The organism is Desulfobacter sp., assembly GCA_028768525.1.
In the GTDB taxonomy this organism is placed as follows: Bacteria; Desulfobacterota; Desulfobacteria; order Desulfobacterales; family Desulfobacteraceae; genus Desulfobacter.
Genome location: CP054837.1, coordinates 3623700 through 3739042, shown reverse-complemented (window position 1 = coordinate 3739042; position 115343 = coordinate 3623700). Strand labels below are relative to the sequence as shown.

Sequence of the window (115343 nt, the reverse complement as noted above, 5' to 3'; positions counted from 1 at the left end):
TTATCCAGGCTCTGAAGGATGCCGGATTTGATTCTGGAAAAAAGACCTTCTTCTCCTGGGAGGGGGTAACCTTTTACATCTTCCCGGATGCTGTTGACGCGACGTTAGACTGCATAAAAACCCATGCTCCCCGGGGGTCGACCGTTGCCTTTGACTACATTGAATTGTGGCCGGGCATATTCGATGCTTTTGGGGTAAAGGAGCTGATTGCCTTCAACCGGAAACACCAGTCCGGGGAGTCCGGAAACCGGTTTGCCCTTGAACAGGGTCAAATCAGTGCTTTCCTGGGGGACCGGGGATTTGAAATCTCTGACTTTCTGGATACAAAAGATATCGAAGACCGCTTAAAACAACAGGATAAAGGGTTTTCCGGCAATGTAACCGCAAGTTTCAGGATCGTCCGGGCCAGGACCAGTCCTGGAGAATAAGCAAAAACTGCGGCATATCCATTTTCCCTTTCCCCCAGATTTTCGAAATGAGTTGCCCCGTAAACTCTTCATCCCAGCCGCCATGCAACAGCTCTCCGGGCGATTTAGCTTTTGACTTGCCCCCCGCCAAAGGGTAAACTGTCACCATGCCGATAAAATCCTTTGTCATTCGTATCGTCCTGGCGATCCTGACCCTGGGTCTGTCCCTGCCGGTCACGGGCGTGGCCGGCAGGGAAATGGTGTTCAAAACCCTTGCGGACATTGAATCCCAGGCCATGGTCTTCCACAGGGACCGGGACGGATTTATCTGGATCGGAACCTATGTAGACGGCCTCTACCGGTTTGACGGGAAACGCCTCAAACACTATGTCAGCGCCTCGGAATTTATCCGGTCCAACAATATCCCGGCCATTCTGGAGGACCGGGAGGGGAGGCTCTGGTTTGCCTCGGCCGGCGGTGGGCTCACCCGGTTTGACAAGGATACCGATACGGTCACCCATTTTACCCACGACCCTGAAAACCCCAGCTCCATCAGTTCCGACAGTTTTTTCTGGAACGGAAAAAACTGCCTGGACCAGGACCGGGCGGGATTTTTATGGGTCGGCACCATCGGCGGGGGGCTGAACCGGTTTGACGACAAAACGGACACATTCAAAAGCTTCCGCCATGACCCTGGAAACAGGCTGAGCATCGCCTCGGACAATGTCCGGGCGGTGCTGGCGGACAGCCGGGGCGCCGTCTGGGCCGGGACGGAAAAGGGGCTGAGCCGGATGGATAAAAATCAATCCGGATTCAGGGCCATGCCCCTGGTCCCCGGGGAAACCGCACCGAAACTGGTCATGGCCGTATTTGAAGACAGCCGGGGGCAGATATGGGCGGGTACGGAGAACAACGGACTCTACCGGTACGACGGGACAAGATTCACGGCCTTCAGGAGCGATCCCGACGACGAAAACAGCATCGGCGCCGACCGGATCGTCCACATCACGGAATTAGGGGACGGCCGCCTTCTCATTTCCCACGAAGACCGATCCTCCCTCTACCTGCCCGGCGAAAACCGGTTTATCCGGCTGGCGGGGCCGGACACGGACCTGACCATGGCCTTTTCCGATCCCGCCACCGGCCGGGTCTGGGGGCTCACCGATCGGGGCAAACTCATGGTCTACAACCCCCATGCCATGCTGTTCAGGCAGTACGATGCCCGTCCCGGCACCCGGGAGGGCCTCAGCTCGGAGGTGGTGGTTTCCATCTTCGAGGGCAGCAGGGGCGCTCTATGGATTTCCACCCTCAAGGGGTTCAATAAATATGATCCTGCCACCGGCCGGTTCACCCATTTTTTCCATGATCCAGGGGACCCGGGATCCATCCCCTCCACAGCCGATTATTCCCCGGGAATCTTTGAAGACAGCTTCGGCACCCTGTGGATCGGCAGCTCGGTTCCCTCTGCCCTGTCTGTGTTTGACAGGGATAAAGAAAAAATAGTCAAAACCTATTACCCGGACCCGGGGGACCCGGACAGCCTGCCTGACGGCCAGCAGATCAACCGGATGATCCAGGACCGGGACGATCCCCGGATTATGTGGATTTCAACGGCCAAGGGCCTGGTCCGCTTCGACACCCGGACCGAAAAATTTACCACCTTCGGCCATGACAACTCCTGGTCCCTGATGGACGACGGCCAGGGCATCATCTGGCTCTCCACCTGGGGCAGGGGCCTGGGGCGGTTTGACAAAAACTCCGCCGCTTTTACCTATCTGCGACATGATCCCAACGATGCAAAGAGTATCAGCGACAACCTTCTGGTTCCCATCTTCACGGCCTCGGACGGACGGATCTGGGTCGGCACGGAAAACGGGCTGAACCGCTTTGACCGGGAAACAAAGAGGTTCCAGCGGTTCAGGCGGAAAGACGGCTATCCCTTTGATGCGGTCCACTCCATCGGCGAGGCGCCCGGGGGCGCGCTGTGGCTGGGAACCAACCAGGGGCTGGTCCGGTTTGAGCCGTCCACGGGCAAGGCCCGGGCCTTTACCCGGGAGGACGGGGTGCAAAGCGTGATGTTCTACGCCAACAACGGCATCACCTCCAAAAGCGGGGAGATGTGGTTCGGGGGCACCCGGGGCATGACCTCATTTTTCCCCGGAGACCTGAAGACCAACACCCATATCCCGGCGGTAAAATTATGCGAACTCCGACAGGGCGGCGCCCCTATGCCGGCCGGCAGGGCTCCGGAACGGCTTGAATCCATTACCCTGGACTGGCGGCAGAATTTCTTTGAGTTTGAATTCGCCGCCTTTGACTATGCCAACCCAAAGAAAAACCAGTACGCCTTCATGCTGGAGGGGTTTGACAAGGACTGGTTCTATTCCGGCCACAATAATTTCGGCCGGTATTCAGGCCTTCCCCCGGGCCGGTACCGCTTGAAGCTGAAAGGTTCCAACAACGACGGTATCTGGAACGAGGAGGGAACCGGGATCATTGTACATGTGCGCCCCCCCTTCTGGCAGACCGGCTGGTTCTACACCCTGCTGGGGTCCGGGGCCCTGTTCATCCTGGGCATTATCATATTCTACCTGGTCCGGCTCAACCGGGAAGTCCGGGAAAGAAAAACCGCCCAGGCGGACCTGCGGCAGTCCAACCGGCGGCTGCGGCAGCTGGACCGGCTCAAGGATGAATTCCTGGCCAATACCTCCCATGAACTGCGGACCCCGCTGACCGGCATCATCGGGCTTTCCGAATCCCTTTTGGACGGCTCGGCCGGCCCGGTTCCCCCGGGCGCCCAAAAGGACCTGGCCATGATCATCGCATCGGGGAGGCGGCTGGCCAGCCTGGTCAACGATATCCTGGACTTTTCAAAGCTGCGCCACAAGGACCTGAAACTGAAGATCAGACCCGTGGATTTAAAGAGCCTCACCGATGTGGTCCTGGCCATCTCCGCCCCCCTGACCGCAGGAAAGCCCCTGGCCCTTGAAAACCGGATCCCCGGCGGCCTGCCCCTGGCCCTGGGGGATGAGGACCGCATCCAGCAAATTCTCTTCAACCTGGTGGGAAATGCCGTAAAATTCACCCCGGAAGGCCATGTGGCCGTCACCGCATCCGTAAAAGACGGCCTGCTTGAAACCCGGGTGATGGATACGGGCATCGGCATCCCCCGGGAAAAGCACGGGACAATTTTCGAATCCTTTGAACAGGTGGACGGCTCCTCAGAAAGGGAGTTCTCGGGCACCGGCCTGGGCCTGGCCGTGAGCAAACAACTGGTGGAACTGCACGGGGGCACCATCGGCCTTGCCTCCCGCCCCAATGCGGGGTCTGAATTTTTCTTCACCCTGCCCACCGCCCCGGAAGAGAGCCGGCGCCCCCCCGCCGCCCCCGCCCTGTTTAAACTCATGGACCTGGAAAAGGATGAGATCCAATACACGGGCCCGGACCAGAAAATCGACCTGCCCGGTACCGCCGCAGACCTCCCCCACATCCTTGTGGTGGATGATGAAGCCGTCAACCTGAGGGTACTTTCCAACCAGCTCTCCACGGCAAACTACCGGGTCACCCAGGTATCCAGCGGCCCCGACGCCCTGAAGGCCCTGGACAAGACAGCCGGACAGGGAGACGCCTTTGACCTCATCCTCCTGGATGTGATGATGCCCAGGATGTCCGGCTACGAAGTCTGCAGGAAACTGAGGGAAAAATACCCCAGGGACCGGCTGCCCGTGGTCATGCTCACGGCCAAAAACCGGGCCGAAGACCTGGCCGCCGGCCTGGCCGCAGGGGCCAACGACTACCTGACCAAACCCTTTAACAAAACCGAACTCCTGGCCCGGATCAAAAGCCATCGGGAACTAAAGACCCTGATCCAGAAACGGGAGGAAAGCCAGGCGGCCCTGGCGGTCAGTGAAGAAAAATTCCGCAGCCTTTTCAACAACCTGGTTGACGCCTTTTTCAGGACCGATGCCCAGGGCCGGATCAGCCTGGTATCCCCTTCCTTTGAAAAGGTCACAGGCGTTCCACCGGATCAGGCCGTCGGGATGCACCTGAGCCAGATCCTGGACATCCGGCCTGAGGACAGGAAACGATTCATCGGCCAGCTTGAAAAAAACGGAGAACTGGAAGGCTTCGAACTGAGCCTCAAGCACCAAAAGGGCCACCGGGTGACGGTGGTCACATCGGCCCGGTATTACCGGGAAGATGAAGAGGCCCCGCCGGCCGGGGTGGAGGGGATATTCAGGGATATCACCCAGCAAAAAGAGCTGGAAAAACAGCTGATCCAGTCCCAGAAAATGGAGGCCATCGGCACCCTGGCCGGGGGAATCGCCCACGATTTCAACAATATCCTGGCCGCCATCCTGGGCAACGCCGAACTGGGAGTGATGAAAAACCCCCAGGGTCCTAACCGGGAGCGGTTTGACAAGGTGATCAAGGCCAGCATACGTGCCCGGGACCTGGTCAGCCAGATTCTGGATTTCTCAAGGCAGACCAAGGTCAACCCGACACCGGTGAAGCTCAGCCGAATCGCCAAAGAAGTCACCAAGCTGCTGCGGGCCAGTCTGCCGTCAACCATTGAAATCCGCACCCGGATAGACTCCGAGGCCTCGGTCATGGCGGACCCCACCCAGATTCACCAGGTGCTGATGAACCTGGGCACCAATGCCGCCTATGCCATGAAAGAAAACGGCGGCACCCTGACCATTTCCCTGGGGGAGACCTCCCATGCGCCGTCCATGGTACCCCCATCCGGGAAACCGGGCCGGTTCATCCGCCTTTCGGTGAAGGATACGGGGACCGGTATGCCCCCGGAGGTGATGGGCTGGATATTTGATCCCTTTTTCACCACCAAGCCCAAGGGCCAGGGAACGGGGATGGGCCTTGCCGTGGCCCACGGCATCATTACACGGTACAAAGGCGGTATCACCGTGGACAGCACACCGGGCAAAGGGACCCGGTTTGATATATTTCTGCCCGTACTAGAAGGGACCGTCCAGGATGAAAGTGACGCCAGGAGCCCGCTGCTGCCCGGGGGAAAAGAGCGGATTCTCTTTGTGGATGACGAGCCTTTTCAAACGGAATTGTTCACAGAGATGCTCGGCAACCTGGGGTATCGGGTCACCGCTGAAACAGACAGCCGCAAGGCCCTGGAGATATTCCGCCGGTCACCGGACCGCTTCGACGCCGTTGTCACGGACATGACCATGCCCGGACTGCCCGGGGACCGTCTCAGCCGGGAAATGCTGACCCTGAGACCGGATATCCCCATCCTGCTCTGTACCGGTTACAGTGACCGGATCTCCCGGGAAACAGCCCTTAAGATGGGCATCCGGGCATATGCCAGAAAACCGCTGGGCATGGCGGAAATGGCCCGCCACCTCAGGGAGATACTGGATTAAGGCAAATAGACGGTCCGGGTATATTCTGGCCGGATTCGGCGGCCCCCCTTGTCCCGGACGGATTTACCCCGGCAACGGGAGGCTGTCTTCATCGGACGGGGTCTCTGATTCGGGATAAACCATTTTCCCGGTCATGGACAGGTCGTATCCTCCGTACTCGTCGGCGGTGCGCTGGATCACCTTGCCCTTGAGCAGGGAGAGAAAGAGCTGGATGCCCTGGTCGAAGAACCGGTCCTTGTTGACCAGCAGATCGAAACGCTCCCAGCAGAGGGGAATGAAATCAAGGCCCAGTGAATTGGCCGCCGCCCGGATGCCCGGGCCGGCATGGGCCTTGCCCGTGAGGACGGAAAGCCCCACATCAATATGCCGGGAGACGCAAGATTCATAGCCCCGGATGGTATCCCCGGGAATCCCCTGCTTTTTAAGCTCCCGGTCAAAGAGCTGGCGGGTGCCCGTTCCCAGGCGGCGGTTCACCATGGTCAGCCCTTTTTCCGCCAGGTCAGCCACGGAATTGATCTTCTCGGGGTTGCCCTTGGCCACCATGATGCCCTGCTCCCGCATACAGAGATTGACCACGGCCGGGGCCTGGATCATTTCATCTTTTATAAAGGGGAAATTATATTCCTTATTGTCGGCCACCAGATGGGAGGCGGCAATGTGGCAGAGGTTCATGCGAAGGGCCTGGAGCCCGCCCATGCTGCCGATCATCCCGAACATGGCCATGTGTTCCTGGTGCTTGAGGTTGAAAGTGGAGATCAGCCGCTCCAAAAGCAGGTCATTGGACCCGGCAATGAGAACCAGGCCGTGGTAGGGGGGGAGCTGGGCCACTTCGGGGTAGTTTTCCGTGCCCGTTTCCACCCACTGGCGGACCAGGTTGATGGGAAACAGCCACTTGCCCGTGACCTTGGATGCCGGCAGTCCTTTTTCCGCAATCAGGGAATAGACCATCTTTTCGTTGACGTTCAGAAATTTTGCCACCTCTTTGGTTGTCAGCATCTCGTCCATAACCCGGTCCTTTTCTTTTGGTTCATGCCCCCTTGCCTGAAGCGGCCGCCACAATCGCCGTCACCACCTCGGGCGGGGTCATCTGCCCGCATTCAATTTTAATATCGCAGAATTTATCATACAGGGGCGTCCGTTCTTTGTAAAGATCGTCAACCCCCCGGCCCGGATCAATGGCCACCCCCCTTGCCACCAGGTCAGAAAGCCGTGTCATGAGCACGGGCAGATCCACGGCCAGGTAAACAATGGTGGCGATTTTTGACAGGTGGGCCATGGCCGCCTCCCTGTAAATCACGGACCCGCCCGTGGCAATGACCCGCCCCGTGCACGCCAGGCTTTTGAGATGTTCGCCCTCAATATCCAAAAAGGCCTGCTGCCCCTTTGTTTCAATGATCTGGGCCAGGGTCATCTTTTCTCTGGTCTGGATCAGGATATCCGTATCCTGGAAATCAAATCCCATTTTTTTGGCCAAGAGCACCCCCACGGTGCTTTTGCCCACGGCCGGCATGCCGATCAATGCCAGATTTTCTTTCATATTCTTCAATTTATTCCGTATTTTTTAGTGCAATTCATTATTTATTCAATATTTTCAACGGGAAAATTAAAATACATTTAATGCCCATGCTTTGCAACATTAATTCTGGGCGCCTTTGTTTTCGGTTGACAACGCCGGTGTCCCTGTCCTATAAAATTTTTCATATTGTAATCAATTCAAGTTCCCGACTGGCACAATCTCTTTCTCTCAAATCTTACTGACATTCTTACGTCATTTTTTTTCTTTTAAGGAGGTAACATGCCTAGTTACTTGCATCCAGGTGTTTATGTCGAAGAAATTCCCAGCGGCTCCAAACCCATTGAAGGGGTGTCAACATCTGTCTGCGCATTCATCGGGGCAGCCGTAAAGGGACCTGTGGGAGAGGCTGTCCTCATCCACAGCTGGGAAGATTACGTCAAGACCTACGGAGAAATCGCCTCGGAATCTGACCATATGGGCCTGGCCGCCCGCTCCTTTTACCAGAATGGCGGCAAAACAGCCTATATCTGCCGCATCGCCGACACGGCATCGCCGACGGCCCGGGCCTCGGATTCGGTTCCCACGGTGGGCTCCGGCGGCGCCAATGTGTTCACGATTTCGGCCAAAAGCGTGGGGGAATGGGCAAATGGCATCCGTTACCGCATTATAAAGCCAGATCCCACGGCCCAGACCTTTGCGCTGGAAATCGGCTGCCTGGAAAACGATAAATTTAAAATCAATGAACAATTCAAGGGGCTGGGCCTCAATCCGGACAGCCCGGACTACGCCCTGGAAACGGTGAACAGCCAGTCGGCCCTGGTGGATCTTTCCCTGGAGGATGCGGCGGCAGGGCTCCTGCGCAACGGCAGTTTGCGGGGGGACGAGATGGCTTCGGCAGCCACGGCCTTTTCAGGGACCCTTGCCGGCACTCTGTCCCTGGTGATCAATATCAACGGCAATGGCGCCAAACGGATCTCCCTGGACACCGGGCCCCTGTCCCTGGCCGGGGACAACCAGGCCGACGGCGACGCCGTGGCCGCCGCCCTCCAGGCGGCAGTCCGGGACCTGGGTCCGGCCGGCGCCTACCAGAATTTCACCTGTATCTATGACGACACCGCCGGCAGCGAACGGACCTTTCTACTCACCTCGGGGACCGCTGCGGCCGATTCCTCGGTGGTGGTCTACGACGGGGAGAGCCCGGCAACGGACCTTGCCGCGGCCCTGCAGCTCAATTCCGGTGCAGACACCGTCAGTGTCCCGGGGGCCGCCCCCATCATCCCCCTTGAAACCCTGGGCAACCTGGGCCTGGGCACCCCCCTGGAAGGAGGCAATGCCGTCGCCCCCAAGCCCAGGGACTATAAGAACTTCCTGGCCACCACCCTGAAAAAAATCTTGGATGTCAGTATCATGGTGCTTCCCGGAACGGCCTGGGACGCCTCTGGCAGCGCTGTTGCAAGCGAGGCGGTCTCCCACTGCGAAGCCATGAAAAACCGGATGGTCATCCTGGATCCCCCGGACACCCCCCTTGAGCAGGCCGGACAGGTGGATGTCCTGGCCCTGCCCACCTCTACCTACACGGCCCTGTATTATCCCTGGGTGGATGTCCCCAATCCATTCTACGACCCGGAGCAAAATCCCAGCGGAAAGAAGACCCTCAGCCTTGCCCCCTCGGCCCTGGCCGCCGGCATCTGGTGCAAAACAGACAACAACCGGGGAGTCTGGAAGGCACCCGCAGGGGTGGAAGCCAGTCTCATCGGCGCCTCCGGACTCCGGGCCATGGTGGATGACGGCGACCAGGACCAGCTCAATCCCCTGGGGATCAACTGCCTGAGAAAAATACCCGGTTTCGGCCATGTGGTATGGGGCAGCCGCACCCTGGCCACCAAAGCCGACCCGGAATGGCGGTATGTGCCGGTGCGGCGGACGGCCATTTTCATTGAACGAAGCATCTACGAAGGCATCCAATGGGCCGTGTTCGAACCCAACAACCACCCCCTCTGGTCATCCCTTCGGGCCAGCATCGATTCTTTCATGAACGGGCTTTTCCGGTCCGGCGCGTTCCAGGGAGCAAAGGCAAGCGAGGCCTATTTTGTCCGCTGCGGCCTGGGAGACACCATGACCCAGGGGGACATCGACAGGGGCCAGGTCATCGTCGTGGTCGGTTTCGCCCCCCTGAAGCCTGCGGAATTCGTCATTGTCCGGATCCAGCAGAAGGTGGGGCAATAACCCCCGGGGAAATTAATTTTATATATACAGGAGAGAAGCTATGGCTGCCATGTTCAACGTAAATGCCCACCGCCATGATCCCTACCGGACCTTTAAATTCCAGGTCATCATCGACGGGAAAGTGGTCGCGGGAATGCGAAAAATGAGCGTGCTCAAAAAAACAACAGAAGCGGTCAAATGGCGTGCCGGAGGCGACCCCTCCCATGAACGGATCATGCCCGGGGGCACCACCTACGAGCCCATTACCCTAGAACAGGGCCTGACCCACGACCCTGTCTTTGAAAACTGGGCCGCCCAGGTCAACAATTTTGAAGGGGATGCGGCCATCTCCCTTAAAAACTTTAGAAAGGATATCGTGGTCAATGTCCTGAACCTCCAGGGGGCTGTGGCCATTTCCTATAAAATTTACCGGGCCTGGGTATCGGAATTCCAGGCCCTGCCGGAACTGGACGCCGGCACCATGAATGCCGTGGGCATCCAGACCATCATCCTCCAGCACGAGGGATGGCAGCGGGATACCGCCGTCACGGAACCTGCGGAATCATGATCCTGCCCGGCGGCACCTGGGATAATGCCTTTAAGGTGAGCAGGGAGTTTGAATTCGCCCCCCTCACCGGCCGGACCGAGCTGGCCCTGGCCGAGACCCTGCCCCGGATGAAGACGGCGGCCGGCCAGGTGACAGCGGTTCTCTCTGCGGTATTGTCCACCCTGGGGGGAAAGCCTGCCGACCGGAGAAGGGTCCACCAACGGCTGTCCATCGGGGACCGGGAGTTCCTCATGCGCCTGGCGGCCCGGAACCTGGGCAAATTCACCCTCTGGCATGCGGCCCGGTGCCGGCGCTGCAAGGCCCTGTTTGACCTGGAAGTGGACGAAATACGTCTCCCGGTCCGCCAGGCGGCAGCGGGCTATCCCCTGGCAAAGGCAGCCACCTCCCAGGGGGAGATCCTGGTCAAGGTGCCCACAGGCGAGGACCTGGACAGGGCCGGGACGGACCGCACCGCCCTGGGCAGGCAGCTGGTGGTAACCGAAGACCCGTCCATTAAAGAAAAATTGACCCCAAGGGATATCACCGCCATTGAAACAGCAGTCCAGGCCCTCAGCCCGGAAATCACCCGGCAGATCCAGACCCGCTGCCCCGAGTGCAGCCAGGAGAACATCGTGGATATGGACCCCTACGGGGCTATCCCCCACCTGGCCCGTACCCCCATACTCACCGAGGTGGACCGTATGGCCCGGGCCTACCACTGGAACGAAACCGAGATTCTGAACCTGCCCCAAAAACGGCGGCAGGCCTATCTGGACCTTATTGATAAACACCAAATTGATAACCACCAAGGGATGGCCAGCCATCCCCGGCCATAACCTGAATTTCAAGGAATGATGATTTGCCCTTTTTCGATGACCTCATATCCGACAACAAACGCCGGCTGACAGACGCCCCCATTCCCGGGGAAAGGGCATTCTTACCCTTGATCTCCCCTGACCGGCCCGGGGAATCGGCAGAAACGGCACCTGCGGCGGCCCCCTTCCCGCCGTCCATAGCGCACGCAGGGACTGGAACACCCAAAAGTCCTTCACTCCCCCGGCCCTTCCGGACCCAAACTGGGACCTTCCCACACGCTACATCCGTCACCCCCGATACTGTCAATGCCCAGGCGCCCCCTGCACCCGCCCAGGAAAAGCCCCGGCCGCCCCGCCGGCAGCAGGCAACACCAGAATCCTCCCCCAGGCCCATGCCAGACACCCCGGTGCAGATGATGCCCCCCGGCCATCATATCCAGGCTGAACCGGCTGATCCCGGGACACCCCGGACAAGGGCAGGCCAACCGCCGGAAGCGACAGTTCCCCCGCCGGCCGATGCCCCCGGCATTATCATCCATGCATTTGGAAATGAACACGGGCCCACGGCCCCCTCTTCCCCTCCGGCTCCCCAAGAAAGGGTCAGGTCCCATGGTGAAGCGCCGTCATCACCCGATTCTTCCCGGCGCTCACCCGGAAAACAAAGCCCCGGTGACCAAACGCCGCCACCGGTACCCGGCGAACAGGCATTTTCAGGGCCTGCCCCGGCAGCGCCCGCAAAGATGGCGGCTCCCCCAAAGGGAATCCCCGGCCCCCAGCCGGACAGCCCCATCATCCGGGACAGCCGGCCCGTCCCCATGCCGCAGCCCCGGGTCACCATCAACCATGTCAATATCATCCTCACCACTGAGGCGCCTGCCCCTGCCCGCCCCCCGGTGCAGACCCGCCATAATCCGCGGCTCTCAAGGTCCGTCTACAAAGGAGGGTTATAGCCATGGCCATCGGCCCCTCTTCCCTGTCCATTCTCTGCCAGTCGGTGGAAACCTTTGTCCGACAGGGCATCCGGGCTGCCGTCAACGACATTGATGTCACCGTGGGGGCACCGGCCGCCGCAGCCGGCGCCCCGCCCAAGATGAACCGGATCAACCTCTTTTTCAACCGGTTTGAACCGGCGGGATTCGGCAGCGACGCCCATCCCGGAGAGCCCTGGTTCATGCGGCTGCACTGCCTGGTCACGGCCTTCGGCCAGGACGACAATGCCCAGAAGGTCACGGCCGGGGAATTTGAGCTGCGAATGATCGGGGAGGTGATCCGGCTATTCCACGAGACCCCGGTGATGGCGGCCGTGGACGTCAACGGAGAGGCCACACGGCTCCAGGCCCTTTTCCAGCCCTTGACAATGGAGGCCCTGAACCAGATCTGGTCCACCCAGAGCGACACCAGCCTCCGCCCTTCGGTGGCCTATGAATTCTCCCTGGGCCCCATTGTTCCCAGCGTCCGGCGGCCTGTGCCCAAAAAGGTCTCCCGGCTGGGCCTCCATGTCCGGCCCTCGGCATCGGGGGAATGGGAAAAAGAGGAAATTACCGTCAGAACCCTCCCCCCCCGGCCCGCCTCCGTTGATACCACCCGGCCCGGCTGGGCGCCGCGGATCTGCTTTGTGGCATCGGGACAGGCCGCAGAAGTGCTTCACCTGGAACTGGACCGGAGCGACCTCGATACGCACCGGGTAACGGTCTGGGCCGCCGGCGCACCGGGCGAAGCCCTGGCCTTCCAATGGCGCCTCTGGGATGAGGAACACGGCTGGCAGCCCGCCGGCTCCCCGGCCACCGGCACGCCCCAGACCACAACCATTGACCCTGAAGGACCGGTACCGGAGCCTCTCACCCCCCTGGCACTGCCCATTAATGCCGCGTTTGAGGGGACAAGCACCCAGGCCATGCTCTTTGCCCAGCGAATCCATATGGACCCGGCAACAGGGACGGAAAAAACCATTAAAAGCAATCCCCTGCTCATCACCTTTTACAGGAGCGATCTGCCATGAAACCGGCGGGCAACATATACCCCATGGGGGAACGGACCTGTCCGGCCGCAGAAACCATTGCCGCAGAAACCATTGCCGCAGAAAGCCTGGCCGCAGAAAGCCTGGCCGCAGAATGGGAGCGGGTGGAATACCTTGCATTGGTGGCCGCAGCCCAGCGCAGGGGCACCCCTTTGGCAGGGGAGGCCCGGAAGGAACTCTCAACCCTTCAGTCCCGGGTCGACCGGCTGCGCAGCGACTGGGCAAAGACGGCCTGGGCCAATCTCCCCCTGGCCGGCATCCCTTCCCTGGCCTGGGAGGTTCTGGCCTGTGTACTGGCCCCCGAGTGCATGCCCAAAATAGCCCTCCTCTTTTGCCGGCTCCAGGGCGGGGACCGGGCCCATCCCTCTGCCGCCCTGATCCAGGAGCTGTTGGGGCTGGATGCCAATGACGCCCGGGACCTTATGGCGCAGATCAATATCACCGGTTTTTTGAGGGACCGGGGGCTGCTGGCAAATTCCCCCCAGGGCCCCCTGGACCCCATCCGCCCGGCCGCCGGCCTGGCCGCCGCCCTCATGGGACGGCCCCAAGCCCTTGCCGTACCCGGCGCCGCCCTGTTGAAGCAGCAGGGGGACTGGGAAGACCTGGTGCTGTCGGCGGACCGGAAGGCCATGCTCAGGGAATTCATCTTCTGGGTACGGCACCGGGGCCAGGTGGTGGAACAATGGGGGGGACGCGACACCGGCGGCCCCCTGGCCCTGTTCAGCGGCCCCTCGGGCACGGGCAAAACCTTTGCCGCAGGCGTGGTGGCCGGGGAACTGGGCTGGCCCCTCTACCGGGTGAACCTGGGGCGGCTGGTTTCAAAATACATCGGGGAAACGGAAAAAAACCTCAACGCCCTCTTTGATGCGGCCCACGGCAAAAAAGCAGTGCTCCAGTTCGACGAGGCAGACAGCCTGTTCGGCAAACGCGGAGAGGTCAGGGATGCCCGGGACCGGTACGCCAACATGGAGGTGAGCCACCTGCTGGCCAGGATCGAAACCCACCGGGGGCCCTGCATCCTCACCACCAACCTGAGGGGACACCTGGACCCGGCATTTACCCGGCGCTTCCAGATGATCATTCCCTTTTGCACCCCCGATGAAAACCAGCGCACGCTGCTCTGGGAAAAACACCTGCCCCCCGGCGCACCGCTGGCCCATGACCTGGACATCCGGGAACTGGCCCGGTCCGCGGCCGTCAACGGAGGCAGCATACGCAACGCCGCCCTGCATGCCGCCTTTCTGGCAGCGGCCAAATCCGGGCCCATCGGGCCGGCAGAAGCGGCCCTGGCCCTGTGGCGGGAAATCGGCAAGGACGGCAGGAAACACACCCCGGCGGACCTGGGCCCCCTGGCGCACCACCTGGATGAAATGGACATTCAAAATGGAGAATCACCTCATGGCAGCCGTCCACATTGATATCGGCCGGATGGACATCCATCTGCCGGCCCGGCTCAAATCCCGGGCCCCCAATATTTCCCGGGAACTGGACCGGGCCCTGAAACAGGTCATTAGGGACCTGCCCCATCAATTGGGGCAGATGCCCCCCGGCAACACCCTGGTTATTCCCGGCCTCACCCTCCCGGGATTTACCGTCCGGGCCGGGGACAGCGACAAAAAAATTGCCAAGGGCATTGCAATGGCCCTGGGCCGTGCCGTTCATCATCAGATAACCCGGCCAGGGGGAAATGCCACGGAGGAAAACAGATGATACGGGTGGTTAAGGGACAACTGGTGGAATACACGGCCAACACCCCGAGGCTGGCCCTGGGCTTTGAATTCAATCCCCAGACCATTTCCAGAAGCCGTGAAATCAGCTTCCCCGAAAACGAGACACCGGGCAATCCCGGGGGCTACGATTTTCAAAATGCCTCGGAAACCCCCAGGATTTCCCAGGGGGTGACGGTGAACGCCGAAACCTTTTCCGTGGACATCCTCCTGGACGCCACGGACCGGATGAATGCCGGAGACCCCACAGCCGCACAATTCGGCATCGCCCCGGAACTGGACACCCTGCGGTCCATGGTGGAACCCAAGGTCCAGGGCCCCGGCGGCCAGCAGACCCTGGCCAGCCTGGGCCAGGGGGAGGACAGCGGATTTTCCAGGGACACCTTTGCCTCGGTCTTTCTCTTTATCTGGGGGGGGCAGGCCCTGCCCGTCTTCCTCACCAGTGTCCGCATCGAAGAGGCGGCCCATCTGCCCACCCTCATTCCCTACCGGGCCACGGTTTCCCTGGGGATGAAGGTCATCGAGAGCCGCAACCCCTTTTTCACCGCCGAAAAATCCAGGCAGCAGGGCAGCGCCCGGCGCTACATTCCCGGTAATATACCGCCCACAGGAGGGATGATCTGATGTTTTTAAACCATTCAAGGTACGGCAATGCCCAGGGCTTCTCCCCGGGCAATACCCAGTCTTTTTTCCCGGGTGTCCGCCCCAGGCCGGTGTCCACCCCGCCGGGCATTATCGAGCACATTGTCCGGCAGGGAGACCGGCTGGACCTTCTGGCTGCCTATTATTACAACGACGCCAGGCTGTGGTGGCGGATCGCCGATGCCAACCCGGAATTCATTTTCGCCGGTCTCATGGTGGCCCCGGAAATGGCCGGGGGCAGCCTGGCAATTCCCAAGGCAAAGGACTAAGCCATGCCCCCCCTCCCCATAAGAGATCCGGCAGCGGTAAAGATCTACCTGGGAGATGACCGGGCCGAAACCACCGGCCTTTACCCGGCCCTCACCGAGGTGGTGGTGGAGACCGGCAGGCTGACCCCTTCGGTGGCCACCCTCACCCTGGCCTCGTCCAGGGATGAGCAGGGAAGCTGGCCGGTCCAGGACCAGGGACTTCTGGCTCCCTGGCAGCCCATCCTCATCCGGGCCCGGTTCGGCAGTTACGAAGAAGAGGTCATGCGCGGCCTCATCCGCAGCATCTCTGCAGACTATCCGGAAAACGCCGGGGAAAGCCGGGTGACGGTTCAATGCATTGACGAATCCCTGAAAATGGACAGGGAGCAGGTGAGACGGGAATGGGGGGCGGACAGTCCCACGGGGGATATGGCCATCCTCAATGACATCGCCTCACGTCACGACCTTTCGGTTTCCCCGGAGAGCAGCCCGGGCCAGACCGGCCTCACCCTGCTCCAGAACACCACGGACAACCGGTTTTTACGGGAACGGGCCGCGGCCAACGGATTTGAATTCTTCATCACCCAGGGGGAAATCTACTTCGGCCCCATGCGGCTGGACGGGGAGCCCCAGGCCACCATTTTCGTCTATGCCGGCCCGGACACCTGCTGCCGGCGGATGATGCTGTCGGACAACGGCCACCTCCCCGACGGGGTGGGCCTTGAATTCCCCGACCCCGACCGGGCCGCTGTTGTGAGTGAAACCGTCATGCCGGACCTGCCCCTGCTGGGAGACACCCCGGCCCAAAGCACCAATGCCGGCCTTGCCCCCTTTATATGGAAAATGGACAGGGAGGCCGGCACCTCTTTGGAGGAACTGCGGGCCCGGGCCCGGGGAAAAGCCAATGAAAACGCCATGAAGATAGAGGGACAGGGGGAGCTGGACGGATCCCGGTACGGCCATGTGCTTGTCCCGGGCCGGACGGTGCAGGTGGACGGTTTAGGGGAACGCTACGGCGGGGCCTATTATGTGGACCGGGTCACCCACCATTTCAGCCCCGGGGGATATTCCCAGGAATTTGTCCTGCTGAAAAATGCATACGGTTCCACCCTGGTCCACACCCAAAGCCCCCTTGGGGCATTGATATAATCTGATATAAGGAGATTAACCCCATATGCCCACAGAACCCCAGGAATTGACCCAAAGGGCCGGCACCGCCCGATCCCGGTATTACGGAAAATACAGGGGGGTGGTCACGGACAATAATGATCCGGAGAATCTAGGACGGCTGCGGGTGCGCGTCCCCGCACTTCTGGGGGAGACGGAAACGGGCTGGGCCCTGCCCTGCCTGCCCTTCGGCGGCCTTGCAGACCAGGGCAGCTTCAGCCTCCCTGAATTGGATGCCCGGGTCTGGGTGGAGTTTGAGGCCGGCGACCTCCATCATCCCATCTGGACCGGCACCTTCTGGCAGGGGGCGGATCCGCCTGAAGAAGCGGCACAGGCCCCACCCACCACCAGGGTATTTAAAACCCCGGCCGGCCACCGCCTCCAGTTCGACGATGCCGACGGCGCGGAAAAAATCATTATTCACCACCGTGCCGATGCAACAATCGAAATTGATGAAAACGGGTCCATATCCCTGGCCGACGCCGGCGGCAACACCATCACCCTGGATGCCCGGGGAGGTCAATTTAAAATAGAGGACGGCAACGGCAACAAAATGGAAACCTCGGCTGCCGGCATCACCATTGAGGGGACAACCATTGAACTGAAAGCCACCCAGGTCATGCTGGGGGACGGGGCCGGCGAGCCGGTGATCAAGGGGAATACCTTTCTGCCCCTGTATATGGCCCACACCCACACCAGCACCCTGCCCGGCTCCCCCACCACCCCGCCGGTCCCGGCAGGGGAAACGGCGGCCATGTCCATGGGGGTGACATCCATATGAAACGGCTGGACAGCGTTGAATACATGTCCTTCCCCTTTTGCATCACGGATACGGGGGCGGCCCGCAGCAAACGAAGCGGCCATATCAGGGAGCAGATCGAGCAGGTGCTCTTTACCAGCCCAAGGGAACGGCTCTTCCGCCCGGAATTCGGGGCCGGCATCAACCGGCTTCTGTTCGAGCCCAACAGCACGGGGATATGGGAACTCACCCAAAAAAGGCTTTACGCCTCCCTGGCCGAGGCATTGAAGGGAGAAGTGGACCCCAAAACCCTGGACGTAAGGGTGGAGGGAAAGGAAGCGGAGATTTTAATCATTGTGGAATATACCCTGGCGGCCCTGAACCATCCCCAGCGGCAGGAGCTGCGGGTACCCCATCCCTGACAGAGGTATTATGGCAGACACACCGCAAATTCACCTGGATTTTGAAGAAAACTGCCCGGACTGCGGCAGGCGCAGGGCCGGACTGCCCGCCCCCCTGCCGGAAATCGGGGACGATTTCGACTGGCTGCTCCGGGACTACGACGGGTTCAGGCTTTTCATGATGGAAGAGCTTATGGCCCGGTTTCCCCAGCGGGCCCGGTGGACCCCGGCGGACATGGAGGTGGTGCTGGTGGAAGTCCTGTCCTCGGCCCTGGACCAGCTATCGGACATGATGGACCGGGTGGCAGGGGAGGCGTTTCTGGAAACGGCCCGGCAGCCGGCATCGGTCCGCCGGCTGCTGGCCATGATGGGGTACGACGCCGTCACCCGGGGCGGATACCAGGATGACCCGCCCCACCTGCCCCATGGGAAAACCGCCGCGGAGAAACTGGACATTGACTGGCAGGCCCACCCCCACCTCATGGACCAGGCCCGCCAGTCAGGCCCGGCAGCCCTGAACCGCCAGAAACGGATGGTCACCGAAAAAGATTATGCCCTGGGACTGGAAGCCCACCCCCTGGTCCTCTATGCCTCGGCCCGGAGCGTGTGGAACGGTTCCTGGCAAACGGTCCGGGCGGCTGTGATCTGCCGCCACCACCTGCTGCTGGACCAGACCCTCGGGGATATCCCTTTTGACGGGCTGGACAATGACGGGGCAGACCGGCTCAGGGAACACATCCAGCAGATCAGAACCGATGTTGAGGAGTTTAACCTCACCCGGGGTCTTGGCCCCTGGGACCTGGACCTGGAGCAGCCCACCATCAGAGCCCTGCTCCAGGCCTATGTGAACCGGTACCGCATGGCCGGACAGGAGACGGTGCTGGAGGATGCCCTGCCCGTGGGCATTGCCATGGCCGTCTCCCTGGGCATCGGCCCGGCCTATTTTCAGTCCGAAATCCGCCATGCCGCCTCCCGGATTCTGGGCAGTGAGGCGGGCGGCTTTTTCGCCCCGGGCAGACGGGGATTCGGAGAGGACCTCCATGCCGGTGATATCTTCCAGGCCCTGTTGGCCATTGAGGGGGTTGAAACCGTCTGCCTCAACCGGTTCAAGCGGGTGGGCAAGGGCTGGCCGGATTGCGCAGGCTCCGGCACCATCGTCCTCAGCGACCTGGAGACCGCTGTCTGCGACAATGCCCCGGGCCGGCCGCAACAAGGATATTATACCCTGACCATCAACGGAGGGAAAAAAGGATGAGCCGACCCAAGGATTTCACCCGGTGGAACAGGGCCGGCCTTTCCCGGTTCGACTATGTGGACGACAATGCCGCCACCCTTCTGGAAGCCCTCCGCCTGGCCATGGCGGAAGAATTTTCAAAGGAAGGCGCCCCCCCGGGCTGGCTGGCCGCCGATATACCGGCAGATGAAACCCTGAAGGAGAAAAACCTGCGGCTGCTGGCCCAGTACCGGGACGCCCCCAGGGATTATGCATGGGAAATCATGCGGACCTTTTCCAGGAGCCTCCATGTCACCCTGGCCCACCTCAATGCCTATGCCAATGAAGGCTTTATCCGCACGGCCACCCAATGGGAAAACCTAGGGCGGCTGGCGGCCATGGCCGGCACCATGCCGGCGCCTCCGGCCTCGGCATCCACCCCCCTGGCCCTCATGGCAAAGCCGGAAAAATCAGGCATTGTACCGGCGGGATGGCAGGTAAAAACCGCCCCCGTGGACGGCAGCCCCCCGGTTATTTTCGAAACCCTTGATCCCGTTGAAATCCACTGGGAACTGAACCGGCTCTATCCCAAAGGCCGCAGGGAAAACAGCACCCCCCTTAGCGGCGCGACATTCCCCCTCCCGGACAAGGCCACGGCACCGGCGGCCGGCACCCGGGGCATTCTTCTCAGGGGAAATCCCGGAGACCCGGATTTCGCCGCCATAGCCGTCGAGATTGCAGGGGCCGCCGGCAACACCCTAATGCTGGAGGGGGTGAATGCTCCTAAAAGCGGGCCCATGGACCGGATGGCGCTGCTGGCAGCCCCCAGGCAAATTATCGCCCTCAAGACCTCAGGCCCCGGCACCCTCACCATTGACCGGCCGGCCGGCCTGGCAACGGGCACGGTCCTGGCCTGGCAGGCCGGCAACACCTGGCAGGCCGGAGAAGTTGAGACCGCAGACGGAGACAGGATTACATTTAAAGGCGGTTTGCGGCCCCCGGCCAAAGCGGTCCTCCACATCACGGCGGCGGCGGAAAGGCAGGCCGCAGAGTTCAAAGGCGCTGTGTCCGAGGCGATTATCGTTCCTCCGGCATCACAGCGGCTGGCCCGGACGGTGTGGGATGAAAATCTCACCCCGGCGGCCACGGCCAAAGAAACACGCGGCGGAAGGGTCATCCGTGAAAAGGTGAGCACCGGTACCGCCCGGGCCTATTACCTGCCGGACAGGGCCCCTGTCCTGGCCAGGGTAAAGGCCTCTGCCCCCGGGGACGGCACCCTTGAATTCACGGGGCAGGTCAAAGGGCTGGCCCGATACCAGTGGCTGCTCTGCCGGGGGGAAACCCAATGGCATCCCGTCCGCATTGACCGGATCGACCAGGGGGCGAAAACCACGCGGATTACCCTTGACAGCAGCCCTGATGAAAAAGTCCTGGAGGTGCACGTGCAGTTCGCATCCGACCTGAGGCCCCGGAACCATAATATCAATCCGGATGCCCTGAAAAGCGGGGATGATATCGCCCTGTCTTCCCTGCCGGACCGACTCGGGCCGGGGATGAGGATCGCGGCGGTATGCGGGGCAGCCCACCACCTGGCAACGGTGACAAAAATAAACAGGAACAAAAACACCATCACCCTGGATCCCCCCCTGCCCCCTGCGGACGATTCGGGGGGCACCCCCTTCATCATCGGCCGGACGGTGATTTACGCCAATCTTGTCACCGCCGGCCACGGGGAGACCCGGCCGGAAAAAATCCTGGGCAGCGGCAACGCGGCCCTGTCCGGCCAGCAGTTCCCCCTCAAGGCAAAGGAGATTTCCTTTGTACCGGACCCGTCCATGCCCCCCGGGGTACGGGCGGACATAGAGATAAAGGTGAACGGAAGGATCTGGCAGCAGCGGCCGGACCTCAACGCATCCTCCCCCGAAGACCACCACTTCAGGGTGGTGACCGGTGAGCAGGGCGAGGCCCGGATACTCTTTGGGGATGGAAAAAACGGGCGGCGCCTGCCCACGGGCACCAATAATGTCCGGGCCACCGTCCGCACCGGCAACGGCCCTGGCGGCAACCTGCCCCCGGGGGCCCTTGCCAGGGCAGTCACCCCCCATCCCCTGGTGGAAGGCTTTACCCAGCCGGCCCCGGCATCCGGAGGGAACCGCCCGCCGGATGCCATTTCCCTCAAAGCGGCCACCGGCCGGTGGCTGGTTTCCATGGGCCGGGCGGTCTCCCTCAACGACTTTTCCCGGCTGGCCGCGGAACATGCCAGTGTATGGCAGGCCCGGGCATTCAGGAAAGCCCCGGGGTACGGCCGCAAGGAACGGATCGCCGTCACCCTGGTCCCGGCCCGGGGTGCGCCCCTCACCGCCGGCCTCAAAGAGCAGCTCACCGCCCGCCTCTCCCGGGCGGCCCTTCCCGGCGTCTCCATTGAAATCCTTGGGTTCAGGTCCCTGAACCCGAAAATCAGTATTTCAATCCAGGTCAGGGAAACCGCCTTTGAGCCGGAAAGGGTCAAATCCCAGGTGGCCGCAGCAGTGGCAGAGGCCTTCTGCCTGAAAAACAGAGCCCTGGGGACCCCGTTTCACCGCAGCGATCTTTTTAAAATTGTGGAAGCCGTCACCGGGGTTGAAAATTCCCTGTGCACCATGGGGGAGGTCAGGGACGAAACCGGCAGCTCTGCATCAATTTCAGGAATGGCGAATTACGGGAGAAACGGAGACGGGATAAAAAGCCTCCACCCCATGGCAGACCAGGTGGTCTATATTAAAGGCACCCCGGATATCAGCGTGATGGCAACCGCCTATACAGGATGACACCATGACAGAAAAGAAAACCATATCCATGGCAGAACAGCTCTACCTGAGCCTGCCCCAGGTCTACCGGGACCGGGACAATGGCGACCTGAAAAAATACCTCAACGGATTCGGATACCTTCTGGACCGTTTATACGCCACCCTGGAACAGCGGCTGGCCGATTCATTTCCGGACAATGCCACGGACTGCGGCCCGCCCTGCCAGGACTGGCTTCTCCCCTATTTTGCCGATCTCATGGATGTCCGGCCGGTCTCCCCCCACCCGGCAGGGCAGCGGGAGGAAATCAGCAATGCGGTGCGCTGGCGGCAGTCCAAGGGCACCCTTGCCTGCATTGAGTCCATTGCCGAATCCGTGGGGCAGATGGAGGCGGAGATCCAGGAAGGCTGGCAGCGGGTGGCCACAACCCCCCGCATGGGCCAGCAACTGGTGCCGGCCCGGGCCTTTGGATACGATAATGAACCGGCCATGGCCATTCCCCCCATGGCGGCCCGCCACCCGGCCCTGCCCTCAGCCACCGTGGATATGAGATCCTGCTCCGGCGCGGTGCCGGCGGACAGGAAAACACCCGGCTCGAAATCCACCCGGTTTGACGGAAAGGAGACCACCTGGCGCCAGGCCTCCCCCCAGGGCCGTCCCATCCACCCGGGGGGGTTTGACGACACAAGCCGCCGCACCCCGGACCTAAGGCCCCCCGGGCCGGGCCAGGGACATTGTCACCCCAGGCGGCTGCTGCTACACCTGCCCCCCCCGGACGGTTTTTTCAGCCCGGATGCCGTGCGGGTACAATGGCAGCGGCGTCATGGGGCAGACAGCAGATTCCACCGGTACATAGAAGAAATCCCACCCAAGGTTGAGGCACCCGAACCGGTCCGGATCTTCAGGAACAAAAGCCTGGACAGCCCCGTCTTCCAACCGGTGCGGATATGGGGACGGGTGGAAACAGAGGAGACCTGCACCTGGCGGTTCGAGGGAATTGAATTTGAAAACAGTCTCATTGCCCACCACGCCAAGCTGACCCTGTTTTCCTGCGCCCTGTTCAGGGCCGAATCCCACCTCAGCGGCAAAAACACTCCCGTGATTCTGGCTGAAGACTGTCTCATCCGGAGCCTTGGGGCAGCCAGGGGCAGGGTGGATATGATTTACTGCACCCTGCTTGAGCCGGGCATTGCCCAAATCCTGAACATCAGCGACACCATCCTTCTGGCCCCTGTTGAAAAGGATGATACCCCGGCTGCCGGGGGGCCTGCTGCCGGCTGCTTCCGGTACAGCCGCTACCACCCGGACCAGAAAACCCAGGGACTTGGGCTGTTCAAATGCACCACCGCCCATGTGGAAATGTTCAGCCGGGATTTCGGGGTTGAAAAAGGCCGGCACTGCGGAGTGCTCCATCCGGCCTGCGCCGAAGCCGTCTTATCCGGGGCCGAGGACGGGGGAGAGATGGGGGCCTTCCACCGCAGGGGGCTTGCCCGGCAGTTCAGGGCCGTTGAGGAAAAACTAAACCGCTTTATCCCGGTGGGCATGTCACCCGTTGTCATACCCGATGCCCACCTTCTGGACCAACCATAAGGATAAGATCCATGAAAACACAAATCTCCCGCGACAATTTTAATCCGGAAAAGCGATTTTCAGGTGTCTACCAGCAGCAGGGCCGCATGCTCACCGATGCGGACTGGAATGAGGCCGCAGATATTGAAAAGCAGCGCCTGGTTTCCGTACTCAGGTCTCTGGCCGGTTCCGGCGCCAACGGTTCCCGGGGATTTATCCGCCCCGCAGGGACCTATGAGGCCCCCGACGGAATTCTCCAATGGGGCGCCTTCATGGTGGACGGCATCCCGGCCCTTGTGGCCCCGGCAGACAATGACATTACCGCCCCCTTTGATTACAGGGCCCAGGCCGACTATCCCCTTGCCCCCCTTCCCCCCGGCACCACCGGGATATACGGTCTGCCCTCAACAGGGGACTATTATGTATACCTGGATGTATGGGAACGGCCCCTGACCTGGATTGAAGACGCCAGCCTCATGGATCCGGCCCTCCACGGCGCAGACACCTGCACACGGACCCGGACCATGGCCCAGGTCAAGCTCTGTCCGGCAGCCGTAGATCCTGAAAATCCGGAACTCAATCCGTCCAGGGGCAATGCCGCCCTTACCCTGCACATCAGGAAAGGGGAGACCGAGCCCGATCCCTGTGATCCCTGCGCCCGGGAAACCCGGCTCAACGAAGCGGTTTCCGATTACCTCTTCCGGGCGGAAATCCACAGTGTCACCCGCGACAATGCGGGCAGGATCGACACCCTTGAACTCAAATGGTCCAGTGAAAACGGTGCGGAGCAGTATGCCATGGACAATGTCCCCCCCGGATTCAGGAGCAGCAGCCACTGCTATGAAGTATTCAGCGGCAGGGCCGACCGATTTGCCTCGGAATGCCATTCCGGCAGGCATTTCATCCCCTCCGGGGACTGCCCCAGGCAATACGGCACAGGGCTGCACACCACCTACCCGGCACCGGACCCGGACCTGCTCATCCGCCGCTGGGACGGATTCTGCATCATCCGCCGGACCGCCGGAGGCAGCTGGGAATTCGTCACCGGCCGGGACCGGAGTGCCGGGCTGGGACCGGCACCGGAAAAATCCTGGCACGAGCACGGGTTTGTCCACCTCGGCCCGGGCTTCCCCGACGCCTATGAAGAGGCATACACCGACGGGACAGAAGCGGGCACCACCCCCCGGCTGATCATCACCCTCAACACCATGGTCCTGCGCCTGGAGCTGGAACAGGCCCCGGGCAGTGCCGCCCATTTTTTAAAGGGGGATTATTGGAGTAAACCCGTACGCTCGGCCCTGGCCGGAGAACCGCTCCCCCTCCTGTCCATGGCCCTGCCCTCGGGCATTGACCACCATTATTGCCGCATTGCCAGGCTGACCGGCGGAAACCTGGCCTGGGACACCGCCCTGTGGGAGGAATCCCCCGGTGCAGACGCCACCCGGACCCGGCGGCCCGCCCTGCCCCGGCTGGACCGTCTCAATGCCGAAGATATAGGCTATGCCCCGCCCCCGGTCCAAGCCGGGGCCGACACCCGGACCATCCACAGCCTGCTGGAAGCGGCCGGCCGCCACCTTACCATGGACAACCGGGAAGCCAGTGTCCGGCGCATGCTGGACATGATCCTCTCCCGGCTCAGCGCCGCCCACCTCCCCCTGGACCGGGACGATCCCGCCCACTGTATCATCCGCAATGAAAATCAGCCCCTTTTTTCCGTCCAGGACGGGCTCAATGACCTGTGTACCAAAATCGAAAACATGCGGGCCTGCGTCTCCTATACCGTGGCCCCGGAACCGGGGTGGGAAACGGTCTTCGACCGCATCGCCCCCGATGAAAACGCCCACGTCTGCTTCAGGGCCGGCGTCTATGAACTGAGCCAGACCCTGCAGATTCAAAACAAGGGGCACCTGAAAATCACCGGTGCCGGCCGGGCCACCCATATCCGGATTATAGGCCGGGAGTGCGCCCTGCTCATCGATGCCTGCGCCGGGGTGGACATCAGCGGTCTCTCCATGGACAGCACCGCCGTGGCTCCCTTTAACCAGAAATCCCTGCGGGGGGTGCTCACCATCCAGAACACCCCCGAGGTCAGGGCATCGGCCCTGCGGCTCAAATGCGCCGCCGGCACCCGGCTCACCGCCACCTGCATGACCGTGGCATCGGATACGGCCGTGGATTCCGTTAGGATCTCGGGCTGCGACTTTATCACCGGCCACTACCAGGGGGGCCTGCTGGTGATCAACGGCAGCCGGGTGATGATCCGGGACAACACCGTAAACACCGCCCCCCGGCCCAAGGTCCTCACCTTTGAAACCATTGTGGCCGACAAGGTCCGGCAGGGGGAACTGGGCCGCCAATTGGCCGACCGGATCAGGGCCGACTACCACCGCAGCGTCAGGGCATCGGATGCCGCCGCCGGCAATATTGCCGTGCGGGTGGGGGATTTTACGGTCCGTTTCCATTCCTCAGTGGGCGACACGGCCTGGAAGGCGGTATTCAGGGACGCCCCGCCGGAAGCTGCCGATCTTGAAAGCGGGAATGCCGCAGCCGCCTATGTCAACCGGGTCATCTCCGACCTTGCGGCCAGGGAAGCCAAACCCGAGGCCTTTGCCTCACGGCTGGCCAATTTCAGAACCGTGGTGGGCGAGGACCGGTTTGCCGCCCTCACCGCAGACCCGGCAGTGAAACTGGAGGTGGTCCGCAACCTCTTTGCCGCAGGCCAGGCCGTGCCCGAGGCCGATGCCGGCCTGGGCCGGGAAGTGGGGTTCAGGCTCGGCGATTTCCGCATCGGCTTTGATTCCGTTGCCGGCCAGGGCACCTGGCAGAGCATCATGGCGGCGGATCTCCCAAAGGCCGCCGACCGGAAAAGCACCGGAGCCGCAAAAAAATACCTGAAACGCCTGGCAAACCGGCTGCTGACGGATAAAACCTTTAGGGACCGGTTCACCGAAGTGGCCGCCTGGTACGATTATATGAAGCAGCACAATCCGGCGGCAGGCGCCCAGGGCATTGTCTGCGCCGGGAAAAAGGCCGGGGAAATCCAGATACTGAACAATTCTATCTCCGGAACAGCCGAAGGGATTCGGGTGGCCCTGAGCGACGGCGGCTACCATAAAAAGACCGGCTCGGGCATCCAGGCCGATTCCCTGATCATCGCCGGCAACCGACTCTCCCTGGCAAAACCGGCCACCCAGCCCCGGGCGGCCAGGGCCGTGATGGTGGGCAACTGCAAGCATTTAATCGTGGAAAACAACCGGATGACAGCGGCCGGAAAGCCGGCCACGGAACAACTCTTTTACGAGGGGCTGAGGATTTACGGGTCCATGGGCCGAACCGTCCTGGCCCGTCAGAATTCCTTTGCCAACTGCCTCACCGGCATCCGGTTCGTCCCCCTGGGGGTGAGTGCCGCCGACTGGGACGGCAACCTCTGGATCATTTCCGATAATATCGCCCCCGGAGCCGAAACTGCGGTGGTGCCGGTGAGGATCCGGGGCTACACCTCCAACCTGACCTGATTCCGGGAGATGCCCCATGCAGACCCATGCCCGAGCCAAAGAGACAGCCAAAAAGAAAAAAAGCCGGCCCATGCCCATATCTGGAAGGGTCTCTCCGGCCAGCCAAAGAGCAGCTCTGGCAGCGGTTCTGCGAAAAAAAGCCGGGCCACCGGCCCGGGAGGAACCGGACCGCCACGAACGGGAAGCGGAAAGGATCAGTGCGGCGGTTCACCACCCGCCCCGGGGACCTGCCGCGGCCTTCCCCGACATAAGCCGGCTTCCCCATCCCCCCGGTCCGGTCCCCATTCCATACCCGGCCATCTCCCTTTCCGGGGGCAGGCCCCTGAGCCGCCGGACCCGGCTGGTGATTTCCAGGCGCCTGCCCTTCGATTTTTCAGGGGTCACCGTCCATGACAGTCCCCGGGACAGACAGGCTGCAGCAGGAATCAAGGCCCGGGCATTTACCCTGGGCAGGCACATCTGGCTGGGACCGGGGGAATCCGAATCCGACATCCGCCTCATGGCCCACGAGCTGGCCCATGTGGCCCAGCAGGGAGCCGCCCCGGCCCTGGACCGCCCCGCCGGGCAGCCCCCCGCCCGGGCAGCCGGGGCACCCATCACCCCCGCCCCGGTTCACATCCAGAGGTCCCCCGGGGAAGGCGGGGGAGAATCAGGCCCGGGCCTTCTGGACCGGGCCAGGGCGTTTGTGGACGATGCAGCCCAATGGGGGGCGGACCGGATTCGGGCCTTTGTGGCATCCGTGGCCCCTCCCGCCCTGGTCTCATTCCTAAGGGAAATTTCCGGCCGGGGCATTGTGCCCTACCTCAGGGAGCGACTTACCCGGGCCGCCGCAGGGATATTCAACCGGATCACAGATTCAAGCCCGGTGCTGGAAAGCCTTTTCTCCCTTTTTACCCGGCTTGGGGCAGAGGCCGCGGAAATCATCCCCGCCCTGGCCGGGGGAAACTGCCGCCCCCTTTTCAACGCATTGACCCGGCTTCGGGGCACCCTCTCCCGCATGGCCGGCGGGGCATGGTCCGTCCTCCGGGACTTTTTCCGGCCCATTGGAAATCTTATCGCCGGCATCAGGTCGGCCCTGGCCACCCCGGTCATGGCCTGGCTCAGGGCGGCGGCCGGTGATGTATGGGAATTCATCTCCGGACTGGGGTCCCGGATCTGGGCCTGGACCGCCCCGGTCAGGCAGGGGCCGGCGGCGGTCTGGAACTGGGTAAGAGACCGGCTGGGCATCACCGGGGGCGGCGGCCAAGGCGGCATCACGGCATGGGTCACCCAAAAAACCCGGGAGGCATGGGAAGGGATCCGGGAAGGACTGGGCACAATGGCGGCACCGGTACAGCAGATGGCGGACCGGATCGGTGCCATCCTCCCCCTGGACGGCCTTCTCAGCATGAGGGAAAGGGTAAATGCCTGGCGCCAAAGCGCGGACAGGGCCGCCGCAGCCATGGACGAGCAGCAGGGGGGCAGCATCATCCGGCACCGGGAACGCCTCAGGGAACGCCTTTTGCCTGCAATTACCGGGGAGACCCAGTCCCTGAGGGCGGGGATTGCCGCTGCAGGAGACTGGGTGGCGGGCAGAATCAGCGGACTGGCCCATGCCGCATCAGCATTTCTCCAGCGCCTTGCCGCCGCCCCGGTGATCGGCCTTGCCGCCGGGCCCCTCCAATGGCTGCAGCGGAGCGCCACCCGCCTTTCCGGCTGGGCCCAAAATGCCGCCACCACGGTATTTGGCACCGTAAACCGGGGCCTCAGCCTTCTCCTCAGGTTTATCCGGCCGGTGTCCCGGCTCCTGAACCGGGTGGCAGAAACCCTGGGAGACCTTCTGGGCAGACTGCAGGAACTGGTGATGGATCCTCTGTGGGCGGACCTTCCCCGGTGCATCATCAATCCGGTAAAAGATTTTCTCATCCGGCGGATCCTGAGCCGCATCCCCCTGTTCAATCAACTCACCGGAGAAATGGGACTTTGGGACAGGGCCAGGGAGGCGGCCATGGAAATCCTCAACCAGATCTTCGTGGACGGAAATGTCATGGGTGGCCTGAGACGCTTTTGGGAAAGACTGCTCTCCCTGGCCGGCATCCCCGCCCGCCTGGCCGCCATGATTTTTGCCCGTTCCACAGAAGCATTCAGCCACATCCTCATGGACCCGGGCGGCTTTCTTTCCAACCTGCTCCGGGCCCTGCGGCTGGGATTTTCAAGATTCTTCGGCAATATCATCCCCCTTCTCACCGCCGCCATGGCCAGGCTGGAGCAAAACCTGCTGGCCCCCCTGACGGAGTGGATCAACCGGGTAATCATCGCCAGGGCATCCCCATTGCTGCTCAGCCTCCTGGATGTCACCGGCATCACACCGGTCATCAATGCCCTCACTGCCCTCTACCGTGCCATTGAATCCCTCTCCGCCCATTTAGGCCGGATACTGGACATCCTGGGAACCATTCTGGAAAACACGGTGGAAATCGCCAGGGGCGGCATCGCCCGGGCCGGAACCGCCCTGGTAAACGCCCTGTCAGGCGCCATCCCAATTATCATCCAATTTCTGGCCTCCCTGCTGGGGCTGGGCGACATCGGCCGCAGGCTCATGGCAATCATCCGCAGGGCCGCCAATCTGGTACACCGCCCCCTGGACCGATTGATTGTCCGGGCCATCAGAATAGCGGGTTCTTTTCGCAATCAAAATCAACAGAAACAATAGCTTATTCTCATAATCGACTCAGCCAAGAGTCATCCTCATACCCAGAACTCAATTGATGGATTCCATTTTAAAGCCGCTTTCCTATTGCAATTATCAAACGGGAATGATTATCTCCAATTATTTTAATTTTTATGAGATAGGGTATAAATTTTTTCAATGCATCTTCTTAATTCAAAGAAAGGTTTATTTAATCGAAACCTTTTTCTAAGCATCGTTCTTGTGCTGTTGATCTTCACACAGACGGAATCTGTTGCGGCCCAGGATATTCAGAAAATCATTCTTCATACCAGTGTCCGAAATCAAAGCATGGATGAAATTACCAGTGAGATATTTAATCGCATCGGCATTGATTATGTTATAAAAGAATACCCTTGGAAACGGTTACTTTCCAATATGAAAAACGGTATAGGCGACGGTGTGCCATTCATATATTTCAAGAAAGAACGAACTGAATTTTTAGATTATACTGATCCCGTCATCACCACAGGGTTAGTCGTTTACTTTTCAACTAAAAAACAACCACCAGCCTTTTTGTCTGCCTTTTCAGACCTTAAACCCTATAAAATCGGCCTGGTTAGTGGTTATCGCCATTGTGAGGACTTTGAAAATGCAATTGCCGCTCATGGGTTTGAAATAAGTTACGCTAGAAATATCGAACTCAACTTTAGAAAATTAGCTGCAGGGCGTATTGATTGCTTTATCGAGTCTGAAATATTAATCGCTCCGCTCCTTATTTCAAAAACTGTCGATAAAACAAAATTCAAAACAGTTCCCAACAAATTTTGCAAAGATAAATTTCATTTTGCTTTTTCAAAACGATCACCCACAAAAGCGATCATTCCAAAAATAAACAAAGTAATCAAAGAAATGCAGAGAGATGGATCAATAGCCCGGATTATGGGACGTGAATAATCTTTATTCCTATAATACTTGCCACGCCTACCAATTTAGCAGGGCATAATCTTGATTTTAGCCCCCCGGCTCAAAATATGCTTGCATACCAGATGTTGCGGTCGGGGATCAGAACCAAAAGCGACAGTTTATACCATAAGTGCTCGTCGCGAGATTACTTCTCCTCAAGGATTGAATGCGTTTCAGAGATCCAATGGGCTTTTGATTTCTTTCAATGTTGTTGATTTTACTGTGTGTGTATAAATCATGGTCGTTCTAACGTCACTATGCCCTAAAAGTTCTTGAATCGTTCTGATATCGTAATTTGCCTGGAGCAGATGACTTGCAAAACTATGCCGGAAGGTATGGGCTGTCGCCCGCTTAATGATTTTTGATTTCCTGACTGCTCTTTTTATAGCCTTTTGAACATGAGTTTCATGAAGATGATACCTGCGGTATTCGTTGGAATCCGCCACAAAAGTCAGCTCCTTTGCAGGAAAAAACCATTGCCAGGTTAATTCTCTGGGCGCATTTTTATATTTCACCTCAAGGCGATTGGGCATAAAAACACCGGAGAAACCCTCTTTAAGATCATCTTCATGAACATCAACGACATAACTTGTCTGCCGTTCAAGTTCCCTGCGGACCGTCTCCGGTATTGGAACGGTCCGGTCCTTTTTCCCTTTCCCATCGTGGATGGTGATTAGGGGCTGTTTCCAAAAAAGTTTAAAATAATCTAGACATTTGAAATGGGGGATGATTTCGTCCTGTTTATGAACAGACACTCTATTTCAGATGAAAAATGGAAGCAAATAGAACCAATACTTGCACCACCCAAAAAAGAAACACGAGGGCGGAAGCCCAAAGATAACCGATTAATGTTTAACGGGATTTTGTGGATTTTAAAAACAGGGGCTCCTTGGCGTGATCTTCCTGAAAGATTCGGGCCTTGGCAAACGGTGTATAAAAGATTTGCAAAATGGACCTCTTTGGAAGCATGGGATGATCTTCTCAATAATGTCGCAAAGAACCAGGATAAAGAATCCGGTATGATAGACGGATCCTACGTAAAACTTCACCAACACGGTTGCGGGGCACGAGGTGGACAATACTCTCAGGCCATTGGGCGAAGTCGAGGTGGTTTAACAACAAAAATCCATGCTGTGGTTGATGGCCTTGGTAATCCAGTACGAATAAAACTGACCGGGGGTAATGTTCATGATATGGTACCTTCTTATGAGTTAATGGCAGACATAGAAGCAGATCAATTCCTTGCTGATAGAGCATATGATACTGACAAACTTATTGAAATTGTTGAATCTAAAGGTTCTAAGGTCATTATCCCATCAAGAAGAAACAGAACGGTTCAGAGAAAAATTGATAAACACCTTTATAAGGAACGACATTTGGTGGAATGCTTTTTCGCAAAAATAAAATCCTGTCGGCGAGTTTCGACTCGATATGAGAAACTCGCCAGCAGTTACCATGCAATGGTGCTTATTGCTTCTTGCTTGGTTTGGTTAGCATGATTTATTTAGAAACAGCCCCTAGGTTATGATCAAAATTAAAATCCTTTATTCTCAACTTCAGGCATTCCGCCAAACGCAGACCGCATCCGTACAAAAGCTTCACTACCAGATCATATGGGTATTCCAGACAGTTAATAACCCGATCAACCTCTTCCCTGGACAGCACCACAGGCACATACGGTTTCCTTTTGGCTCTGACTACCCCGTCCACCTTACCGAATTCTTTTTTCAACACATGCCTGAAATAAAACAACAAGGCATTAAACGCCTGGTTTTGGGAAGAAGCTGAAACCTTTTTCTTTACAGCAAGGAATGTTAGAAAACCTTTCACATCTTCAACGTTCAGAGTTTCAGGATTTTTCCCTTTGACAAAATAACGTAGTTTTTCAGCCCACAATGAATAAGATTTCAGGGTCTTATTTGAATAATGACGGACCTGTATTTCATTTTTTAATGATTGCATGGACTGATTCCAGAGATCGTTTTCATTGCCTGCGCTGAAAGGGCTTACTCCCTCTTGAATCAAGGGCGCAGTCTTGAGATTATTATGCTCAGATATTTGTGCTTGTGTTTGTTGTTCGAGTCCTGCATAGTAAAGCCTTACAGCCTTTTGGGCTTGATCTTGCTGAAATAAATTCTGCTTCTTTGATTTCAGTTTATCAACAAAAATCAATAAGCTTTCGGAGTCTGCATACCCATGATCATATTTTTTGCAGAAATCAAGATAGTACCTGAGCCATTTCCGATAAGCAGGATATTCTTTTGGCTGTGCTTCGCTGTTAACCAGCAGCCGGTCATATTTTTTGATTAGGGCTGGCGGGACTTTTAGCATGATATCAAACTTTGATAACGTTAAAATTTCGGTGTTATCCAGTTAGGGAAATGATACTTGACTTTGTCTATCCAGTCAAATTATAAAATAATTTGAAGGATATACAGAACCACACATTATATTGTTAAAACTATGAAACAATTTTCTATCATAATAATTCTACTATTCCTGGTCGGTTGTTCATCCAGTACGCCAGACCCAATGCTGATTGAATCAAAATACTCAGATATTGTTATTTCTGATGGGGTTAGTGAAGAAGAAATGATAATTATCGCACAAAACTATATGCTTAACCATCCAGATTCATTGTGTGAAGAAGACGCCTTAAAAGTAAACTTGGCCAATCCTTCCATAAAATGCGGTTGGGTGGATAAGGGCGACAACGGCTGTTATGTTGGTTTTAGAAGTAATGAGGCATTTTCGTTCAGAACCTTGTTCATAAAAGTTAGCAGCGAGTCTGGAAAGGCGTGGTGTGGTGGCTATTTAATCTTAAAATAATAGCTTGAGTATAACCAATCACCGAACCAGACCGGGGCAACCTGCCGGGTTTTCCAAGAAGGCTGTGCAAGGTTCCAGCAGTTTGGGCCGGCTGGTTGGCTCAAACGTTCTGTGTAAAGAAATAAAATGAATAATACGTCAAGAATAATGTGGATTGAAAATAAATCGGGTGAGAGTGGACTATCTGGCCCGGCTCGAATTGGAAGAGTCTCATTCTCAAAAAGTGGCAAAACACTCAAGTACAAAGGGAAAAGTTTTCAGTCACTGAAAGGCGATGGGTTCAAAGCAAATTATTACGAACTGGAAAGCGGCGATGAATATTGGATCACTGGTTGTCGAAAAGATGGTAAAAATGCTTTGTACAATACAGATGTTGAAATAGATGATAATGTTTTAGAAGAATATTGGGTTGAAATCAGGAAACAACCCGAAAACAAAAACATCAAAAAATTCAGAACTCAAGGTAAATACTAAGGCTGCACAGAACCATGCCATGCATTTGACCGCCAGGGCCTGACGAATTTGGAAAGTCAGTTCCAAATTGGTCATCATCAAATACTTGGCCGTTCAGTGGAAGCCCTGGCGGCAACTGATGGCCACGTTAGCCGTATAGGAGATATATGCAAGGCCCAATCGCACAAATAATTGCTCTTACAATTTATGGCAACTCTTTTATTCAAGGGTTTACTTCAGATATAGGGCCCTTTTTCCCAGAAAACTCAACATTCACATTCTGTGAGTATGTAAAATTTGTTGATATAGATAATAAAGAAGAAAAACTCTATGCAAAATCTCCAGTAGATTGGTTTGAAAAACTAAAAAAGGAAGGTGTTTTTGCTTTTAGACTTGTCTATGGCCCATCAGGCGACAAGGATATCTCAGATAGAATGTCAGTTGGTTTTGTTGGAGGCGGTGGACGATGGTTAATTGAAACTATTAGTCCAAATGGTAGTGACTATTGGGAGGCTAGATGGGAAGTAGGAAATCAAAACCACCCTAAAAAATTGATATGGCAAGTTACGTACGGCCGTATAGCATCTGGTGAGAAAACTTTAATTTATGAAAACTTAGATGGCTCAAAAATAAAAGCAGAGCTATCCAGTAATTTGGTGGAAATATCTAAGTTTGCTCGTAGCCATGACCTAGAAGGTTTCGCTAATGCTTTCGATAAAGGACTTTCCGCATTAAATTCAGATAAACCCTATAGTGACGTGTACCATAAGGATATATCACCTGATAATTTCTTAGATCTCGAAGCAACTCAACTTATAGCAGCGTCACAGGCTGCATGGGTATTTGGCGGCATGGGTTCTTGGAATGATTTAGGTTTTGATGGCAAAGAACAGGATGTATATGAAAAATTATCAGATGATTTGTATCGGTTGCTAAATGATAGCTACCTTATGGCAGCGAATAGCAATCTCAATATTGATCAAGAATTAATTAAAATAACTGGCGCAAAATGGTGGGAATTTTGGAAGTAACGGCTAACAAAAGCGTTCAACTCGGACATTCCACCGCGGCGCTTCTTTTGTGCTTGAATAGCACAAAAGAAGCGCCACTACGTCTTGCCGGTTAACGCTGACGTTCATGGCGCCTGCGGTGCCATTGACTTGCCCCCTTCTTTAGTACAACCCGCAATGTTAGGAAGGCTCCGAATTTTCAAAATATTGTTGTTGTGTACCACTTCCTTTGCTACTTTTCAAATACCTGCCCAGGGGATAGGGCAACGCTGGGGAGCGACCCGAGCACTGCGGCAGGTGCCAATACGGATGGGCCATGTTCATAGCGTGGCCTTTTCCTTTGGCCCATCCGGATGGCCCGTAGGCGTTAAACCCCGGGGGCTTGGGGGCAGAGCCCCCATATAAGATTGTTCCCATTCCTTTCTAATGTTTTCCGGTGTCTGATATCCCAGGCTGCTATGCAATCTTTTCGTGTTGTAGTACTGGCGCCACGTCTCTATGATTGCCCTGGCATCCGGGACGGAATAGAAGACCTCCTGATTCAGACATTCGTCTCTGAACCGGCTGTTAAAGCTTTCTCCAAAAGGATTCTGCCATGGTTTGCCTGGCTCAATGTACTTGGTTTTCACCCCTTGCTCTTTGAGCCAGTCCTGGATTTTATATGCAATAAACTCAGGCCCATTATCGCTCCTGATGTATGTTGGAACCCCACGGGTTGCAAATAGAATCTGCAAAACGATTTTCACCTGTGAAGATGGTATTGAGGTATCAATGTGGATTGCCAGGCTTTCTCGTGTATATTCGTCAACCACCGTTAAAAATCTCAGCCGCTGCCCTTCAAGGCAGGAATCTTCCATGAAATCATAGGTCCATTGATCAGCGTCATTTATAATTCCCGCCAAACGACAATTAAAATTCCCGAAATTTAAGAATCAAAAAAAATGGTAGAAACATCCAAATTGAACAGAAGGAGAGATTTGGATGGTAACGGACCAGCAAGTGAGGAGGTTGTTCAAGTTGATTCAGTCAGAGAAGAGTTTCGGGATAGCAGCAATGAAAGCTGGAATGGATGAAAAAACAGCTCGAAAGTACCGTGAACACGGGAAGTTGCCGAGTGAACTCAAAACGGATCATACATGGCGCACACGCAAAGATCCGTTTGAGGAGACCTGGGATGGTATCAAAGGCATGTTGACCATAAATCCAGGTCTGGAGGCCAAGACACTGTTTGAGGATTTGCAACGCAGACACCCCGGCCGGTTCGCCGATGGACAATTACGGACCCTGCAACGGAGAATAAAGCAATGGCGTGCTACAGAGGGGCCGCCCAAAGAAATCTTTTTTGCTCAAATTCATAAGCCTGGCGAATTATGCCAGTCAGACTTCACCCACATGGATAAACTGGGCGTCACTATAGGCGGCGTCCCTTTTGACCACCTGATCTACCATTTTGTTTTGACCTATTCCAATTGGGAGACAGGTACAGTCTGTTTTTCAGAGAGTTTCGAAAGCCTGAGCCAGGGCCTGCAAAATGCCCTATGGGAACTTGGTGGTGTGCCGCAGCAACATCGCACCGATTGTCTGACATCCGCTGTTAACAAGGTAAGTCACCCTGAGGAGTTCACCAGCAGGTATCAGGATCTTGTTGACCATTACGGTATCATTCCTTGCAAAACTAACCCTGCCAGCCCCAATGAAAATGGAGACGTGGAGCAGCGCAATTATCGGTTCAAAAAAGCCGTTGACCAGGCCCTGATGCTGAGAGGACACCGGGATTTTAAAGACCGGGAAGAATATGACTTGTTCCTGGCCAAACTGTTCGCACAGCTAAATGCCGGTCGTAGGAAACGGTTTACACAAGAACTGGATCTCCTACACCGGTTGCCCAAACGCCGGCTTGATGCATGTAAAAAGATGGATTTAAAGGTTGGTCCCAGCAGTACCATTCGGGTCAATCACAACGTTTACTCTGTAGACAGCAGGCTCATAGGAGAAAATATCCAGGTCCGCCTCTACATGGAATGCCTGGAGGTCTGGTACGGCCAGAGAAAGGTCGATACTTTGCCAAGGTTGCGGGGTGAGGGCAAATATAAAATCAATTACCGGCATATCATTGACAGCCTGGTCAAAAAACCGGGGGCATTTGAAAATTATCGTTATCGTAATGCCATGTTCCCCACCAGCCGGTTCCGGATTGCCTACGATCATTTAAGAAAGCGTTATACCGTTAAAAGCTCAGCAGCAAGGTATCTGAAAATATTATACCTGGCAGCAAAGACAAGCGAGGTGGCAGTAGACAGCGCCCTGATGGTTCTAATAAACGAGGATCAGGAAATCAGCAAAGAGGCTGTTAAACGCCTTATTGAGTCCAACGCCTCTGTCAGCAGGCCGGATGATGTTCATATCCAGGCAGTTGATTTGACTCGTTATGACCAATTGCTCAAGGGGGTGGCGGCATGATCAATGATCGGGATCAGATAGACACCAATCTTAAAAGCCTCCATATGCCGACCATGCGCCGCAGTTATGAAGAAATGGCGGATCAGGCCAGGGCGGAGGCATGGGGATATGAAAAGTACCTCTTACAATTGTTGAGTCTCGAATGCGAAGTCCGCTGGCAGAACCGGATATCACGTAACCTGAGGGCATCCAAGTTGCCATCTTCCAAGACATTTGAGAATTTTGATAAAAAGCGCCTCCCCTTAAAGGTTGCCAATCATTTAAGTGTCCTGGTCAACGGCGCTTTTTTAGAGCGCTGTGAAAACATCCTGGCCTTTGGTAATCCGGGTAGCGGGAAAACCCATCTGCTCTGTGCCATTGGCCATGAATTAATTGCAAAGGGTAAGCAGGTTCTTTTTATCTCATGCAGTCAGCTCGTCCAGGATCTGCTGATTGCCAAAAGGGATCTTGAGCTAACCAAAAAACTCAAATCCCTCTCCAGGTTTGATGCTGTGATTATAGATGACATTGGGTATGTCCAACAAAGCCGGGGAGAAATGGAAGTGCTGTTTACCTTTTTGGCGGAACGGTATGAACAGGGCAGCCTGATGATCACGAGCAATCTTCCGTTCTCTAAGTGGGAACAGATTTTTAAGGACCCTATGACAACGGCAGCAGCCATCGACAGACTCGTTCATCACAGTATCATCCTTGAATTGAATGTGGAAAGCTATCGCATGGAACAGGCTAAAATGGAGGCCGAATAATGATCGAGACCAGATATACCAGGCAGGAGATTGTTGAGATTATTAAAATGATCCGACTGGATTTATACAATCGAGGCCTGAACTGCGGTGCCGGTGCTATCAGCAAGGAGATGGAAGCGGAAAATATTGAACCAATGCCGTCAGCAAGCACTATCGGACGGATACTATCGATAGAGGGCTTAACCCATGGAAGAACCGGGTTTTGTGATGGTAATTAAAAGGACTTTTTACCGGATTATAATGGGGGCCAGCCCCCAAACCCCCGGAGTTTAGCGCATTATAGACCAAAGTATGAGAGCAAAAAGCGAAAGGCCGTACGTGGAAAATACGGCCCCTCATACTTCAGTCACCTTCTCGGCGCTCAGGTTGCTCTCCAGCATAGCCTTATCCTCCGGAAGGATGGTCTTAAAAAACATAATCAGAATTGTTTTGCAAGTATTTTTTAATGAAATTAAATGGTTACGCAGGTTGGGGAACGGGAGTTTTAATTGTCGTTGAAGGAAAAAAATATTTGTCGTTGATCAGTCCATACATGATTGGGATACTTCGCTGATATTGGCAGCGTTGTCCCCTTGCCACGCCGCCTCTTGCGCCTGACCCTCGGCACGCACAGCCCTTGTTCCTGCCAGAGCCGCTCGACTTTCTTATGATTGATGATCATCCCGGATCTGACCAACTGCATATGGGCCTGGCGGTACCCATGCCTCGGATACTTACCAGAGAATGTTCTTAGCCAGATAACCAAAACAGTGTCATCCCTTGGGTTTGCTTGGTATCTGTAGCTTGACCGACTTATCTTCAAAAACAGACATGCTTTGTATTCTGAAAGGCCCCGTTCCGTCATAGTATGTACGGCTTTCCTGCGATCCGGGACCTTTACCACTTTTTTGAGACCACCGCCTTTAGAGCATCAACTTCGAGGTCCCGTTCAGCCAGGAGCCTTTTTAATCGTACGTTCTCCTTCTCCAACTCTCGCAGCCGCTTTACATCCGGAACGGACATGCCACCGTATTTCTTTTTCCAGCGGTAATAGCTTTGCTCGGAGAATCCTCCCAGCTTGCAGAATTCAGCGATAGGTCTTTCCTGTTTCTCGGCTTCAAGCAGAATTTTGACGATCTGTTCTTCAGAATAGCGTTTCTTTTTCATCTTGATCTCCTTTTTAGCTCGGAGATCCTAACATATCACATTGTACTGTTTTTGGGGGGCATGCCCCCATGAACGCGATGCTATTACACATCATTTAATATAAAATTGAAATATGTTGATTATGAAAAAAATAATGCTAAAGTAGAATTGAAAAAATAATATATCAGTCAAAATTATGGAGATGAATTCTAAAAGTAAACATTCAATTGGATCAACAAAAAGCATTTCATTTTTAATGGTAGAGATTAAATGTCTGAAGAAAAAACTGTAATTAAAGACAAGCAAGATACAGCCTTTCTGCTGGAGTTATGGTATATGCTGCGGCCGTATACTCTATGTTTATTGAAAGATTTTTTTATATCAACAGGGCTTTGGACTCTTCTTTGGCTTTTTAAAAAATATACAAATACTGCAACAATTGAAGGTTGGCCAGGCGAATTTATAACTAATCTGCATGCAGCAGGAACCGTAATTGCTTACGGCTTATTCATTGGCCTACTTTGTTGGGACATTATAGCGATACATAGAGAAAAACATGACTAAAAACCATCAGTATAGTTCATATCCCAGTAAGAATGATTTAAAGAACAGTATACGTATTGGATCAATAATTTATATATTATTGACAATAATAACCGGAACATTAATGACCTGTGGATATTCGGTAAAGATAGTTCTAACACTTTCATTGATCATGTCTCTTTGCCTTCCAACAATTACCTTCTTACTTACCAGACCAAAATTAAAGTCTAAAAAACACAAAGGTATTGATGAAACAACCATAAAACAACTAAATGATTCTGTTACTTTAGAAATCTCTCCGAATTTTTATAATATACAGGGATTAATTAAACGCATCTTTGATTTTAGTATAGCGTTATTATTTTTAATCATATTGTTACCTCTCTTTCTAATAGTCCCTATATTGATAAAGCTTGACTCTATAGGGCCCGTTTTCTTTTCTCAGGATCGACTTGGCCGCGATCGAAAAGAATATCGCATTTTTAAATTTCGTAGCATGGCATTGGATGACGAAAACTTTACAGGCCCTGTTTGGGCTACGGAGAACGATAATCGCATCACCAGAGTTGGCAAATTTATAAGAAGATACAACTTAGATGATTTGCCAATTCTTATAAATATACTTAAAGGAGATATGTCAATTATTGGCCCATTACCAAAACGAGAATTCCATTGGCAACATTTTGAAATAACAAATAATATTCAAAATGTAATATTATCTATAAAACCTGGGCTCTTTTCATCCGGCAGTGTGATTTCAAGAATTCGAGGAAAAAACATCTCTCAAACCCATGAATATTTATTAGACGTATTCTATATTAATAATTGGTCATTAGTTATGGATATTAAAATTATTTGGAGTATCCTAAAATCATTTTTTTCTAACAACTGTGAACCTCCTAATTTAGATAAATTGAGCAAACGAAAAACCAAAACAAAGTTAACTACGCAATCTACACCTATATGATCTCTTATTTGTCGAAAAAGGGGGTTGGACTGCGGCGGACCCGAATGTTTGGACAGTGAACCAAGCCAACAGACTGAATATATAGAACAAATCTCGATAAAACACCCCATAAATAGCATTTTAAGAGTTGATATGGGTTTCCAACAATGCTCTTGCTACGGGTCGCAAAAAGCCGCGACCGCAGAAGAGCAACGTTCTCCTGCGCTAAATAAAATGTTTTTGTTGAGATTTAATTTCAAAATGCACTGATTAGGAGCAAATCATGGAACATTTAATTGATGAAGAATTATTAAAAGGAGAAAAAATTTTATGGAAGGGAAGACCAAACCCTGATGTATTTTTTACATCATCAGATTTATTTCTTGTTCCATTTAGTTTGCTATGGGGTGGCTTTGCCATCTTCTGGGAAGCTAGTGTTATAGGGATTGGGGTATTATCAGGAAAAGCTGCTCCATCCGCCGCCATTATCCCTTTTGCGTTATTTGGTGTTCCATTTGTTATAGTAGGTCTCTATTTTATTTTCGGAAGATTTATATATAAAAAGAAAAAAAAGCTAAAAACAATCTATGCCGTTACTAATAAAAGAATTTTGACCATAACAAACATGTTCAGAAAAAACATTCAAGCTGAATATATAGATCGAATACCAACTATAAATATTTCTGAAAGAAGCGATGGAAATGGAACAATAAAATTTGGCAATTCTAATTTTATGACTGGAATGTACGATAATACAGGCATGGATTTTTTTTCAGGATTTTATGGGAAAAATACACTAACATTTTATGATATTGATAACGCAAAAGAGATTTATAAAAAGGTGAATGGTTTAAGAAATGAATTGAGTGATAAGGCATAGACAATGTCAATAAGGAGTGCTTTTGACAAATTCTCACCCCATCGCTGGACGGGACCGCGAGTAGCTCAGCCTTTTTCAAGTGCAGTAGCGCGGCCCGTAAGTCCAATCGTTAAAAATCAATTTAATACCGGAATATCTGAATTTTTTAGATTAAAAATTTTCGACTTATTTGTAACTAAGGGGCTCTATGCGTTTATGGTATAATAAAAAGCGATCAAAAAGTTTTTACTTTTTATCAATGCTTGCGATTATTCTCTCGGTGCTAACAGCGTACCCATTTCTTCCTCAACAGATCGTATCGAATTCTTTCAATTTAATGGGAAGCGGTGCCAATTCAACGAAACTGACATTTTTAATCGTTCAATTGGCCTTTTTATCTGCTTATACATTAATTGGTTATGGGTTCACTGACGTTTTTATCAGGGCTGTACCAGACGCCATTAATATCCCCAATAAGGAATACTGGCTCCACCCTTCAAGGATGAACGCCACGATTAATAAAACTTCGGCAATGGGCTACTGGATATTATTTTGTACAAATATATTGATCTGGATAATTTTATGCAGAATATACATCGAACTGATCGCCGGAGTTAAAATTTCAGCAACATTTTTTCCGATTCTAATCATCCTTTACCTCTTCGTAATAGCAGTATTTCTTATAAAGACCCATAAGGATTTTAAGCGGCAAGTCGAACATTAAAGAGCACATTACGACATGGGTATCCTGCTTTGTCAGGGAAATTCCAAAGCACCTGATACCGCTCTCCGGGGTATTCGTTCCTCTGTGCCGAATCAGGGCATGCTTTATACATGGCCTTTTGGGTTAAGGCACAATTATCAAGACTGCCGCTGAGGCCCGGATGGGGTGGCCGTGCCATCAGATTGCAATTTTATAGCGGCTCTTAATGCAGCGGAGTTAAAAAATCACTTTTGTCTGAGGACGAAGGACGAGTTTAAGGGATTTTTACGGAGCAAGTTTAGAGCCGCTTAAAATTGATCAATCAGGCCGGGCACCCCATTCGGGCCGGTGGTCATTCTGCCTCTCAGAAAAACCATTGACACCGGTTCCCCATTGGGATAATCTTGAAATTCAAGCACGTTAGGTTGACGGTATCCGGGTCCGCGACTTTGCTGAGCCGGAGGGTTCGAGTCCCTGTGCGGCGTTCGAAACAGTGAAACACCTTCGGGTGGAAATTGATCTTTTTGATCGCAAATTATATGCAAGGCAGTCAATGGCTTGCTTTTTTACAGAAAACGGGCAATTCAAGCCCGTTTTCTGTTTTCAGCCCCGGTTGGATCAAGTGCTCACCGGCTTGACTTTAAGGAAGAGCAATCCTATCTTTAACTACTTTATTAACCATAAACGATAAAACAAATGACCCCTCAGATAGTATTAATCGTCGGCAAATCCAACTCAGGCAAGACCACCCTGGTTGAAAAACTGATCCGGGAACTCACCGCCCGGGGCCTCTCCATTGGATCGGTGAAACACGCCCATGACAATTTTGATTTTGATAAGGAGGGCAAGGACTCCTGGCGGCATAAAAAAGCCGGCGCAGACGCCACCCTCGTGGTCACGGACACCCGGGTGGCCCTGGTCAAAAACGATGAACGCTCCCATATCCAGAAAATCCGCGCCTATTTAAAGGATGCAGATCTCATCATCGGCGAAGGTTTTAAAACCCTGGCCCTGCCCAAAATAGAAATCTTCCGTACCGCCGGTCCCCACAAGGCCCCCCTCTGCCTGGAAGACCCCGACCTCATTGCCTTTGTGACGGATTCCGATGTCCGGCCCGATGTACCGGTGTTCGGTCCGGAGGATATAAGGGCCCTGGCGGATTTCATCGAATCCTCCCCCCTTCTTTCCGGGGAGGTAAACTAAAATGAGGGTAAGGCCCCTGATCCGGCTGGTCTTTATTATTCTGGTCTGTGGATTCTCCCTGGCCGCCGGGACAGCACCGGCAGGCGCCGCCGGTTCCCATTGCATCAGGGAATTTGACACCGGAGCCGTCAACTGGAGTACGGGAAAGGTTCTGGTCACGGGAAAGGCTGCCCCCGAGGCCGGGCCAGATGGGGAGCCCGTGGCCATGCCCGGCTCGGCCAGGGCACATGCCATCCGGAACATCATCGCCATCCTCAAGCAGATCCCCATCACCCCGGATTTGAGTGTGGGGGAATACGCCTCCTCCCACGACGTAATCCTGGCGGGCATTGAAAAGACCGCCCAGGACGCCGCCATTACCCGCCAGATTTATACCTCAGCCATGGATGTGGAAGTCCGAATGGAGGCACCTGTCTTCGGCGGTTTCCTCCAGCTGGTATTGCCGGACCACATCCGGCAGATTCCGAAAATCAGCGAGCAGAAGCCCAAACCCGGAAAACCACTGCCGGATGCCACGCCCCCGTCCAACCGGATTCTTTATTCCGGCCTCATTGTGGATGCCAGGGGCCTGGGCTTTGAGCCCATTCTCTACCCCACAATTGTTGGAGAGCAGGGAAGGGAAGTCTATTCCTCCCTGTTTGTGAGCAGGGAATTCGCCGTCCAGTATGGAGTGGTCACCTATTCATGCGAGATGTCCACGGCGCTCTCCTTCCGCAGGATCGGGTCCAACCCCCTGGTGTTCAAGGCATTGCGCCGGGGCGGAGACAAAACAGGGGCGCTTGTGGTGAGCCTGGCCGATGCCAAAGCCCTGGAAAAAGCCACGGAACGGCATCGGTTCTTAAAAGAATGCCGTGTGGTGATAGTACTGGATTAATCCGGCGGGTCAATCAGGGCATTGTCCAGCAGCCGGGATTTTCCCACCTGGACGGCCATGGCCAGCACCGTCTGCCGGTCGATGGATGCCATGGGTTCAAGGGTGACGGGATCGCAGAATTCAATGTAGTCCACCCGGGTATGGTCAAAGCCGTGGATATAGTCAGCCATTTCACCGGCAACCTCAGCGGCAGAACGGGCCCCACCTGCAATTTTTTCCTTGGCCAGGGCCACGGCCTTTGAAAGACAGAGGGCTGTCTTCCGCTGTTCCGGTGTCAAATAGGCGTTTCTGGAACTCATGGCCAGGCCGTCGTCCTCTCTGACGATCTCCCCGCCGATGATCTCAATATCGAAATCCAGATCCTGAACCAATTGCTTGATGATCTGCAGCTGCTGGTAATCTTTTTTGCCGAATACAGCCACATCGGGCATGACAATGTTGAACAATTTGGTAACCACTGTGGCCACCCCGCTGAAATGGACGGGCCGGGATTTGCCGCAAAGGTAATTGGGCAGGTGGTCCAGGGCCACCCGGGTCTGGTAATTTTCCCCGTACATCTCATCTGTTTTAGGCAGGAAGACTGCGGTGGTGCCTGCGGCCTCTGCCAATTTCAAATCATTTTCAATATTACTGGGATAGGCGTCCAGGTCTTCATTGGGGCCGAACTGGGTGGGATTGACAAAAATGCTTAAGACCAGCTCATCACACAGGGGTTTTCCCTTTTCCAGCAGGGAGATGTGGCCCCGGTGGAGATACCCCATGGTGGGGACAAAACTGATGGTCCTGCCCCGGCGTTTCATTTCCTTTGACCATGCCTGCATCTCCGCTTTTGTTTTTAAAATTTCCATCGGCTTAACCCTGTCCCTTCCTTTCCAGTTCTTCTTTAACGGCAATGCCCATGTCTAATATGGTATAGGGCTTTTTGACAAAGCTTCCCGCCCCCATTGCCTGGGCCTTTAATACATCTTCTGACATGGAATGTCCACTGGCAAGAATGGCCCTCTGGTCCGGATAGATTTCCCTGATCCGCTTAAAGGTTTCAAGGCCGGAAATGTCCGGTGACATGATCATGTCCAGCACCAGCAGGTCCACTGAATTGGTTTTAACAAATTCCACCGCAGCTTCCCCGTCCGCCACGGTGAAAACCTGGTAGCCCAGTTTCTTGAGAATGGATGCAGCGATTTTCCGCTGGCTGGCCAGGTCATCCACCACCAGCAGGGTTTCCCCCCTGCCCCGGATCTCATCCAGGGAGGCCCCATTATCCTTTTTGGGCAGCTCCGCCCGGATGGCTGGAAAATACAGCTCAAACCGGGTGCCGTCATGGTCCGAATCCACCCGGATGGCCCCGTTGTGGTCCTGCACCGCATTCTGCACCACGGTGAGGCCCAGGCCGGTGCCGCTCTTCCCCATTTCCTTCTGGGTGTAGAAGGGGTCAAAAATCTTATCCAGGCAGTCTTCGGGGATGCCGGATCCGTTGTCAAAGACGCGCAGCACCACCGATTCGCCCCTTGGCAGATCGGCAAAAAGATTTGGGTCCTCCCCTTCATCCACATAAAAATTAGCCGTGGACAGGGAGACCTTTCCGCCCTCCCGGGCCGCCGTTTCCTCCACGGCATTGAGCATGAGATTCATTACCGCCTTTTCAATATGGATATAGGACCCGCTGATATTGAGAAGCTCCGGCTCTGTTTCCACCTCGATCTCCACCCCGGGATAGGTCTTGGTGATCTTATGGAATTCCGCCGCCCTCATATATCGTTCAATCACGGTATTGATGTTGAGAATCTGCTTGTCCGCCCGGCTTCCCCTGGATATGGTCAGCAGGTCGCTGACAACGGAAGAGGCCTTCCGGCCCGAATCCTTTATCATCTGAATCCCCTGGCGGACACCGGGATCCAGGTTGGCATCCATGAGCAGGACTTCGGGGTAGGTGGCGATACCCGACAGAATATTGTTCAGATCATGGGCCACGCTTCCGGCGAGCAGGCCCAGGTTTTTCAATTTCTCGGAGCCGGCAAGTTTGTCTTTTAATTCCTTTTGGGCAGCCTTTTCCCTTTCCAGTGCCAGGGCCATCTCGCCGCGCTCCCGTTCCAGCCGCCCCCTTGCCCCCCTCTCTTCATTTCCCTCTTCATTTACCTCTTTAGCCAGCCGGGCCAGCCGGAAGAGAAAAAAACCGTTCAGCGCCAGGAAGGGATAAAGGACAATCAGAAAGGTTGACTGGGGGATAAAGGGGCATGCCATCCCGAAAGCCATCACTGCGCCTGCCCATATTTTAGCCAATGCCCCCAACTTTGCCGCCGCTGTGTTTGTCTCCGTCTTTCCAGTCCCGTTCAATTCGCGCCCCATTGACTTTAAGGTGGTTAAAGGTTATTTGATTGTACGCTAAACCCTGTAAATTGCAATACTATGGGAGTATATGAGATGAGTGCCTACACACCGACCCGGGAAGACGCCTTTGAACTGCTTAAAAAATACAACTCAAAACAGGGACTGATCCGACACGCCCTGACCGTGGAATCGGTGATGGGCCATTTTGCCCGGCTATCCGGGGAAGAGGCAGAGGCGGACAAGTGGGAAATCATCGGTCTGGTGCACGACCTGGACTATGAGATGTATCCGGACCAGCACTGCGTCAAATGCGTGGAGCTTTTCCGGGAACATAACTGGCCCGAGGAGTATATCCGGGCCGTTGTCAGCCACGGCTGGGGCATCTGCTCTGATGTCAAGCCTGAGACCCGCCTGGAAAAAACGCTCTATGCCATTGACGAACTCACCGGCCTTGTGGCCAGTGCCGCCCTGGTCAGGCCCTCCAAAAGCATCCTGGATATCAAGGCCAAATCCGTAAAAAAGAAATTCAAGGACAAACGCTTTGCCGCGGCCGTGGACAGGAGCGTCATCCTAAAAGGGGCAGAATTCCTGGACATGGAGCTCACCGAACTGATCACTGAAACCATCATGGGCATGAGGCCTGCGGCCGAGGCCATCGGACTGAAGGGAACCCTCTGACCCCCGTCCGCCACACCTGTCAAAACCCTGACATCCCCCCGTGGGAAAGGACTGCAGTTTTTTCCCCTTTCCCCGGGCCGCCCATCGGCACCCAATGCCACAACCGCCTGTATTCTATAGACATATAGACATAACACACCCATTGGCACACCCTTTGCTTCATTTCCTTTTCGGAAGTTAACAGCGTTTTGAGAAGGAAAGCCAATGAAAAAGACCATAAACAAATTCAGCCGGAACCTGTCAGGCGTTCTCAGCCTTGTGTTTACCTCTTCAATCCGCCGGGCGGATGCCTACAACAAGCTGAGCCGGCACATTGTTGCCCTGAACCGGAAATCCAGCGCCCAGGGGATCATCAATGAGGTGGCCGACTGCCTCAAGGAGATCCTGGACTACCGGCTGTTTGCCTTTGTGGTCAAAAAAGAGGCCGGCCTGGATGTATGGCTGGATCCCAGGATGTATAAATCATCCATCGAAGAAATCCTGATCAGGGATTTTAACATGGGCAATGCCGATGATATCCGCTACCTGAACCATGAATTTGAAAAGGGAGAACTCCAGGAAAAATTCAGCCTGGACACCCTGGTTCACTATGACCTGAAAGAGGAAAATTGTTCCGCCCGCCTCTATATGATGCCCCAAAAAGGGCTCACCCCCTTCCACGACGAAGTGGTCCGCCTCATCCTCCAGGGATGCGCCGCCGCCCTGTCCAAACAGATCGAGATCGAGGCCCTCAACGATGCAGCCGCCATAGACCCCTTAACCGGCTGCTACAACCGCCGTGCCTTTGAAAGACAACTGCTGAGCCAGTCCGCCGGGGCCCTGCGCCATAAACGGCCCCTTTCCGTGTTCATGTTCGACCTGGACCACTTTAAACGGGTTAACGACACCTACGGCCACCTGGGTGGGGACGAAGTATTGAAAAAGGTCTCCCGCATGGTAAGGGAAAATATCAGAAAAGAAGACCTCCTGGCCAAGTACGGGGGAGAGGAATTTATTGCGATCCTGCCTGAAACCGATAAAAACAGGGCCATGGAACTGGCGGACCGCATCAGAGCCAAAATTGCGGCCATGTCCATCCCGTTTAACGGCTCAGACATCCATGTGACGGCCAGTTTCGGGGTGGCGGAGCTATCCCCCAACACCGACATCACCCGGATCATTGAAGATGCAGACGCCATGCTCTACAAGGCAAAACTCAACGGCAGGAACACGGTGATGCCCGGACTGATCAAGGTCTGCGAACCGGAAGCCCCCCTTTCCGGCCTGATGGACTGTGTGTTAACCTAGGTCTTTGAACGCCCCCCGGAATGCATCAGGGCAACTCCTTGTCCGTATTCCGGGGGCCATTGTCCATCCCAACCGGCAGCTCATAATCCGCCGTATACCGGTACGGCGCCCTTTCGTTTAACCAACCATCCGCATCAGCCTGCCTCCCAGAACAAATTTTTACCGTAACCCTCTTGACTGACAAGAAAAATAGTTATATAGACTATCTATTATAGACCCTCTATTCAAAAACCATCAGGGAATTCTATGCCGAAAAAGACCCATTTAACACGCAATGACTTTCTTGAAGCCGCGCTTGATATGGTAAAAGAAAATGGTTGGAAAAAGCTGTCCATAACAGCCTTGGCCAAACATATGGGGTGCTCCACCATGCCTGTGTATTCCAATTTTGAAAACCTGGAGACACTTAAAGACGCGGTGATCCAAAAAGCATGGGAACGGGTCAACACCTATGAGTCAAAGCAATATACCGGTGACGCCTGGATTGACCAGGCCATCGGATATGTCTGCTTTGCAAGGGACAACAGCCGGCTTTTCGCGTGTATGCTGGACGGACGAAACCCCGCGTTGGAGCGCAGGATGATGCAGGAACACTGGGACTTTCTCACCACCCGTCTCAGCGGATACCAGGGCTTTATAGGGCTCAGCCCGGGACAGCGCAGGCTGATCCGTTACTCAAGGGCGATTTTCGTCCAGGGCGTGGCCACAACGGTAAGCAAGGGCGTCGGAAAATTGTTAACGGATAATGAATCCATTGAAACATACCTGACGGTCAGCAGCCGGGCCATATTGAAAGGGTATCAAAACGCCTATGACAACCGTGACGACGATATTTCGTTCCTGGATGAACATTTTCAACCCTTAGGAAAACTATAGTTCAGGCAATTTTATAACCATTGTTGGCGCGCCTGCTTTTAACATCAAAGGGAAGAGGTCATTACAGGCTTCCGGGGCCCTAGTGCACCCATGATTCCCCATAGGAGAGGTTCGCATGGATAATTACAAGACCAAAGCTGCCAGGGTAGGACGTGTAAAATTTTATTGCATCCTTTTCGGCCTGTTGTTTTGGGCCTGCATTCAGGCCGGGTTACAGCCCCAGCCGGCAAAGGCGGCCGGGGCCAGTCACGGCGGTACATTGACCTTCGGGTCGGAAAACGATTTCCGCGGGTTTGATCCGCTGAAGATCAATGCCTTGAGCATCTGCGGCGCCATTGCCAACAGCACCATACATGAACGGCTGTTTGACACGGACCCAGAGGGGAATCTGGTCCCTGTGCTCGCCCTTTCCGCCACCGCGTCAAAAGACGGAAAGACATGGACCATTGCCCTGCGGCAGGGGGTATCGTTCCATGACGGGACGCCCTTTAACGCGGATGCGGTGGTATACAACTGGTCCCGGCTCCTGAATCCGGAAAACAAATTCAGGGGCCGCGCCTCAATCGCCCCGGTCCTCTCGGTGGAAAAAAAGGACGCCTTTACCGTCCAATTCAAACTGTCCCATATCTGGCTGCCATTTCCCAAGATCCTGACAGATACGCGGGCATTGTACAGCTATGTCATGTCTCCCAAGGCCCTTGAAGAGGATACCCAGTCCAGGGCGCCCGTGGGAACCGGGCCGTTCAGTTTTAAAGAATGGAAATCAGGAGACCGGTTTGTCGTAAAGAAAAACCCGCACTACTGGCAAAAAAGCAAACCCTATCTTGATCAAATCCTGTTCAAGGTTGTCCCGGACCACCAAACCCGGTTCGCAAGCCTGGAATCCGGACAGATTGACGTAATTTTCATGGATCGCGGGCATATTATTGAACAAGCCCGGAAAAATCCTTCCCTGGTCCATTTTCAGGGAGATGCCAGCGGGGCGGAAACCGCTTTAATCAACACCACAAAACCGCCTTTGGATGATCCCCGTGTCCGCAGGGCCATTGCCCATGCATGGGACCAGGCCGTATACGTACAGATGAGTTACAAAAATTCCATTCCCCTGGCGCACCACCCCTTTGGGAAAGAAATATCGTGCGGGGATGCGGGCTACAGACCCCATGACCTTGAAAAGGCGAAATCACTGATCAAAGAATATGGGAAACCGGTTGAAATCGAATGCATCCACACCAATACAAAACGCGGCCGGGAATTTGGCCTGATGCTCCAGCAGTTCTGCAAAAGCATCGGCGTCACCGTCAAAACAAAGGGGATGGATATCTCTCCCATTGTCAAGCGTGTCTTCTCAAAAAATTACAATATATCATCCTGGCGCATTCCGCCCATGACGGATTTCGGCCCCTATCTTCATAAATATTTTTATTCGGCAAGCCGCATCAATGCCGCCGGCTATGACAATCCCAAAATGGATGAACTGCTCATGGCCCAGCAGACGGAAACCGACACCCAACGCCGCAAAAAGATTCTATGCCATATCGCAGAACAGCTCAACGCGGATGCCCCCCTGCTCTACCGCGGCGGACGCAGGATGCATATCATTGCAAACCAGGCCATCAAGGGGATACCGGAGATCCGCGACGGTGTCATTGATATATCCAATGCCTGGATTGAAAAATAAAAGGACACGGTTTGAAAACCACCGTCACCACCACCGTTAAAAAACTCATCCGCCTTTTGGGGGTTATTCTGGCGGTTACGGCCATCACATTTGTCATGGTGGACGCTCTGCCGGCAGATGTGGCCTATGAGATCGCCGGAGAAGAGGCCACACCGGAAGATATTCAGGCGATCCGGGAAGAACTCGGCCTGGACAGGCCTGTCATCCTCCGGTATGGCGGCTGGCTTGCGGATCTTGCCAGGGGAAACCTGGGGAAATCCTTCCGCACCCAGGAACCGGTGCTGGACGCCCTGTTGTCCAGGCTGCCCGTCACCCTGGAACTCATGGTGCTGTCTCAGCTGGCGGCCCTGGTCCTTGCCGTTCCTTTGGGGATACTCTGCGCCTGTAAGCCCGGAACAGCGATGGACAATGCCCTGGGTTCCGCTGCCTTTGCCATGATATCCATTCCGGTGTTCGTCATGGGCCTTGTCCTGATCTATATTTTTGCCGTCAAACTGCAATGGCTGCCGGCCACCGGATACACCCCCATATCCGACGGCATAGGGGCCAATCTCAGGTCCTTTGTCCTTCCGTCACTGTGCATTGCCATGGTGGAATGGGTGCCCTTTATGCGGGTGCTGAGAAGCGACATGATCGCCACACTCCAGGAGGATTTTGTCCTCATGGCAAAATCCAAGGGGCTGCCGGCATTCCATATCCTTTTCAGACACGCGCTCCGGCCCTCATCCCTGACCCTGGTAACCCTTTTGGGCATCCACATCGGGCACCTGATCGGGGGAGCAGTGGTCGTTGAGATCATCTTTGCCCTGCCCGGTATCGGCCGGCTCTTAGTCAGTTCCATTTTCAGCCGGGATTTTGCCATGGTCCAGGGATGCATCCTTTTTATCAGCGTCGGCTATGTGAGTGTCAATTTCCTGGTTGACCATTTATATACCATACTTGATCCCCGCATCCGGCTGTCAGGGGCAAGGTGAGAATGGGGGACGGTTGAAACCGGATCAACAAATAAAATTCATTATGGGCGGCCCCGCACCCAATTGGGGAAATTTAGGGGTTGGGTTCTGGCTGTCCATGATGTGGATCGCCCTTGTGGTGTTCTGCGCCCTTTTCGCGGATCTGCTGCCCTTGCAGGAATACGATGCCATGGACTGGATGAACCCGGCCGTCCCGCCGGGGGCTGAAGGTCGAATTCAATCCGGCCCCTTTGTCTACCTTTTCGGAAGCGACACCATGGGCAGGGATATCTTCACCCGGATCATATTCGGGGCCCGGGTCTCTCTCCTTGTGGGGGTCATACCGCCGGTCATCGGCCTTGCGGCCGGCGGGAGCCTCGGGATGCTGGCGGGATATTACCGGGGGCGTCTGGACACCTGTATCATGGCGGCCATGGATACCATTCTGGCCTTTCCCGGACTGGTCCTGATCCTTGCCATTACATTTTACCTGGGACAAAACCTGGCCAATATTATTGCGGCCCTGGGATTTTTAACCATCCCCTCTTTTTCAAGGGTGGCCAGGGCAAACACCCTGACCATGTCCCGGCGGGATTTTATCCGGGCATCACGGATGATCGGGCAGGGGGACCTTTATATCCTCATCCGGGATATCCTGCCGAACATCCTTCCGTCCCTGGCCGTTTATGCACTGTTCGTGGCCTCATACATGATTGTCGCGGAAGGCACCTTAAGCTTTCTGGGGTTAAGTGTCCCCGCCCCCGTTCCCAGCTGGGGCGGGATGATTGCCGAGGGCAAAGAGGTACTTGGCAATGCCGGCCACATCAGTTTTTTCCCGGCCATGGCAATGTTTCTGACGGTGCTTTCGCTGAACCTGGCGGGGGATGCACTCAGGGGGCTCTTTGATTCAAAGGGCGGGCAATTATGATCGGCCGGACTGAAGACCTGCCAACGCCCCTTTTATCCGTACGGGAACTGGTCACGACCATTGCAACGGTTCACGGAACGGTACAGGCGGTCGACCATGTTTCCTTTAACCTGCACAGGGGGAAAAGCCTTGGCATTGTGGGTGAATCCGGAAGCGGAAAAAGTATCCTGGCCAGGAGTATCTTACACCTGCTGCCGAAAACCGCATACGTCTCCGAAAAATCCAAAATTCTTTTTGACGGCCAGGACTTGAACAAGCGTGGCGCTCCCCGCCTGAACAGGGTCAGGGGACGCAGGATTGCCATGGTCTTCCAGGACCCCATGTCCTCTTTGAATCCGGTGATGACCATCGGTTATCAGATCGCCGAATCCCTGATCCATCATCTGGGAATGAAAAAAAACAGGGCCCGGGACCGTTCCGTGGCACTGCTGGATTCCGTTGGAATTCCCAACCCCGGGCAACGGATCCGCCAATACCCCCACCAGCTTTCAGGGGGCATGCGCCAGCGGGTGGCCATCGCCATTGCCCTGGCCTGCGATCCCCAGTTGCTGATTGCGGACGAGCCCACAACGGCCCTTGATGTGACGGTCCAGTCGGAAATACTGGATCTTCTGGGCCGAAGGCAGGCTGAAAATCAAATGTCAATGATCCTTATCACCCATGACCTCGGCGTGGTGGCCGGCAGAACCGATGATATTGCGGTCATGTACGCCGGCCGGTTTGTTGAACAGGCCCCGGCCCGGGAATTGTTTTCATCCATGCGCATGCCTTACACCCAAGCCCTGATGAATTCCATTCCGCCCCTTGAAACCCCTCCGCACACACCGATGAATTCCATTGAAGGCCAGTCCCCGGATCTCCGGAACCTGCCCGGGGGGTGCAGCTTTGCCCCCCGCTGCCCCCGGGCACAAAACCGGTGCACCCGGCAGGCCCCGCCCTTATCATCCGGCAGCCGGAAGGGCCATCTGTTTGCCTGCTGGTATCCGGTACGCGGGGCAGCACAATGACACGGGCCTTACTCCAGGTAAAGGGACTGACCGTCACATTCAGGCACGACGGCCGGAAAAGGATCCAGGCGGTTTCAGATGCCAGTTTTGACATTGCCGCAGGGGAGGCCCTGGGGCTGGTCGGTGAATCCGGGTGCGGCAAATCCACCATTGCCCGGGCGGTTATGCAGCTTCCCAGGCCGGCCTCAGGCCGCATCCTGTTTAACGGAGAGGATCTGGCCCGGGCGGACAAAAAACGGTTACAAGAGTTGCGGCCCCGGTTTCAGATGATATTCCAGGATTCTGTTTCATCGCTGAATCCCCGGCGGACGATCATGGACACCCTGACCGCCCCCCTCAAGGTCATTGGCGTAAAACACCCTGGTGAAAGAGAACGCCGCGTCCGGCAAATGCTGCTCTCCGTCGGCCTTGATACGGGGACAGCGCATCTCCGCCCCTTCCAGTGTTCCGGGGGGCAGTGCCAGCGCATCCAGATCGCCAGAGCCCTGATGGCAGATCCGGAACTTCTGGTATGCGACGAACCGGTTTCCTCCCTTGATGTGTCGATCCAGGCACAGATCATAAACCTGCTGGAAACCTTGAGAAAGGAGCGCGGGCTAACCATTCTGTTCATATCCCATGATCTTGCCGTGGTAAAGAATATCTGCGACAGGATTTTGGTGATGTATCTCGGCAAATTCTGCGAGGAGGCCCCGTCTGAAAAATTGTACCAACGCCACTTCCATCCCTATACTCGGGCCTTGTTCAGCGCCATTCCAACCCCCGACCCAAACCATTTGCCGGCTGGGCAGAACATGCTGACAGGCGAAACGCCCTCCCCCGCTGATCCGCCTTCCGGGTGCAGGTTCCGTACCCGGTGCCCCAGGGCGGAACCCCTGTGTGCCCAAAGGGCGCCGGTATTCCGTGAAATAGAACCCGGACACCGCCTGGCCTGCCATTTCCCAATCCTGTGAACGCCGGCTTCAGGATAAACACAAAAGCTGGAGGTAAAAATGGAAGCTCCCAAAGAGACATCTTTTGATATGCTGGCGGAAAAATTTCTGGGGACAGGATTTCCCCGGCATTTGGCCGGAGCCGTTTCCCTGTCTGAACTGCCGCCTGAGGCCCGGGGGGCAATCCTGCGCCTCCTGGATCTGATGAGGCGGTCCGGATATTCCATCACCCAGTTCAATCCCCTTCTCATCCGCTGGCTGTCCGCAACGCTCCCAAGCATCCTGCCAGGGGCCTGGGGCGGACATATCCCGCCGATCACCACACCGGGGCGCCACAGAAAACTTGACGACTATATCGCCGCCCAAAATTTCCCCGCCGGTAAGGGGCAGAATATTTTCATGGATATCGGATGCGGCTTTCCGCCGGTGACAACAATCGAAACGGCGTACAGGTTCCCGGACTGGCAAATCTATGGCGTGGACCGTTCATTTGCAGACTACGTCGTGTACGACACCGAGGGGCAATACGCTTGTTTCGACCGGGCGGGAAAATTTCTTTACGTTCACCCCTCAATGGCGGTCGCCGGAAAGGCCTTATACGCGGACACCAAACGCATACAGAATCGATTCAGCCAGCTTTTCAGAACGCTTTTTCCGCAGTTGCGGAATGGTGATCCCCTCTCTTCTGAACGGGTTGAAGCCCATGGAAACACGCTCATACGCAATCACATCATGGATTTCGAGACAGATAACCTGAAATTCATAAAATCAGATCTAATGGCATTAACGCCCATGACCGCCAAGGTCTTCCGGTGTATGAATCTTTTCCTTTATTTCAGCCCGGATGTGAGAAAAAAAATGCTGTACCACATCAAAGGCCATTTAGAGAACAGGGGACTGCTGATCATCGGAACCAACAGCTTTGGCATACAGGACAGGTATATGGTGTATGAAAAAAACAGGGACCGCCTGGTGCTCCGCGAATTCGCTTTCAGTCTGGATAATCTTGGCCATATAGCCATCATGCCCTGGTTCTCCATCCATGACAACGATCCTGAAACCCTTCTGCTGGCTGAACTATTGGGCACCCTCCGTTCCTCTCCCTCCTTCTGGCCGCGTTTCAGCGCGGATCTGGACCAATTGCTGGAATACCACGGCTGCTGCAAGCGCAAACCCGACGGTTTTTTACAATTTCCCCAAAAAGAGATGCCGCCCAACCGGTTCCTGGAAAAGAACGCCCTGCTGTGGCGGGAGATGCGAAAAAAAGGGTATACCCAAGGGGGAGTGGAGGCCCTTGAAAAGGCCGGGTATGACGCATGGGTAAACCCGGTGGGTGATATTGCCGTACGGCCTTCTGCCGGATTTTTTTCCTGAAAGGGAAACCACCCCCGTCACTTTTTGCAATGAATCAGCGCCCCCCTTGATCAACAGCTAAAACCTCTGCCACCGGCTGTTTCACCACCCGGTCGGGCCGGCCGGTGAGGGTGCCCTGGATGATTCTGCCCATGAAGACCGGATCACCCGAAGCGGTTTTGGGAATCCGGTCATGGGTTTCCAGAACCACCCGGGTGCAGGAGGTGCCGGCCTGCAGGGCCAGCGCCCTTACCATCCGGACCAATTCTTCCCGGGCAAATTCGTCTGCCGCCTCAAAGTCCTTGAACCGCCGGTTGTCCCGTATCCCTTCAATGACAAACCCGCCGGCCCCCGGAATAATTGAAAGCTGCCGTCTGACCATCACTTCCGAGGTCACGGCGCCGATGGCGTTGGCCACATCCGCATCCCCGGGCAAGACGGCCTCAGCCCCCAGGGGGGCCGCCGCCCCGGGCAGAAAATACTGGATGGGGGCGCCGATTCCGATGACCGGCCGTTTCAGCTCCAGGGCCACCCGGTACTGGGCATTCCCCCCGGCCATCAGGTTGTCCAACAGGGTCCGGCAGACCGGGCAGTCTTCCATGGCATCGGGTTCGATCTCCTCATCCAGCTGCCGTTTGAGTAACTCCAGCGAAAGCATCCGGGTGGCCTGGTCCATCAGCCCCGATACCATTTCCCCCACCTCCTTTCCCGAGAGAAAGGCGAAGAATCCGGCATATTCCCCGGCGTATTCCCTGTCCCACCGCCCGAACTGCCCTGTAATGTGCAGCAAATCCGTTGGGGTCAGGCCGCAGCGCTGGATCATAAAATTTTCCTCCAGCCGGTCCAGGGGCAGACTGTGTTCGGAAAGGACACCGGTGGCAGCGGCCAGCTCGTCAATGGCCATGGGGCGTTCCTGCAGGCGGGCCAGAATTTTTTCTTCCAGGGGCGTTGGGGAAAAATCCTTGACCGCCCCGGTAAAGACCAGCACCTGCATCTTCCGGGTGGAAGCCGTATACCGGTTCAGGTTCCGTCCCATATAGTCCATGGTCGCCCGGGCCTGGGGAAAGTTCGCCCCCAGCCAGGCCATGGGCGCCACCCGCCGGGGGCCGATCAGAAACGCCCCTTTTTCAAACAGGATGAGACTGTCGCCGCCCAGGCCGCAGGTCCTTATGTCCAGGGCCTTTACATGGGTGCGGTGGCCGCCCACATTGGAACCGTTCTGGTTGAGCCGGACCTGGTTGTCCGTGAGTCCGGCCGTGTCCGTGGTGGTGCCGCCCATATCCACCACCAAAGCGTCGGTGATGCCGGTGAGGTGGCGGGCGCCGGCCACACTGGCGGCAGGGCCCGACAAAATGGTCTCCACGGGCCGTTCCTTGGCCATCTCCGCCCCCATGAGGGTGCCGTCCCCCTTCACCACCACGATGGGGGAATGGATGGCGCAATCGGCCAAAACAGTTTCAAGATCCTTGAGCAGGCTGGCCAGCCTCGGGATGATCCGGGCGTTGAGCATGGCGGTGACGGCCCGGGTTTTGAAATTCAAACTGTCCGAAAGCTCATGGCCGCAGCTCACAAAGCAGCCGGTCTCCGCCTCAATAACGGCCTTCACCTCAAGTTCCTGGGCCGGATTGATGGAGCCGGCATAGCCGGAAACGGCAAAGGCGGTCACCCCCTGGCTTCGGACCATTTTCCCGGCAACGGCCGCCACCTGGGCCCGGTCGACGGGCACCCGCTCCGCCCCTGAAATATCCAGTTCCCCCTGGACCACGGCTTTGGGATCATGGGGGATCTCCTCGCCGGCCCCCGCCGGCGGCATGAGAATCATCCCCACCTTCTGCCCCTCGTTTTCCACAATGGCATTGGTGGCCAAAGTGGTGGAAAGGGCGGTCAGTTCCACCTGTTCCAGAAGATCCCGGTCCAGCTTCGCCAGGGCCCGGGAAATGCCGAGGGTAAAATCCCATTTGGTGGTCAACGACTTGGCCTTGCACAGGGTCGCCCCCTCCTCCAGATCATAAATCACGGCATCGGTATAGGTGCCCCCGGCATCAATGCCCAGGCCCAGCCTGACATAGGGGGCATCTTCCGGTGCCTCCCCGTCCACCACGACCACCTCTTTTTCCTTGAGTTCCACGCCCCCCTGCTTCCACAGGGGCCTGGCCGATAAAGTGGCGGTGATGGCATCAAATCCGATCACATGGTCCGGCGGCACAAAAAGGATCTGGCCGTCGGTCCGGTCCGCCGTCATCATTTTGCCGATCAGGGCGTGGCTGCCCTGGATTTTTTCGTAGGCCCAGCCGTAGGCGCGGGCCATCTCCCTGGCCTGTTTCTCATATTTTGAGGCCTGCCCGGCCCCTGTTTCGATGTAAGCGGCCCGCTGGTAATTTTTCTGCCAGGAATTGAAAAACGCAAAAGTGGTGTCGGCAGTCTCTTTGCCGTGGGAATTTAAAAGATCGTCATAAACCACCTTTTCCGATCCCATCCAGACCCGCTGCCGGCGCTGGGACATGGGCTCTGTATTTTCCTGGCACCAGCCCGCGGACAGATAGTAGGTGCCGGGGAATTTCTGAAACTGGTCCTTATATGCCCGGTCACCGCCCAGGAACAGAGCGATGCAATCATGAACCTTGGGTATCACCAGGGGAATCTGCCTGGCCCTGACCCCGATGGTGCCCTTGCCGCAGACCCCGTATCCGATGATAATCCGGTCCCCGTCCCCTTTGGCCGATATGTCGTCAATGGCCTTCTGGAGCTTTTCTTTCAGCAGTCTGGGATTGTTGTGCAGCCCGGCCTCAAGAAATTTGAACTCAAGGTCCATTCCCCGTTCGCGGGCATGGGATTTCATATCAACGGCCAATACGGCGCAGGCAATGACATAGGTCTTTGGATTCACCTTATCCCCCTGGGGTTGTCTGTTTTGATCTGATCTAAAATACACTCCCGCAATCCTCTGTCAACAAAAAGAAATTTTATCAATTGGGAGTTGATTTACCCCGCGCCTTAGACGTATACTTCAATAGATTCAAAAATCAGCCCCGCTTCACAACCATGAGGGGAGCAGGTTATGAGCCATAATCCAAGCCACGACGAACTGATGCATCGTATTGCCCGCCTGGAGCAACAGGTCCAGGAGAGGGATGCCTACATCCAGTCACTGAAACCGGGCAGGGATGGCAATGGCCAACCGGGCCGGGCCAAGCCCCAGGCAGAAAGCGATATACGCTTCCGGGAAATCATCGAAGATGTCGAAGAAATCTCCATCCAGGGCTATGACGAACACCGGCGGGTCATCTTCTGGAACCAGGCCAGTGAAAAGCTGTACGGGTATACCGAAGCCGAGGCCCTGGGCAGGCAGCTCGAGGACCTCATCATCCCGGATCCCATGCGGGAAGGGGTGATAGAACTCCACGGGCAGTGGCTGGAGCGGGGGATAAAAATACCAGCCGGCGAATTGGTGCTCAGGCATAAATCCGGAGCGGATGTGCCGGTATTCTCATCCCATGTGATGCTGACAACCACCTCGGGGAGGGAAATGTTCTGCATTGACGTGGACCTGACCCCGGTAAAAGAAGCGGAAAAGGAAAAGGAAACGCTTCGGGACCAGCTCCAGCAGGCCCAGAAAATGGAGGCCATCGGCACCCTGGCCGGTGGCATCGCCCACGATTTCAACAATATCCTCTTTTCCATCGGCGGCGTGGCGGAACTGCTTTTGGACGACCTGGTCCCGGGCAGCCCCGAATACGATACCATTGAGGAAATCATTTCCGCAGTTCAGCGGGGCAGCGGCCTGGTCAAGCAAATTCTTTCCTTCAGCCGGCGGTCAAAACGGAAAAAACAGCCGGTATTCTTTCCGGCCATCCTCAAGGAGGTGACCAAACTCTGCCGCTCCACCATCCCTTCACAAATAGAGCTGACCGCCGACATTTCCAACCGGGCCGGACACATCATGGCGGACCCGGTCCAGCTCCACCAGGTGACCATGAACTTAATCACCAATGCCTACCAGGCCATTGGGACCAACAGCGGCAAAATATCCGTCCGCCTTGAACAGGTGAAAATCCAACCCAGCGACCACCCCTTTTTTTCCCTTCCCCCGGGGGCATACGCCTGCCTGGCGGTTTCGGATACGGGCAGTGGAATTTCCCCCGATATTATGGACAAAATTTTCGATCCCTATTTTACCACCAAACCCAACGGCAAGGGCACGGGAATGGGCCTGGCAACGGTTTACGGCATTGTCAGGGAACACGGCGGGGATATCAGGGTCAACAGCCGGCCCGGGCATGAGACCTGTTTTAAAGTCTATCTTCCCCAGACGGATGCGGTCCCTGATCCAGCACCATCCCCCCCTGCCCCCGAAAAAAAGGCCCGCCACAGGGGCAGCGAGCGCATCCTGCTGGTGGATGACGACCCCGCCATCACCGTCATTGAAAGACGGCTGCTCTCCCGGCTGGGCTACCGGGTCACCGACCGGGTCTCCAGCCCGGATGCCCTCTCCCTCTTTAAATCAGATCCCCATGGCTTCGACCTGCTCATCACAGACATGGCCATGCCTGAGATGACCGGTGCCGACCTGGCCGAGGCGGTTCTGGCCCTGCGCCCGGACCTGCCTGTCATCATCTGCACCGGCTTTTCCGATCCCCCGGAACGGGGCCGGGCAGAGGCCCTGGGGGTGAAAGGATTCCTTCTCAAGCCCGTGGAAGGGGCCAAGCTGGCCAGAATGGTCCGGCGGGTTCTGGACAATGAGGGTTGACTTCTCCCCCCATCACTTCTATCATACCGCCCTGTATGAAACAGAAACCAACCCGATATGAGATCAATCAGAAAATCAAGCGGATACTTGTCAGCCACGGCGCAGATCTTCGACAGCTCACCTATTCCTTTTCCGGCAAGACCGCCTGGTTCTCAGGACAATTGCTGAAAATCAACGGGCAGGAAATGGCAAATGAAGAGGTGGAGAACCTGGGAAAAGCACTCGGGGCCATGCCCGAAATCCTGTACATGAACTTTGAACTGGAAAACTGGGTCATCTCTTCGGGCACCGGCGCCCTGAGCGTTGCCAGGAAAAACGCTCCCGCCGCCACATCCGTCCGTGAAAGAAAGCCGCTGGTAATCACCACCGACGAAACCGTTGAAGAGGTATTAAAAGAGACGCTGTAACCTGAATACCAGGTGCAGGCCTATCCAAGGGACAGCTCTACCATGAGACTTGGCATTTCAAAAAAGCTCTTTATCTTCTTTTCCCTGTTTATCCTGATCTTCTACGGCACCGTGTTCGGCCTTTCCATAAAAGTCAGGGAAATGTCCGCCACCTCCGCCAGGATTGTGGGCCTGAACAACCGTATTGCGGCCCTGTCCAAAAATATCCTGGATAACCTGGTGGAAATGGATGTCAATGAGAAAAAATTCAGGCTGCTGAAAAAAGAGTTGTATTTTGAAGGATTTGAAGCGGCCCGCCGGGCCTATGAGCGGGACCTGAACCGGATTCTCGGCCTGGTTTCCCGGGAGGGCCAAGCCTCCGGCCCCTGGCAGCATATCAGCAGCACCTATCAACCGTTTACCCGGTTCCATGCCAAAACCGCACTCATGGATGACGCCGGGCAGTGGACAGATGACGGCCTGGTATCCCGGTGGATTGACCAGATCAGCCAAGCCAGACAGGCCAACGAGGCAGAGATTGAGCAGGCCCTTATCCGCATCAACACCCAGAGCCGTCAGATCGTTAAAAACGGCATCATCGGATTCGGCATCTCCATTCTCGCCGGCCTGGCCGGCATCATTTTTATCTCCCGCTCCATGATCTCTCCCTTGAACAAACTCAAGGCCGGGCTGAAACAGGTTTCCCGGGACAACTACTCCCACCAGATCCACATCGCCTCCAACGACGAATTTGAGGAACTGGCAGGCGCATTTAACGACATGAGCCGCCAGCTCAAGGCGGATGAGGATATCCGGTCGGACTTCATCGCCAGCCTCAGCCATGAGATCCGAACCCCCCTGTCCTCCATCCGGGAGTCGGTGAACATGATTGTCGAAGAGGTACTGGGACCGGTGAACAAAAAACAGAAAAAATTTTTGAAAATCGCCTCCAGGGAAATCACCCGGATCACCTCACTTTTGAACCACCTTCTGGACACCTCGGTGTTGGGGGCGGAACCCAGGCAGCCCGCCCCCATTGACCCTGACGCCCTGGTAAAGGAAGCGGTGCATGCCCTCGGGCCGGCCGCAGAACTGAGGGGGGTGGCGCTGTCCTACGCCCCGGCGGATTTTATGACACAGTCCCGGCAGGATCCCATGTCAAAGGATGGGGCCCTGCCGGGGCCGCCCCTGCGTATACTGGGTGAAAAAAAGGAAATCATCCGGGTCCTGCTGAACCTCATCGGCAATGCCCTGAAATTCGCCCCGGAACACGGCAGGGTGGCGGTGGCCCTGGGTCCGGACCGGGATGACGGTTTCCTGGCATTTACCGTATCCGACGACGGGCCGGGCATCCCGCCGGAAAAACAGGGGCTGATCTTTAAAAAATACTACAGGGCCGAGGAAACCCGGAAAAATCTGGACGGGGTGGGCCTGGGACTGAATATCGCCCGCCACATCATCCGGGACCACGGCGGGAGAATCTCTGTAAAAAACAATCCGGACAAGGGGTGCACCTTCACCTTTACCCTGCCGGTGTACAAAGGAAATACCCAATGAACCGCCACACCAGAAAAAAGAGGTCATGGCGCCGACGGGCAGCCGTTCTCATACTTTTATTTTTTGCAGCAACCACGGCCGGATGCCGCCACCTCAAGGGCCCCCTCTCACCGGGCCGCGCCCAGGAGACCAGCGAAGTGTCGGCGGTATACGCCCTGGCCTGCACCGGCATGGCCACTGCCAAAAATGCGGAGGAGTTTGCCGCCGCCCTCTCTGCCATGGACCGGCGCGCGGGCCTGGACTTCAGCGACGAAAATCCCGTTCCACTGATACGCGCCCTGCGCCACGGCAGCGCCCTCATGGAAAAGGCGGACAAAAAGGCCGATAAAAGCGCCCAAAAGAGCCAGGCCAGGCAGCACCAGCTGAAACAGAAGATCAAAGCCCTGGAAAAGGAGGTGGCCACCCTGAAACACCAGATCACCGTGCTGGAAAACATCGACCAGGAACGCCGGGAAAAAAGGAAAACCCAATGAAGCGCCAGGCAAAGATACTGATTGTGGATGATGATGCCAGCATTCTTGATGTACTGGAGGCCAGGCTGGAGGCGGCCGGCTTTGAGGTATTCAAGGCAGGTAATGCGGCCGGGGCCGCCAGAATCCTCAAAAGCCGGGCCGTGGACCTCATGGTTTCGGATGTAAAAATGCCCAGGAAAAGCGGAACTGACCTGTTCAGGGAGATCCGGGAAGGGGAATTCCAGGAAATCCGGGCCGACCTGCCCGTCATCTTCCTTACGGCCTACGGCACCATTCCCGATGCCGTGGATGCCATCAAGCTGGGGGCGGCAGACTATATTTCCAAACCCTTTGACGGCCGGGAACTGATCGCCAAGATCAATGAAATACTGTCCTCAAAAACCGGAGGGCCCAAGCCCCGTACAAACGGCCGGGGCACCCCCGGCAGCGGGACCGATGAATTTATCTGGGGAAAGAGCCCGGCCATGGCCGCCCTCTATCCCGTCATCCAAAAGGTGGCCGATACTCCGGTTAATGTGCTGATCCTGGGGGAAAGCGGCGTGGGTAAGGAACGCATCGCCGCCCTGATCCACAGACTCAGCAACCGGGACAGCCGGCCTTATGTGGTGGTGGACTGCGGGTCCACCCCGCCCGGCACCCTGGAAAGCGAATTGTTCGGCCACCTCAAAGGGGCATTCACCCATGCGGTTAAGGACAAGAAGGGCCTGATCGAGACCGCGGACAAAGGCACATTGTTCCTGGATGAAATCGGAAATATCTCCCATGACATGCAGTGCCGGCTGCTGCGCTTCCTGGAAGAGGGAAAAATTCGCCAGGTGGGCGCCGTGGCGGAAAAAGCAGTGGACGCCCGGGTCATCGCCGCGACAAATGCCGACCTGGGAGAGGCCATTGAGGCCGGCACCTTCCGCCAGGACCTCTATTACCGGCTCAAGGGCATCACCCTGACCGTCCCCGCCCTGAGGGAGCGTAGCGAAGATATTCCCGAACTGGCGACATTTTTCGCGGATAAATATGTCCGTTCCCAGGGGCTTGATCCGGTGCGGATTTCAACGGCGGCCATGGAAGTGCTCAGATCTCATCCCTGGCCGGGCAATATCAGGGAAATGAAAAACTGCATCGAGGCCGGGGCCATCCTCTGCCGGAACAGCACCATACGGCCCCAGGACCTACAGCTTGAACCCGTCCGGGAAACCGCCGAGGACCGATCCCTGGGCCAGCGGGGATTCTCCATTGAAGAGAGTGAAAAAAACACCATTATCCGGGCCCTGAAAGAGACCCGGGGGGTTCAGAAGACGGCGGCCGACCTGCTCAACATCAGCAAGCGGGCCATCCATTATAAAATCAAGAAATACGGCATCAGGCCGGCTGAATACAAATAATTTTAAATTGTGCCGGCGCATCAGCCGATAGCTAAGAAATGACTCAACGGCAGATTTATTTAATCGGATTTATTTTTTTGGGGATCTCGCTGACGGCGGCAGGGATCTCGCCTGTTTCAGCACAAACATATCAAAGCGGGCTTTCCAGGGAGCATGCCAGCGGCATCGTATCCAGAATCATGCAACGGGTTGGCGAAAAGCTCGATATCAATCTGGAAATGAAATACGCCCCATTCGCCCGCCGTCTTCTTCTCATGAAATCCGGTAAAATCGATATCATGGGCGGGCTTTTAAAACGGGAAAGCCGTATGGCTTACATCCATTTCGTGTCCCCCCCTTATGTGAAAACCTGTCGAAAAGTCTTTTTTGTGCGAAAGGGGGAAGCCCGCCGGATTCAAGCATATGAGGATTTGTACGGGCTGGAGATAGGGACAAAGATCCATTCCAAATATTTCCCCCGCTTCGATCAGGATAAAAATTTAAACATACAGCCGGTATCCAGCCTGGAACAAAATTTTAAAAAACTATTGTTGAAACGCATCGATGCAGTGATTTACAGTTATCGTTCAGGGTATACGACAATGATGAAAATGGGAATTACAGATCAAGTGGAACCGGCCGTCTATTATTTTGAAGGCAAAAACGCTGTACATATCGGAATTTCAAAAAAATCACCGTTAATGGCTGAAAAAGACCGTGTGGCATCTGTGGTGAAAGAGATGGTGGAATCCGGAGAAATGAAATCCATTATTGATGCCTTCTACACTTACCTTCCCGAGGACAGGTAACCCCGCCCTCTCCCTGGGGGCGGTTCCGTTGTATGCCCCTCGCCCCGCCACCAACCCGTTACATAGCCCTCCCCGCCGATGGTCCTGGGAATTGCCCTGTGCCGGCGCATCCCTTCCGCTGATCAAAGCGGATATCGAAATTTTCAATAGCAAAAACAAAAACCGTCGGAATTATGTATTTGCCCTGGGGGGCGGTCCCCCTGTACCCTGGTTTGCCCGAACAGATAAACTGAAATTGACACGTTTAAAAAGGACAGATGAATGAAAAAACTAATTCTGGTACTGGTGGTAATGATTCTGGCAGCGCCGGCCTATGCCGGCAATTACAATTATGTTGCCCCTGAAAAAGTAAAAACCTGGATCGCATCCGGCACCCCTGTCTCCATTGTGGATATTCAGGTGGAAGAGGAATTCAATGCCCATCATCTCACCGGTTCCATCGCCACCTACGCCTATCCCGTCAAATCCGGGGCAGACAAAGCCAAACTTGACGGGGCCGTGGGCGCCCTGAAAAAAAACGACACACCGGTGGTGGTGGTCTGCCCCAGGGGTAAGGGCGGCGCCAAACGCTGCTACGACTACCTGGAAAGCAAGGGCATTGCCCAGGACCGGCTCCTGATCCTTGAAAAGGGGATGGGCGGCTGGCCCTATTCAGAGATGGTTGAAAAAGACTGATCCCTGCAGATGATACCACTGGAGGGGCGTGATGCCGCAACCCAATAAACAACGGCTGAAAAAAATTGCCGTATGTGTACTTCTCCTGGCCGTTGTAGGGGCCTGTTTCGGGCTGGGACTGCCCGACTACCTCAGCCTCGACCGCCTGAGGCAGTCCCAGGAGATGTTTCAAGAATTTTACGCCCGCCACCCCCTCCTCTCCGTGGCTATTTTTGCTGGCATTTATATTCCGGTTCTGGCCCTGAACATTCCCGGAGCCGTAGTGCTTGGCCTTGCGGCCGGCGCCCTTTTCGGGACCATCACCGGAACGGTGGTGGTCTCCTTTGCCAGTTCCATCGGCGCCACCCTGGGCTGCCTGACCTCCCGGTACCTGCTCCGGGAGTGGGTGCAGGAAAAATTCGGGGGGCGGCTGGAACGGGTCAACCAGGGCATTGAAGAGGAGGGGGCGTTCTACCTCTTTTCCATGCGCCTGATCCCGGCCATCCCGTTTTTCGCCATCAACCTGGTCATGGGGCTGACCCCCATGCGCCTGACCACTTTTTACTGGGTCTCCCAACTGGGCATGCTGCCCGGCACGGCTATTTTCGTGAATGCCGGCAGCCAGATTGCACAAATAGACTCCTTGTCCGGCATCATCTCGGGGCAGCTTGCCGTATCCCTGGCCCTTATAGGCCTTTTCCCCCTTGCCGCAAAACGGCTGGTCGCCGCCCTGAGAAAAGGGCGGAAAAATGAAGATACCGCTGCACCCATCCGGCCCGGCCGCTCCCCGGAGGGCATTGCCGCCGATGCGGCCGGCGCCGCCATCAAGGAGGCCTGCACCGGCTGCGGGGCCTGCCAGCCCCGGTGTACGTTTTTAAGCCGGTACGGCACCCCCCGGGAGATTGCCGATCTGGAACCGTGCCAGAGGGCCGCCCTGGCCTTTGAATGCAGCCTGTGCGGGCTCTGCCGTACGGTCTGCCCCCAGGGCCTTGATCCCGAGGCGTGGTTTCTTTCCCTGCGCAGGGCCGCCGTATCAGATGGCCGGGCAGACCTCTCCCGGTATTCCACCATCACCGGATATGAAAAACGGGGCACCTCCCCGCTGTTCTCCTATTATGCGCTGCCGGAAAACTGCGATACCGTATTCTTTCCGGGATGCACCCTGCCGGGCACCCGGCCCCAGGTCACCTGGGACCTTTTCCAACACCTGAGATCGGCACGTCCCTCCCTGGGTGTCGTTCTGGACTGCTGCAGCAAGCCCAGCCACGATCTGGGCCGGCAGGGCTATTTCAAGGCCATGTTCGGTGAACTGCTGGACTTTTTAAAAGACAACGGCGTAAAAAGGGTGTGGGTGGCCTGCCCCAACTGCCATAAGGTGTTCTCCACCTACGCCGCCGGCATAAAAGTGGAATCGGTTTATGAAATCATCCACCGCAGGGGCCCGCTACCGGATCTCGGGAAACAATGCGTCGGGGACGACAGGCCCATTATCCATGATCCCTGCCCCATGCGGGATACCCCGGTCGTCCAGGACGCTGTCAGGTCCCTGCTTTCAAAGATGGATGTTCCTGTGGGGAAAACAACCGATGAAAAAAGAAAGACCCTGTGCTGCGGGGAAGGGGGATCCGTTGGATTCATCAACCCGGAACTCTCCGGCGCCTGGGCAACCGCCCGGAAAAAAACCGCCCGGGGCAGGACCGTTGTGACCTATTGCGCGGGCTGCGCAGGCGCGTTGAACCGGTCCGGCATTCCGGCCCTGCATATCCTGGACCTTCTCTTTTCTGCAAGAAAACCCCCGGGCAGCCCGCCGGCCGTTGCCAAAGCCCCCTTTACCTATCTTCACAGGCTGGCCCTGAAACGGCGGCTGAAACGGACCGTACCGGCCGCGGTCTCCCGGGTGCGGCGATATTCCCCTGCCAGGGAAGATAAGAGGAGAGGCCGGCGCGTCACCCGGCCGGCACCTTAACCCCGATCCCCGGAGCAAGGCCTATCACCCCCCATGGGCAGCCCTGATTTTTAAGGGCTGCAACGCCCTGGGGCCAACAGCCATATCATATTTGGCCACCGGGCCGGCCGACGCCACAGTTCCCTTTTCCAGGACCACCATATGATCGGCCAGGGTGACGATCTCGTCCATCTGGTGGCTGACGTAAAGAATGGGTACCTTGAAATTGAGGCTTAAATCCCGGATAAAGGGAAGCACTTCATTCTTTCGCTCCCGGTCCAGGGAGGCCAGGGGCTCGTCCATGAGCAAAAGCAGGGGGCTGCACAAAAGCGCCCGGCCGATGGCCACCCTCTGTTTTTCACCGCCGGATAGCCTTGCCGGGCGACGGTCCAAAAGCCCGTTGATGCCCAACAGATCCACCACCCTGTCAAAATCCACGTACAGATCTTCTTTTTTCTGCAGATGCATGCCGTATGTCAGGTTGGCCCGGACACTCAGGTGGGGAAAAAGCCGGGCTTCCTGAAACACATATCCGATGCGCCGTTTTTCCGGGGGCAGGTCAATCTTTTTTTCAGAATCAAAGCAGCACCTATTCCCGATGACGATTTTCCCGCTGTCCGGACGGGAAAGGCCGGCCACTATGTTGACAACCGATGTTTTGCCGGCACCGGAGGTGCCGAACAGGGCCGTGACCCCTGCCCGGTCCGTGGAGAAACCGGCATTGATGAAAAAGCGGCCCTGCTGTTTTTTCAATTGCACCTCAAGCATGGGACTATCCTTTCATGAGCCTGTCAAAGCGTTTGGAAAGCCACTCGGAAAAGACCAGGGCGGTCATGGCCAGCAGCACGGATATGACGCACAGCCGGAACGCCCCTGCTTCACCGTCCGGCACCTGGGTAAGGGAGTACAGGGCCAGGGGCAGGGTCTGGGTTTCCCCCCTGATGTTGGAGACAAAGGTGATGGTGGCCCCGAATTCGCCAAGGCTTCTGGCAAAGGCCAGAATAACCCCGGTAATGATACCGGGGACCATCAGGGGGAGGGTAACCGTGAAAAAGACCCGGATCCGGCCGGCCCCAAGGGTTCTTGCGGCCTTTTCCAGCCCCGGGTCCACGGCATCGGCCGAGAGGCGGACGGCCCGGACCAGCAGGGGAAATGCCATGACAGCCGCGGCGACAGCCGCCCCCTTCCAGGTAAAGGCCAGGGTGATCCCCAGGTATTGATACAAAAATCCGCCCACAATGCCCTTGCGGCCCAGCAGCACCAGCAGCAGATACCCCGTGACCACAGGGGGCAGCACCAGAGGCAGATGGAGGATGCCGTCGACCAGCCCCTTTCCCGGGAATTTACACCGGGACAGAACATAGGCGGCAGCAATGCCGGCGGGAAGGCTGGCGGCAACGGCAATGCCGGAGACCCTGAGGCTGAGGCAGATGGCCTCCCACTCCATTGATGTCAACCCCTGTATCAACGGATGCTGAACCCGTATTTTTTGAAAATTTCAGCGGCCGCTTCAGACCGAACAAAGGCCAGAAAATCCCTTGCCGCCGCGCTTTTTTTCACAAGGGCCACGGGATAGACGATTTTCGGATGGCTCTCCTCGGGGAAAAAACCGACCACCTTTACCTTGCTGCTGATGGCCGCATCCGTGGCATAGACCTGTCCCAGGGGGGCTTCAGCCCGCTCAACCAGTACCAGGGCGGCCCTGACATCCTTGGCCCGGGCTATCCTGTTCTCGATACCGCCCCACAGCCCCAGATTTTCCATGGCTTTTTTACCGTACATTCCTGCCGGCACTTGGTCGGGGTCCCCCATGGAGAGGCGTCCGTCGGATAAAAGCCCGGCCAGGTCCAGCGTCCCGTCCACGTCTATGGTTTTAACGGAAGAGGCTGCCGGTGCAATGAGTACCAGGCGGTTTCCCAGGAGATTCTGACGGCTTTCCTTGACAATCGCCCCTTGTTTCTCCAGATAATTCATCCATTTGGGATTGGCGGAAAGATAGATATCGGCGGGGGCGCCTTTTTCAATCTGCTTGGCCAGGGTGGAGGAAGAGGCAAATGAGAGGCGGATGTCCATTTTATGGGATGTTTTATAAAGTGCGGCAATATCGGTGACGGCATTGGTGGTGGATGCGGCGGCAAACACCGTGACCGCATTGGTCTCAGCCAGCACCGGAATGCTAAGGGCGGTCAATAGGATAAGGGTTGAGGCCATAATCGTGCGTACCAGGTTGATTTTCATGTTCAGCTCCTTTAATCAAAAATGTATTTCAATTCTGCCGGCGATCTTGTTCTCCTGTGCTTGCATACAAGATAGGAGCATGGTAGAATTGTAATTTATAAACGTCAACATATTTTTTTAGACGACATCTGTATAAAAAATCCAGGAAAGGGAAGCAGCCAATGACAGCGCCATCGGGCCAAATTATCAACCGGGTAAAACACTACCGGCAGAAGGCAAAACTATCCCAGACCGGGCTTGCGGATCTTGTGGGACTGAAACGCCAGGCCATCTATGATATTGAATCCGGGAAGTACCTGCCCAATACAGGCGTGGCCCTGAAACTGGCCCGGCATCTCGGCTGCAGGGTGGAAGACCTGTTTTACGAAGCGGCTTCAGACGCGGCCGGCCCCGTGGTCATGGGCGAGGATGCAGCCATGGGAGACGGACGGGTCTCCGTGGTAAAGGTCCGTGACAGGCTGGTGGCCTATCCTGTGGACGGCAGATTTTCCTTTCCCAATCAGCTGCGGCCGGCTGACGGGGTGTTTGAAAAGAAAAAAGGGCGGATCCGTTTTTTCGGTTCAGAGGCCGGTCTGGAAACGACGGTATTGCTTCTGGGCTGTGATCCGGCATTTTCGCTTCTTGCCGCCCATGCATCCCGGGTTGACCCCAATCTGCGCATGGGATGCAGGTTTGCCTCCACCCATACAGCCCTCGACCGCCTGGCTCAAAGCAAAACCCATCTGGCCGGCATGCACCTGCACAACAGCCCCGGTGAAGAGGCCAATGTTGCCCTGGCCCGTAAAAAACTGGCAGGTACCGGGGCCACCATTATCGGATTTTCAATGATGGAGGAGGGACTGATGGTGGCCGGGGGCAACCCCTTAAGGATCAATGGGGCCGATGATCTTGCCCAGCCCGGAATCCGGTTCATTAACCGGGAGCCGGGGGCGGCCCTGCGCATCCTTATGGACGGACTCCTTGCCCAAGCCAGGATACCGGGCACGGCCATCCAGGGATACGACATTGAGGTAAAAGGCCATAACCAGGGGGCCCAGATGATTGCCTGCGGCATGGCCGATGCGGCCCTGGGACTTCGCCCGGTAGCAGAGGCCTTTGGCCTGGATTTCATCCCCCTGGCCGAGGTGAGGTGCGACCTGGTGGTGCCGGCGGACCTGATGGCCGATCCCAGGGTGCAGACTATCCTGGACGTGGTCCAGAGCCGGGACCTGCGGGATGAACTGGCCCTGCTGCCCGGATACAGCCAGAGCAAAACCGGAAACACCATCGCCGCCTTTTGACATGTGAAAAATGCCCGGGGATCAAAGGGCTCCCTCATCCGGGCCAGTCCCCGTAAAAGCAGACAGGCCGGGAACGCGTTGCAGCGTCACCCGGCCTGCCATGGAGTCTATTCCATAATTATTTTAATCCATGTTTGGATAAATATCCGCCCAATCCTTATTCGACGACTTTGACCTGCTCCACCAGGAGGATATTGCTTTTTTCTCCTTTTTTTAGCAGGCCTTTTACTTCAACGGGTTGCCCCACCAGTTTGCTCAGGTCCTCTTCGCCCTTGAGCAGAAAGGTACCCTTGCCGTCCAGAAGAAACAGGCCGGCATCGGTTTTCTCAATGACGCCCCTGACCACGGCGGTCTTTCCATATTCCAGGGTATATCCGGCGGCTGTGGCAACAGCTTCGGCAGCGCCTTCCTGTTTTTGTTCTGCGGCAAAGCCCGCCGCCTGAATGCCCATGAGTCCTGCTAGGATGATTGCCATTAAAGTGATTTTGATTTTCATTTCTTACTCCTTAAATTTAATTCTTTTTGATTTGTGACTCCATCACGCTGCCGTACTATAAGAGCAAGCCCTGTGCCAGAAAGGGAACACGCTGTTTTTAAAGACTTTTCAGAAAACGCCGCAGGTGACGGGAACAAAAAGGTGCAAAATTCGTAACCCGGGATGATCTTTTGGTAACCCGCCCGGGCAACAGAACCATAGAACATTATAAATTCAACTGGTGGGTATCTCTATAGCGGTTCTCAAAATAAATTTCCGATTGGGCAGAGAGCTACCCACGGAATTGTGGATTCCCGCATAGTTCAAACGGAACGTATTTATGAAAACCGCTATAATAATAAGGATTCTGGTTTGAGTTCAAGGCGCAGTAAAATTTTAACCGGAGGAATATATTGAATATTTCGAAGGTTAAAATTTTACTGCAACGAAGACATCGAAACAAAAGACGATTATTAAAGGCGGCCTAGTTATTTTCTGGCATGCAAGTTGCGGTATCCCATTCAGATCATTATTTAAATGTTAAGCACCAATGACTGATGAAAAAAGATGGAGACCCCATGAAGAACGGACAGGATAAAATAAAGGGTAAAAAAATACCGGCCAAGGCCTATGCCAGTGCTGAATTCCAGCTGAGCGACCCCGGCATCTATTTTCAGTTCAAACTGCGGCAGACGGAGCGGGAGCCCTTGTTCGCCCTTATCAAAAAGGATTCAAGGGCCCTGGCGTCCATCAAATCCGGGGATATCCTCCCGGTGATCTTTCATTATCCGGATAAAACCATCCCGGCGGAACGCCGGGCCACCCGGATCAAATATATCCAGGACGGCAGTCTCATAGGTTTTGACGACCACCTCATGGTGGCCCTGGAAACGGAAATCGAAATCGAATTCTAATCCCTCCTTCACCCGCCCCCCGTTCAGGTGAATTCCCGGCTGGGGAGGCGGATTCCCCCAGGCGCAGCACCCGCCGCACCTGGGGGAAATAAACGGATCCGGTCAAAAAGGGCCCTTAAGCCCCCCTCTTACCGTCCCTGGATCAGGTCCGCCGCCCCTTTTTGGCCAGCTTGCCCACATAGGTTTCCAGGCGAAGGCCGTGGTAAGCGCCCAGCACCAGCCCCCGGAGTTTCCCCGGAGAATAGAGGGCCCGGGTCAGGTCGGAAAAAATCTGGTACTTTTTCCGGGTGTAGGGGAACCAGTTGGCCTCCATCTTGGCGGAATCCTTATCCACCAGGATGGCCTTGATATTGGTGAAGGCGTAAAACCCGAATTCCCCCTTGTACCGGCCGAAACCGCTCTTGCCCACCCCGCCGAAGGGCAGGGCATGGTTGCCTTCGGTGAGCATGACGTTGTTGATGGAGACATTACCCGTATAAATGGCCCGGGCCACCCGGTCGGCCCGTTTCAGATCCTTGGACCACACCGAGGCGGAAAGCCCGTATTCCGGGTCATTGGCCAGTTCAACGGCCTGGGATTCGCTGGAAAATGAATAGAGGGGCAGCAGCGGCCCGAAATTTTCTTCCTTATCCATGAGCATATCCGGGGTCACCCCCTCAATGACCATGGGCGGGATAAATTCGGATTTTCCGTCCCAGTCCCCGCCGGTGAGGAAAATTGCCCCCTTTTCCCTGGCATCGGCCACCTGGGCGGCAATGGCCGCAACCTGGCTTTGGGTGCACATGGGGCCGATGTCGGTATCGCCGTCATCGTTGCGGGCCTGGGTCAGAGCCAGGGTCTCCCGGACAAGGGTCTCCTTGAAGGTTTCGTAAATTTCCTCATGGACAAAAAGCCGTTCCACCGAGGTGCAGGACTGGCCCGTGGTGGTAAATGCCCCCCATATGGCCCCGGCCACGGCCCGTCCGATGTTCACGTCGTCGAAGACCACCATGGGGTCCTTTCCCCCCAGTTCCAGTTCCACGGGGATAAGGTGGCGTGCCGCCTTCTCCATCACATGCTTTCCCACGGTCTGGCTGCCGATGAGAAAAATCTTGTCCGGTTTCCCGTCCACCAGGGCATCCCCCACCTTGCCCCCGCTGCCGTAAACCACCTGGACCCAGCCGGGCCTGAACCCCGCCTTGGCCAGCAGTTCCTCCACCAGGCCCTTGAGGGGGGTGGCGGAGGAGGGTTTGAACACCACTGCATTGCCCGTGATAAAGGCCTGGGTGATGGGCACGATGGCCTGGTAAAAGGGATAATTCCAGGGGGAAATGAGCAGGGCCGTGCCCAGGGGCTCGAAATAAACCTTGGATTTTTTCCCCATGAGGGCGAAGGGGGTGGGCACCTTCCTGTCCCCCAGGAACTTTAAGGCATTCTTTTCCAGGTAATCCAGAAAATCCAGAACCCCGAAAATTTCCGCGGTGATGGCGTCAAACCGGGATTTTCCCGTATCCTGCTGTACCCGGTCCAGGATATACTCCTGGTGTTCGAGGATAACGGCCTTGAGTGCCGTGATAAATTCCAGCCGCTTTTTCACGCCCCAGTCCCGGATCTCGGCCTGGGCGTCCCGGGCCCGGCCATAGAGGGCGGCAATATCGTCAGGAGAAGGCTCGTCCAGATTCACGGACATGGCATCCTCCGCCCGTTCATCTTCCCTGAGCACCAGCTTGGGGTGCCAGTCAATGGCATCGTGGACGGTCCGGCCGGCATAGTCCGGCGAAGTTAGATTGGCAAAATAAGGGGAAAAAACGGCGCCTTTGATCCCGATCTCCAGCATGCGTATCCCGGACCCCAGAAAACCGGGAAGGCGGCCGCTGGCATTGAACAGCTTGAAAATCATCCGGATTTTCCATTTGGGCATATAGCCGAAAAGGGAGAGCACCATGCGGAGACCCCCGAGGTCATCCTCGGACAGGAAGGCCGCCATCCGGTCTATATGGGCCGCACATCCGGTTTCGGAAAAAGAGGGGGAGACCTGGGTGCCGGGCAGAATGATATCACCGGCCTTGGCCAGCCCCCGCAGCTGGGTCTGGGAAAAATATTTTGAAACAATCATTGTGCACCTCCTTTTGTCTGGGTGCCGAGGATGGTGTGGGCCGCCCGCTTGGCCAGGGCCATGATGGTGAGGGAGGGATTGATCCCCGGGGCATTGGGAAATACGGAGGAATCCGCCGCAAAGATCCGGGAGTGGCCGTGGAGGCTGAACTCCGGGCTGACCACAGAGTGGGCCGGATCCGTGCCCATGGCGCAGCAGCCCATGAGATGGAGGCCGATGCCGAATTTGCCGTGGATGATCTCCTTGGCGCCGGTGGACCTGAAAATATTGGCGATAACCTCCTGCCCCTTATTCTGCCGCCTGAGATCCTCTTCATTCTGGACCTTCCGGATCATGGCCTTTCCCTTACGGTTCACCGTGATCCTCCCCGGATGGGTATCCCGGGTGCAGACCTCCATACAGGCGAAGTGGGAAAGCTGTTCCATTTTTTCATGGTGGGGGCGGCCGTACCCCGGCACCAGAAGGGCGATTCCCTCCGGTCCGGCATAGACATTCTCCAGCTTGAACCCTTCCTTCCGAAACCCCTTGTCATCGGATTTAAAGGCCTGGAAAGCGCCCATGTGGGAATTGATCTTCTCTTGGTACACCCCGAAACTCATGAACTGGGGATGGCAGAAAAACCCTTTGCCGATGTGGGGCAGTTCTTTGCCGAAGCCCGAGTTGAGCAGCAAGCGGGCATTGCCGATGGCACCGCTGGCCAGGACCAGGTGGCGCCCCTTAAACAGGGCCTCCCCGCCACCGGCTTCCCGGCCGTAGACCTCCATCTGTCCCCCGGTATCCTTGACCCGGACCACCTCCATATCCGGCACCAGGGTCAGGCCGTTTTCAAGGGCGGTTTTCAGTACCGTCTCCGGGGTGGACTGTTTGGAGCCCAGGCGGCAGCCGTTGAGGCATTCAATGCAGCAATTCCCCTCTTCCAGGCGGCAGTTGCTCTGGGCCCGGCGCAGGGGGGCGCTCTGGTAATTCAGATTCTTGAAGCCCTGGTCAAAAATTTCGGCATTCTTATTCCTGAATTCTGCCGGGATCTCCTGGATTTCGATGGCGCTTTCCGCCTTGTCATACCAGGGCGCCATATCCTCAACATTGAAAAAATCCACCCCGGACTGATCCCGCCAGGCCCCCCATGCCTCCTCGTCAAACCGGTCCACCAGGGCCTGGTTCACAATGGAGCCCCCCCCCACGGCCTTGGGCCGCAGAAAGGCGATTTTGCAGTCATGGCCCAGCTCGACGCCGCCGGACCAATACAGCTGGGCATTTCCGTCCATGCTGTTGGGGGGATAGGTTTTCCGGGTATACCGTCTGCCCGCTTCGATGAGCAGGCAGTCCGCCCCGGCCCGGCACAGCTCGTCAGCAATAAAAGGGCCTGAAATTCCGGCCCCCACGATGATGAAGTCAAACCTGCGGAATGGTGCCACGTCGCCTCCTTAAAGATGATGGTTATAGAAATGCGTGGCCTTCCCCCCGGTAGGTGGGGACGGCGCCCGTGCATTGATTCGCCTGTACAAGAAACAACTCATTAAACCGCTCGCAGAGTTCCCCGGCCTTGGCATGCTGGAAAAAAACCGGATCGTTCACCTTCAATTCCGGACACGCCGTCCCCAGCACCAGGGGGGTCTGGACCTCCCCGGCCCCTTCCATGGGCAGATATGAAAGCCCCTGGGGCATCACCGGCCAGGGCAGGCGGTTGGCATTGACCTCGCCGGACCCCACATAGCCCCCGCCCAGGCAGGTGGCCATGGCGGGCTTGGGAATCCTTGCCACCCGGAGGCCGAAAAAGGCGGCCGGTTCAAAATTCACCTCATGGAAATGGGTAAACAGCCCAGGGGCAAAAAAGGCGGACCCCGCCGTCACCTCGGTGACGCTGTCGTCCCTTCCCGTGGACATGAGGCTGCCGCTTCCCCCGCCGTTCACCACCTCAAGTTCAATGCCAAGGTGTTGAATTTCCCGGACCATCCGTCCCCGGCGCCGGGTCAGTTCCCTCACCGAACGTCGTTTGAATGCCCGGAGAAACCGGTTTTTCAATCCCTGGCCCGGCAGGTCGTCGTTGAGGGAGGCAATCTGGGCCTCGTACCCCATGAGCCCGGCGATCCTGATGCCGGGCAGATCCCTGGCCCGGGCGGCCAGGCCGATGACCTGGTCCGGTGAAAAGAGCGGGCTGCGGCGCACCCCCAGGTGAAGCCGGCCCCCCAGGGCGCGGAAGGACATGTCCACGTCCAGGCAGACCCGGATCAGGGTGCCCGCGGCCTGGGCCGCAGCGGAGATGCGTTCCAGGTGAGCCATGGAATCGGCCATCAGGGTGATATCCGCCCCCGCTCCTATCTTCCCGGCCGCCAGGGCCAGGTCCGTCTCCTGGACCGAGGGGTAGGCCACCAGAATATCCTCAAATCCATGTCCGCTTAAAAACACCGCCTCTTCAACGGTAAAGGCCAGAATCCCCTTAAAGGCCGGGCCGCCTTTTTCAAACACCCGCCGGATCAGATCCACACTCCTAATGGATTTGGAAGCCACACGGATGGTCTTTCCCGTTACGGCCTGGGTGGCGGCCACATAGGCCACGTTCCGGTCGAACCGGTCCAGGTCCACAAAGGCCAGGGGAAAACGATGGTTTTTAAAAACTTTAGAATACGCCTGGTACGACCGGTTCCAGTCCATGATCATCCTCCTTTGGAAGCAGACTGCCCTGGGTTGGATTCACGAATAAAAAATGAAATAATATCTTTGGTGGTTTCCAGGGTCCGGGCCAGGTCCACCCTGCCCGGGTCCGCGAACCACTGCAGTTCAATGCCCTCATGGACGGCAACGATGGTGGACGCCAGCAATTCCTGGCGGGCCGGGGCAAGGTCCTCAAAGCCGGGCACCTGAACCAGGTGCTCAATGACGGCATTGCGGAACCGTTCAAAGAGCCGGGCAATGGTGGCCCTGATCCGGGGATTTCCCCTGGCCGCCACCAGGCATTCCAGAAAAAATCCGGTGTGCTCCTCATTGATCATGCCCTTGGAAAAAATGAATGAGATGGCCTGGTCCAGGGTCGGCCCGTCCTTGTTTTCAGCCCCGCCCTCTCCGGCCTCCCCCTTCATCTGGGTCCGGAACCCTTCGAAAATGCCATCGGTATAATAGGCCACGGCCTCTTCAATGATTTCATCCCGCCCTGTAAAATAATGGTGGAGGGTGGAGGGCTGGACCCCTGCGGCCTCGGCGATTTTCCGGATGGAGGCGCCGGCAAGGCCGGCATCCACCACGCATTGATAAAAGGCCTGGATGATCTGGGTGCGACGCTGGTCTGCCTTACTCTTTCTGCCCATGGGATTCTCCCCCGAATGATAAAATTGATCGGACGTACGACCAATTTATTTTTGAGGAATAGATTTGTCAATACTTTTTTATTTTCAGGGATCCGGACGGCCCTGAATCGATCAGGAGGATCAGAATCAGAGGAGCATCTAGGAGTTGAGATAGGGGAGCAGGGCCCGGTAAAAATACCCGGCCATGATTTCGTAGCCCTTGTCATTGGGATGGATGGGATCGCTCATGAGGCGACGGTTGCCGAATATCCCATCAAAGATGTTGGGGATGAGCACCGCCCCGGTCTCCCGGGCCACGGCGGCATACATGTCGGAAAACCCCCTGCCGTACAGGGGAATGTCCAGGCCTCCGAGGACCACCATGGCCCCGGCATCCTGGATGCCCCGGATGATGGCAATGAGATTGGCCCGGGCCCTGTCCTTGGCCACCCGGTTCTTCAAATCGTTGCCCCCCAGGGTGATGAGCACCACATCGGGCTGGTAATCCAGTACATCTTCCTGGAGCCGGGCCAGGCCGTCGGCGGTGGTATTGCCCGAAATCCCGGAATTGATCACTTCAATGCCGGTCAACCCGGCCAGGCGGGAAGGGTAATCCTTCTCCCTGGAGGCGCCGACCCCGTAGGTCAGGCTGTCCCCGAAACAGACAATGCGGGAAACGGATATGGGGATATTTTTAATTTCATAACCGGCATCTCCGCCCAGAAACCGGTATCCCAAAAATCCGGCAGCAGCCAGAACCAGAATCAAACCCACCTTTTTCATAGGATTGCCTCGTGTGAATCGTATGTATGAAAAATATTCTTTCCATTATACACACAAAAAAGGCCCCGGCAACTCCACCGGGGCCTTTTGGAAATTAAGAGGCGGGCAATTCATCGGGATGGGGGACAATTAAGAACCGGGCCCGCCGGTTCATCTGGTGGTCCGCCTCTTGGGTTCCTGTGGCCAGGGGCTGTGCCTCCCCGAAACTGACACAGGTCATCCGCTGGGGCAGGATGCCCAGGCCGGCAAGATAAGATTTTACTGCGACGGCCCGTTCTTCCCCCAGGGTCTGGTTGTAAGGCTCGGTGCCCCGGATATCGCAGTGTCCTTCAATGGTCACGAAGATACCCGGATGAGCCGCCATCCAGGCCGCTTTTTCCCTGAGCAGTTCCTTGGCCCTGTCGCAGAGGCGGGCGCTGTCAAATTCAAAGGGGATGGTTTCACCCTCGAACCGGTCCCTTTCAGCTGCTGTTTTTTCAAGCCCTTGCTTTTCCTGGGAAAGCGTCTTTTCTTCCCCGCTTTTTTCCATGTCACCCTCCCGGACCGTGGCCACTTCCTTAGCCCGGTCTTCCGGCGCCTTAGTGTCGGGCACCTGTCCCTCTTCTTTTGCTGCGGCGGGCGTCGCCGGGGCCTCTTCGGGGGAGGCCACGGCCTGTTTGTGGGCACAGGACACCCCTGTAAAGGTGCATCCGAAAATAAGGGCGGTAAAAAGAACGGCGGTTGTTGAAATTCTGTTCATCATCTCTCCTTGCTTATCATATTTTTCAGCAGGTATTTCCCTGGTCCTTCCAGACAAATACATGTACATATCACGCCATGGGGACAGCAATGGGCGTGCCAGACACGAATCCCCCTGTTTTCACGCGGATTTCATTCATTCCTGAACCGCTGCCCGTCCCTCTGCCGGTTACCATTTTTTCATTTCCGGTTACGATTTTTGCATTTTGCGGTTTTGACCTGTTCTCCGGCTTTTATCATCTTTTTTTATAATCTTTGACTTGACATAAATCTTCACGGCCCCTATTTTATTGACACGTCAATAATTGTCATATCAACAGTTTAAGGAATAAAAAATAAACATGTCCCATTTAACGGCACGCAGGACATCATTCGGATATCGGTTTGCCATGATCCACCGGCTGAACCGGGCGCTGGCCGGAGACCGCCTCAAGGCACTGGGCCTCACCCTGGCCCAGATCCCTTTTCTAATGGAACTCCTCCACCAGGACAGGGCCATGACCCAGCTTGAACTCTCCCAATGCCTGGTCATCGACCCGGGGGCCACCGCCCGGAATCTGGACCAATTGGAAAAAAAAGGCTGGGTCCGGCGGGAAATCAATCCGGAAAACCGACGCCAGAAGCTGGTTTCCCCCACCCAAAATGCCCGGGACCATGAAAAGGAGCTGATTTCAGCCCTGTCCGGGGCCTCAGCCCCCCTGGTATCGGACTTTTCAGAGGTGGAAAAAAAAGAAATCCTGGCCCTTCTGGACCGGATCATCGCCAACGGCATGGCCGCCAAACAGGAGGGACAGACGCCATGAAGTCCGCTTCCCACTCCCCGGGCGTCACCCTGTTTGTGGTCTCCTCGGTCCAGTTCCTCACCCCCTTTATGATGTCGGCGGTGGGGGTGGCCCTCCCCGCCATCGGTTCTGATTTTCATGCCGGTGCCGCCCAGCTCGGCCTGGTGGAAATGGTCTTCATCCTGGCTTTTGCCCTGATCATGCTCCCGGCCGGACGCATGGCCGACATCCACGGCCGAAAGAAGATATTTATCTCCGGCACCCTGGTGTTCATCGCCGCCACCCTGATCCTGGGCCTGAGTTCGGGCATGAATCTGTTCATCCTCTTTCGCTTCATCCAGGGCACCGGCGCGGCCATGATCACCGCCACCAGTGTGGCCATCCTCTCCTCGATCTTTCCGCCGGAAAAACGGGGACAGGCCATGGGGGTGATTGTGGGGGCCGTCTACATCGGCCTGTCCGCCGGCCCCACCCTGGCCGGTTTCATGATCACCCATCTGGGATGGCGCTGGATATTTTTTGGCGCCCTTCCCCTGGAAATCTCCGCCCTGATCCTGACCCTCACCCGCCTGAAGGGAGAATGGCGCTCTGCCAAAGGGATGCCCTTTGACTGGACCGGCAGCCTGATTTACATGGGCGCTCTTTCCGCCCTGATTTACGGAGCCGCCCACCTGGACCAGGGCCGGGTGTATGCCGGAATGATGGCGGCCGGCATCCTGGGACTGGTTATCTTTTTCCGCTATGAAACCCGGTCCCCCTCCCCCATCCTGGACACCGACCTGCTGCGGAAAAACAGCCTCTTTGCCCTGAGCAACCTGGCCACCCTGATCAACTATGCCGCCTCCTTCGGGGTCACCTTTTTTTTCAGCCTCTATCTCCAGCAGGTCCGGGGGATCCCCCCCCAGAACGCCGGCCTGATTCTGGTCATCCAGCCCCTGATCCAGGCCGTGCTTTCACCCATGGCCGGGAAACTGGCCGACACCCATCCCCCGGCCCGCATCGCCTCCCTGGGCATGGGGATCTGCACCCTGGCCCTGGGAATCTGCGCCACCATTGACGCGGGGACATCCATGATTCAACTCTACGGCACCCTGGGACTGCTGGGACTGGGCTTTGCCCTGTTTTCATCCCCCAATATGACCACCATCATGGGCAGCGTCACCCCGCAGCATTACGGCATTGCTTCCAGCTTTGCCGCCACCATGCGCAACATGGGGATGCTGACGGCCATGACCCTGATCACCTTTATCCTCAACCTGTTCATGGGAAATGCCCCGGTCACCCCCGGGACGGCCGACGCCTATCTGGCAGCCATGCACACAGGTTTTATTATTTTCACCGGAATCGGCTTTGCAGGCGTCCTCTGCTCCTTTGGCCGGCTCTCCTTCAAACCTGGAAAAGGTATCCATTCGACCCGTTAATTTTTTATTCATGCACAGGAAATAATACATCAGCCATGGCATACGATTTTTTTATTTGGGACGCCTCGCCTGTACTTATCCAGGTCGGCGGTTTTGACATCCGATGGTACGGGGTATTTTTTGCCACTGCCTTTTTACTGGGCCAGTATCTCATGACCCGGATTTATACCCGGGAAAACAAGCCCCTCTGCGACCTGCCCGCCCTGATGAACTATATGATTATCGGCACCCTTACCGGCGCCCGCCTCGCCCATTGCCTCTTCTATGATCCCATGTATTATTTCAGCCACCCCCTGGATATTTTCAAAATATGGGAAGGCGGGCTGGCCAGCCACGGCGGTGCGGCAGGTATTCTTTTAGCCCTTTGGATGTATTCCCGGAAAAAACCGGACCAGCCGTTTATATGGCTGGTTGACAGAATTGCCGTTGCAGCAGCCCTGGGCGGCGCCCTGATCCGGCTGGGCAACTTTTTCAATTCGGAAATTTACGGGCAATATACCGATCTGCCGTGGGCCGTGGTCTTCGCCCGGATAGATTCTTTCCCCAGGCATCCCAGCCAGTTATACGAATCTATTGTCTGCCTGGCCGCCTTTTTTATCCTGGGGGCAGTCTACCGCCAATACAGGCACCGGCCGCCTGCCGGGCTCCTTTCCGGTATCTTTCTGGCCGTTATCTTTACCATCCGCTTTTTTCTGGAATTTTTAAAAGTCCCCCAGGCGGCCTACACCACCGGCCTGGGACTGAATACCGGACAATTGATCAGTATCCCTTTTCTGGTTGCGGGATTCATACTGATGATCCGTGCGAAAATGCCCAAGGGATAGTGCCCCCTTGGTTCGGTCCGGGCGGGCGGTCCCAAAGGCCTGCCATGTTTGTTGAACAAATGAAAACCGCTTCCGAAAACCGCCAGCATCTCCAATGAGCCAATGATAGGCTTACAGCCGTTTCAACAGAAAAAACAGACAGATCCGAAAGCGGGTGACAAAATACAAAAAATAAAGGAAACTGGCAGGTAAAAAGGCCTGGACGGGGAAAGGGCACCCAAAAGACGTGATAAAAGAAGCATACAGAATTGCCAGGATCACCAAGGATAAAAACTTTGACGGAAAATTCTTTTTCGGGGTAAAGACCACGGGGGTTTTCTGCCGTCCCTCCTGCCCCGCCCCCACGGCCAAGGAAGAGAATGTGGTCTATTTCAATGACATATTCGAGGCCCTTGACCGGTTTTACCGCCCCTGCCTGCGGTGCCGCCCGGATATCCGCCTGGATTATTGCAACGCCCACCCCCGGGGCACCCTCACCGTTCAGACAGCATTGAAAATGATTTACGACGGTTATCTCAACACCCATGGTGTTACAGATCTGGCAAAAACGCTGAAAATCTCGGACCGCCACCTGCGCCAATTATTCATCGACAACCTGGGGGTGCCGCCGGTAAAGCTCGCCAGGTACCACCGGGCCCTGTTCGCCAAAAAGCTGCTTATGTTTTCCAACCAGTCCGTCACCGACATCGCCTTTGCCTCCGGATTCGGCTCTATCCGGCAATTCAACCAGGTGTTCAAGGAGATCTTCGGCATGACCCCCTCGGCGGTGAAAAAAGAGACAAACGCTTCCGAGGGGGGCAATACCGCCCTTTTACTCCCCTATGAAACGCCCTTCAATTTTTCCCAGATCCTTGAATTCATGAAGATCCGTGTGATTAAGGGGGTGGAGCGCATCCATAAGGGAACCTATGCCAGGACCTTCAGGACAAAGGGGGCAAAAGGATATTTCACGGTCCGGGACAATCCCGGAAAATCGGCCCTGGAACTGGGCATCTTCTGCGATGACATCCGGTGTTATATGGAGATCCATAACCGGGTCCGCCGGATGTTCGACCTGGACACCCGCTTTTCCCATATCAATAAGAAATTCAAGACAGACCCTTGCCTGTCCAAAGGAATGAAAGAGGGCCATGTCCCCCGGCTGCCCGTTGCCTTTGATGCATTTGAACTCTGCATCAGGGCAATCCTGGGCCAGCAGATATCGGTACAGGCCGCCTCCACCCTGGCGTCGCGTATTGCCGAAAAGGCAGGGCGTAAAACAGATAACTTTCCCCATGGACTGGATTATTTTTTCCCCGGCCCCGGTGAATTGGCGGAAACCGGCCTGGCAGGCATGGGCATCACCGGGGCCAGGCAGGCCACCATCGCCAATACCGTACAGGGGCTGATGGCCCAGGCCTTCTCCCTGAACCCCAACCAATCCTTTGAAACCTTTGAAAAAGAATTTTCCGCCATCCGGGGCATCGGGGAATGGACGGTGAATTACGTGGCCATGCGGGGATTGGGAATGGTGGACAGCTTTCCGGCCACGGACCTGGGCATCATCAAGGCCCTGGCCCAAAAGGAAAAGCGCCCCGGAAAAAAAGAGATATTGAAACGGGCGGAAAACTGGCGGCCCTACAGAGCCTATGCCGCCCTCTGCCTATGGAACCGGTAAATAGCAAATAAAAAGGAGCGCCCATGTATTATACAAAATTCAACACCCGGTTCTGTGAAATCATCCTGGCCGGGGATGAAAAAGGACTGGCCCATCTCCATCTCAACACCGGCCAAGGCAGCCGGCAGTTCGACATCATGGCGGATTGGGAATTCAGCCCGGCGTTTTTTTCAGATACCCGGACCCAGGTGCTGGAATACCTGGACGAAAAAAGAAAGGCATTTGATATTCCCCTCAATTTAAGGGGAACGGAATTCCAGAAAAAAGTCTGGGCAGAACTCGGCCGGATTCCCTATGGCTGCACGGCAAGCTACGGTGATATCGCAAAGCGGCTGGGCCGCCCCAAGGCCGCCCGGGCCGTGGGGGCGGCCAACGGGAAAAATCCTGTTCCACTGGTCATCCCCTGCCACCGGGTGATTGGGGCCGACGGCAAGCTCACCGGTTTTGCCCACGGACTGGCCATCAAGGAGAGACTCCTTTCCCTTGAAAAAGATTCAAACCGGTGAGGCAGCCACCCATTATTTACTTATCTTTTCCCATGGTCTTATGGTATATCTGATTCGAATGAAAACATAAGGAGAAAGCCATGATCTGCCCCACATGCAGCGGAAAGTTAAGCAGTGTAATCATTGAAAACATAGAACTGGACGTATGCAAAGAAGGATGCGGCGGCATCTGGTTCGACCGGTTCGAACTGCAGAAAATGGACGAACCCCATGAGTTTACGGACGAAAACCTCATTGACCTGCTCTCCGTGGAATCCCCGGCCAAATTCGACCAGTCCCATCGCTACAATTGCCCGAAATGCAAAGATGTGGTCATGATGCGCCATTTCTGGAGTACAAAAAAGGCCGTGGAAATCGACCATTGCCCCAAGTGTGCTGGATACTGGCTGGATGAAGGGGAATTATTCAGGATCAGGAACGAATACGGCAGCGAAGGGGAACGGAAGCAGGCGGCCGAAACCTATTATTCATCCCTTTTTGACGGCGACCTCATGCAGATGAAACAGGAGAGCCGCGAAAAGGCCGAACAGGCCAGGAAGATTGCAAATATGTTCCGGCTCATTTCCCCCCGCAACTATTTTGCCAAAATTAAGGACTGGAAATAAATCCACCGGGATAAGGGCCGGCAACCGACCGCCCCCCGGGGCCGGGTCCGCCGGCCGGGTATCTGTGGACAACGGCAGTACACCGGCGAATCACTTTCTTGACATGTTCTTTGGAAATCGCTTATGATGATCCAAATTCTTTCATCGCGTATCAGGGAACTCATGGGCACGAAACCAATATCCACACTTGTCGGGCCGTCGTCGTTTTTTGAATTTCCAGGCGCATTTCAGGCACTCACCAGAACAGCTTGAGGCGATATGAAACATATTGTTGGCGTTGCAGATATGAGAACCAGTAATACCCCCGGTGACACCATTATCACCTACTCTTTGGGATCCTGCATCGGCCTGGTCATCTATGACCCGGTGGCCAGGGCCGGGGGCATGCTCCATTACATGCTGCCGGATTCGTCCATCGACCATGCCAAGGCCGAGGCCCGGCCCTTTATGTTCGCCGACACCGGCATCCCCAGGCTGTTCAAGGAAAGCTACACCCTGGGCGCCAAGAAATCCCGGATCAAGGTGTTTGCGGCCGGCGGGGCGGAAATCCTGGACCAGAAAGGGTTCTTCAACATCGGGAACCGCAATTACATGGCCTTGAAAAAAATGCTGTTCAGGAATAATGTGTTGATAGAAAAACAGGCCGTGGGCGGCAATGTCAACCGAACGGTGAGACTTGAAATTGATACGGGCCACATTTATGTAAAAACATCAGGAGTGGGCGAGGAAAGAGTATGACAGCCATTCAGGAACTATTAAAAGAAATTAAAAACCTAAAGCCCATTCCCGCAGTGGTCCACCCCCTGCTGGAAGCGGTGGACGACCCCAATGCCGGCATGGAGGAGATTGCAAAAATCATCCAGTATGACCCGGCCATCACCGCCTCGGTGCTCCGGACCGTCAACTCGGCCTTTTTCGGACTCCGGCATCCGGCGGAATCCATCAAGGACGCCGCCAACCTTCTGGGCACCGACCAGATCATCGACCTGGTCATGCTCAAATCCGGTGCCGGGCTGTTCACCGGCAAACAGGCCGGCTACGACCTGAACCAGGGGGCCATGTGGAAATATTCGGTCTCTTCGGCCCTCATCGCCAAACAGATTGCAACGGAACTTGAAATGCCCAACCGGGGCAGCATTTTCACCGCCGCCCTGCTCAAGGATATCGGCAAAACCGTGCTGGACGGATTTGTCCGGGAGGCCTACGAAAAAATTTCAGGCCTGGTGACCAAGGAAAACCTGAGTTTCATGGAAGCGGAGAAACGGGTCATCGGCGTGGACCATGCGGAACTGGGGGGAATGATCGCCAAAATGTGGAAATTCTCCCCCAAGATGGTGAAAATCATCCGCCACCATCATATCCTGGATGTAAAACTCATTGAAGACAAGGATATTGCGGTGGTCTACATGGCCGACTGCATCTGCATGATGATGGGCATGGGCGTGGGGGCCGACGGCCTGGCCTACCGTTTCCACAAGGAGGCCATGAAGCAGATCGGGCTCTCTGCCGAGGATGTGACCCGGATCATTGCTGAATTTACCTGCAAGATGCAGGAAGTGGAAGAACTATTACAGGTGGTATAACCAAGAGCCATTTACCGCAGAACTAACGGAAAAACAAGGTGAGATATGAGCTTTTCCATCCTGATTGTCGACGACTCTCTGCCCATGCGCGGGGTCCTGAAAAAAACCCTGACCGCCGCCGGATACGGGGCAGGCGGATTTCTTGAAGCGGAAAACGGGGAATCGGCCCTGGCCGTCATGGCCGCCGAACATGTGGATGTGGTGATAACCGATTTCAACATGCCGGTGATGAACGGGCTGGACATGATCCGGGCCATGCAGGCCCGCCCGGAAAATGCCGGCATCCCGGTTGTGGTCATCTCCACCGAGGGCAGCATCGAAAAGGTCAGGGAAATCATGGACCAGGGAGCGGCCCGGTACTTAAAAAAACCATTTTCCCCGGAACAGATCAGGGATCTGCTTGTGGAACTATTGGGAGAACCGAGCGATGAAGAAGCAATTGATGACGCAGGTGACGAATTCGATTTTTGAGGTCATGGAAACCATGTTCTACCGGACCCTGGACGAGATGCCGGATATTGACCCGGACAATCCCCCGGGGGATCCCGGCCGGTTCAAGACCGCTGCGGTCACCTTTTCAGGGGAATTTTCAGGCACCATTTTCATCAGCATCCCCGACGGCCTGCTCCGCACCATGACCGCAGACTTCCTGGGCCAGGACATGGCCGGGCTCACCCCGGACCATGTGGACGGCACCCTGAAAGAAGCCCTGAACATGGTGGCCGGCAGTACGTTGACCCGGGTCAACGAAACCACCTATATGGGCCTGGGCATTCCCCAGATCGTTGCCACCCCCGTCTCGGCGGATGTGGACGAGGCCGCGGTGCTCAACGCCGTTGATGATCTTATCATCGCCCGGGTCAAACTGGACTGATCCGGGGAACTGAATCCTTGAAAGAGACCAACGTCCTCATCGTCGATGACTCGGCCATTGTCCGCAAAGTGCTGTCCAAGGAACTGGGGGCAAAACAGGGGATAAAGGTTGTGGGCACGGCACCGGATCCCTATGTGGCTAGGGACAAGATCGTATACCTGAAACCCGATGTCATCACCCTGGACATTGAAATGCCCCGGATGGACGGCATTACCTTCCTGAAAAAACTCATGGCCTACCACCCCCTGCCCGTCATCATTGTCTCTTCGCTCACGGCCCAGGGCAGTCGCATGGCCCTGGACGCCTTTGCCGCCGGGGCCCTGGAAGTGGTGTCAAAACCGGGATCTGCCTATTCCGTGGGAGAGATGGCCAATGACCTGGCCATGAAAATAAAAAACGTGGCCGGGGCCAGGCTCAAGCCCATACGCCGGGCACCCGGGGATGATACCCAGGGAAACGGCCCGGTTTCCAAGGCCCTGGCCGCCACCACCAATAAGATTATCGCCCTGGGCGCCTCCACCGGCGGTACCGAAGCCATCCGCCGGGTCCTCACCCGGCTGCCGGTCAACTCCCCCGGCGTGGTGGTGGTCCAGCACATGCCGGCCCAGTTTACGGCCCAGTTCGCCCAGCGTCTCAACGGGCTCTGCCGGATCCGGGTCAAGGAGGCCGAGGACGGGGACACCATCACCAACGGCCGGGCCCTCATCGCCCCGGGCAATCTTCACATGCTCCTGCGGCGCAGCGGGGCAAGGTACTATGTGAAGGTCAAAACCGGGCCCATGGTCCACCACCAGCGCCCGGCCGTGGATGTGCTCTTTTCCTCGGTGGCCCAGTATGCCGGGGCCAATGCCCTGGGGATCATCCTGACCGGCATGGGGGCGGACGGCGCCGCCGGTATCCGGGCCATGAAAGCGGCCGGCTCATTCAACATCGCCCAGGATGAAAACTCCTCCGTGGTTTACGGCATGCCCAAGGAAGCCGTAAAAACCGGATGCATTGATCTCAACCTGGATATCGACGCCATCGCCCCGGCCGCCCTCCGCCACATTACCGAACAATAACCCGATTACTGCCAGGCCGCCTACCGCCAGGCGTTTCACTGCCAGGCGGTTTACTGCCGGGCGGTTTACTGCCGGACTTCGATGCCCTTTTCCGCCAGATGTTTTTTCACCGCCTGGATGGGCACCTCTTCCCGGTGGAAGATGCCTGCGGCCAGGGCGGCTTCGGCCTTTGTCTGTTCAAAGACCTCTGAAAAATGGGCCTCGCACCCGGCCCCGGATGAAGCGATCACCGGGATGGTCACGGCATTGCGCACGGCATTGACCAGGTCCAGGTCGAATCCGGAATTGGTCCCGTCCTTGTCAATGCAGTTGAGCAGGATTTCTCCGGCCCCCAGTGCTTCGCAGGCCTTGGCCAGGGCCACGGCATCCAGATCCCGGGCCTCCCGGCCGCCCTTTACCGTGCACTGGTACCAGCAGTAGGCCTCCCCATTGGGACCGGTTTCAGAAGATTTAACCACATGGTGTTTGGGCGCCTCGTCCGGTGAATTCACCCATACCCGCTGGGGATCCACTGAGATGACCACGGCCTGGGCCCCGTAGACCCGGGATATCTCTTCGATGGCCGACTTGCCCGTCTTTTCCCCGGATTCAATATAGGCCTGGGCCACGTATACCGCATCGGAGCCGATGGAGATCTTGTCCGCACCGGACCTGAAATACCGGGCCGCCACATCCAGGGCGGAATAATGTCTGCCGTCGGCATCGGTATATTCCCGGATGCCGCCGCCGATGGTCAGGGGCACGAAAACGTTTTTAGAGGTTTCCTCCAGCACCTGGAGCATGGGCATGTCCTCCAGGGGGAAATCCCTGAATCCGGTGATATTCAAAAAGGTGATCTCGTCGGCCCCCTGCTCGTAGTACTTGCCGGCCAGGGCCACGGGCTTGCCCAGGTTCCTGACGCTGCCCGCCGCCTCCCGGACATCGTATTGGTCGCCCTTGGTGACCACCAGGTCCCCGTTATCGTTGGACCGGACGTCCAGGCAGGCGATGACCCGCTTGGAGAGTCCCCTGGCCGGGATGTCCACCGGCCCTCTGGCCCGAAGGTCCGCGCCGTGGATGAAGTTTTCCAGAAGCTGCATGCCCGCCCGGCCGCTTTTTTCCGGATGGAACTGGGTGCCCATGATATTCCCCTGCTGCACCGCAGACGCATATTCGTAGTCATAGGTGGTAGTGGAGAGGATCACGGACGGATCTTCAGGGGTGATATGGTAGGAGTGGACAAAATAAAATTTGGTCTCCGGTTCCACCCCCTTCAGCAGGGGGGAATCCTGTTTGATATTGATCCCGTTCCAGCCGATGTGGGGTACGGAAAGATCGGTTTTAAACCGCTCCACCCGGCCCTTGAAGAAACCGATGCTCTCCTGGGGAACCAGTTCTTCCTCGCTGCCCTCGAACAGGGCCTGCATGCCCACACAGATCCCCAGGAAGGGACGGTCGGCATTGAGGTACGCCCGGAGGGGGTCCACAAATCCGCGCTCATGGAGGGTGGAGATCATGGAGGAATAGTTGCCCACCCCGGGGAATATCAGTTTATCGGCCTTGAGAATATCTTCGGGGGTCTGAACCATCTTCACACTGCCGCCCATTTTCTCCACGGCGTTGATCAGGCTGCGGACATTGCCGGCCCCGTAATCCAGTACGGTTATTATCATGGAAGTATCCTTTTGTTCTTTTCAGCGTAAATGCCCTGGAGGCGCTCATTAAATGAAATATTTCCAAATCCGGCCGCATCCAGACGCTTCATGGCGTTCTGGATAAACCGGTCCTGGTGGACGATCTTTTTGGGGCTGCCCGTATAGTGGAAGAGGCGGCCCCCGTTTTTCATCACCCGGGCCAATTGTCCGTAAAAGACCCGGCCGTAGAGGTCCCCGGTGGCGGAAGTAAATCGCGGGGGATCATGGATGACGGCATTAAACTCCTGATCCGGCAGGCCGGTGATGATCCGGGTGATATCCCCGTGGTTCAGGGTGATACGGCCGGCCGCCTCCGGGGTGAACCAGTCAAAGGCCCCGGGCTGCAGCCAGGGGTTCTGCTCCCGGATTCGGATCACGGCCGGACTCTTTTCGGAGGAGACAAGGGTACGGGCCCCGGCACGCAGGGCAAAGAGGGCGGAATACCCCAGTCCCCCGCAGGTATCCAGCACCCTGTCCCCGGGCCGCACCACCAGTTCTGTTTTCAGCCGGGCATCTTCCAGGGGATCAATATCCTTGGACCGATGCATTTTCACCCCGTTGATCTCGAGGGTGGGCACGGTATCCGTGGGTACCAGTTTATAATAGCCGTCGGCCCGGACCTCGATGGGGGCGATGGCATTTCCATCCCATCCGAATACCTTGTTTTTATCCCCTGCCACCGGTTCAAGTCCAGCCACCGGCAGCAGGTCATCGCCCAGGACCAGGCAATGGTCCCGGATCTCCCAGGATTTCACGGAAATATTCAGGTCCAGGGAAACCTCAACCAGAGAATTGCCGGCCCGGTCCGCGGCAAGGATCTCTTCCGCGGTCCGGGCATGGAAATAATACATGGCTAAAAATCGATGCTGCCGGGGGTTCTGGGGAAGGGGATGACGTCACGGATATTGGTGATCCCGGTGATCATCATGAGGAACCGCTCGAATCCCAGGCCGAATCCCGCATGGGGCACGGTGCCGAACCGCCGGGAATCCAGGTACCACCAATAGGCATCCTGATCCAGCTTCATCTCATCCATGCGGGCGGTGAGGCGGTCCAGCCGCTCCTCCCTCTGGCTGCCGCCGATGAGCTCACCGATCCGGGGCACCAGCAGGTCCATGGCGGCCACGGTTTTCTCATCTTCGTTCATGCGCATGTAAAAGGGTTTGATCTCCCTGGGGTAATCGGTGAGGTAGACCGGTTTTTTGAAATACTCTTCGGCCAGGAAACGCTCGTGTTCGGACTGGAGGTCGATGCCGTACTTCACCGGGTACTCGAATTTTTTCCCGGATTTTTCCAGGATTTCCACGGCTTCGGTGTAGGTGAGGCGGCCGAATTCCTCGTTGATCAGGGTCTCCCAGAGGGCGGGCAGAGTCTTGTCCACAAATTTACCAAAGAGGTTGAGGTCGGCCTCGCAGTGTTCCATGGCGTGTTTCACAAGAAATTTCACCAATTCCTCGCCGTGGTCCATGTTGCCGGTGAGATCACAGAAGGCCATTTCAGGCTCCAGCATCCAGAATTCCGCCACATGGCGGCTGGTGTTGGAATTCTCCGCCCGGAAGGTGGGGCCGAAGGTGTAGACATCACCCAGGGAGAGGGCAAACATTTCGGCGGAGAGCTGGCCGGAGACGGTGAGGTTGGATTCCTGGCCGAAAAAATCCTTGGCAAACTCCATCTTTCCGGCCTTGGCCACCTCGGCCGGATCCAGGCTGGTGACCCGGAACATCTCCCCGGCGCCCTCGCAGTCGGACCCGGTGATCAACGGGGAGGTCAAATAGCGGAAGCCCCGGTCCCGGTAAAATTGATGGATGGCGTAGGCCATTTCCGACCGGATCCTGAAAGCGGCCCCGTACTTATTGGTCCTGGGCCGCAGATGGGCGATGGATCTCAAAAATTCATCGGAGTGGCGCTTTTTCTGTAAGGGATAATTTTCAGGGGCAATGGAGAATACCTCCACCCCGGTGGCCTGGATTTCCCATTTCTGCCCCTTGCCCGGGGACTCCACCAATTTGCCCTGAACCCCCACGGCGGACCCGGTGGTCAATTTCTGGACCTGGTCCCAGTTGGACAGGTCATTATTGGCAATCACCTGGATATTGGCCAGGCAGGATCCGTCATTGATTTCCAGAAAACAGAACTCCTTGGATTCCCGTTTGGTTCTGACCCAGCCCTTGACCAGCACCTCGCCGGGTGTGGCGTCAAGGTTTAATACAACATCAATTTTCGTTCTTTTCATTGCAATTTCCATATAAAAATTATATACTTATCAACTTTGATCAAAGAGGACCACAAGTGGTTTTAAATTAAAATTTTTTATAAAATCAGTATCATGCATAAAGAAAATTATCAAGATATCCTTGCCCGGGTCCAGACCCCGACCCGGTATGCCGGCACCGAAATCAACGCTGTAAAAAAGGACCATGAAGATGTGGATCTCACATTTGCCCTGGCCTTTCCCGACCTCTATGAGATCGGGACCTCCCATTTCGGCTTACAGATTATTTACTCCATTTTAAACAAGCGGCCGGATATTGCGGCGGAGCGCTTTTTTACCCCGGCAAAGGATTTAGAAGCCCTGATGCGGGAAAAACAGGTCCCCTGCCTCTCCATGGAGACCCGGACCCCCCTGGCCGATTTCGATATCGTCGGGGTGAGCCTGCTCTATGAGCTGAACTTCACCAATATCCTCACCCTCTTTGACCTGTCTGGCATCCCCTTTTACGCCAAAGACCGGGATGACACCTTCCCCGTCATCATTGCCGGGGGGCCCTGCGCCTACAATCCCGAACCCCTGGCCGATTTCTTAGACGCCTTCCTCATCGGGGACGGGGAAGAGGCCTCCCTGGAAATAGCCGACACCCTGATCCGGTTTAAAAAAGAGGGGGACGGGCAAAAGCAGACCCTGCTCAAAGCGCTCTCCAAAATCCAGGGGGTCTATGTCCCCTCCTTTTTCACCCCCCAATGGGATGGGAAAGGGATCCAGACCCTGACCCCGGTTCACGAAGACTACACCCGGGTCAAACGGGCCATTCTTCCGGAACTGACCATGGACAATTTTCCCATTGACCCCATTGTGCCCTATGCCAAGCCGGTCCACGACAGGCTCCGCCTGGAAATCGCCCGGGGCTGCTCAAGGGGATGCCGGTTCTGCCAGGCCGGAATGATATACCGGCCGGTGCGGGAGCGCTCCCTTGAGGACCTGCTGGAGATCACCCGCCAGTCACTGAAGTCCACGGGCTATTCCGATATCTCCCTGCTCTCTTTGAGCACCGGGGATTATTCCGAACTGACCGCCCTGATGCGGGAACTGCTTACCATGAGTGCGGGCCAGTGCAATGCCATCTCCCTGCCCTCCATCCGGGCGGAGCGGCTGACCCCGGAGCTGATGGAATTGATCAAGACGGTACGGAAGACCGGGTTCACCATTGCACCGGAGGCCGGGACCCAGCGGCTGAGGGACATCATCAATAAAAACCTCACCGAAGAGAGCATCGAGGCCACGGTGGAAAATGCCCTGGCCCTGGGCTGGAAAAACATCAAGCTCTACTTCATGATGGGGCTGCCCTTTGAGGAGATGGCCGACATCGACGGGATCGCGTCCCTGTCCAAACGCCTGGCTTCGGCCCATGCCAAGGGCAAAAAGATGATCAACGCCTCCACCACCTGTTTCATCCCCAAGGCCCACACCCCCTTCCAGCGCCACGCCCAGATGACCCTGGAAGAGACAACGGAAAAACTGGCCCACCTCAAGGAGATCATCCGCCACCCCAAGGTCAAGCTAAAATGGCAGGATCCCAAAATGAGCCAGCTTGAAGGGGTATGGGCACGGGGGGACCGGAAACTTTCCGCCCTCCTGGTCAAGGCCTATGAGCTGGGCTGCCGCCTGGACGGCTGGAGCGACCATTTCGACTACAGCCTCTGGGAAGAGGCATTCGAGGCCACGGGCATCGACCCGGAATTTTATACTTCACGGGTCCGGGAACCCGGGGAGCCCCTGCCATGGGACCATATTGACGCGGGCATCTCCGGCCGCTTCCTGGAAAAGGAATTTAAAAAGGCGGAAGAACTGGCCACCACCCCGGACTGCCGGGAAAACGACTGCACCGGCTGCGGGATCTGCGATTTCAAAGAGATCAAACCCGTTCTCCACCGCCTGGAGAACCCGGCCCCGGCTGGGGCAAAGGCTGCCCAGCCCCGCCTGCCCGACGATGCCTTTATCAAATATGATATCAAGTTCTCCAAACTGGGGGATGCACGGCTCTTCGGCCACCTGGAAATGGCCACCATTTTCCAGCGGGCCGTGAAGCGGGCCGGCCTCAATGTCAAATATTCCCAGGGGTTCAACCCCTCCATGCGCATGTCCTTTGAGACCGCCCTGCCACTGGGGATGGAAAGCGAGGAGGAACGGATGTTCATTTACCTGGAAAAAGGTTTGCGGCCCCGGGATATCCAAAAGGCCCTGGATGCCCAGCTCCCCCAGGGGATATCCGTGTTCGACTGCACCCTCCACCTGAAATCCGGCCCCGGTGCCAACGATGCCGTGTCCTATGAAATCCGGTTTTCCAACGGGGGCCCGACACAGGAAGATATAGACCGGTTTATGGCCCTGGATGAATTTATGGTTGAAGATATCAGTAAAAAAGGTAAAATCCGTAAAACGGATCTTCGCAAATCCGTTACGTCCATCAATGGAAGGGCCGGCGGCGGCATTGACATGACGCTCACCAAATATAATGAGCGCACCATAAGACCCACTGAGGTATTGTCCAAGGCATTCGGCATGGACGACGCCGCCATTCAGACGGCCAGAATTAAAAAATTAAAGCAATAGGATATTCCCATGCTGAAAGAGCTTGTTGTAAATTCCGCCCCCCACGAGACCCGGGTCGCCCTGTTGGAAAACGGCACCATTGTGGAAGTCTTCATCGAAAGAAAAGATGAAACCAGTATTGCCGGCAATATATACAAGGGCCGGGTCCAGCGGGTCCTGCCGGGTATGCAGGCCGCCTTTGTGGATATCGGATTTGACCAGGCCGCATTCATCTACGTGGATGATGTGCTGGATACGGCAAGTTTGAAAATCTGCAAAAAATTCGAACAGGACCCGGACACCGAGGACCGGGAGGAAGAAGAGGAGCTGGAATCCGAAGAGATAGAAAAGGGAGACGGCTCCTGGAACCAGAGGAGCGCACCGGAATGCAGCATTGAAGACCTGCTCACCGAAGGCCAGGAGATCATGGTCCAGGTGGCCAAGTCCTCCATCGGCACCAAGGGCCCCCGGGTCACCACCCATATCTCCCTTGCCGGCCGGTACATGGTGCTCATGCCCACGGTGGACCACATCGGCATATCCAAACGGATCACCGACGAAGCCGAACGGAACCGCCTCAAGGAGATGCTGCTCTCCATGCGGAAAACGAATTTCGGGTATATTTTCAGAACCCAGGCCCGGGACATTGACGAGGCCACCCTGAAAAAGGAGATCGAATTCCTCAACAATACCTGGGAAGACATTCTGGAGCGCAGCAACAAGCTTTCGGCAACGGCCCTGGTCTACAAGGACCTCAATGTCACCTTCAGGGCAGTGCGGGACCTGCTGGCCAACGAAGCGGACAAGCTCATCATCGACTCCAAGCAGGAGTACAACCATGTCCAGCGGTTCCTGAAAAAACTCATGCCCGACGTCAACCTTTCGGTGGAACTCTACCAGGACCGGGAGCCCATCTTCGACGCCTATAATATTGAAGGGGACATTGCCCGCTCCCTGAAGAAAAAGGTCTGGCTGAAGTCAGGGGGCTATATTGTCATCGAGCAGACCGAGGCCCTGGTGGCCATTGATGTGAATACGGGCCGGTACGTGGGCAAGCACAATTTTGACGAAACCATCCTCAAGACCAACCTGGAGGCGGTGAAGGAGATTGCCTACCAGGTCCGGCTGCGGAACATCGGCGGCATCATCATCATCGACTTCATCGACATGCGCCGGGAATCCCACAAGGAAAAGGTGATGACCCGGCTCCACGAAGCCATGCGCCGGGACAAGAGCCAGACCAACATCCTGCCCCTCACCGAACTGGGCCTGGTACAGATGACACGGAAGCGGACCCGCCGCAACCTCACCCGCACCCTGTGCGAGCCCTGCTTCTACTGCAACGGCAACGGCCACCTTCTTTCGGGCAAATCCATCTGCCACAAAATATACCGGGACCTGGTCTCCGAGGCCGGGGACATGATGGGCAATAGGTTCACCGTCAAGGTCCACCCGGAGATCGCCCAGCTCCTCCACGGCAGCGAGAAGCACCTGATCTCATCCCTGGAATCCCAGTTTTCAAAACCCATTGCCATCTATCCCGAACCCCATTACCACATTGAGGAGTACCATATCTTCGAGTCCCTGGTGAAATAAAAGGCCCGGGCGGCCCCCAAATAAACCTCTTGCATTTTTCAAAATTTCATACTATCAATGCCCCTATTGAATGAATCACCTTCATAAATTGATTTCTTTTTAGATTCGTCAGAAACGAACTCCAAATGGATGCTGACGCCCTTCCTCCCGGCTGAAATCACGCAGCAAGCCAATAGAAACAGGGCCTGGCCCTGATAAACACGGCCGGATCCGCATCGGCCGATATCAACTATATTCCAAAAGGAGGCGTTATCATGAGGAAGTTTTATTTTGTGGTCTGCACGGCATGCGTACTTTTTTTGTGGCCCATGATGTCATTGGCTGCAGACAAGGATGCCATCAAAAAAAATGTGGACGGCATTGTCAGTGAAATCAACAAAGGAAAAACACCTGCTTCATTTAATTCCAATGATTACAATCCCTATGCCTTTATCATGAAAAAAAACGGCGTCCTGGTGGTCCACCCCTCCCTGGCCGGCCAGAGCCTCAAGAAAAAAGCCCCCCCGGTCTATGAAGCCCTTTTGGGATCAAAATCCACCGGGGTGTGGGTGGATTATGTCTGGAAGGAAAAACAGAAACATTCCTATGTCAAAACCACGGTCAGCGGCCTGATCGTGGGCAGCGGATACTCTGAATAAATATCCGGCCTGGACAAAAAAAGCTGTGCCCGCGGATCGCCGCAGGCACAGCTTTAGTTTTTCCGGTTTCACCAAATGGCACGGTGACGTCAAAGGGATATTGCAAGACACCGGGGCGGGGAGGCCGGTCGCGGCTGTCACAATATGTGGTGATTGGACCGTTTCGCTAAAAGCCATCTTGTTTTTAAAATGTGGTTAACCATATCTCAGCTATTTCTGAGCCGGATCATTAAAGATCAGTTAACCCTTCTTTAACAGCCAGTTTTGTCAAACCAGCTATTGTTCTTGTATTGAGCTTGTTCATTATATTACTCCGGTGGATATCAACAGTGCGCTTGCTTATTTCAAGTTTGTTAGAAATTTCAACGCTTGTATTTCCTTCTGCAATCAGTTGCAAAACGTTAAGCTCCCTGAGTGTTAATTTTTCAACCATGGATTCCGTTTCCTTAATTTCCGGATTCTGAATTGTTTCTATCACAAAATCCAGGACTTCAGAGCACAGATATCTGTCTCCGGAATTCACTTTTTTTATCGCATTGTATAATTCTTCAAACGGACATGATTTTAATATGAAACCGTTTGCCCCTGCTGCCAGCATCCGTTTAACAGAGTATTCATCACACATCATAGACAACGCAATCACATTGGTGTCAGGGTGAGATTTGATTATTTCTTTTGTTGCCTCAACACCGTTGAGATCGGGCATACTAATGTCCATTAACACCAATTTAGGATATAATAAATTTACCAACCTAACTGCATCCAATCCATTATTTGTGTCGCCTACAACTTTGAGATCTGGATGCTGCTCCAAAGCCCTTTTCAGGCTATGTCTTAAGATTTCATGATCATCGACAAGTAAGATTCTAATCTTTTTATCAACCATATTTTTATTTTGAACCTTTCATCGGAGCGATCAGCATCACATGAACCCCTTTGCCAGGCGCAGTGTCTATCTCCATTTCACCACCAAAAGCCTTCAGTCTTTCATTTATGCTGAATAATCCGAACCCTTTTTTATTCTTACCTCCAAATTGTGCGAGATCAAAACCAATACCATCATCTTCAATGCTAACTACATATGAATTCTCAAAAGTTGACAACGTTACCTGTACTTGGTTTGCTGTGGCATGTTTGATGACATTTATGACGATCTCCCGGATTGCTCTGTACATCACTGTTTTGAGGGGTTCTTCAAGAAGAATTGGACCACTAATGTTGTCATTCAATTGTATCTGCGTATTATTTCTTTTCCCAAGATCTGCAACAATCCACTCAATTGCGGCCTTAAGACCCAAATCATATAAAATTGGAGGATTTATCTGGAATGTGAGAGACCGAATATCTGACACCACTTGCTCCAGAGCGGACTCTACAATTTCGAGATCTCGACTTTTTTCGCCAGAAGACTGATTGAAATTTTTCAGCTTAGATAGACTTAATGCTAAAGACTGACTGATACTGTCATGGAGATCCTCGGCTATCAAACGCCGCTCACGCTCTTCTGTGGACACCAATTCTTTTGAAATATTCTTTAGTTGCTGCTCGATTGCATGACGTTCGGCCTTAAAAATCCTAGTCTGGATCCGATTTAGTCTTTGGGTCTTTTCCCTGATTATTTTGTCTCTATTGAGAATCTGCTCGGTGAACTCTTCTTGAATTGCATTCGCATTTTCGATTGTATTTTTTACAATGGGGACACGTGAAATAATCAGATTGAAGATACGTGCGAAAAAGTTATGGTGGGTGAATCGGATGTCAAATTCCCACCTTGCCCGACCCGGATCTCCATATTTTTTGGGCCCCTCCTCTAAATTGCGGCCTTTAACGACCACATTGCTTGCGCCTGCAATCCTGGCATAGGATTCAAAAATACCAATATGCCATGCCAAAGCAAAGTCATTAATGATAACATTTTTTTTATGGATTACCTCTATGACAACATGGCCTTTTGTAAGCTTTCTAATGACATTCTCTTTGGTTCGGTTATACTTTCTATTCTCCTTTGACATTATTTTTAAGAGTGTATAGGGCCCCATAAGTGGTATACCAATTGCTGTTTTTATTATGTGCTGGGCCCGATAACTTGTTTTACCTATTTTATATCCAAGATTTGGATCGAGTACTCTCTTTTGAACACATTCGTACAACCGAATCATAAATTCATTTGAAAACCAGTAAGCGGTGTCGAGCAAGTGAACTTTCGCTACCGGTTCCATGAAACCTGTTTTCAGATTCTCAACAAGAAAGGGGCAATCTCGGTGAACATCTTCCAATATCTCTTCGATGCTGACGGCGCTATGATATTGATTCAAAAATTTTACGACCCAAAATGTATTCAAGGCAGACACCTGTTTTTTCATGTTGGTTCGTCTTTGCTTTTCTTTGAATAAGATTGAATCAGAAGGCTGTATGAGCATTTTTAACCTTGAACGTTTTAAGAAGCGCTAGTTTTATTAAAATCAAATTTTCATTTCTTTATTATGCGCCGTAACTCACTGTCAATTGCATTTTACGCTTACCAGCCAGAAGCCGATAGGTATGAATATTTTAAAGTTTAGGTATATACACCTATATACAAAACAGAATGGATTGATTAGTCAATATTTTCGAATAATAAAAACCTCAATCAAACTACAGCAAAGGGCGACCGTGGTAGGCGGATTGAACCAATGCCGATATATTCGAAACAACCATCATCCCACGAATGCTGGGGTAAGAAAACCGGCTTAGCTATTGAAAACAATAAAAAAGAGAAACCATGCTTGATTGTAAATACGCCGCGGAAAATAAAAAAATCATAAAAAGCAGTTCTGACAATAGCTTTTTCACTGGCCGGCTTGAAAGAAGGCAATTCTGCAAATTAGATGGTTCTCCCTTCCCGTTTGGATCTGGCTTAAAGGAGCTGCCTTGTAAAGGAATTGTTAACTCTCCAGAATGTTTTCTGAATAAAGAATTCACACAAAGATCTCCATGGAAGCAACAATGGCAAAAAGAATAAGAGAGTATGAACTCATAGGGTCATGTGGCCACGCATTTGAAGAGATTATTAAAATTAAAAAGGATCCCAATGACCCGGAGCAAAGTAAGTATCCATGGAAAATAATCGACAGAACAGAATATTGTAACGCCTCGGGCAGCAAGTATCGCAAAAAAAAGATGTGCCAAGAAGAAAACAAGCTTTTGCCATGTTGTGGAAACCCGGCCTCATCAGAGTGTTGCGTGAGCCTATAAATAAATCATCCACCACAGTGCCATCTGAATCTTCCGGACAGATTTCACCTAACCAACCCGGACAAAAGTTGGGATTTCTGAGGGGGGATCAGATTGCTTTTCGGTGGGTGGTGGAATACTTAAATGTCCTTCCTTTCTGCAAGGCGGTTTAATCCCAGATTCTGCATTTGGTTTCAGATACAGAATCTGGAATTAGTGAAGCCTTTTTGATTCTGAAAATATTCTTTAATCCCCCCAAAAAAACAATTGACCCGTCTATAACTTTACAGTTTACATTGACTCTCAGTTGGTAATTCTGGCCAGAATACCATTGGAACTTGGAAACAAAATATTATTATAGGAAGAAAGGGATACAAATGAGTAACGTAACTGTAGAACAATGGAAAGAAATGTTTCGCCGGATTGGGTTAGCTGAATCGGATATGGACAAATGGCACCAGGTATTCGAGCAGACTAACCCTGAAGGCCATCAGAGTTTTCTCGAATGGATTAGGCCCGGCGATTCTGAATGGATCGCTAGGGTTAGGAGTGGCAGTAAATAATACTGTTTGAAATCATAGCCCCCCGGTTAAGTGCCGGGGGGAATAACGGAATGAATAATGAAATATTCTATATCAAAACTGGCCAAAGAGTTTGGTCTTTCGAGAAGTACTTTGCTGTATTATGATTCCATCGGTTTGCTTAGCCCTGATAAACGAACCACTAGCGATTACCGAATCTATACAGATAAACATTATGAGAAACTGAAACAGATATGCCTGCTACGAAGTACCGGTTTATCACTTAAAAAAATTACGGAGATCCTCAAGCAAGGCAAATCCCATCGTGGCGAGCTGCTTAGGCAAAGACTTAATTCAATAAACGATGAGATTAATCAACTGCGAACTCAGCAGAAGATAATAGTTGGTCTTTTGGCTAACACGAAACTGCTCAAAGATACCAAGGTGGTTACCAAGGACATGTGGGTAAATTTCCTACGTGCCGCCGGGTTGGATGATAAGGGGATGTGGAAATGGCATATGCAATTTGAAGCAACCGCACCACAGGCCCATCAGGATTTTTTGGAAGCGCTCGGTTTATGTAAGAATGAAATAAAAAAAATCAGGGCGATGTCAAGTATGGAAGGTGAGGATCTATTTTAACCTTCATAATCCAAGATGATAGGCGCCCGTTTTTTTTTAAGAAGATATACGGGACAAGAGATTCTAAACATTTGAACCCTCTGAAAAAATTTCAAATTTCCTTGTCATTCCGGCAATAGACAGGATACTCTCCAATAATGCTGCAGCCGTTCGGGCTTGAATCAATTAGGCGTCTCTGCTGGTACATTTGGCTGCAAAAGAATCTCTGACCATAGGATACCCCAACGTACACAAATGAAAAAATATTTATGGGATAGGGAGATAATACCAAATATACTGATGTTGTGCTTTGGGCTGATTATCTTAGTTTCTTTTACCTATAAAGATTGGCTTGCATTTTATTTTTATTAACAAGGCGGTTTCTGTATATGGAATCGTCGATAAAGCACCTGCTGGTGGCAGATCTGGTTTTGGGGGCAGACCGATAGTTCAGTATGAAGACACTCAAGGAAAAATTCATTTTATAAAAAGCAAGGTGAAGACTCATTTGATCATGGCACCCGAAAAAGGTGAAAAAATTAAGGTGCTTTTTTTAAAAGAAAGTCCCGAAACAGCTATCGTCAGCAGCAATTTCCATCACATTTTTTTACCTTTGATTTTCATTGTCATTGGCGTAGTTGTCATTTTTTCTGCATTAAAAAATTGCAGGGACAAGAACATTTTTCGCTGAACAAAAAAATAGATATTGTATAAAAACGCCCAACCTGAACCAGCCAATACATTATGTGATCCATAGCCATTGAGCATGAGTTGAACCCTGGAAATCTGCACTGAGGGCCGGGCAGGCCGGAAAAAGGCATCAGGCGGTTTTTTCATAGAATCTCTTATTCCGCAGAAGGACAAAATTCGTTTTGTCTGAGGACGAAGGACGAGTTTAACGGATTTTGATGGAGCGGGATTAGAGATTCATGGAAAAAGCGGCAGCCGTTTCCGGGTTGTCCGCCCCGGTGTTCCAAGCTGCCGCCTTTTCCCGATCTCTTATCCTGCCAATGGGGCATGACAGGCGTAGTTCACACTTTTATTTGAATTTTGCAATCAGGTTCAGCACCCGGTCGATATCCGCCTCGGTATGGCAGGCGTTGATCTGGAACCGGATGGTCTCATCCCCCTTGGGCACCACCGGGAAGGTGAGGCCCACCACCAGCACCCCGTTGTCGTAGAGGTACTTCACCAGTTCGTGGGTTTTGGCCGTGTCCCGGACCATCAGGGGCACCACGGGATGGGGGCCGGGGATGGACTCCAGGCCGAGATCGTCCAGGCCCTTCCGGAACCGGGCGGTGACCCGGCCCAGGTGGGCCAGCCGTTCCAGGCCCTCGTCGCTGTCGCAGATGTCTATGGCTGCCGTGGCTGCGGCGCAGTCCGCCGCACTCAGGGGGTTGGTGTAAATATAGGTGTCCGCCTTCTGGCGCACCGCTTCGATCACGGTGTCGCTGGCGGCGATGAAGCCGCCGTTCACCCCGAAGGCCTTGCCGAAGGTGCCCACAACGATATCGGGCCAGGCGCCGGCATATTCGGGGGTGCCCCGGCCGGTGGCCCCGTAGGCCCCGATGCCGTGGGAATCGTCCACCACGGTGATCACCCCGTCCTTGAACTTGTGATCATAGGCCCTGCAGATCTCCACAATCTCTGAAATGGGGGCATAGTCCCCCCGCATGGAAAAAATGCCGTCGAAAACCACCACCACCCGCTCCATCTCAGGGGAAACCTCTTCCAGGCAGCGTTTCAGGTCCGCCATGTCGTTGTGCTTGAAAATCCCCTTGTTGGGGCTGGGGATATTGGTAATCCGCATGGCCCGGATAATGGAATTATGGTTGAGCTGGTCCCCGATCCAATGGGTCTTTTTATTGGAAATGGAGAGGGCCAGCCCGCAGTTGGAGGTATAGGCGGAGTTAAAAATCTTGGCCCCGGGCTTGCCCACAAAATCGGCGATCCGCTCCTCCAGCCGGGCGTGGGGGCCGAAGGTGCCGTCGATGAAACGCACCGCGCCCGGTCCCACCCCGAATGCCGCCGTGGCCTCGTCCGCCGCCTTCATCACCCCGGGGTGGAAGGAAAGGGAAAGGTAGGAGTTGGAGTTCAGGCGGATAAATTCATTATCGCTGCCCTCAAGGCGGTACCGGGGGCCGAACGCCCCCTTTGGCGGGATATATTCTGTGATGACCCGTTCCGGGATTTTGGCCCGTCCCTCTTCCTTCAGACCATTGATTTCTTCTGCCAGACTGATATCGAGTTTATCCAATGACATGATATTTTTCCTTATATTTATTCCATTTCAGCCCAATCAAGCACCACCTTGCCGGAATTTCCGGACCGCATGGCCTCAAACCCCTTTTCAAACTCGGTGTAATGGAATCTGTGGGTGATCAGGGGACTGATGTCCAGGCCGGTCTGGATCATGGTGGTCATCTTGTACCAGGTTTCATACATTTCCCTGCCGTAGATCCCCTTGATGGTGAGCATATTGAACACCACCTTGTTCCAGTCGATGGGGGTGGATTCGGGCATGATGCCCAGCATGGCGATCTTGCCGCCGTGGCACATATTGTCCAGGATATCATTGAGGGCGGAAGGATTGCCGGACATTTCCATGGCCACGTCAAAGCCTTCTTTCATGCCCAGCTTGGCCTGAACATCCTTGAGTTTTTCCTTTGACACATCCACGGCAAGGGTGGCGCCGGCCTTTTTGGCCAGGTCCAGCCGGTAGGGGTTGATGTCGGTGACCACCACGTGGCGGGCGCCGGCATGGCGGGCAATGCCGGCGGCCATGCAGCCGATGGGGCCGGCGCCGGTGATAAGCACGTCCTCCCCCAGCACGTCAAATGAAAGGGCCGTATGGGTGGCGTTCCCTAATGGATCAAAACAGGCCAGGACATCCAGGGGGATGGACGGGTCGCAATACCAGACATTGGTGACGGGGATGGCCAGGTATTCGGCATAGGCCCCGGGGCGGTTCACCCCCACCCCCTTGGTGTTCTTGCACAGATGGCGCCGGCCGGCCAGGCAGTTGCGGCAGTGGCCGCAGACCAGGTGGCCTTCGCCGGAGACCAGGTCGCCGGGCTTGAAATCCGTGACATGGGAGCCCACGGCGGCCACAGTACCCACAAATTCGTGGCCCACATGCATGGGCACGGGGATGGTCTGCTGGGACCAGGCATCCCAATTATAGATGTGGACATCGGTGCCGCAGATGGCGGTTTTCAAAATTTTTATGAGGACTTCGTTATGTGAAATCTCCGGAACCGGTACGTCCTGAAGGACCAAACCGGGCTCCGGCGCCGCTTTTACAAGGGCTTTCATGGTTTTCATATCAACCTCCGTAAACAGGTTTTATATTTGCATGATTCCATCCTGCACCGGAGATAAATAAATGTCAATCATTTTAATTTAAATTCCATAAAATTGATGCATTATTTTCCATAAAACATAATTTTTAAAAATTTAATTCCATATTATTGATTTTTACCCAGACTCGCCCTATACTGATTTCTAAAAATTAATGATCAAATTTGGAGAAGAACCATGGCCTCACCCAACGGCACCATTGATGAACTTGATACCCAGATCATCCTGGCCCTGCAAAAGGACGCCCGCACCCCTTATAAATCCATCGCAAAAGAACTGGGGGTATCCGAAGGCACCATCAGCAACCGGGTGAACCGGATGACCAAACAAGGGGTTTTAAAGCTGGAGGCCCGGGTCAATCCCTTTGCCATGTCCAACAAGGTGGCGGCCCTGCTGGGCATCAACCTCAAACACCGGACCCACGCCAAAGCCATCAAAAAAATCAAGGAACTGCCCAACGTGAACGCCGTCTGGGTCACCACCGGGAAATACGATATTTTTGTGGAAGTCATGGCAGACTCCATCAACGACCTCAATGACTTTCTCTTTGACCGGGGCTTCAACCACATCGAAGAGATCGAAGTCACCGAAACCCACATCATGCTCCAGTCAGACACCAAATTTTTCAAGCTGGACTGATGCCAACAGATGCAACGGCGGCGCAAAACAGTGGATCTTTCACCACCTGCAACGCCGGGGCATTATTCGGATCCCTTATTTCAGGGCATTGGTTTTCTGATATTTTCCGGGCGAAACCCCGACCGTTTTTTTGAATATTCTTGAGAAATGGCTTTGATCGAAAAATCCCAATCGGCAGGCCACATCCACAATGCGCTGCCTCTCCAGCAGCTTTCTGGATTCGCGAATCTTTAAACCGGTTAAATATTCCTGCGGGGTGATGCCCACGGTCTTTTTGAATTCCCTTTGAAAATGAAACGGGCTTAAACAGGCGATCCCGGCCATCTCTTTTAGGGACGGGTTCCCATCATAATGCTGATGGATATAATCACAGGCCCGTTTTATCGATTCCTTCTGTTCCCCCGGGGCATGCACCCGGGGCGGTTGCTGGGAAAAATTCAATACCAGATAGTAAAGGCAGGAATACACCTGGGTTTCGATCCGGATATCCCAACCGGGCATCTCCAGCATTTCAAACATGCGCCGCATTCGGGCAGATAATTTTTCATCATCACAGCAAATTGGCTTAAAAAAGGGCGCCGGCTCCCCTCTTTCAGAAATCTGGGAGGCAATGGCCCCCATGGCGTCTTCGGAGACGCTCAGAATCCTGTATGAGTGACTGCCCTCTTCTCCGGACCGGCAGGCATGCATCTGGTTCGGATTCAGGATAAACACGTCGCGTTCTGACACCCGGGCTATTCCCCCGGCATGGGAGATGATCCGTTTGCCCTCATCAACGATGCCGAAGATATATGACTGGTGGACATGGCGACGGAAGACATTGTCAATCTGCCTGCCGTATAATACGGTAACGCCGTGGATAAAAGGAAGATGAAATTGTTTGATGCGCGGGTTTTGATTTTTCATTTCACCTTCCTTTTGTCCGGCCCGGCCCTGCTAAATCAAGGCGGGAAAGAATTTAGCCAGCAGGATCAGCCCGTTTTCCCCCGCCAGCACCATATGATCTTCCCCCTTCGGAATCAAGGCAATTTTGCCCGGATGGTAATCATGTTCCTGACCGGCTATACCGTAGATACCGCTTCCGTCAAGGACTTCATGCAGTTCCACCTGGTCTTTGTGGCAATGGGTCTTCAGGCACTGGTTCGGATCGATTTTAACGATATGCGAACTGAAAATCCCACAGGTTTCATCTCCTTTGATAAGGTGTTTTAGATAAACCCCATCGAATTGAGGGTGTTTTAACCAGGGCACATCGGCGATATTAACCTGCCCGGCAACATAGTGGACCGTTCCATTGGCCATCTTTAACGCTAGGGTTTGGGGATACATTTTAAATTCCTCCTGTTTACATCATTTTAGGCTTTCGGATGCAAAGCATATCCAATGGGCCCGGTAAAAAATTGTATAATCTTGCTCATCTTAAAAGTTGGGGCAAGGTTAACAGTACACGTTGAAAAAAGGCCCCAATAACGCTATAAGGGCAGCTTGTTTTTACCCATCGACGGTTTGCTTCGGACAGCCATGTATACTGACAGAAGGTATGGACCGTTTTTAAAGGAGCACTATTGAAACGGTTCATTTTCCTATGCTGCTGTATGCTGGCTGCGGCGGGCGGTCTCCAGGCGGAGACCCTGCCCGGCACATTCGACATCAGAAATATCAACGGGCATTCCTATATCGGCCCGGTCAGAAACCAGAAAAAATGCGGCAGCTGCTATTCCTTCGGCGCCCTGGCAGCCGCAGAAAGCATCTATAACCGGGCGGTCGGCCGCTATGACCAGGCAGCAGTTGATCTGTCCGAATCCTTTATTATCTGGAACCTGGGCCAATACTACACAGGATTCGGCGGATGCGACGGTGCCAGCTATGACTATGAAGAGCTGACCGGGATTGTGACCCACGGCGCCGTTCTTGAGTCGGATTTCCCATATACCTATCCCGACCCAGGGAAGGAGAACTACTATTCCGGGGATGCCAGAATAAAGTTCTCAGAATGGTACAGGATTGCTCCCAACGATATCGAAACCATGAAACGGGTGATCTACACATTCGGTGCCCTGGACGCAGCAGTGTATGCGGATAAGGCCTTCATTGACTACGAAAGCGGGGTTTTCAAAAATTCCGCCACAGCGGCCACCGCCCTGCTGCCCTACTACACCCCGACCAACCACGCCATTGCCCTGGTGGGCTGGAACGATAACCCGGGCGGGGATACAGGCTATTGGTACCTGAGGAACTCATGGGGACAAGGATGGGCCCAAGAGGGGTATATGAATATCGAATACACCTCCGCACATGTGGCCCTTGAAGCCACCTACCTGACCTACGGATACTGGCCGGGCCCCGATGTCACCTATACAAACACCGGAACGGTGGCGGCCGGGGCCTGGTCATCCGGGGGTATCCTAAATGCCCATGCAGTGGACATCTGGACCGGCACCAACAGCAGTGTCGACAATTCAGGCACCCTGTCAGCCAGTGCCGTGGCAACCACCTCACTGGCCACGGCCCGGGGGGTTTACCTCTGGGGGGGCCACAATGTCACTGCCACAAACTCGGGGACCATTGAAGCCGAAGCCGAAAGCCAGTCCAGCCATGCCATTGCCTACGGCATCTCCATGCAGGGCGGCCGGGCAACCAATTCGGGTGACATAACCGCCCGGGCCGACTCAGTATCCGGCCAGGCCCTGGCCTACGGCATTCAGGCCTTCAACGGCGGCGCCCCTGTGACCCTTGGCAACACAGGCACCATCACCGCCGCTTCCCAGGGAGGCAACGCCTGGGCATACGGCGTCTGGGCCGACAGCCGTTCCGGCACGGACCTGGTCAACCAGGGCAGCATTCTTTCCGATGGGGACACGGTCAGCGTGGGCCTGCTCCTGTCCGGAAACGGGCTTAACCGGGTAACCAATACAGGCGTCATCCGGGCCGATTCATCCGTGGAAAAATCCGTGGGCCTTGCCAGCTTCGGCAGGGCCGAAATTGTCAACACCGGAACAATTGAAGCCGGCACCGGCGCCTTCAGCGCTTCGGTGTATGCCACAGACACCACCCGGCTGGTCCTGGGCACCGGCTCCCAGCTGACAGGTCCGGCCCGCCTTTACGGCAGGGACGACGTCCTTGAACTCCAGGGCACGGGGACAGAGGATGATACCTTTTTCAATGTGGAATCCCTTGTAATGTCCGGAACGGACTGGACCCTTTCGGCATCATCTGAATTCCGGAACATCAACCTGTCCCAGGGGATTCTGACCATGACCGAACCGGTATCCATTCCGGAGGCAGGTGTGCTCAGCGGCAATGGCACCCTTAACGGCAGCGTCACCAATTCTGGGCAGACAAGCCCGGGCAATTCCATCGGCACCCTGACCATTAACGGGGACTACACCCTGACATCAACAGGCACACTGGCCGTGGAGGCCGGCGGCGGGCAGGCCGACAGGCTGGTGGTCACCGGGACGGCCGACATCCAGGGGGGCGGCCTGACCCTTGCCCCCTCGGGATACCTGACCCCGGGCAGCTATGAATTTCTGTCTGCAGGAAACCTGACCGGCAGTTTCGGCAGCCTGGATACCCCGGCAGTGTTTGAAGCCGCCGTGGCCAATCCTGCCGGCGCGACTCTTTTTCTGGACATCTCCAGAAACAGCTATGCCAGCCTCGGCCTCACTTCAGGCCAGGAGAGCCTCGGCGCGGCCCTGGACCGGATGCGGCCCTCCGCCGCCGGAGACATGGCCGGTATTTTGAACCAGGTGGACGGAATGGACCTGGCCGGCCTCCGGTCTGCCATGGACGATCTGGGCCCCGGATTCCATTCGGCGGTCAGCACGGCCGCACTGGACGATATCCAGATCCGGAACGCTTACCTGTGGCAGCACCTGGCCGCCTCCCCGCCCGGGGATGAAGGAAAGGGCAACTGGCGGTTCTGGTCTTTGGGAATGGCCTCCGGCCAGGACTACGGCCAGACCCTTTCCCGTCCCGGATTCCGGTCGCGGCTGAACGGAATTTTTGCCGGACTGGACCGCCGTGTGGGAACGGATCTGAGGGTAGGGGTTTCAGGCGCGTTTACCCATTCAAAGGTCAACGGCAGGTCATCGGCCTCAACGGCCACCATTGATGCATTCAACGGATATCTTTACGCCGCCTGGGACCGGGCCGATTCTCCGGCGGGGTTCCATGCCCAGGCAGCCGTCGGGCTGGGCCGGAATCAGTACGAAACAGACCGTTCCATTTCTTTTCTGACCCGGTCGGCCAGGGCGGAGCAACAAGGCAGGCATTACACCGTACTTGCCGGCGGAGGCTATGACTGGACCGCGGGCGGATGGCGTCTGGGCCCCATGGCTGCCGTCCAGTATACCCATCTCAGAGAAAAGGGATTTTCCGAAGCCAATGCAGGGGATGCCGCCCTTCGGGTGGATGCGGATTCATCAAAGGCGCTGCTGGGTACCCTGGGATTCAGAATTGCCAAACCCTTTGTTTTGGGCAGCGGACTCCTCATGGTGACCGAAGCCCGGGCCGAGTGGTGCCATGAATTTGCAGCCGATGCAAATACTTTGGATGCGGCTTTTTTGTCATCCGGAGAAAAATTTTCGGGCGACCCCGGGGAGAGGGAAAGGGAGACATTTAAACTGAGCATGGCCCTCACCGCCGTGTTCTCCCCCCGGATCCGCGGGCAGCTGCAGTACGCCCGCCTCGCACAGGACAGCGGGGGGTACACCTCCCATCAGGCCGGGGCCGGCCTGAAAATTTTGTTTTAGAGATGGCCCGGCATCGCCATATTCCAAATGCATACCATGAATTTTATTTGACTTTTTCCAGCAAAAAGGTTAAGGTCTTGCGTTTATTGTAGTTTGCAAAGGATCAACCTTTATTATTTTTAACCAGCAACAAGGATTTTAAACCAATGAAACGGACTTACCAGCCCAGCAACCGGAAAAGAACCAGAAAACACGGATTCCTCAAAAGAATGTCTACCCCCGGCGGCAAACGGGTGATCAATGCCAGACGGGCCAAAGGCAGAAAAAGACTGACTACTGTTTAATCTGACAGGGATTTATTGAGCAATAAGTTTCCCAAAGATGTAAGGCTCCGGAAACGGGCCGAATTTGTTAAGCTTTCAAAACATGGAAAGACGATACGGACTAGGTTTTTTATAGCCGCTGTCCTTGACGGGGCAGGTGAACACAATCGAATTGGAATTACCGTATCCAAAAAAGTGGGGAATGCAGTCGCACGTAACAGGATAAAACGGCTTATAAGAGAATATTTCAGACACAGGAAAGATTCCGTACCCGGAATCAAGGACATAAATATCATTGCACGGAAAGGTCTGACTACGCTATCCAACAGAGAAATTACTGAGAGCATTGATAAGCTTTTTAAAAAAATAGCAGCTATCGAGATAGCGATGGTATAAATGAGCAAAAAGCTATTATCCATATTGATTAAATTTTATCAAATTTTTATATCACCGTTTTTGGGGCAAAACTGCAGGTATTACCCCACCTGTTCGGCCTATGCCCTGGAAGCGGTTGAAAAATATGGCAGTCTTAAGGGCGGCGCGCTTGCGGTCAAACGCATACTGCGCTGCCACCCCTTCCGGGCAGGTGGTTATGATCCGGTTCCTTAACCAGGTGATGAAATAATCCGCAGACCATAACTGTTGTGCAGTAACTGCTTTCCTCTTCTTTTGTTAAATTTTATTTACTTTAGGAGAGAAGATGGATGAGCAAAAACGATTATTGCTAGCTGTGGTGCTTTCTATTGTAGTCCTTGTGGGCTATCAGTTTTATTTTGCACCGGCTCCCCAGCTCGATAATCCCTCCCAGACCCAGGAAACCCAGACCCCGGCTGAAACCACCAATCAGGCCGTTGAGGAAGCCCCTTCCAATGTTACGGATTACAAGGCAGCCCCAAAGGTATTGGTGCAGCAGCCGTCCGAGGACTTCCGCACCATTACCCTGTCTACCCCCCTGTATGAAATCTCCCTGTCAGAACACATGGCGGCGGTCACCAGCCTGACCCTCAAGGAATACAAAGAAACCAACGCAGCCGATTCCCCCCAGAAACAATTGGTGCTGAAAGAGCTGGCGGACCGGGTGGGCGGCACCCTCTCCTTCAACCTGGACCGGGGCAGCATCCAGGGCCTGGACAATGCCGTTTATACAGCGGATTCAGACGCTGAGGCCCTCAGCCTCAACCAGGGTGAAAAGACCCTGACCTTTTCCTGGACCTCTCCCCAGAACATCACAGTCCAGAAAATACTTACCTTCAGGGCCGACTCCTACCTCATTGACTGTGACATCGTTATCCAGAACGGATCGGATATGCCCATCAACGATTCTTTGGCCGTCTCCGTTCCCGGTCTGTATCACGAAGGCGTCAAAAAGCGCTCCAGATTTGCCTTTGAAGGCCCGGTGGGATACATCGACAATGAGTTTGTCTCCATCGACCCCGATGATATCGAGGAAAAAGATACCTTTCTGGGCAATGTGGGCTGGGCCGGATATACCGACCGGTACTTCCTGACGGCCGTCATGCCCAAAGAGCCTGTAAAGGCCTCCCTGCGGCTTTCCTTTGCCGACGATATTGTGACCAACAAATTCGTCCAGAAAATCGAGCGGCTGGATTCCGGCAAACAGGGGAAGTATGCCTATGCCCTGTACATGGGTCCCAAGAGCCATAAGGTGCTCTCCCAGTACGACACCCTGCTGAGCAAGTCCATCAACTTCGGGTTCTTTGACATCATTGCCAAACCCCTGCTCATCACCATGAACTACATCCACGATGTGATTCCCAACTATGGTGTGGCCATTATCCTGCTCACCATCCTCATCAAGCTGATCTTCTGGCCCCTGGGCACCAAGAGTTACAAGTCCATGAACGAGATGAAAAAGGTCCAGCCCCTGATGATGGAAATCCGGGAAAAATATAAGGACGACAAGCAGCGGATGAACCAGGAAATCATGGGCCTGTACAAGACTTACAAGGTCAACCCGGCTTCGGGCTGCCTGCCCCTGGTGGTGCAGATGCCCATTTTCTTTGCCCTGTACCGCATGCTTTACATGGCCATTGAGTTGCGCCATGCCCCCTTTGTGGGGTGGATCACCGACCTCTCCGGCCCGGACCGGCTTTTCAACTTTGATTTTGCCATCCCCTTTATGGATGCCCCCTCCGGCATCCCGGTACTGACCCTGCTCATGGGTGCCTCCTTCCTGCTCCAGCAGAAAATGACACCCACTGCCGGCGATCCCATGCAGGCAAAAATGATGATGCTCATGCCCATCTTCATGACCGTTCTGTTCATTAACTTCCCGGCAGGACTTGTTCTGTACATGTTTGTCAACAACATCATCTCAATGGGCCAGCAGTTTTACACTCAGAAGAAACTAGCCTAAGGAGGCCATATGAAAAACACCCAGGAATTTACCGGAAAAAATGTCAATACAGCTGTTGAAAACGCCTGCAAGGAACTGGGTATTTCCAAAAATGATCTGAAATACAACGTTGTTTCAACGGGCACCTCCGGTATATTCGGTATTGTGGGCCGGAAGGACGCCAAAATCCGCGTCACCCTTCCGGCCAAAGAAAAACCCGCCGCATCCCAGGAAGAAATGGAAGGTATTCTTTCCATCGTGGACGAGGCCTTTGGCGAGGAAACCCGCCGGGATGACGCCCCTGCAGCCGAGGATGCGGTTGAAGACAAGGCCGATGATGAAACAGAGGCACCTAAAGAGGCTGAGGAAGACGACAGCAACGGCCGCTGGGACACCAAGCCGGCCCCCCGTCCCGCCAGGGCAAAGCAGGAACCCAAGCCGCGGCCGGAAAAGGCCCGGGCCGAACTGCCGCCGCCCGTGCCCGTGACCCAGGAGTCCATTGACCTGGGGGTTGAATCCCTCCAGAAAATGGCCGATCTCATCACCGACGATGCCAAGGTTGAAGCCGTGACCGAAGAGGACCGGCTCACCCTGCAGATCACCGGGGGCAACGCCGGTATCCTCATCGGCCGCAAGGGCCAGACCCTGGATGCCATGCAGTTTCTGACGGACAAAATCATCAACCGCAAAAGCGAAGCCCGGGTAAGGGTCAAGGTGGACATTGAAGGGTATATGGAAACCCGGAAGGAAAACCTTGAGCAACTGGCCTTCAAAATGGCGGAAAAAGCCAAGAAGACCGGCCGCCCCGCCACCATCAACCAGATGAGCGCCCAGGACCGGCGGATCGTCCACCTGGCCCTGAAGGAAGACAGCCAGGTCAGAACCCAGAGCATGGGGGACGGCTATTACCGGCGCCTGGTTATTTTCCCCAAAAAGCGGAACTCCTACAGAGGGAAGCGGCGGTACAGAAAATAGGGCTGAACACCAAATGACGGATACAATTGCCGCCATAGCCACCCCTTACGGAAGCGGCGGTATCGGTGTCATCCGGATTTCCGGCGCCCGGGCCTTTGAGGTTGCTTCAAAGATATTCTCAAAGGCCCGGGCCAAGGACCCGGGCGACGGACCGGGCCGCCTTAAATCACGCCGGGTGAGCCACGGATTTATCATGGATGGCCCGGAACCTGTGGATGAGGTCCTGGTTCTCCCCATGAAGGGTCCAGGCTCCTACACGGCTGAAGATGTGGTGGAAATCCAGGCCCATTCGGGTACCATTGTACTCCGGCGGATCCTGGATCTGATCTTCAGCCACGGGGTTCGCCCCGCCGACCCTGGCGAATTCACCAAACGGGCATTCCTCAACGGCCGCATCGACCTGACCCAGGCCGAGGCCGTGGCCGACATCATCAATGCAAAATCCGCCTCTTCACTCCAATTTGCCTCGGCCCAGAACCTGGGCACCCTGCGTGACGAAATCCTTGGCATGACGGCATTCCTCACGGAACTGCTGGCCCGGCTGGAGGCGGCCATTGATTTCCCCGATGAGGTCACCCCCTTTGAA

Annotated in this window: 105 protein-coding genes (2 of these 105 cut by a window edge); 75 read left to right on the top strand and 30 right to left on the bottom strand. The window is 55.1% G+C overall.

The genetic code is table 11. The features are described from left to right. Together HUN04_16620 and HUN04_16615 are read left to right on the top strand one after the other, a co-directional pair. A protein-coding gene (locus HUN04_16620) for an SAM-dependent methyltransferase (GenBank protein ID WDP91230.1) crosses the window boundary here: on the top strand, positions 1-428 show its 3' end. 820 nt of this gene lie to the left of the window's left edge; 428 of the gene's 1248 nt are visible here — the last part of the coding sequence; its start codon lies beyond the left edge, outside the window; it ends in the stop codon at positions 426-428. A 146-nt stretch (positions 429-574) separates the two neighbouring features. Next, positions 575-5803, top strand: a complete 5229-nt coding sequence (locus HUN04_16615; GenBank protein ID WDP91229.1) for a response regulator — start codon at positions 575-577, stop codon at positions 5801-5803. 63 nt (positions 5804-5866) lie between these two features. Here HUN04_16615 and HUN04_16610 read toward each other — a convergent pair whose 3' ends face one another. Both HUN04_16610 and HUN04_16605 read right to left on the bottom strand, forming a co-directional pair. Beyond that, positions 5867-6808, bottom strand: coding sequence for a helix-turn-helix transcriptional regulator (locus HUN04_16610; protein WDP91228.1), 942 nt, complete (start codon positions 6806-6808; stop codon positions 5867-5869). 22 nt (positions 6809-6830) lie between these two features. Then, positions 6831-7349, bottom strand: a complete 519-nt coding sequence (locus tag HUN04_16605) for a shikimate kinase (protein ID WDP91227.1) — start codon at positions 7347-7349, stop codon at positions 6831-6833. 249 nt (positions 7350-7598) lie between these two features. On the opposite strand from HUN04_16605, the gene HUN04_16600 reads away from it, so the two are divergent. The 18 genes from HUN04_16600 (at position 7599) to HUN04_16515 (ending at position 30512) form a co-directional block, all read left to right on the top strand. Further along, positions 7599-9545 carry a phage tail sheath subtilisin-like domain-containing protein gene (locus HUN04_16600; GenBank protein WDP91226.1) on the top strand — a complete coding sequence of 649 codons (1947 nt, stop codon included), beginning with the start codon at positions 7599-7601 and terminating at the stop codon, positions 9543-9545. 40 nt (positions 9546-9585) lie between these two features. Then, positions 9586-10092: a phage tail protein gene (locus HUN04_16595; GenBank protein ID WDP91225.1), complete on the top strand. Its 507-nt coding sequence runs from the start codon at positions 9586-9588 to the stop codon at positions 10090-10092. After that, on the top strand, positions 10050-10907 hold the full coding sequence (locus HUN04_16590) for a hypothetical protein (protein WDP91224.1): 858 nt from the start codon (positions 10050-10052) through the stop codon (positions 10905-10907). The genes HUN04_16595 and HUN04_16590 overlap by 43 nt, the downstream gene beginning before the upstream one ends. A gap of 23 nt (positions 10908-10930) precedes the next feature. Next, the gene (locus tag HUN04_16585) at positions 10931-11836 is read left to right on the top strand and encodes a hypothetical protein (GenBank protein ID WDP91223.1); all 906 of its coding nucleotides are present in this window, start codon (positions 10931-10933) and stop codon (positions 11834-11836) included. 2 nt (positions 11837-11838) lie between these two features. Next, on the top strand, positions 11839-12885 hold the full coding sequence (locus tag HUN04_16580) for a DUF4255 domain-containing protein (GenBank protein ID WDP91222.1): 1047 nt from the start codon (positions 11839-11841) through the stop codon (positions 12883-12885). Between the two features lie 23 nt (positions 12886-12908). Further along, positions 12909-14321, top strand: coding sequence for an ATP-binding protein (locus tag HUN04_16575; protein ID WDP93323.1), 1413 nt, complete (start codon positions 12909-12911; stop codon positions 14319-14321). Further along, the gene (locus HUN04_16570; GenBank protein ID WDP91221.1) at positions 14287-14613 is read left to right on the top strand and encodes a hypothetical protein; all 327 of its coding nucleotides are present in this window, start codon (positions 14287-14289) and stop codon (positions 14611-14613) included. The genes HUN04_16575 and HUN04_16570 overlap by 35 nt, the downstream gene beginning before the upstream one ends. After that, a complete protein-coding gene (locus tag HUN04_16565) occupies positions 14610-15254 on the top strand; it encodes a hypothetical protein (protein ID WDP91220.1) in 645 nt (214 codons plus the stop codon). The genes HUN04_16570 and HUN04_16565 overlap by 4 nt, the downstream gene beginning before the upstream one ends. Beyond that, positions 15254-15541 carry a hypothetical protein gene (locus tag HUN04_16560; GenBank protein ID WDP91219.1) on the top strand — a complete coding sequence of 96 codons (288 nt, stop codon included), beginning with the start codon at positions 15254-15256 and terminating at the stop codon, positions 15539-15541. The genes HUN04_16565 and HUN04_16560 overlap by 1 nt, the downstream gene beginning before the upstream one ends. A gap of 3 nt (positions 15542-15544) precedes the next feature. After that, complete coding sequence (locus tag HUN04_16555; protein WDP91218.1) at positions 15545-16669, top strand: hypothetical protein; 1125 nt, start codon at positions 15545-15547, stop codon at positions 16667-16669. Between the two features lie 25 nt (positions 16670-16694). Further along, a complete protein-coding gene (locus HUN04_16550) occupies positions 16695-17468 on the top strand; it encodes a phage tail protein (protein WDP91217.1) in 774 nt (257 codons plus the stop codon). Continuing rightward, entirely contained in the window at positions 17465-17848 is a 384-nt protein-coding gene (locus HUN04_16545) for a GPW/gp25 family protein (GenBank protein WDP91216.1), read from the top strand. The genes HUN04_16550 and HUN04_16545 overlap by 4 nt, the downstream gene beginning before the upstream one ends. 10 nt (positions 17849-17858) lie before the next feature. Continuing rightward, positions 17859-19082, top strand: a complete 1224-nt coding sequence (locus HUN04_16540; GenBank protein WDP91215.1) for a hypothetical protein — start codon at positions 17859-17861, stop codon at positions 19080-19082. Continuing rightward, positions 19079-21847, top strand: a complete 2769-nt coding sequence (locus HUN04_16535; GenBank protein WDP91214.1) for a hypothetical protein — start codon at positions 19079-19081, stop codon at positions 21845-21847. Before HUN04_16540 ends, HUN04_16535 begins: the two co-directional genes overlap by 4 nt. A gap of 4 nt (positions 21848-21851) precedes the next feature. Next, positions 21852-23414 carry a hypothetical protein gene (locus tag HUN04_16530; protein WDP91213.1) on the top strand — a complete coding sequence of 521 codons (1563 nt, stop codon included), beginning with the start codon at positions 21852-21854 and terminating at the stop codon, positions 23412-23414. Positions 23415-23425: 11 nt separating this feature from the next. Continuing rightward, positions 23426-26908 (top strand): hypothetical protein, encoded by a 3483-nt coding sequence (locus HUN04_16525; GenBank protein WDP91212.1) that lies wholly within the window; start codon positions 23426-23428, stop codon positions 26906-26908. Between the two features lie 16 nt (positions 26909-26924). Further along, positions 26925-29600, top strand: a complete 2676-nt coding sequence (locus tag HUN04_16520; protein WDP91211.1) for a DUF4157 domain-containing protein — start codon at positions 26925-26927, stop codon at positions 29598-29600. Between the two features lie 306 nt (positions 29601-29906). After that, positions 29907-30512: a transporter substrate-binding domain-containing protein gene (locus HUN04_16515; protein WDP91210.1), complete on the top strand. Its 606-nt coding sequence runs from the start codon at positions 29907-29909 to the stop codon at positions 30510-30512. A gap of 182 nt (positions 30513-30694) precedes the next feature. Here HUN04_16515 and HUN04_16510 read toward each other — a convergent pair whose 3' ends face one another. Then, the gene (locus HUN04_16510; protein ID WDP91209.1) at positions 30695-31276 is read right to left on the bottom strand and encodes a tyrosine-type recombinase/integrase; all 582 of its coding nucleotides are present in this window, start codon (positions 31274-31276) and stop codon (positions 30695-30697) included. On the opposite strand from HUN04_16510, the gene HUN04_16505 reads away from it, so the two are divergent. Continuing rightward, entirely contained in the window at positions 31265-32020 is a 756-nt protein-coding gene (locus HUN04_16505; GenBank protein ID WDP91208.1) for an IS5 family transposase, read from the top strand. The two genes, HUN04_16510 and HUN04_16505, sit on opposite strands and share 12 nt — an antisense overlap. 1 nt (position 32021) lies before the next feature. Here the strand turns inward: HUN04_16505 and HUN04_16500 are convergent, their stop codons facing one another. Then, positions 32022-32483, bottom strand: a complete 462-nt coding sequence (locus HUN04_16500; GenBank protein WDP93322.1) for a phage integrase N-terminal SAM-like domain-containing protein — start codon at positions 32481-32483, stop codon at positions 32022-32024. A 570-nt stretch (positions 32484-33053) separates the two neighbouring features. Here HUN04_16500 and HUN04_16495 point away from each other — a divergent pair. The 3 genes from HUN04_16495 (at position 33054) to HUN04_16485 (ending at position 34834) form a co-directional block, all read left to right on the top strand. Continuing rightward, the gene (locus HUN04_16495) at positions 33054-33350 is read left to right on the top strand and encodes a hypothetical protein (GenBank protein WDP91207.1); all 297 of its coding nucleotides are present in this window, start codon (positions 33054-33056) and stop codon (positions 33348-33350) included. Between the two features lie 126 nt (positions 33351-33476). Further along, a complete protein-coding gene (locus tag HUN04_16490; protein ID WDP91206.1) occupies positions 33477-33824 on the top strand; it encodes a 1-deoxy-D-xylulose-5-phosphate synthase in 348 nt (115 codons plus the stop codon). A gap of 146 nt (positions 33825-33970) precedes the next feature. Continuing rightward, positions 33971-34834, top strand: a complete 864-nt coding sequence (locus HUN04_16485) for a hypothetical protein (GenBank protein WDP91205.1) — start codon at positions 33971-33973, stop codon at positions 34832-34834. 299 nt (positions 34835-35133) lie between these two features. Here the strand turns inward: HUN04_16485 and HUN04_16480 are convergent, their stop codons facing one another. After that, positions 35134-35670, bottom strand: a complete 537-nt coding sequence (locus HUN04_16480) for a transposase family protein (GenBank protein ID WDP91204.1) — start codon at positions 35668-35670, stop codon at positions 35134-35136. Positions 35671-35833: 163 nt separating this feature from the next. On the opposite strand from HUN04_16480, the gene HUN04_16475 reads away from it, so the two are divergent. From HUN04_16475 to HUN04_16465, 3 genes are read left to right on the top strand one after another with little or no spacing between them, the layout of a single operon-like run. Continuing rightward, positions 35834-37273 (top strand): IS21 family transposase, encoded by a 1440-nt coding sequence (locus HUN04_16475; GenBank protein ID WDP93321.1) that lies wholly within the window; start codon positions 35834-35836, stop codon positions 37271-37273. Beyond that, entirely contained in the window at positions 37270-38019 is a 750-nt protein-coding gene (locus tag HUN04_16470) for an ATP-binding protein (GenBank protein ID WDP91203.1), read from the top strand. Before HUN04_16475 ends, HUN04_16470 begins: the two co-directional genes overlap by 4 nt. Further along, positions 38019-38237 (top strand): hypothetical protein, encoded by a 219-nt coding sequence (locus tag HUN04_16465; protein WDP91202.1) that lies wholly within the window; start codon positions 38019-38021, stop codon positions 38235-38237. The genes HUN04_16470 and HUN04_16465 overlap by 1 nt, the downstream gene beginning before the upstream one ends. A gap of 266 nt (positions 38238-38503) precedes the next feature. On the opposite strand, the gene HUN04_16460 is transcribed toward HUN04_16465, so the two are convergent. Then, positions 38504-38863, bottom strand: coding sequence for a transposase (locus HUN04_16460; GenBank protein ID WDP91201.1), 360 nt, complete (start codon positions 38861-38863; stop codon positions 38504-38506). A gap of 32 nt (positions 38864-38895) precedes the next feature. Continuing rightward, the gene (locus HUN04_16455) at positions 38896-39165 is read right to left on the bottom strand and encodes a transposase (GenBank protein ID WDP91200.1); all 270 of its coding nucleotides are present in this window, start codon (positions 39163-39165) and stop codon (positions 38896-38898) included. 249 nt (positions 39166-39414) lie between these two features. On the opposite strand from HUN04_16455, the gene HUN04_16450 reads away from it, so the two are divergent. From HUN04_16450 to HUN04_16430, 5 genes are all read left to right on the top strand, one after another. Further along, positions 39415-39708 (top strand): hypothetical protein, encoded by a 294-nt coding sequence (locus HUN04_16450; GenBank protein ID WDP91199.1) that lies wholly within the window; start codon positions 39415-39417, stop codon positions 39706-39708. Beyond that, on the top strand, positions 39701-40654 hold the full coding sequence (locus HUN04_16445) for a sugar transferase (protein WDP91198.1): 954 nt from the start codon (positions 39701-39703) through the stop codon (positions 40652-40654). The genes HUN04_16450 and HUN04_16445 overlap by 8 nt, the downstream gene beginning before the upstream one ends. 262 nt (positions 40655-40916) lie before the next feature. Continuing rightward, positions 40917-41513 carry a hypothetical protein gene (locus tag HUN04_16440; GenBank protein WDP91197.1) on the top strand — a complete coding sequence of 199 codons (597 nt, stop codon included), beginning with the start codon at positions 40917-40919 and terminating at the stop codon, positions 41511-41513. Between the two features lie 1378 nt (positions 41514-42891). Then, positions 42892-43398: a molybdopterin-guanine dinucleotide biosynthesis protein B gene (mobB, locus tag HUN04_16435; GenBank protein ID WDP91196.1), complete on the top strand. Its 507-nt coding sequence runs from the start codon at positions 42892-42894 to the stop codon at positions 43396-43398. A 1-nt stretch (position 43399) separates the two neighbouring features. Next, positions 43400-44272 carry a hypothetical protein gene (locus tag HUN04_16430; protein ID WDP91195.1) on the top strand — a complete coding sequence of 291 codons (873 nt, stop codon included), beginning with the start codon at positions 43400-43402 and terminating at the stop codon, positions 44270-44272. Here the strand turns inward: HUN04_16430 and HUN04_16425 are convergent. Next, complete coding sequence (locus tag HUN04_16425) at positions 44269-45120, bottom strand: pantoate--beta-alanine ligase (GenBank protein WDP91194.1); 852 nt, start codon at positions 45118-45120, stop codon at positions 44269-44271. The two genes, HUN04_16430 and HUN04_16425, sit on opposite strands and share 4 nt — an antisense overlap. 4 nt (positions 45121-45124) lie before the next feature. Next, positions 45125-46525: a response regulator gene (locus HUN04_16420; protein WDP91193.1), complete on the bottom strand. Its 1401-nt coding sequence runs from the start codon at positions 46523-46525 to the stop codon at positions 45125-45127. 168 nt (positions 46526-46693) lie between these two features. Here HUN04_16420 and HUN04_16415 point away from each other — a divergent pair, with 168 nt between their 5' ends. The 9 genes from HUN04_16415 (at position 46694) to HUN04_16375 (ending at position 56316) form a co-directional block, all read left to right on the top strand. Continuing rightward, on the top strand, positions 46694-47278 hold the full coding sequence (locus tag HUN04_16415) for an HDIG domain-containing protein (protein WDP91192.1): 585 nt from the start codon (positions 46694-46696) through the stop codon (positions 47276-47278). Between the two features lie 204 nt (positions 47279-47482). After that, entirely contained in the window at positions 47483-48565 is a 1083-nt protein-coding gene (locus HUN04_16410; protein ID WDP91191.1) for a GGDEF domain-containing protein, read from the top strand. Between the two features lie 246 nt (positions 48566-48811). Then, complete coding sequence (locus HUN04_16405; GenBank protein WDP91190.1) at positions 48812-49441, top strand: TetR/AcrR family transcriptional regulator; 630 nt, start codon at positions 48812-48814, stop codon at positions 49439-49441. 115 nt (positions 49442-49556) lie between these two features. Further along, on the top strand, positions 49557-51122 hold the full coding sequence (locus tag HUN04_16400) for a hypothetical protein (protein ID WDP91189.1): 1566 nt from the start codon (positions 49557-49559) through the stop codon (positions 51120-51122). A 95-nt stretch (positions 51123-51217) separates the two neighbouring features. After that, positions 51218-52096 (top strand): ABC transporter permease, encoded by an 879-nt coding sequence (locus HUN04_16395; protein WDP93320.1) that lies wholly within the window; start codon positions 51218-51220, stop codon positions 52094-52096. Between the two features lie 13 nt (positions 52097-52109). Then, positions 52110-53003, top strand: a complete 894-nt coding sequence (locus HUN04_16390; GenBank protein ID WDP91188.1) for an ABC transporter permease — start codon at positions 52110-52112, stop codon at positions 53001-53003. A gap of 17 nt (positions 53004-53020) precedes the next feature. Then, positions 53021-54010: an ABC transporter ATP-binding protein gene (locus HUN04_16385; protein WDP93319.1), complete on the top strand. Its 990-nt coding sequence runs from the start codon at positions 53021-53023 to the stop codon at positions 54008-54010. Continuing rightward, a complete protein-coding gene (locus HUN04_16380) occupies positions 54007-54963 on the top strand; it encodes an ATP-binding cassette domain-containing protein (protein WDP91187.1) in 957 nt (318 codons plus the stop codon). The genes HUN04_16385 and HUN04_16380 overlap by 4 nt, the downstream gene beginning before the upstream one ends. Positions 54964-55002: 39 nt before the next feature. Next, positions 55003-56316: a hypothetical protein gene (locus HUN04_16375; protein ID WDP91186.1), complete on the top strand. Its 1314-nt coding sequence runs from the start codon at positions 55003-55005 to the stop codon at positions 56314-56316. Between the two features lie 34 nt (positions 56317-56350). Here the strand turns inward: HUN04_16375 and HUN04_16370 are convergent, their stop codons facing one another. Next, on the bottom strand, positions 56351-59134 hold the full coding sequence (locus tag HUN04_16370) for a DUF1638 domain-containing protein (protein ID WDP93318.1): 2784 nt from the start codon (positions 59132-59134) through the stop codon (positions 56351-56353). A gap of 219 nt (positions 59135-59353) precedes the next feature. On the opposite strand from HUN04_16370, the gene HUN04_16365 reads away from it, so the two are divergent. From HUN04_16365 to HUN04_16330, 8 genes are all read left to right on the top strand, one after another. Beyond that, the gene (locus HUN04_16365; protein WDP91185.1) at positions 59354-61042 is read left to right on the top strand and encodes a response regulator; all 1689 of its coding nucleotides are present in this window, start codon (positions 59354-59356) and stop codon (positions 61040-61042) included. 35 nt (positions 61043-61077) lie between these two features. Next, positions 61078-61449, top strand: a complete 372-nt coding sequence (locus HUN04_16360; GenBank protein WDP91184.1) for a hypothetical protein — start codon at positions 61078-61080, stop codon at positions 61447-61449. 141 nt (positions 61450-61590) lie between these two features. After that, positions 61591-62985 carry a HAMP domain-containing histidine kinase gene (locus HUN04_16355; protein WDP93317.1) on the top strand — a complete coding sequence of 465 codons (1395 nt, stop codon included), beginning with the start codon at positions 61591-61593 and terminating at the stop codon, positions 62983-62985. Continuing rightward, entirely contained in the window at positions 62982-63458 is a 477-nt protein-coding gene (locus HUN04_16350; protein WDP91183.1) for a hypothetical protein, read from the top strand. The genes HUN04_16355 and HUN04_16350 overlap by 4 nt, the downstream gene beginning before the upstream one ends. Next, positions 63455-64837, top strand: coding sequence for a sigma-54-dependent Fis family transcriptional regulator (locus HUN04_16345; GenBank protein ID WDP91182.1), 1383 nt, complete (start codon positions 63455-63457; stop codon positions 64835-64837). Before HUN04_16350 ends, HUN04_16345 begins: the two co-directional genes overlap by 4 nt. Before the next feature lie 77 nt (positions 64838-64914). Then, a complete protein-coding gene (locus tag HUN04_16340; GenBank protein ID WDP91181.1) occupies positions 64915-65625 on the top strand; it encodes a transporter substrate-binding domain-containing protein in 711 nt (236 codons plus the stop codon). 261 nt (positions 65626-65886) lie between these two features. Continuing rightward, a complete protein-coding gene (locus HUN04_16335; GenBank protein ID WDP91180.1) occupies positions 65887-66300 on the top strand; it encodes a rhodanese-like domain-containing protein in 414 nt (137 codons plus the stop codon). 31 nt (positions 66301-66331) lie between these two features. Continuing rightward, complete coding sequence (locus HUN04_16330) at positions 66332-68245, top strand: VTT domain-containing protein (GenBank protein WDP91179.1); 1914 nt, start codon at positions 66332-66334, stop codon at positions 68243-68245. A 24-nt stretch (positions 68246-68269) separates the two neighbouring features. On the opposite strand, the gene modC is transcribed toward HUN04_16330, so the two are convergent. Genes modC through modA form a run of 3 tightly spaced genes read right to left on the bottom strand, consistent with a single transcriptional unit; the run spans position 68270 to position 70462 of the window. After that, a complete protein-coding gene (gene modC / locus HUN04_16325; GenBank protein ID WDP91178.1) occupies positions 68270-68992 on the bottom strand; it encodes a molybdenum ABC transporter ATP-binding protein in 723 nt (240 codons plus the stop codon). A gap of 4 nt (positions 68993-68996) precedes the next feature. After that, positions 68997-69671, bottom strand: coding sequence for a molybdate ABC transporter permease subunit (gene modB / locus HUN04_16320; protein ID WDP91177.1), 675 nt, complete (start codon positions 69669-69671; stop codon positions 68997-68999). 17 nt (positions 69672-69688) lie between these two features. Next, positions 69689-70462 carry a molybdate ABC transporter substrate-binding protein gene (gene modA, locus HUN04_16315; protein WDP91176.1) on the bottom strand — a complete coding sequence of 258 codons (774 nt, stop codon included), beginning with the start codon at positions 70460-70462 and terminating at the stop codon, positions 69689-69691. 161 nt (positions 70463-70623) lie between these two features. On the opposite strand from modA, the gene HUN04_16310 reads away from it, so the two are divergent. Beyond that, complete coding sequence (locus tag HUN04_16310) at positions 70624-71742, top strand: helix-turn-helix domain-containing protein (protein WDP91175.1); 1119 nt, start codon at positions 70624-70626, stop codon at positions 71740-71742. 157 nt (positions 71743-71899) lie between these two features. On the opposite strand, the gene HUN04_16305 is transcribed toward HUN04_16310, so the two are convergent. Next, positions 71900-72238: a hypothetical protein gene (locus tag HUN04_16305; protein WDP91174.1), complete on the bottom strand. Its 339-nt coding sequence runs from the start codon at positions 72236-72238 to the stop codon at positions 71900-71902. 557 nt (positions 72239-72795) lie between these two features. On the opposite strand from HUN04_16305, the gene HUN04_16300 reads away from it, so the two are divergent. After that, on the top strand, positions 72796-73131 hold the full coding sequence (locus HUN04_16300; protein WDP91173.1) for a hypothetical protein: 336 nt from the start codon (positions 72796-72798) through the stop codon (positions 73129-73131). 142 nt (positions 73132-73273) lie between these two features. On the opposite strand, the gene HUN04_16295 is transcribed toward HUN04_16300, so the two are convergent. The 6 genes from HUN04_16295 to HUN04_16270 form a co-directional block, all read right to left on the bottom strand. Further along, the gene (locus HUN04_16295; GenBank protein ID WDP93316.1) at positions 73274-74800 is read right to left on the bottom strand and encodes an aldehyde dehydrogenase family protein; all 1527 of its coding nucleotides are present in this window, start codon (positions 74798-74800) and stop codon (positions 73274-73276) included. A gap of 422 nt (positions 74801-75222) precedes the next feature. Beyond that, positions 75223-76641 carry a GMC family oxidoreductase gene (locus HUN04_16290; GenBank protein ID WDP91172.1) on the bottom strand — a complete coding sequence of 473 codons (1419 nt, stop codon included), beginning with the start codon at positions 76639-76641 and terminating at the stop codon, positions 75223-75225. A 22-nt stretch (positions 76642-76663) separates the two neighbouring features. Next, on the bottom strand, positions 76664-77878 hold the full coding sequence (locus HUN04_16285; protein ID WDP91171.1) for an alanine racemase: 1215 nt from the start codon (positions 77876-77878) through the stop codon (positions 76664-76666). A 2-nt stretch (positions 77879-77880) separates the two neighbouring features. Then, positions 77881-78528: a TetR/AcrR family transcriptional regulator gene (locus HUN04_16280; GenBank protein WDP91170.1), complete on the bottom strand. Its 648-nt coding sequence runs from the start codon at positions 78526-78528 to the stop codon at positions 77881-77883. 138 nt (positions 78529-78666) lie between these two features. Further along, positions 78667-79290 carry an arylesterase gene (locus tag HUN04_16275; protein ID WDP91169.1) on the bottom strand — a complete coding sequence of 208 codons (624 nt, stop codon included), beginning with the start codon at positions 79288-79290 and terminating at the stop codon, positions 78667-78669. A gap of 94 nt (positions 79291-79384) precedes the next feature. After that, positions 79385-80032, bottom strand: a complete 648-nt coding sequence (locus HUN04_16270) for an OmpA family protein (protein WDP91168.1) — start codon at positions 80030-80032, stop codon at positions 79385-79387. Positions 80033-80369: 337 nt separating this feature from the next. Between HUN04_16270 and HUN04_16265 the strand changes: the two genes are divergently transcribed. The 11 genes from HUN04_16265 to HUN04_16215 all read left to right on the top strand — a co-directional run bounded on the left by HUN04_16265 (position 80370) and on the right by HUN04_16215 (position 89341). Then, complete coding sequence (locus HUN04_16265) at positions 80370-80831, top strand: MarR family transcriptional regulator (GenBank protein WDP91167.1); 462 nt, start codon at positions 80370-80372, stop codon at positions 80829-80831. Further along, positions 80828-82231: an MFS transporter gene (locus tag HUN04_16260; protein WDP91166.1), complete on the top strand. Its 1404-nt coding sequence runs from the start codon at positions 80828-80830 to the stop codon at positions 82229-82231. The genes HUN04_16265 and HUN04_16260 overlap by 4 nt, the downstream gene beginning before the upstream one ends. Before the next feature lie 35 nt (positions 82232-82266). Then, on the top strand, positions 82267-83055 hold the full coding sequence (gene lgt / locus HUN04_16255; GenBank protein WDP91165.1) for a prolipoprotein diacylglyceryl transferase: 789 nt from the start codon (positions 82267-82269) through the stop codon (positions 83053-83055). 226 nt (positions 83056-83281) lie between these two features. Beyond that, positions 83282-84712: a DNA-3-methyladenine glycosylase 2 family protein gene (locus HUN04_16250; protein ID WDP91164.1), complete on the top strand. Its 1431-nt coding sequence runs from the start codon at positions 83282-83284 to the stop codon at positions 84710-84712. A gap of 23 nt (positions 84713-84735) precedes the next feature. Continuing rightward, complete coding sequence (locus tag HUN04_16245; protein WDP91163.1) at positions 84736-85218, top strand: methylated-DNA--[protein]-cysteine S-methyltransferase; 483 nt, start codon at positions 84736-84738, stop codon at positions 85216-85218. 80 nt (positions 85219-85298) lie between these two features. Further along, a complete protein-coding gene (locus HUN04_16240) occupies positions 85299-85823 on the top strand; it encodes a zf-TFIIB domain-containing protein (GenBank protein ID WDP91162.1) in 525 nt (174 codons plus the stop codon). 258 nt (positions 85824-86081) lie between these two features. Further along, positions 86082-86561 (top strand): chemotaxis protein CheD, encoded by a 480-nt coding sequence (locus tag HUN04_16235; protein ID WDP91161.1) that lies wholly within the window; start codon positions 86082-86084, stop codon positions 86559-86561. Next, positions 86558-87406 (top strand): HDOD domain-containing protein, encoded by an 849-nt coding sequence (locus HUN04_16230; protein WDP91160.1) that lies wholly within the window; start codon positions 86558-86560, stop codon positions 87404-87406. Before HUN04_16235 ends, HUN04_16230 begins: the two co-directional genes overlap by 4 nt. A 45-nt stretch (positions 87407-87451) precedes the next feature. After that, a complete protein-coding gene (locus HUN04_16225; GenBank protein ID WDP91159.1) occupies positions 87452-87877 on the top strand; it encodes a response regulator in 426 nt (141 codons plus the stop codon). Then, positions 87849-88280, top strand: coding sequence for a chemotaxis protein CheX (locus HUN04_16220; protein ID WDP91158.1), 432 nt, complete (start codon positions 87849-87851; stop codon positions 88278-88280). Before HUN04_16225 ends, HUN04_16220 begins: the two co-directional genes overlap by 29 nt. Before the next feature lie 17 nt (positions 88281-88297). Then, on the top strand, positions 88298-89341 hold the full coding sequence (locus HUN04_16215; GenBank protein WDP91157.1) for a chemotaxis response regulator protein-glutamate methylesterase: 1044 nt from the start codon (positions 88298-88300) through the stop codon (positions 89339-89341). Between the two features lie 65 nt (positions 89342-89406). Here the strand turns inward: HUN04_16215 and hisF are convergent, their stop codons facing one another. Genes hisF through asnS form a run of 3 tightly spaced genes read right to left on the bottom strand, consistent with a single transcriptional unit; the run spans position 89407 to position 93247 of the window. Then, positions 89407-90993 (bottom strand): imidazole glycerol phosphate synthase subunit HisF, encoded by a 1587-nt coding sequence (gene hisF / locus HUN04_16210; protein WDP91156.1) that lies wholly within the window; start codon positions 90991-90993, stop codon positions 89407-89409. Then, the gene (locus HUN04_16205) at positions 90990-91865 is read right to left on the bottom strand and encodes a hypothetical protein (protein ID WDP91155.1); all 876 of its coding nucleotides are present in this window, start codon (positions 91863-91865) and stop codon (positions 90990-90992) included. Before HUN04_16205 ends, hisF begins: the two co-directional genes overlap by 4 nt. A 2-nt stretch (positions 91866-91867) precedes the next feature. Continuing rightward, a complete protein-coding gene (gene asnS / locus HUN04_16200) occupies positions 91868-93247 on the bottom strand; it encodes an asparagine--tRNA ligase (protein WDP91154.1) in 1380 nt (459 codons plus the stop codon). A 93-nt stretch (positions 93248-93340) separates the two neighbouring features. Here asnS and HUN04_16195 point away from each other — a divergent pair, with 93 nt between their 5' ends. The 3 genes from HUN04_16195 to HUN04_16185 all read left to right on the top strand — a co-directional run bounded on the left by HUN04_16195 (position 93341) and on the right by HUN04_16185 (position 98055). Then, positions 93341-95842: a TIGR03960 family B12-binding radical SAM protein gene (locus tag HUN04_16195; protein ID WDP91153.1), complete on the top strand. Its 2502-nt coding sequence runs from the start codon at positions 93341-93343 to the stop codon at positions 95840-95842. Between the two features lie 9 nt (positions 95843-95851). Beyond that, complete coding sequence (locus tag HUN04_16190) at positions 95852-97417, top strand: Rne/Rng family ribonuclease (GenBank protein WDP91152.1); 1566 nt, start codon at positions 95852-95854, stop codon at positions 97415-97417. Between the two features lie 254 nt (positions 97418-97671). After that, positions 97672-98055, top strand: coding sequence for a hypothetical protein (locus HUN04_16185; GenBank protein WDP91151.1), 384 nt, complete (start codon positions 97672-97674; stop codon positions 98053-98055). 229 nt (positions 98056-98284) lie between these two features. Here the strand turns inward: HUN04_16185 and HUN04_16180 are convergent, their stop codons facing one another. Continuing rightward, entirely contained in the window at positions 98285-98941 is a 657-nt protein-coding gene (locus HUN04_16180) for a response regulator transcription factor (protein WDP91150.1), read from the bottom strand. Between the two features lie 4 nt (positions 98942-98945). Further along, positions 98946-100418 (bottom strand): sensor histidine kinase, encoded by a 1473-nt coding sequence (locus HUN04_16175; protein WDP91149.1) that lies wholly within the window; start codon positions 100416-100418, stop codon positions 98946-98948. A gap of 398 nt (positions 100419-100816) precedes the next feature. Here HUN04_16175 and HUN04_16170 point away from each other — a divergent pair, with 398 nt between their 5' ends. Next, positions 100817-101056, top strand: coding sequence for a hypothetical protein (locus tag HUN04_16170; protein WDP91148.1), 240 nt, complete (start codon positions 100817-100819; stop codon positions 101054-101056). 832 nt (positions 101057-101888) lie between these two features. Next, positions 101889-102431 (top strand): MerR family transcriptional regulator, encoded by a 543-nt coding sequence (locus HUN04_16165; GenBank protein ID WDP91147.1) that lies wholly within the window; start codon positions 101889-101891, stop codon positions 102429-102431. Positions 102432-103007: 576 nt separating this feature from the next. Here the strand turns inward: HUN04_16165 and HUN04_16160 are convergent. The 3 genes from HUN04_16160 to tdh form a co-directional block, all read right to left on the bottom strand. Beyond that, the gene (locus HUN04_16160) at positions 103008-103247 is read right to left on the bottom strand and encodes a hypothetical protein (GenBank protein WDP91146.1); all 240 of its coding nucleotides are present in this window, start codon (positions 103245-103247) and stop codon (positions 103008-103010) included. 202 nt (positions 103248-103449) lie between these two features. Then, a complete protein-coding gene (locus HUN04_16155; protein WDP91145.1) occupies positions 103450-104673 on the bottom strand; it encodes an aminotransferase class I/II-fold pyridoxal phosphate-dependent enzyme in 1224 nt (407 codons plus the stop codon). Positions 104674-104690: 17 nt separating this feature from the next. Further along, positions 104691-105734, bottom strand: coding sequence for an L-threonine 3-dehydrogenase (tdh, locus tag HUN04_16150; GenBank protein ID WDP91144.1), 1044 nt, complete (start codon positions 105732-105734; stop codon positions 104691-104693). A gap of 213 nt (positions 105735-105947) precedes the next feature. Here tdh and HUN04_16145 point away from each other — a divergent pair, with 213 nt between their 5' ends. Next, complete coding sequence (locus tag HUN04_16145) at positions 105948-106409, top strand: AsnC family transcriptional regulator (GenBank protein ID WDP91143.1); 462 nt, start codon at positions 105948-105950, stop codon at positions 106407-106409. Positions 106410-106484: 75 nt separating this feature from the next. Here HUN04_16145 and HUN04_16140 read toward each other — a convergent pair whose 3' ends face one another. Together HUN04_16140 and HUN04_16135 are read right to left on the bottom strand one after the other, a co-directional pair. Then, positions 106485-107315 (bottom strand): AraC family transcriptional regulator, encoded by an 831-nt coding sequence (locus HUN04_16140; GenBank protein WDP91142.1) that lies wholly within the window; start codon positions 107313-107315, stop codon positions 106485-106487. A 30-nt stretch (positions 107316-107345) separates the two neighbouring features. Continuing rightward, positions 107346-107711 carry a cupin domain-containing protein gene (locus tag HUN04_16135; protein ID WDP93315.1) on the bottom strand — a complete coding sequence of 122 codons (366 nt, stop codon included), beginning with the start codon at positions 107709-107711 and terminating at the stop codon, positions 107346-107348. 263 nt (positions 107712-107974) lie between these two features. Here HUN04_16135 and HUN04_16130 point away from each other — a divergent pair, with 263 nt between their 5' ends. The 7 genes from HUN04_16130 to mnmE all read left to right on the top strand — a co-directional run. After that, positions 107975-111163 carry an autotransporter domain-containing protein gene (locus HUN04_16130; GenBank protein ID WDP91141.1) on the top strand — a complete coding sequence of 1063 codons (3189 nt, stop codon included), beginning with the start codon at positions 107975-107977 and terminating at the stop codon, positions 111161-111163. A 146-nt stretch (positions 111164-111309) separates the two neighbouring features. After that, positions 111310-111447 carry a 50S ribosomal protein L34 gene (gene rpmH, locus HUN04_16125; GenBank protein ID WDP91140.1) on the top strand — a complete coding sequence of 46 codons (138 nt, stop codon included), beginning with the start codon at positions 111310-111312 and terminating at the stop codon, positions 111445-111447. Between the two features lie 15 nt (positions 111448-111462). Continuing rightward, positions 111463-111822 carry a ribonuclease P protein component gene (rnpA, locus tag HUN04_16120; GenBank protein WDP91139.1) on the top strand — a complete coding sequence of 120 codons (360 nt, stop codon included), beginning with the start codon at positions 111463-111465 and terminating at the stop codon, positions 111820-111822. Continuing rightward, positions 111823-112035 carry a membrane protein insertion efficiency factor YidD gene (gene yidD, locus HUN04_16115; GenBank protein WDP91138.1) on the top strand — a complete coding sequence of 71 codons (213 nt, stop codon included), beginning with the start codon at positions 111823-111825 and terminating at the stop codon, positions 112033-112035. 91 nt (positions 112036-112126) lie between these two features. Next, positions 112127-113803, top strand: a complete 1677-nt coding sequence (yidC, locus tag HUN04_16110; GenBank protein WDP91137.1) for a membrane protein insertase YidC — start codon at positions 112127-112129, stop codon at positions 113801-113803. 9 nt (positions 113804-113812) lie between these two features. Beyond that, a complete protein-coding gene (locus HUN04_16105; protein WDP91136.1) occupies positions 113813-114757 on the top strand; it encodes a Jag N-terminal domain-containing protein in 945 nt (314 codons plus the stop codon). A 13-nt stretch (positions 114758-114770) separates the two neighbouring features. Further along, positions 114771-115343: the 5' end (the start) of a tRNA uridine-5-carboxymethylaminomethyl(34) synthesis GTPase MnmE gene (gene mnmE, locus HUN04_16100; protein WDP91135.1), read on the top strand. The gene runs 807 nt beyond the window's last position; the window shows 573 of its 1380 coding nt (coding positions 1-573); it begins with the start codon at positions 114771-114773; its stop codon lies beyond the right edge, outside the window.

What these genes read in the sequence shown, in the direction of transcription:
- HUN04_16180 (WDP91150.1), bottom strand. Translation starts at nt 98,941, where the DNA reads ATGGTTGATAAAAAGATTAGAATCTTACTTGTCGATGATCATGAAATC.
- hisF (WDP91156.1), bottom strand. Translation starts at nt 90,993, where the DNA reads ATGATAATAACCGTACTGGATTACGGGGCCGGCAATGTCCGCAGCCTG.
- HUN04_16490 (WDP91206.1), top strand. Translation starts at nt 33,477, where the DNA reads ATGAATAATACGTCAAGAATAATGTGGATTGAAAATAAATCGGGTGAG.
- HUN04_16220 (WDP91158.1), top strand. Translation starts at nt 87,849, where the DNA reads ATGACGCAGGTGACGAATTCGATTTTTGAGGTCATGGAAACCATGTTC.
- HUN04_16595 (WDP91225.1), top strand. Translation starts at nt 9,586, where the DNA reads ATGGCTGCCATGTTCAACGTAAATGCCCACCGCCATGATCCCTACCGG.
- HUN04_16280 (WDP91170.1), bottom strand. Translation starts at nt 78,528, where the DNA reads ATGGGCAGAAAGAGTAAGGCAGACCAGCGTCGCACCCAGATCATCCAG.
- mobB (WDP91196.1), top strand. Translation starts at nt 42,892, where the DNA reads ATGACCCCTCAGATAGTATTAATCGTCGGCAAATCCAACTCAGGCAAG.
- HUN04_16415 (WDP91192.1), top strand. Translation starts at nt 46,694, where the DNA reads ATGAGTGCCTACACACCGACCCGGGAAGACGCCTTTGAACTGCTTAAA.
- HUN04_16195 (WDP91153.1), top strand. Translation starts at nt 93,341, where the DNA reads ATGCATAAAGAAAATTATCAAGATATCCTTGCCCGGGTCCAGACCCCG.
- HUN04_16540 (WDP91215.1), top strand. Translation starts at nt 17,859, where the DNA reads ATGGCAGACACACCGCAAATTCACCTGGATTTTGAAGAAAACTGCCCG.
- HUN04_16535 (WDP91214.1), top strand. Translation starts at nt 19,079, where the DNA reads ATGAGCCGACCCAAGGATTTCACCCGGTGGAACAGGGCCGGCCTTTCC.
- HUN04_16300 (WDP91173.1), top strand. Translation starts at nt 72,796, where the DNA reads ATGAAGAACGGACAGGATAAAATAAAGGGTAAAAAAATACCGGCCAAG.
- HUN04_16365 (WDP91185.1), top strand. Translation starts at nt 59,354, where the DNA reads ATGAGCCATAATCCAAGCCACGACGAACTGATGCATCGTATTGCCCGC.
- HUN04_16455 (WDP91200.1), bottom strand. Translation starts at nt 39,165, where the DNA reads ATGAAAAAGAAACGCTATTCTGAAGAACAGATCGTCAAAATTCTGCTT.
- HUN04_16245 (WDP91163.1), top strand. Translation starts at nt 84,736, where the DNA reads ATGTATTATACAAAATTCAACACCCGGTTCTGTGAAATCATCCTGGCC.
- HUN04_16615 (WDP91229.1), top strand. Translation starts at nt 575, where the DNA reads ATGCCGATAAAATCCTTTGTCATTCGTATCGTCCTGGCGATCCTGACC.
- HUN04_16400 (WDP91189.1), top strand. Translation starts at nt 49,557, where the DNA reads ATGGATAATTACAAGACCAAAGCTGCCAGGGTAGGACGTGTAAAATTT.
- HUN04_16270 (WDP91168.1), bottom strand. Translation starts at nt 80,032, where the DNA reads ATGATGAACAGAATTTCAACAACCGCCGTTCTTTTTACCGCCCTTATT.
- HUN04_16600 (WDP91226.1), top strand. Translation starts at nt 7,599, where the DNA reads ATGCCTAGTTACTTGCATCCAGGTGTTTATGTCGAAGAAATTCCCAGC.
- HUN04_16395 (WDP93320.1), top strand. Translation starts at nt 51,218, where the DNA reads ATGGTGGACGCTCTGCCGGCAGATGTGGCCTATGAGATCGCCGGAGAA.
- HUN04_16580 (WDP91222.1), top strand. Translation starts at nt 11,839, where the DNA reads ATGGCCATCGGCCCCTCTTCCCTGTCCATTCTCTGCCAGTCGGTGGAA.
- HUN04_16515 (WDP91210.1), top strand. Translation starts at nt 29,907, where the DNA reads ATGGATGAAATTACCAGTGAGATATTTAATCGCATCGGCATTGATTAT.
- HUN04_16175 (WDP91149.1), bottom strand. Translation starts at nt 100,418, where the DNA reads ATGAAAAAACAGGTGTCTGCCTTGAATACATTTTGGGTCGTAAAATTT.
- HUN04_16330 (WDP91179.1), top strand. Translation starts at nt 66,332, where the DNA reads ATGCCGCAACCCAATAAACAACGGCTGAAAAAAATTGCCGTATGTGTA.
- HUN04_16185 (WDP91151.1), top strand. Translation starts at nt 97,672, where the DNA reads ATGAGGAAGTTTTATTTTGTGGTCTGCACGGCATGCGTACTTTTTTTG.
- HUN04_16335 (WDP91180.1), top strand. Translation starts at nt 65,887, where the DNA reads ATGAAAAAACTAATTCTGGTACTGGTGGTAATGATTCTGGCAGCGCCG.
- HUN04_16140 (WDP91142.1), bottom strand. Translation starts at nt 107,315, where the DNA reads ATGAAAAATCAAAACCCGCGCATCAAACAATTTCATCTTCCTTTTATC.
- HUN04_16525 (WDP91212.1), top strand. Translation starts at nt 23,426, where the DNA reads ATGAAAACACAAATCTCCCGCGACAATTTTAATCCGGAAAAGCGATTT.
- HUN04_16610 (WDP91228.1), bottom strand. Translation starts at nt 6,808, where the DNA reads ATGGACGAGATGCTGACAACCAAAGAGGTGGCAAAATTTCTGAACGTC.
- modB (WDP91177.1), bottom strand. Translation starts at nt 69,671, where the DNA reads ATGGAGTGGGAGGCCATCTGCCTCAGCCTCAGGGTCTCCGGCATTGCC.
- HUN04_16260 (WDP91166.1), top strand. Translation starts at nt 80,828, where the DNA reads ATGAAGTCCGCTTCCCACTCCCCGGGCGTCACCCTGTTTGTGGTCTCC.
- HUN04_16470 (WDP91203.1), top strand. Translation starts at nt 37,270, where the DNA reads ATGATCAATGATCGGGATCAGATAGACACCAATCTTAAAAGCCTCCAT.
- HUN04_16310 (WDP91175.1), top strand. Translation starts at nt 70,624, where the DNA reads ATGACAGCGCCATCGGGCCAAATTATCAACCGGGTAAAACACTACCGG.
- HUN04_16565 (WDP91220.1), top strand. Translation starts at nt 14,610, where the DNA reads ATGATACGGGTGGTTAAGGGACAACTGGTGGAATACACGGCCAACACC.
- asnS (WDP91154.1), bottom strand. Translation starts at nt 93,247, where the DNA reads ATGAAAAGAACGAAAATTGATGTTGTATTAAACCTTGACGCCACACCC.
- HUN04_16190 (WDP91152.1), top strand. Translation starts at nt 95,852, where the DNA reads ATGCTGAAAGAGCTTGTTGTAAATTCCGCCCCCCACGAGACCCGGGTC.
- HUN04_16225 (WDP91159.1), top strand. Translation starts at nt 87,452, where the DNA reads ATGAGCTTTTCCATCCTGATTGTCGACGACTCTCTGCCCATGCGCGGG.
- HUN04_16155 (WDP91145.1), bottom strand. Translation starts at nt 104,673, where the DNA reads ATGTCATTGGATAAACTCGATATCAGTCTGGCAGAAGAAATCAATGGT.
- rpmH (WDP91140.1), top strand. Translation starts at nt 111,310, where the DNA reads ATGAAACGGACTTACCAGCCCAGCAACCGGAAAAGAACCAGAAAACAC.
- HUN04_16105 (WDP91136.1), top strand. Translation starts at nt 113,813, where the DNA reads ATGAAAAACACCCAGGAATTTACCGGAAAAAATGTCAATACAGCTGTT.
- modC (WDP91178.1), bottom strand. Translation starts at nt 68,992, where the DNA reads ATGCTTGAGGTGCAATTGAAAAAACAGCAGGGCCGCTTTTTCATCAAT.
- HUN04_16405 (WDP91190.1), top strand. Translation starts at nt 48,812, where the DNA reads ATGCCGAAAAAGACCCATTTAACACGCAATGACTTTCTTGAAGCCGCG.
- HUN04_16495 (WDP91207.1), top strand. Translation starts at nt 33,054, where the DNA reads ATGCTGATTGAATCAAAATACTCAGATATTGTTATTTCTGATGGGGTT.
- HUN04_16575 (WDP93323.1), top strand. Translation starts at nt 12,909, where the DNA reads ATGGGGGAACGGACCTGTCCGGCCGCAGAAACCATTGCCGCAGAAACC.
- HUN04_16500 (WDP93322.1), bottom strand. Translation starts at nt 32,483, where the DNA reads ATGCAATCATTAAAAAATGAAATACAGGTCCGTCATTATTCAAATAAG.
- HUN04_16425 (WDP91194.1), bottom strand. Translation starts at nt 45,120, where the DNA reads ATGGAAATTTTAAAAACAAAAGCGGAGATGCAGGCATGGTCAAAGGAA.
- HUN04_16285 (WDP91171.1), bottom strand. Translation starts at nt 77,878, where the DNA reads ATGGACTGGAACCGGTCGTACCAGGCGTATTCTAAAGTTTTTAAAAAC.
- HUN04_16205 (WDP91155.1), bottom strand. Translation starts at nt 91,865, where the DNA reads ATGTATTATTTCCATGCCCGGACCGCGGAAGAGATCCTTGCCGCGGAC.
- HUN04_16545 (WDP91216.1), top strand. Translation starts at nt 17,465, where the DNA reads ATGAAACGGCTGGACAGCGTTGAATACATGTCCTTCCCCTTTTGCATC.
- HUN04_16145 (WDP91143.1), top strand. Translation starts at nt 105,948, where the DNA reads ATGGCCTCACCCAACGGCACCATTGATGAACTTGATACCCAGATCATC.
- HUN04_16410 (WDP91191.1), top strand. Translation starts at nt 47,483, where the DNA reads ATGAAAAAGACCATAAACAAATTCAGCCGGAACCTGTCAGGCGTTCTC.
- tdh (WDP91144.1), bottom strand. Translation starts at nt 105,734, where the DNA reads ATGAAAACCATGAAAGCCCTTGTAAAAGCGGCGCCGGAGCCCGGTTTG.
- HUN04_16235 (WDP91161.1), top strand. Translation starts at nt 86,082, where the DNA reads ATGAAACATATTGTTGGCGTTGCAGATATGAGAACCAGTAATACCCCC.
- HUN04_16460 (WDP91201.1), bottom strand. Translation starts at nt 38,863, where the DNA reads ATGACGGAACGGGGCCTTTCAGAATACAAAGCATGTCTGTTTTTGAAG.
- HUN04_16170 (WDP91148.1), top strand. Translation starts at nt 100,817, where the DNA reads ATGCTTGATTGTAAATACGCCGCGGAAAATAAAAAAATCATAAAAAGC.
- HUN04_16450 (WDP91199.1), top strand. Translation starts at nt 39,415, where the DNA reads ATGTCTGAAGAAAAAACTGTAATTAAAGACAAGCAAGATACAGCCTTT.
- HUN04_16345 (WDP91182.1), top strand. Translation starts at nt 63,455, where the DNA reads ATGAAGCGCCAGGCAAAGATACTGATTGTGGATGATGATGCCAGCATT.
- HUN04_16480 (WDP91204.1), bottom strand. Translation starts at nt 35,670, where the DNA reads ATGGAAGATTCCTGCCTTGAAGGGCAGCGGCTGAGATTTTTAACGGTG.
- HUN04_16445 (WDP91198.1), top strand. Translation starts at nt 39,701, where the DNA reads ATGACTAAAAACCATCAGTATAGTTCATATCCCAGTAAGAATGATTTA.
- HUN04_16505 (WDP91208.1), top strand. Translation starts at nt 31,265, where the DNA reads ATGAACAGACACTCTATTTCAGATGAAAAATGGAAGCAAATAGAACCA.
- HUN04_16355 (WDP93317.1), top strand. Translation starts at nt 61,591, where the DNA reads ATGTCCGCCACCTCCGCCAGGATTGTGGGCCTGAACAACCGTATTGCG.
- HUN04_16550 (WDP91217.1), top strand. Translation starts at nt 16,695, where the DNA reads ATGCCCACAGAACCCCAGGAATTGACCCAAAGGGCCGGCACCGCCCGA.
- HUN04_16360 (WDP91184.1), top strand. Translation starts at nt 61,078, where the DNA reads ATGAAACAGAAACCAACCCGATATGAGATCAATCAGAAAATCAAGCGG.
- lgt (WDP91165.1), top strand. Translation starts at nt 82,267, where the DNA reads ATGGCATACGATTTTTTTATTTGGGACGCCTCGCCTGTACTTATCCAG.
- HUN04_16305 (WDP91174.1), bottom strand. Translation starts at nt 72,238, where the DNA reads ATGAAAATCAAAATCACTTTAATGGCAATCATCCTAGCAGGACTCATG.
- modA (WDP91176.1), bottom strand. Translation starts at nt 70,462, where the DNA reads ATGAAAATCAACCTGGTACGCACGATTATGGCCTCAACCCTTATCCTA.
- yidD (WDP91138.1), top strand. Translation starts at nt 111,823, where the DNA reads ATGAGCAAAAAGCTATTATCCATATTGATTAAATTTTATCAAATTTTT.
- HUN04_16275 (WDP91169.1), bottom strand. Translation starts at nt 79,290, where the DNA reads ATGAAAAAGGTGGGTTTGATTCTGGTTCTGGCTGCTGCCGGATTTTTG.
- HUN04_16560 (WDP91219.1), top strand. Translation starts at nt 15,254, where the DNA reads ATGTTTTTAAACCATTCAAGGTACGGCAATGCCCAGGGCTTCTCCCCG.
- HUN04_16485 (WDP91205.1), top strand. Translation starts at nt 33,971, where the DNA reads ATGCAAGGCCCAATCGCACAAATAATTGCTCTTACAATTTATGGCAAC.
- HUN04_16350 (WDP91183.1), top strand. Translation starts at nt 62,982, where the DNA reads ATGAACCGCCACACCAGAAAAAAGAGGTCATGGCGCCGACGGGCAGCC.
- HUN04_16135 (WDP93315.1), bottom strand. Translation starts at nt 107,711, where the DNA reads ATGGCCAATGGAACGGTCCACTATGTTGCCGGGCAGGTTAATATCGCC.
- HUN04_16265 (WDP91167.1), top strand. Translation starts at nt 80,370, where the DNA reads ATGTCCCATTTAACGGCACGCAGGACATCATTCGGATATCGGTTTGCC.
- HUN04_16590 (WDP91224.1), top strand. Translation starts at nt 10,050, where the DNA reads ATGGCAGCGGGATACCGCCGTCACGGAACCTGCGGAATCATGATCCTG.
- HUN04_16570 (WDP91221.1), top strand. Translation starts at nt 14,287, where the DNA reads ATGGAGAATCACCTCATGGCAGCCGTCCACATTGATATCGGCCGGATG.
- HUN04_16380 (WDP91187.1), top strand. Translation starts at nt 54,007, where the DNA reads ATGACACGGGCCTTACTCCAGGTAAAGGGACTGACCGTCACATTCAGG.
- HUN04_16520 (WDP91211.1), top strand. Translation starts at nt 26,925, where the DNA reads ATGCAGACCCATGCCCGAGCCAAAGAGACAGCCAAAAAGAAAAAAAGC.
- HUN04_16465 (WDP91202.1), top strand. Translation starts at nt 38,019, where the DNA reads ATGATCGAGACCAGATATACCAGGCAGGAGATTGTTGAGATTATTAAA.
- HUN04_16555 (WDP91218.1), top strand. Translation starts at nt 15,545, where the DNA reads ATGCCCCCCCTCCCCATAAGAGATCCGGCAGCGGTAAAGATCTACCTG.
- HUN04_16375 (WDP91186.1), top strand. Translation starts at nt 55,003, where the DNA reads ATGGAAGCTCCCAAAGAGACATCTTTTGATATGCTGGCGGAAAAATTT.
- HUN04_16440 (WDP91197.1), top strand. Translation starts at nt 40,917, where the DNA reads ATGGAACATTTAATTGATGAAGAATTATTAAAAGGAGAAAAAATTTTA.
- HUN04_16295 (WDP93316.1), bottom strand. Translation starts at nt 74,800, where the DNA reads ATGTCCGTGAATCTGGACGAGCCTTCTCCTGACGATATTGCCGCCCTC.
- HUN04_16430 (WDP91195.1), top strand. Translation starts at nt 43,400, where the DNA reads ATGAGGGTAAGGCCCCTGATCCGGCTGGTCTTTATTATTCTGGTCTGT.
- HUN04_16370 (WDP93318.1), bottom strand. Translation starts at nt 59,134, where the DNA reads ATGAAATCCCATGCCCGCGAACGGGGAATGGACCTTGAGTTCAAATTT.
- HUN04_16420 (WDP91193.1), bottom strand. Translation starts at nt 46,525, where the DNA reads ATGGCTTTCGGGATGGCATGCCCCTTTATCCCCCAGTCAACCTTTCTG.
- HUN04_16230 (WDP91160.1), top strand. Translation starts at nt 86,558, where the DNA reads ATGACAGCCATTCAGGAACTATTAAAAGAAATTAAAAACCTAAAGCCC.
- HUN04_16160 (WDP91146.1), bottom strand. Translation starts at nt 103,247, where the DNA reads ATGAAAAAACCGCCTGATGCCTTTTTCCGGCCTGCCCGGCCCTCAGTG.
- yidC (WDP91137.1), top strand. Translation starts at nt 112,127, where the DNA reads ATGGATGAGCAAAAACGATTATTGCTAGCTGTGGTGCTTTCTATTGTA.
- HUN04_16240 (WDP91162.1), top strand. Translation starts at nt 85,299, where the DNA reads ATGATCTGCCCCACATGCAGCGGAAAGTTAAGCAGTGTAATCATTGAA.
- HUN04_16165 (WDP91147.1), top strand. Translation starts at nt 101,889, where the DNA reads ATGAAATATTCTATATCAAAACTGGCCAAAGAGTTTGGTCTTTCGAGA.
- HUN04_16530 (WDP91213.1), top strand. Translation starts at nt 21,852, where the DNA reads ATGACAGAAAAGAAAACCATATCCATGGCAGAACAGCTCTACCTGAGC.